This window comes from Azospirillum brasilense (genome assembly GCF_022023855.1).
Lineage (GTDB): Bacteria > Pseudomonadota > Alphaproteobacteria > Azospirillales > Azospirillaceae > Azospirillum > Azospirillum brasilense_F.
Window position 1 is genome coordinate 396,089 of the sequence record NZ_CP059451.1, and the last position, 115,343, is coordinate 511,431.

The window sequence follows — 115,343 nt, forward strand, 5'->3', positions numbered from 1 at the left end:
TCCCCACAGGGCGGTTCGGCAGGTCCGCTGCGCCACAAAGAACGACGAGCCGATCAGCGCGTTCCCGGTGAAGGCATAAACGATCAGAGTGGTGTGGATCGGCCGGACGCGGCCGAAGCTGGTCCATTCCAGTCCAAGATTGAGCGTCGGAGCGACCAGCAGAAGGGCAACCCACAAGCCCATTGCCAGCCCGGCCACACACCAGAACAGGGATGCCCGAATGAACATCCGCACCGCGGCGTCTCCGGCGTCGTACGAGGCCGCGTCGCCGTCCGTCCGTCCGGCCCCGGGTATGGATAGCGTGGTGCTGATCGCGAGATCGGTCATGCGCAAGACCCTGTCGACGTCGCAAGGCGGGAACGGCCGGACAGCCGACGTCATGGCGGCCCGGTCGGCGATGGCCGGTCAGGGCCGCCCAGCGCAGGGCGCGCGGACTCCCGTCCCGTTTTGGAATGGGAGGATCACAGGCGCCTTGCCCGACGGCTCGTAACACGGTTGCGCAGAGCCTAGGTCGCGCCTACACATAGCAAAAGCGAATTTATTCGATGGATTGCATCGGATTATCCGATATAATTTCTCGTGGGGGACGTCGCATGGACATGGAAACGGCCCGCACTTTCCTTGAGGCGGCCACGGCTGGAAGCTTCGTCGCGGCGGCCGAGCGGCTGCACGTCACGCAATCGACGGTCAGCACGCGCATCCGGCACTTGGAGGATCAGCTCGGTTGCCAATTGTTCGTGCGCAACAAGAACGGCGCAATGCTCACCGCGGCCGGGGTCCGGTTCCAGCGTCACGCCATCGCCATGCTCCGCCTTTGGGAGCAGGCCCGGCAGGAGGCCGCGCTTCCCATCGGGCATCGCGCCCTGCTGCGCATCGGCAGCGAGGCCGGTCTGTGGAACCGGATGCTGAACCGTTGGATTCCCTGGATGCGGCGGAATGCCGAAGACATCGCCCTGCGGTGCGAGGTCGGGTTGGCGGACGATCTGCTCCAGCGCCTTCGCGACGGGACGCTCGATCTCGCGGTCCTCTATTCGCCGCGCGCCGTGCCGGGCCTCGCGGTGCGCCTGCTGCTGGAAGAGGATTTGGTCCTTGTGAGGGTTCGCCCCGCTCCGAGCGCCGGTGGCGACCACTACGTCCTCATCGACTGGAGCGACGAATTCCAGCGCAGCATCCGTTTGCGAAATCCGGAGCTTCTGTCCACACCCTTGTCGATCGGCGTCGGCACGCTCGGGCTGGACTATGTCAGGCAGTGCGGGGGAACCGGGCATTTCCCACGGAGTCTGGTCCAGCCCATGCTCGACCAGGGGGTGGGGGAAGTCGTTCCCGAAGCGCACCCGTTCAGTTTGCCCATCTACGCCGTTCACCCGGCGGAGCCTGATGTCAGCGTTCTCGAAACCGCGTTCGAAGGCCTGCGGGCCATCCTCGGCTCTGACGAGGTGACAGGGAATTCTCAACAAGGCGCCGACGCCCAATAAAATCCCGTTCCGGCCGGCGTCGGCGCGCGCGGGGCTGATGCCCGCAAATGGATGCCGCCTCACCGGCAGGCTTTCACGCCGTCGCGATGATGCGGCGTGAACGGTGTTCTGACAGGAAGGGAGGAATCACCATGAAGCCCCAGCGGTCCGCACCCCCGCCCTCGTCTCCCTTCGCACGCCCCGACGGGTCCTGCCTCGGTCGTCTTCCGGACGAGCAGGAGGACGAGCCCGTGCCCGCCGCGCCGGCGGAACCCGAGGACAAACCCGCCCCGCCCACCGAGCCGATGAATCCGGCTTGATGCGGTTCGGAACACCGGCGCACGTTGGCCGCGACCGATCTGCCGCTGAACCTGCCGCTGAATGCCCGTCCTAAACCTGCGGCAATGATGCGCGTTCATCCGCGCCGCCAAGCGCCTCTTGCCCACAACGGTAAGCCCGTGCAAGGGAGACGTCCTGTGTCGGCGTGAGCACGGCGTCAACGGCACTGAGCAGTGCGGTCTCTTCCTTTTGAATGTGCAGGACGAGGCCCTCGATCAATTGCTGCCCGAAATGGCGGAAGACCGGCCAGCTTTCCTCATCGAACCCCTCACGCAGAGCCAGGGCACACAGCCGGGTGATGCGGCGGACGAGCGGGCGCAGGGCTTCGTGGTCGGTCGAGAGGTCGGCCGTCATCTCGTAAGCGCCAGCGGCGGCAATGGGCGGGAAGAGCCACTGCTCTTCCAGGAGGAAATGCCGTTCGAGGTCCTGGCCCAACTCCTTGCCAAGGGTGGCGAGCAGAACGCGACCGTCCACGTCCAGATGTGGGATGTCGTCTTCCGTGGTGCGCTCCAGGTAGGCTTCGAACGCGTTCAGAAGGTCGATGGTCCGGTGATGATCATCGTGCAGGAGTTGGCCGGTCTTGCTGTCGGTGTGCATGTCCGAAGTCTTTTGAAAGGGGGTCACGCGTCGGGTCGGCCATTCCAAGCGGCAAGCCTGACCAGTCGAGGATCGTCGGCGTGGTCCACCAGCATGCGTCGGACCCGCTCCTGCCACAGGATGCGGAACTGTGCCACTTCGTCCGGGGATGCCGCGTGGGACAACAGGCGCTGCAGAAGGCCGGGCATCGCCGGATCGACCGGCACGACGCCGCTGTCGAGCGTCGCTTGCACTCCCGCTCCCGTGTCCATGCGGACGAAGGCCATCGTCCCTTGAATGCCGACCCCGAAGGACAGGAGGTTCCGGCGGTCGAAGCGTCCAGCGATGCCTTTGAAGCCGGTGCTCTCCGTCGCTCCGGTCAGCAGCGTGGCGACGCTTGCCATCACACCGGCCACACCGTCGGCGGCGGCCTCGCGAACAGACACCGCAACGGCCCCGCGCTCGGGCACCTCATCGGGATACAGACGCTCCAGTGACCGTATGGTCATCAGGTAAGCGCCCGCGACGGTCGGGCAGGAATGGCCGGCCAGCCGCACCGCATCGGCATAGCCATACTCAAGCAGACTGCACGGCGCCAATTACGATGACCGCCTGACGACGATTGGAATGGCCGGGTGGCGGCTCCGTCATCAGCCTCTCCCCCGCGATCGCGGGGGAGAGGCTGATGACGGGCGCGCGGATCACCGACCGGCAGGTCAGGCGGTACATGGACGAGCGCAGGCAAGGAGACAGTCAGGCGACGGCGGCGGCGAAGGCCGGGTTCAGCGAGCGGACGGCGCGCCGGATCGACGCCAACCCGATCCCGCCAAGCCAACGGCCCCGTGAACGGACCTGGCGTACCCGCGAGGATCCGTTCGCCGGCGTGTGGGACGAGGAGTTGGTGCCGGTTCTGCGCTCAGCTCCACACATCCGGGCGACCACCCTGCTGGAAGAGCTCCAGCGCCGTCACCCCGGCGACTATCCTGATCGCCTGCTGCGTTCGCTTCAGCGCCGGGTCGCCCTGTGGCGGGCGACCGAAGGCCCGGAGCAGGAGTTGATCTTCCGCCAAGACCACCCTCCCGGTTATCAGGCCCTGTCCGATTTCACCGAGACCGCCAGCCTCGGCATCACCATCGACGGCATCCCCTTCGACCATCTCCTCTATCATTTCTGGCTGGCCTACAGCGGCTGGGAGGCCGTCAAGCTCGTCCAGGGCGGCGAGAGCTTCACCGCCCTGACCGAAGGGCTTCAGGAAGCGCTGTGGCAACTCGGCGGCGTTCCTCACACCCATCGCACCGACCGCTTGTCCGCCGCCTACCGCAACCTGACGGCCGAGGACGACGAAGCCGCCGGGTACGCCGCCTTCTGCCGCCATTACGGCATGACCCCGACCCGCAACAACGCCGGCGTCGCTCATGAGAACGGCAGCGTTGAAGCCGCCCATGGACATCTGAAAGCAGCCTTGCGCGACGCCCTCGATCTGCGTGGGTCGCGCGATTTCCCGGACATTCCCACCTACCAGGCCTTCCTGCAGGACACCGTCGCCCGCAAGAACGCCGCCGCCGAAAGGCGCTGGAGGTGGAGTTGCCGGAACTCAAGCCGCTGCCCCGCCACCGCACCACCGATTTCTCCACCACCACCGTCACCGTGACCCGTAGCGGCACCATCTCCGTGCGCAAGGTGCTCTACACCGTGCCGTCCCGGCTTGTCGGCTGCCGGCTTAAGGTGCATCTCTACGACGACCGGCTGCTCTGTTGGCTGGGCACGACCCAGGTGCTGACGCTCGCCCGCAAGCATCCCAAGGGCAAGCTGCGCGACCGGGTCGTCGATTACCGCCACCTCGCCGCATCCCTGGTGCGCAAGCCGCAGGCGTTCCGCCGCTCCGTTTTCCGCGACGAACTCTTTCCCCGACCGGCCTTCCGCCGGGCCTGGGAGGTGCTGGACGAACAGCTCGACGACCGGCAGGCGTGCCGCGTCTACGTCGGTCTGCTTCATCTGGCGGCCACCGGCGCCTGCGAGGCGGCCCTGGCCGAGCATCTCGACGCCGTGCTCGACCGCGGCGGCCTGCCCGATCTCGAGGGTGCCCGGACGGCCGTGGCGCCTCCCCAGCCGGCGGCGGTGCCACTGATCACCGTGGCGCCGCCCGATCTCGCCGGATACGACCGCCTGCTGCGGCCGGCCACCGCCACCCCCGATCCGGAGCCTGCATGACCGACATCGATGCCGCCAAACTGCCCGTGATGCTGTCCGCCCTGCGCCTGCCGACCATTGGCCGGCTGTGGCCGGGTTTCGCCGAACGGGCCGACCGAGAGGGCTGGGGGGCCGCGCGCTTCCTGGCCACCCTGTGCGAGCATGAGCTGGCCGAACGCACCGAACGCCGCATCGCCCGCCACATGGCCGAGTCGGATCTGCCCGACGGCAAGACGCTGGCCACCTTCGACTTCGCCGCCGTGCCCACCATCCGCAAACCCCACGTCGAGGCGCTCGGCCGGGGCGACGGTTGGATCGAGCGCGGCGCCAACCTGCTGATCTTCGGCCCCAGCGGCGTCGGCAAGACCCATGTCGCCGCCGCCATCGGCACCGCCCTCATCGAAGGCGGCCGGCGTGTCCTGTTCACCCGGACCACCGATCTCGTGCAAAAGCTTCAGGCGGCGCGGCGCGACCTCGCCCTGCCAAACCTGCTGGCCCGGCTCGACCGCTTCGATTGCCTGATCCTCGACGACCTCGGCTACGTCCGCAAGGACCAGGCCGAAACCTCGGTGCTGTTCGAGCTGATCGCCGAACGCTACGAACGCCGAAGCTTGATCTTGACCTGCAATCAACCCTTCAGCGCCTGGGACGCGATTTTTCCCGATCCCGCCATGACCGTGGCCGCCATCGACCGCTTGGTGCACCACGCCACCATTCTAGACCATATGTTTGCCGGCCGAAAGGCGAGTAGCGGCCCGTCCCACGGCATGTCCCCATCGAGGATTGCGCCGGGCGGTCCGGCGCCGAGCCTCAGACATGGGGGACGGGCCGATGAACTCTACCATTTTCGTGGGTCTGGATGTGCATAAGGCGACGGTGTCCGTGGCCGTGGCCGAAGGAACACGCGGCGGCGAGGTCCGCTTGTTCGGCACGGTGGCGAACCGGGCCGAGGTGATCGAAAAGCTGGTCGGGCGGCTCGCCCGGGACGGGTATCGCCTGAGCTTCTGCTATGAGGCGGGCCCGTGCGGGTACGGCCTGTATCGTCAGCTTACCGCGCTTGGGCATGAGTGCGTGGTCGTGGCTCCGTCGCTGATCCCGGTCCGGGCGGGCGACCGGGTGAAGACGGATCGGCGCGATGCTGTCATGCTCGCCAAGCTGCACCGGGCCGGCGAGCTGACGGCCGTGTGGGTGCCCGACGGAGCCCACGAGGCGATGCGCGACTTGATCCGGGCTCGGGCGACAGCGGTGCAGGTGCTGGGCAAGGCCCGCCAGCACCTGCAAGGCTTTCTCCTGCGGCACGGCCGCGTCTATCCTGGCAAGCGGGGCTGGACTCAGGCCTACCGACGCTGGCTGACGACGGTGCGCTTCGAGCACCCGGCTCAGCAGGCGGTGCTGCAGGACTACATCCACGCCGTAACGGACGCTGAGGCCCGCGTGGCACGTCTGACCAGGCAAATCGAGGGGCTGGTCGCGGAGTGGTCGATGGCACCGGTCGTGGCGGCCCTGCAGGCCATGCGCGGCGTTGCTTTCCTCGTGGCGGTCACCGTGGTCGCCGAGGTGGGCGACTTCTCGCGCTTTGCCAACCCCCGCCAGTTGATGGCCTATCTCGGCCTGGTGCCCTCGGAGCATTCCAGTGGCGCCAGCGTGCGCCGTGGTGGCATCACCAAGGCCGGCAGCGGTTTGGCACGGCGGATCCTGATCGAAGGAGCTTGGAGCTACCGGATGCCGGCCCGCGTCAGCCGCAAGCTGTACGATCGCATCGAAGCCCTGCCGCAGTCTGTCCGCGACATCGCCTGGAAGGCGCAGGCCCGGCTGTGTGCGCGTTATCGCCGCCTGACGGCCGCGGGAAAGGCCAAGGTGGTGGTCACCACGGCCATTGCGCGCGAGATGGTCGGCTTCCTGTGGGCGATCGCCCGTGAGGTCCAGCCGCGTCCGGCTTCCTGACGGCATCGGACGTCGCAGCCGGTGCCCACGGCTGGAGGCGGGGCGCGGTAGGGGAACCCTCGTGTTCTGTTATGAGCCGGCCTGACCGACGCTCGCTCCTAGACCGAGGCAGCCCCAGGACGAAACCACGGTCATGCGGTAGCCAACCCGCGCATGAGAGCTTGCTCAACCGTCGTCTTCGGCCCTGCCTCCTGCCGTGGGCATCCACTGAGCTTCAGCGCCTGGGCGTAGCCAGGACGGGCACGCGTGGCCAAATCCCTTGACGGCAAACATGAGAACTGAACACGGAAAGCTACCGCCGCCGCTCCGCCCTGGCCGCGGCCCAAGACCCGAGGGCCGGCGAAGGGTAATCGACGCGACAACCGCGTAATTGTCGCCGGACCGGCGCGGCGGCATGATGGCGGCCATGTATGAGCCGCCGACCATCGCCCAGCTGAAGATCACGATCCTGGACATCGACCCGCCGATCTGGCGGCGCCTGCTGGTGCCGCGCAAAACCACGCTGGCCGAGTTGCACCACATCATTCAGGCCGCCTTCGGCTGGCTCGACTACCATCTCCATCAGTTCGAGATCGGCGGCTTGCGCTTCGGCGACCCCGACATGCTCAACGCCGACGCCTTCGACGACGACAGCCGGGCATTGCCGGAGGAGGACGTTCGCCTGTTCGACTTCCTGTCCACCCCGCCGCCGTTCCTCTATCTCTACGACTTCGGCGACGATTGGCACCATCGGATCGAGATCGAAACCCTGCGTTTGCCCGAGGCCGATCGCAAGTACCCCGCCTGCATCGACGGCGCCCGCTCGCGACCGCCAGAGGACGTCGGCGGTGTCCATGGCTACGCTGAGTTCCTCGACGTCTTGCACGACCCAAACCACCCCGACCATGCCGACATGAAGCGATGGGCGGGCCGAGCATTCCATCCCGAAAAGTTCGACATCGCCAAAACCGATCGCGCTGTTCGCTCCGCTGTCCGCGCCGCAAAACGCCGAGCGGCACTGTCACGATACGACTGATCCCACCCTCCGACCGGACACCGTAATTGGCGTCAACAGGACGTCAAAATTGTCGTTGCACACAGACCGTCCTCGGCCGCGCCGAGGAACGCGCTGAGCGGATCGCACACGACGAGCCGCGGCGCCGCATCATAAAAGGATGGAAAGGTCATAACCGGATCATGCCACGATGATGCGAGGGCCTCTTTGTCCTCGCGCAAACGGCACGGCCACCACCGGTGGCAAGCGGGAAATGCCCAACGGAGGAAGGCAGGGTCTCGCCCCCCACCCTTCCCCCTGCGCATCCCACCGGGGTGGGATCAATGCTTCATCTCGCCGAGCTGCTTGCGGGAGTCGCCGCTCTTGTCGAGGATGACGCTGTCATCCGCCTTGCCATCGACTTCCAGAATGCCGATGAGCCCCTTGGTGGCGCGGCTCAGAGCGTGGTCGACCAAGGCGTACTTGCCCGGATAGTCGACCTTGAACTCCACCATCGTCGCCCCGCCCGGCGCCACCGTGACCGTCTGCACGTTCTTCAGCGGCGGCGTGTCCAGGGCACCGAGATTGTGGACGCGATCGAAGATCTCGCCGATGACATGGAACGACGAGGTGAAGTTCGGCCCGCCGACACCGAACCAGATGCGCACGGTTTCGCCCACGCTGGCCTTCAGCGGCTTGTCCTTCACCAGACCACCCACGGCGCCGTTGAACACCAGATAGCCGGGCTTCTCGTTCACCAAGCCGTCGTAGTCGTCTTCCGCCGCCGGCAGGTTCTTCGCCTTGGTGGCGTAGATCTCCTGCTGCATCACATAGAATTCCTTGTCGACCTTCGGCAGGCCGCCTTCGGGCTCCACCACGATCAGGCCGAACATGCCCTTGGCGATGTGCTGGGCAACCATCGGGGTGGCGCAGTGATAGACGTAGACGCCCGGCGCCATCGCCTTGAACGAGAATTCCTTGGTCTGGCCCGGCTCCGCCTGGGTGATCTGTCCGCCGCCAAGGAAACCGGTGGCCGCGTGGAAATCAATGGAATGGTTCATGATCGATCCGGGCGCGTTCGTCATGGACACGTTCACCGTGTCGCCGACACGGACGCGGACCATCGGGCCGGGGACCTTGTTGTTGAACGTCCAGTAAGTGTAGGTCGTGCCGTCATCCAGCCTGGCTTCGACCTCGGTCGTGGTCAGCACGACGTTGTGGGTCTTGGGCGCACGTGTGCCCGCCGCTTCCGGCGCCGGGACCGCCGCAGGGTCCTGGACGATGTCGACCGTCGGCTCCTTGACCTTCGGCTCGGCGTACAGCGTGGTGGCCGATGCGGCGCCGATCCCCGACAGGGCGATGAGGGCGGCGGCGCTGACGATGGCGAGGAAGGTCTTGGTTTTCATGATGCAATCCAGGGCGAGTGTTGCTTCTGAAGCCAACATCCCGGATTTCACGCCCCGATTACTTGACGGCCGTCAAGAATTTGAAGAAAGGGCAACATCCTGTTTTAATGTATTTTGCTTGCTTTTGTCTCAATTCCAATAAATTGCCTGTGAGAGTGAGGGGGCGACGGGGGTGTATGGCTTGCAAAGAGTTGCGAAACACCACGGCCCGCCTGCCGTTGCAGCCGGGGCGGTCCCTGACGATGCGAGGGGCGTGTCAGTAATCCCGATCCGGGTGGTCGGACCAGTCGCCCAGATTCATCACGGCGACCGCCATCGCCACACCGCCGAACGTTCCGCACACCGAGCCAAAGAGCAGGATGAAACCGATCAGCCAGTATTCGGAGCCAAGGAGCAGTGTACGGAGACTGGCGACATCCAGCGCGAGAAGGCCGAGGCAAACGACAACCCCGGCCACCACCCCGATCGCAAGGTGGGTCAAGAGGAACGCCACCAGATTATGCTTACGCAAGAAAGAAAAGCGCCGTGGATTCCGAGGCATGCTTTCGACTCCTTACAAAACCAAAGCGCATGACGGCAAACGAACGACAGAAACGCGCCGCGCCGTTGAAGTTCCCCTGGAATGATTCGGCGCACGCCTTGAAAACTCATGCGGCAAGCAATTCATCCGCTGGGCCGAAAAACTCGTAGTGAATTCTGCCCAATGGCACGCCCCGGCCGGCGAGGCCGCCGACCATAGCGCGCAGGAACGGTCGAGGGCCACACAGATAGTAGGCCGCCTCCTGCGTCGGCGTGTTGACGACGATCCAATCCATGCTGATGAAACCCCGTTCATCGTAGTCGCGCCCCTGAACGTCGGCCGGCTCAGGGGCGTTGTAATAAGTGCGCAGCGTGATGTTGCGAGCCTGAGCGGCGAGCGCCCGGGAATGATCGCGCATCGCGTGGACGCGCCCGTTCTCGGCGCCATGGATGTACCATGTCGGCCGGCCACCGCCGGAACCGGCAATGGTCTCCAGCATGCTCATCATCGGGGTTAGCCCGACCCCACCGCTCAGCAGCACGACCGGCCCAGCGGAAGCCTCATCGAGGAAGAATTCGCCGGCCGGGGGCGCCACCTTCAGCGTTGTGCCCGGCTTGACGTGATCGTGCAGCCAGTTGGAGGCCAGCCCCGCCGGCCTGCCCGAGCCCACCTCCCGCTTGACGCTGATGCGGTAGGACCGGGAATCCGGAGCGGAGGAGATGGAATAGTTGCGCTTCAGCGCACCGGCTCCCGGCACATCCAGCGCAAAGGTCAGATACTGACCGGGACGGTGGCGGATCACACCGCGCCCGTCTGCCGGAACCAGGATGAAGGAGCGGATGATATCGCTCTCCGGCGTCACGCTCTCCACCGTGAAGTCGCGCCAGCCGTTCCACCCGCCCGGCGCCGTGGCGAGCCCGGTGTAGACGCTGGCCTCCCGCGCTTTCAACACGTCGGCCAGAAACCAATAGGCCTCGCCCCACGCGTCGAGGACGTCCTCGGTCGCGGCATCTCCCAGAACGTCCTTGATAGCGCCCAGCAGGGCATCGGCGACATAGGGGTAATGTTCGGGCAGGATGTTCAGCCCGACATGCTTCTGCGTGATCCGCTCCACCCGCGAGGCCAACACACCCAGATTGTCGATGTTGCGGCCATAGGCGATGATCGCCGCCGTCAGCGCCTTGGACTGCGACCCAGTCTCACCATGATGGGATTGATTGAACAGGTCACGGATTTCCGGGTTGCGGAACAATCGCTGATACATGCGGTCGGTGACCGCGGTGCCGCCTTTCTCCAGAGCGGGAACCGTGGCCTTGACGATGTCGATGGTTCGGTTGCTGAGAGCCTCCGCCATGGATTGTCTCCGTGCTGTCATGGCGATTCAACCATCCGCCAATTCAACCGGTTCCGGCAATGTCCCCGGAACCGGACCGACCTCCAAAGGTTGCGATCATCCGGGCAGCAGCCATTGATGGCGGTGGAGTTCCTGCTGCGGAAGCGGCTTCCATGCGTTATATTTCGGGCTACGAAGCGCTCGTACGCTTCCTCACGCCAAGGACTGTTGGCGTGACGAACCGCCTGGGAACCGTGGCTGATGCCCGCTGCCGACACCGATGCCCTGCAACCGTCCGCCCTGCGCGACGCCGACCATCTGACGGCGCTCGTCGATCTCAACGAGCGCCTGTTCTTCGCCCGTGACCTGCCGGCCGTGGTCTCCGTCCTGCGGACGGCGGCGCGCCGCCTGACCGGCGCCGACGGCGTCACCATCGTGCTGCGCGACGGCGACCTGTGCCATTACGTCGAGGAGGACGCGATCAGTCCGCTGTGGAAGGGGCAGCGGTTCCCCATGGGCACATGCATCTCGGGCTGGGCCATGCTGACCGGGCAACCGGCGGTCATTCCGGACATCTACGCCGATCCGCGCATCCCACACGAAGCCTATCGTCCCACCTTCGTGCGGAGCCTTGTCATGGTGCCGGTCGGCGCGCCCGAGCCCATCGCCGCCATTGGTGCGTATTGGGCGACGCGGCACACGCCCGACACGGGCACCGTCACCCTCCTGCTGGCGATCGCCCGATCGGCGGCCCTGGCGCTGTCCAACGTCCGCCTGCTTGAATCGTTGCAGGAGACGGCCGAAGCCGCACGGACACAGGCCAAGGAACTGGCGCGGGCCAACGCGGCGCGCACCCGGCTCCTTGCGACGTTGAACCATGACCTGCGCCAACCGGTCCATGCCCTGACCCTCGCCACCCACGCCCTGTCGTCCCGGGTCACAGACCGCGGGGAAATCTACGTGTCGACGATGAAGCACTGCCTGGGCGTGGTGAAGCGACTGATGGATGGCGTGCAGGACTTGGTAGGGATGGACGACGGCACGATCACCGTCCGGATCGAAGACGTCCCGTTGGACGATCTGATGACGCACGCCACAGCGACGTTCCATCTGGCCGCCGAAGCCAAGGGGCTCGACTGGCGCATGGAAGGGAGCGGCGGCGGGGTGACGGTGCGCACGGACCGGCTGCTTGCGTCGCGCATTCTCCACAACCTCGTCGACAACGCCATCAAGTACACCGACCGCGGAGAAATCCGGATTGTGTGCCGCACTGCCGACGGCAGGGTGTGGGTCGACGTCTGCGATACCGGCCGAGGCATCCCGGAGAGTTCCCTGGCCGACATTTTCGAAGAGTTCTACCGCATCGAAGCCGGAGATGACGTCGTCGGCCTTGGCCTTGGCCTGTTCATCGTGAAGACGCTGGCGGATCACCTCGGCTATCCGATCATGGTGGAGTCCCGCCCAGGGGCGGGAACAACGATCAGCGTCGCCCTGCCACTGGCCGGTTCTGTCGCATCGTCCACAGGCGGGTGATCGAGCGCCCTCGCCCGAGGGGGCACCAAGGCCGGCGTCAGCGGCCGGCCACGAGCCCGTTCGAGGGGGTATCGCGGAACTGCTGCTGAATGACCGCGATGGCGCTCATGTCCGTGAGCAGCGCCGCGACGCAGTCCGGATCGAACTTCCGGCTCGCCTGCTCCCGGAGGAAAGCCGCCGCCGCCTCGTTCGTCCACGCTCCCTTGTAGGGACGCTCCGACGTCAGCGCGTCGAACACGTCGGCGACCGCGACGATGCGGGCTTCCAGTGGAATGGCGACGCCGGAAAGGCCGTTGGGATAGCCGGAGCCGTCAAAGGCCTCATGGTGACAGGCCACCACATTGCGCAAAATGGCGGCGTGCGGCAGGGCGCCAAGGCCGTGGTCGTGAATCATCGCGTTGATGATGTCCAAGCCTTTGGTCACGTGCGTTTTCATGACCTCGAACTCGTCCGGCGACAGCTTGCCGGGCTTAAGCAGGATGCTGTCCGGCACCGCCACCTTGCCGACATCGTGCAGGGGGGCGTACTGGAGAATATATTCGATGAACTCGTCCGAAAGCCCGTGCTTCGATGCGATTCCCGCTGCGACAAGCTGGGCGTAGCGGCTCATGCGGTTGAGATGAGCACCGGTCTCCTCGTCACGGTAGTGGCTGACCTCGAGGGCCGTGTGCACGGCCGCCAGCATGGCGCGCATGCTGGTCATCTCCGACGCAACGAGCACGCCGATGACCCGCCGATACGGCAGCAGTGCCGACACGATCGATTCGGTGAAGAAGCCCTCCTTCCTTGAGTTCAAGAAAAGGAAGCCATACAGATCACCCTGCCAGTGAATACGGCTCACGTAGCGCGAGCGGAAGCCCTGCTTGAGCAGCTGGCCTCCCGGGCCGGTGGAACCGGGGGCCGACGTGATCGCATTGTCAATCCACGGACGTCCCGTCTCGGCGACCGTCTGCAGAAGAGGATAATCGCACAGCCTGCCGGAGAGGGGATCGAGGGGCCGTGGGCCGACGTTGCTGTGGACGAATGTCCGGACCCGCTCACCTCTGGCATCATAGGTCGCCACGGCGATCCGGTGCAGATGCTCCAGTCCGGGCCATTCGCGGATCTCCTCATGCAACGACTGGAGCCGTTCCTCAAGGCCTCCACTCTGCTCCATCCAAGGATCTTCGCCGAACCCGCAGGCGAGACTGCCTACTCTCACTTGCCGCATCTGGTTCAAAGAACATCTCCTGAATGGTGTAGCTATAAGGCAACTATTTGCTAGCCCAGCAATAGGTATATCGCGCTATCTTTTCACTGCATGTGTGTGAAGGGGCGCCCGAAGACGCGGAACTCCATGGGACGACCGTCACCTTCGAGGGCATTCGTTGGCGTTGATTTGCGTCAAATCCCTCAACAAATATGTGCAGAGGTTTAGGGAGCCGGACCAGAGGTTGAAGGCTGGGCTTGATCTCGCCTCGGTTTAGTGGTTCTTGCGCACTTTGCGTGGATGGTCAGGGTTACGGTAGCGAGCAGACCGGGTATTGCCCACATGGAAGGAGCATGCAGATGCTCTCTTTCCTTCCAAGCTGCCGCGTGCTTCAGATCGAGCGTGGCGGCCTCGGTTCGGTAGTCGTTGTCGCGGACAGTCGCCGAGGCCATGCCCGCTGCCCATGCTGCGGCGCCACCAGCCGCGTGGTTCACAGCCGGTACCGCCGGTCTCCTGCCGATCTCCCGGCCCTTGGGCATGAGGTCCGGGTTGCCTTGCTGGTCCGGCGGTTCTATTGCCGGCAGGCGGACTGCCCCAAGCGCACCTTCGCCGAGCGCTTTCCCGGTGCTGTGGCACCTCACGCCCGACGAACCCGGCGGCTTACCAAGGCACTGGGCCGGGTCGGGATCGCTCTTGGTGGCGCTGCGGGAGTGCGGCTCGCCCGCGGGTTTGGGATGCCAGTCAGCAGAGATACCCTGCTACGCGTCATCCGGGCATTGCCCCTGCCGGCCGTTGAACCGCCACGCGTCGTTGGCGTGGATGATTGGGCGCTGCGCAAGGGGCGCACCTATGGGACCATCCTGGTCGATCTGGAACGTCGTCGTGTCCTCGACCTGTTGGCCGACCGATCCGCCAACACCGTTGCGGGCTGGTTGTGCGACCACCCTGGCATCGCCGTGGTGGCGCGGGATCGCTCCACCGAATACGCCCGCGCCACCACCAACGGCGCTGGTCAAGCGACCCAGGTTGCCGACCGATGGCACCTGCTCGCCAATACGCGCCAGATGCTTGAACGCTGGCTTTTCACCACCGTCCACGGTCGGCTGCGCCGCTTGCCGCCGGTCCACACCGGCGCGTCGGCCATCGTACCCCGACGCACCCGAGCCTTTCCGCGCCCGCGTGCCGAGGGAGTGGCGAGCGTCGCAAGCCGCGAGCGGTGGCTGGCCGTCTACACAGAGGTCCGGCGCCGCCATGACGCCGGCGAGACGCTGCTGAGCATTGCCCGGTCGATGGGCCTGGCGCGGGCAACGGTTCGCAAGTACGTACAAGCGCAGAGCTTTCCGGAACGCGCCCTGCGGGCTCCAGGGCCGAGCGCGTTGGCCCCCTTCATCCCGCATTTGGCGGCGCGTGTGGCCGCAGGCTGCGAGAATGGAATGGAACTGTGGCGTGAGGTTCATGTGCTGGGCTATCCCGGCCGGGCAAAGGCGGTGCATCTCTGGCTGCAACAGCACCGAAGCGTCCCGGCGAAGACGACGCCCCACCGCTGGCGCAAGGGGGCATCAACCCCATCGGGCCGCCCACCAGCTCTCTTGTCGCCCAAGCGTTTGGCCTGGGCTCTGGTAAAGCCGGCCGAAGCGCGCAGCGACGAGGAGGCCGCGGCCGTTGCCCAGGCCGAACAAGACGCCGAAACGGCAACAGTGGCCGGCCTCGCACGCCGTTTCACGGCGCTCGTACGTTCGGCATGTCCGGCGGTGGAAACCGGCCAAGCTGCCGCCGGACTGGACGCTTGGCTCACCACAGCCGGCTCCTGCGGTATTGCGGCGGTTCAGACGTTCGCTGCCGGCTTGCAGCAGGATGGTGCCGCGGTCCGGGCGGCATTCACCCTGCCATGGAGCAGCGAGCAGGCCGAGGGGCAGATCAACCGCCTCAAACTGCTCAAGCGTCAGATGTACGGCAGAGCCAGCTTGGATCTGCTCCGCAGACGAACCCTCCTGGCGGCCTGATCCACGCAAAGTGCGCAAGAACCACCAAACCGGAGCAAGATCAGCCCGGCCTTTGGCATTAGACGGGCACACGGGCACGCAACTCGTCCACCGTCCGCTCGATGAGCGCGTCGGCGGTGGCTAGGTCGCGGCACCGGGCGACTGCGCTCGGCAGCACACCATCCGCGGACGACGGCAGATCAACGACTGCCATTGCCCGCGACCGTTGCGCGTCGAGCATGCATTCGCGCTCAAGACTGGTCCATGCGCCACGGTCGTAACCGTCGGTGCGCACCGTGATACCGCCCACGCACCGCGCGATCGCGTGCGCCAGCACGCCCCGGAGGGCGGGTGGTGGTGACTTGGTCTGGCCTTCCGCCACCGCCCGGCTCATGCTCCAACGGTCCCACCAGCACGCGTAACCGGCAACGTCCAGCCGCCGCGCGAGCCGCGCAACGAACGGCGTCGCCTCGCGCCAGCGATAGCTGATGAAAACCTGCCGCCGCTGCGCGAGCGTCGTAGCGTGCTGGATCAGACGCGACAGAAGGTCGGAGCCATCTGGGACGCGGTACGGCGACTGCAGCCGCATGCTAAGCGCCGCGGTCAACGCACCCGGCGTCGGTTCTGTACCTCTGCCCGGAAGCAGCGCGGGTGCGAGAATGGGTTCCAGGTCATTGAAGCCGAAGTATTCCGACTGCATCGAGTCGGCGACGGCCGTGAAGACTGGGACGCCTGGATTCTCCCGACGGCGGCGTTGGGCGCAAGCGCGCAGGTACCCGTCGTCGAGTTCATCCGACGACCGGATGACGTGCCGCACCGCCATCCGCGCGTCGAGGCCGAGCGGCAGGATCGTCCGACCGTCTCGAAGGCCGCCGACGAACCAAAGCACGTTACGCCCCGGCGCCTCGAGCCGGTCGGCGAGGAAGGCGTGCCCGAACAGGTGGGCCACGGGGCGGTCGAGCGCGTCCAACGTCCAGGGCTCCACGTCTCCGCCCATCGGCCCATGCGCCACCCGGCGCTTGACGTAGACCAGATAGTGGGTCTCTGCGCTCGAAGGGCGGTCCCGGTTCCGTCGGCCGGAAGGAGGGGCCGTCGCCCGCGCGGGTTCCGACCGCTCGGGCACCTCCCCCAAACAGTCATTCGCGTCGGCGGGGGTTGTCAACTTGCTCCTTCCTCCTTCTTCGCGGGCCGTGCCATCCGGTCGGCCCAGGCCCGATACTCAGCGGCGAGCAGTGTCTCGCCCTCCTCTATGAGTTGGGCGTCCGTAAGCAGCTCCTCGTCGTGGCGCCCGAGCAGACTGCCGATCGCATCGGCCATGCCGGCATAGGTGCCGGCGAGTTGGCCCAGCCGCTCCAACGCGCCGTGCGCTGCGAAGGCAGCCGCGATTGTCGTTACCGCGCCGACAAAGGCGGTCAGAAAGCGCAGACCGTCCAGCGCGCCGACGATCCCCAGCGCCGCGGCGAGCAGCGCGAACGCAAGCGCCAGCCCACGGAGTTGCTCGGCCCGGTCGCGGTGCTCCTTGGCCCGGCTCAGATACCACTTCTTCTGCGGCTCGAGTCGGTACTCGCGGTACCAGCTGGCAGTCATGCCGGCCGGGGGTGGCGGGCGGTCGGGGTTCGGCAGGCCCTCACCGAGGTCCACCGCCCCCTTTGCGCGCGCAGAGTCCGCAATCCCCCGCGTGATGTGGTCGAAGGCCTCGGCGGCGGTATGGTTGTCGCCGGCGTAGGGGGCGACGCGGGCGGCATAACGGTAGCACTCGGACTGGGTGGCCTCCGCTGCCGCACGGGCCGCGATCCACTTAGCTTCAGCCTGACCATCGAGTACATGACGCCCGAAGTAAGCCGAGGCTGCCGCGAGGAAGCCAGCGGCGAGCGAGACGGCGCTCGCCCAGTTCAGCGGCAGCCCCGCCAAGGTGGTCGCGGCCTCGCTGCCGACAGCCCCAGTGGACGGCGGCGGCGGTGCGCCGATGGCGGCCACGACGGCGGCGAACAGGGCTGCTGCTGCGGCTATCCCCAAGGACCAGCGCCCCTGCGCGCGGGCCCTTGCTTGCTGCACACGTGCCTCAGTCGCCCAGCGCCGCGCTGAATTCCAAGCCTGTTCTAACATATCCTGGTCCGCTCTCCCCCGGGGCAATGTTTTGAGCTAGGTAGCCAGATCTGATCTGTATTAGAAATGAGGCATTCCGCCTGACTATGAAGTCCCAACGTCGACAGTTCAAGACGCCGAAGCCAGTCCTAGACTCTCGCAGAGGAAGTTTTACTTTGGGCTAATTTTTTCTGAGCCACGGCAGAGTGGCCGGGAAATCTTCGATTTCCGCCTGCCCAGCATCAAAAAGGAAGGGCTGTCCACCATTTCGCCTCAGACCGGGCCGTACGAACCATTTGTCGGTCGTCCTCCACGATCGGAATCCGGCCTGATCCGTTCCGCAATCTCCTCGGCCTTCTGGATCAGGCTGGGCAAGGCATCCTCGACATCCTGGACAGTATTGTAGGGGAATTCTTCGGCAACCCAATGGTAGCTGAGAAGGTCGTTGAACAGCGCGTATGTCCGCTTGCCCGACTGACGGATCGGTATGGTCGGAATCCGGTAGTTCGGCACGATTCTCTGAAGTTCCGCGGGAACCGCTCTCGGCTCGGTGATGTCGGCGATGATGAAGCGGGACAATCCCGCCAGCCGGGTGATGGTCTCGCTGAGATTGCTCCTGGTCGGCCGGTCGAAGTCGAAGACAATGGGGACCAGATTGTACCTGGCACGGAGGGCGTTCCGCAAAGCTTCCAGAACCTCCTTGCGCTCTTCGCTGAACCGGCCCAACAGCAGGACACCCTTGGTATCGGTGGCATTGAAAATGTCGCTGATCTTCTCGTTGCTCAGCATCAAATAGATGAACTGTGCCACCTCGATGCTATCGACGGTCAGTTTGGTCTCGTCACTGGGGGTGATCTGCAAGCGTGCCTGTGTGGCCCCGTTCAGGAGCAGCTTCCACGCGGAAATACCGTAGACTTTGCAGTCCTGGATTTTGGCGCGGCGCAGGTCCGTTTCAAGAAGGAGCGCGCGTTCAAGGCAAGTGGATATGAGTTCCGCCTCAGTGAATCGGGACTGGCTGAGGTTTGCTTCGGCGAGATAGGCCTGTTTCAGAGAGCTTTGGTGCAGATTGGCTTGGCTAAGGTCGGCGCGTGTCAGTCCGGCTTGTTTCAGATTGGCGTGTTGGAGATTTGCCCGGGTCAGATCGGCCTCGCCCAGAAGAGCGTCTTTCAAATTGGCGTAGCTGAGGTCGCTGTCATGAAGGCAGGCCCTCGTCAGGTTGGCGCTCGTCATGATGGCGCCCTGGAGGGAGGCTCGCGATAGCTGCGTTCCGACCATGGTGGCGAAGGACAGCTTGGCGCCCGTCAGATTTGCGCGCCCTAAATTGGCACCTGATAGGTCGGCGTCCGACAGTTCGGCGTTCGACAGGTCCGCGGCGCGAAGCACCGCGTCGGACAGTTGGGCCCGCGACAGGTCGGCCAACCGAAGCGCCGCTTCGGAGAGATCCGCACCGGACAAATCGGCCCCGCTCAGCAAAGTGTCTGAGAAATCGATCCCTTGGCTTTTCAGGCCGCGTAACTTGGCTTCCCGCAGATCCGGCTGATGGTCCGGATTGTCCCTGCGCCATTTGTTCCAGGTGTCCGTTCCCTTGGCCAGTTGCTCTAGATCACGGCTGTCCGCCATGCGAACTCCTCCTTCTGGTCGGAATTTTGCGGGTCACTGACCGGCAGGAGCCCCGGAAGGCTGAGGGCTCTTGTGCCCCGGCCGCGCGAAGCGCTCCGGACGGGGATCGCGCTGCATCACGAGAAGAGGAGCCGCCCACGCGCGGTCCGTTTCGTAATACCGGTGCAACGACTGGCGCGCTATAACGGACGCCGTCTCGAAGGATGCGGATTTGCAGATCAGTTCGTTGTAGAAGGCCTCCGCATGCTTCATCGCTTTGCGGTCGTCCAAATCCCATCGGAACCCCAGGATCGCCGGGATGCGATGGCGGGCCAGCGCGTACACGCTCTGATCACCCGGTTCCCGGCAACTGCTGAGGTACACGAAGCCGGCGTCACGCAGCCAGCTGCCGAACTGTTCCAATTCTATGACATCCACTGGATTGCCCGGAAAGCAGATCCAGCCACACTGGCGCCGTTCGTCGTAATAGGCGTGGCCGCCGAAATGCACGATGTGCCAGGTCTTTCCGTTCCGCAGGGTTTCGTAGACGTGCTGATGGAAAGGCTTGTCGCTGGGGGCCGTGGCTCGCGACAGCCGGACGGGCGGACCGAACAGCGCCGGCAGCCCGTGATCCCTACATTCTTTCCGATGCCGCTCGATGATGATCTGCAGGGCGTCGCATTCTGCGGTTACGTTTTCTAACTCGGGAAAGTACCCCATTCTGGGGACGAACGCGCAGAAGGAGGCGTCGATGATCAGGCAGTTCAGTTCACCGCCCTTCCGCCAGTCGTTTAGCTTTGGATAGGCCCCGCCATTCGTCCGGAAGTTTCGCATAATGGGAGATTTCAGCATCCAGAAGGGTGTGCCCTCCGGTCCTGAGCCAGAAGAGTCTGGACTGCACAGGGCCTCCCAACTGATAGACTGATACTTTTCATCGACTATGAATCGAATTTGGACATTGTCCAGTCCATCCACGTCGGATACGGTTCGCTCGAAATGATATTGGAACCGGAAGTCGGCGAACAGACGCGCGGCCAGCGTCGTACCCATTTCCTTCAATTCGCGTTGCCATCGCGGGTATCCGCAGGACGCGATTTCGGCGTGCCGGCGCATGATGCCGTCTAGACCGGAGAGATCGACGTTCAGTGGTTCATTGAAAGAATTGTTTGCCGTTTGAGAGTGCTGGCTGATGCGCCAAGATGAAGCGCCCTCCAGGAGATGGATCTCCACTTCGGCGCTTTTTCGGTTGGCGTGCGGTGATGTGGCCAACTGTGGCACCAGTTGCGTAAGCGCCTCGACTAGGAGCGTGTCCATTTCGGTGGTTTGCGGCACGATCCGGCAATTACCGATGGCTGCCGCTTCTCGCAGCATTCCTCCACTCGTCGCGCGGGCCACCAGCAGGAACGGCGATCTGTTTCGTTTCTCGTGGCGGAAGTGCCGCAGAACCTCCATCCCCAGCAGTTCCCCTTCGACGACCCGTGCACCCGCCTTGTTCGGCAGGTCGAGATGCACCACGACGAGATTGAACGTCTGATCGGCGAATGCCTCGGCGTCGGCTGCGTTGCCGGCCTGTTCCACCTGAATTAGGCCGGGCGGGTCGATACGCTCTTTGATCAGGCGGACGATATCGTCGCCCAATTCGTGCTGGCCTCTCTTGGGGATCGCGAGCAAGACCTTCATACCGCACCTGCGACATGTTCGAGGGGGAGCCGGATTTCAAAGGAGCCGACTTCGGCAGACGGTTCCGGTGCCCGATATTCGCCCTGGTTTCGTTGCACGAAGCGACGGATGGTGGCCTCGCCAAGGGCCAACTCCGCCCGAAGCCGGGCGCGCGCCAGTGCCGTTCTGGCATCGATGGTCCCATTTTCCGGTTCGGCATTGGATTCCGTCGGCAAGGGGCCTTCAATGCACAGGATCAAATCGTTGTCCTTTTTCTGGATGCCGATTGTTACCTTCGCCTCATCCGGCAGGTTGCGCAGCAGATAAGATAGGATCGTCTCAATGACGAAGCTGATCTGGAAGGGGTCGGCGCGCACGATTCCGTCTGTCGTGTCGAACTCCAGGTCGACCGCCTCGGCGTCGATACTGGGCAGGGACGCGATGATTTCTTCCACCAGTTGGCGCATCGAGAGCCTGACCGGGACGTAGGGCACGGCCCCTTCCCCGTGGTTGTAGAGCAACAGCCGGTCGAACGGCATGTCCATGCGCCGCAGATAGCGCATCATCCGAGGAACTTCGTTGCTCCACTCTTCGCTTCGCGCCTTCCTGGCGAGCCGGCTGAGCGTGCCGGCGACCATGGACAGCGCCGGGCGTGTCTGGTTGACGATCTCGTGGAACATGTCCTTGATGTCGTCGGTCCTGGCGTACCTGCGATAGTCGCCCCACTCCCGCCCGAAGAAGACCCGCCGCCCGAAATCCGGCATCTTCCGCCCGGACAGCAGGACTGTCACCGTCTTTCCAGCAGCGTCTTCACAGCCATTGCCATTGCCATCGCCGTCTCCGTCCATCGGGAAGCGCAGCTCCGTCTTGGTCGGCACGAAATTGTCGACGCGGAGTTGCGGTATGCCTTCTCCCGTATTCTTCAGGAAGCGTTGGAAATCCTTGCCGACACTGTCCTGCTTCTGGCGCCCCAACATTTTCGCGCCTGCCGGATTGATCTCAATGATCCGACAGTCTTCGTTCGTGATGACGATCAAATCCTGGGAAACCCGCAGCAGTTCGTACAGCATGCAGTAGCGCATAAGGTTTTCTAGGAATGGCCTTACGCTTTCGAACAGGGAAATCAATTCGGCTTGTTCGCAGGCGGAGAAGGCGTTCTCCTGCCGGTCCTCAATGCTCAAAATCCATCGGACCTGCCCGTCCATGGAGATCGGAAGGGCAAGCCCGGAACGGGCCAGCGGTGTGTTCGGCCCCGGCCTGCAGCCGCTCCCGCCGTGGACATCGTCTCCGCTCAGGCTAACCGGGCGACCTTCCCGATAGGCGCGGCCCAGAATGCCCCCGTTGATCGACTGCGTGAGTTCCAGAGGCTGGAGATAGCCATTGAGCGCCCCCATCGCCTGCTGGCGGAGAATGAAGACGCCCTGGTCCGTGTCCACTTCGAACAGGGCGGCGTTCTGCCAGCCGTAATGCTTGACCAGTTCCTTGACTATGCATTTGGCCATGTCGTCGACGTTGCGTGCGGCGGAGGCCTGCAAGATCAGGTTCGACCGGAATTTTTCCGCGCGCTGGCGGACCTGGGCCAATGCCACGTCCACTGTCTTGTCGATGGGCAGCTTGGAAAGAGCGTCTCTGTGGGCCTCGCCATAGAAATCCAAGGACTTGCTGTGCCACGCCACGGTTGCTGCGATGCCCCCCTCACGGCGGATGCTGCAGACCAGCAAGGACTGATATCCCCGCATCAGATAATCCCGGCAGTCGGGCGAGTCCCGCAATTCGGACATCGTTTCCTGGGCGAGGAACGCCCGAAAGTCGGGGATTGCCCTAGGTTTGGGCTCCATGAGCCAGACCGCCAGCAGGGGTGAAATGGGTTGCCAACGCACGTGCTGACCCATCTTGTCCGGGTAGGAGATCAGTGTGCGCGCGTGATGGCGGTCCTTTTCCCCTTTGTCGGCGGTGAACAGCGACACGGAAAAGGCGTCGAAGGGGACGACCGTCCTCATCGCATCGGCCATGTCGATCAGCAACTGCTCCGGCTCGCGCGCGGTATCCGCCAACTTGTGGATGGCGTCGGCGATTGTTTCCAGCTCCAGGTTGCGGACAACGGCGAGTATGGCCGTGATACTCCCCGTCGTATCCCGGATTGGCGCCGCCGCCACCATGACTTGAAGTGGACGTTGGTCATTCAGTCGACGGACCGGCAGCGCGTACTCGCCGCTAAGCCCTTCACCCAATTCGCTCAGGTTCCCTTCAATGATCGTGCGTGCCTGCGCGTCCGTGACGAAATCCCAAACGGACTTTCCCTCGACCGACATCTCCGCCGGAACCCCGAAGATTTCGCGCAGCTTCGGGTTCGCGTGCAGGATCGTCAGTGTCGGGCTGCATAGCAGAACGCCGAGCGGCATCATGTCGAAGATCCGAAGCTCTTCGCGAACGATGCGGGACAGGTCGCTCAAGATGGCGTAACCACGCAGATTGCCTTCGCGCACGACCCGTCCCACGCTGATGCCGACGGGAAGCGTGGTGTCGTCTGGCCGTCTTAGACGCAGGATGTGCATGTCTGGATCGGCGTCTGCCCGTCCGGCCAGCGCGTCGTCCACAATGTGCGCACCGTCGCCAAGGAAGTCCACCAGCCTATGATCGCGGGCCGATGCAACGCCGAGCATACGGTTCAACTCTTTGTTAGCAAAAGTGATGAATCCTTCGGCGTCGAGCAGGCAGTAGCCGCGGTTGCCCGTTTCGAGGGCCGCCTCGTGCACTTCGGCCGACCCCTCCAGTACCCGCAGCAGCGTCGACCGGACGACGTGGCGCATGCGGCTCATTGTATGTTCGATGTCGTCCGCCGACGCCCAGGCGTCATGCAACACCTCGTTGAACGTGTCTTCCAGCGAGGACAGTTCGATGAACAGGTCCGTAATCGCATAATCGGGATGTTGGACCTTCGCCATTGCCGCGGCGATCATCTTCTCGGGCGGCGCATCAGATTCTATGGATTGCACGGCAAGCCGGAACAGATCGCGCTCCTTCGACGCTTCTTCTTCCACAAGGCGGATCCGCGCAGGCGCGTCGTTCCCCCAATACATAGCCATCTTTCGGAGCCACCGGTTCCACAAAGCATGGGCGATTTCGATATCGATCCGCGATGCGTCGCCTTGAAAAAGGGTCCGGGCGCCGTCCGATCCATCCGCAGCCGATTTTCCTTTATTACGCCCGGTGATGCTCTTGCGAGTTCCTGCACCCATGTTACGCCTCCCTGATACATCCGATGATGTCAGCGCAATAAGAGCCGGCATCCGCAACCATATGATCGCGAACCCCGTTTATTAAATTCATGTAATTTTGCCGCTGCTAAAAACAGAACTCAAATAAGAGAATGTTGACCGTCGATTTGCAAGTCATCCATCAGAAGCAATTAGATACCTCATATTTGATATTCCTGATAGATCCTGGAAAGAAAAAGCATACTTGGGTATGTTTTTCCCTTTAATTTCGAAATTCCAGCCGTTCATTGTGCATTTTCTATGCCCAATTGGTCGAAGTGCGTAGCCATCAGTATTGTTGAGCTGCGGGGTTGTGGGAAAAGCTTCAAGAACGGACGGGGGGCCTAACCCGAAATGGCTGCTCGTTTCGGGTAAAAACCGGGTTTGAGATGGTCCCCGTTTCCCGGACAGTTCGCTAAGCTTGGTTCGCCCAGGAAGAAGGACGGACCCGATGACGGGGAAGCGGAAGCGGTATTCGGCGGAGTTCAAGGCGAAGGTGGCACTGGAGGCGATCCGAGGCGAGTTGACGGTGTCGCAGTTGGTGTCCAAGCACGGAGTGCATCAGACGCTGATCAACGCGTGGAAGAAGCAGGCGGTGGAGGGGATGGCTGGTGTGTTCTCCGGCAAGGCGGAAGCCGCCGAAACCAGCCATCAGGGGGAGGTGGAAAAGCTCCACGCGATGATCGGGCAGTTGATGGTGGAGCGGGATTTTTTGCGCAAGGCCTCCGCACGATGAGCGTCGGCCGGAGGCGGGAGCTGATCAAACCGGAGCATCTGAGCCTGTCGATCACCCGGCAGTGCACGTTGGTTTCCATCAGCCGGTCCAGCTACTACGGGCCGGCCAAGGGCGAACCGGCCGCAAACCTGGAGGTGATGCGGCGGAGCGACGAGCAGTTCCTGGAAACGCCCTGGTACGGCAGCCGGCAGATGACCCGGCATCTGCGCCGGCACGGCCATGAGGTCAACCGCAAGCGGGTTCGCCGCCTGATGGCGCGGATGGGGCTGCGAGCGGTCTACCAGCGTCCGAAGACGACGGTGCGGCACCCCGAGCACAAGATTTGGCCGTACTTGCTGCGCGACCTGACCATCGACCGACCCAACCAGGTCTGGTGCGCTGACATCACCTACCTTCCGATGCGCCGGGGCTTCCTGTCCCTGGTGGCGGTGATGGATTGGGCGACGCGCAAGGTCCTGAGCTGGCGGCTGTCGAACACCATGGACGTCGAGTTCTGCATCGAGGCGGTGGAGGAGGCGATGGCGCGGCACGGCCGACCGGACATCTTCAACACCGATCAGGGCAGCCAGTTCACCAGTCCGCGTTTCACCGGCCTCTTGACCGCGGCCGGCATCCGGGTATCGATGGACGGGCGCGGCCGGTGGATGGACAACGTCTTCATCGAGCGGCTGTGGCGATCGATGAAGTACGAGTGCGTCTACCTCCACGCCTTCGAGACCGGCAGCGAGGCGAGGGCCGGGATCGGCCGGTGGATCCATTACTACAACATGGACCGTCCGCACTCCGCGCTCGGCGGCAGAACCCCGGAGGAGGCCTACCAGGGCACACCGGACCCCATCAGATTGGCGGCATGACACGGACCTGAACCAAGCTTAGCAAAGCCGCAAATCTGTCCGGGAAACGGGGACCATCTCAGACTATCAGGCCGCGTGCCGCGGTATGGTACGCCAAAGCCGAACCGACCTTCAGTGACGCCCTTGCCGCAGTCCGCTTCCGGCTCTGGAAGGAAACGACTTCTTCGCCATCAGCGCAGCGCGGCGAGATCGCAAAACTCCCTGACGCTGTGCTCAACCGCCTCATCCAGGCCGCCTGCTTTCCAGCGTGAATGAGCAAAGTCCAGATCAGGGGCCGATCCTTTAACCGCTCGCCCTCCCGACCGCCACCACTCCGGTCCTTTTTGCACCAACGCCGATCTGTGCCCTATCCAGAACGGCGCCGGCTCTTCATGTCGAGGATTTCGCGCTCAACGAGATCGCGTTCCAGGACATAGCCGTCGAAGCGCTCGTAGAGCGGTTTGAGCAGCTCGTGCACGACACCGACGGGATCCTCGTCAATCCGCGGCGCCGACGTGGCGATCGCGAGATGGGCCTCCGGCAAGCGGCTGCGGTGGATCCCAACGATGAGACTGCGATCCGCCGGCTTTGCCCAGGAGGCGAGGTCGCGCCCTCCGAGACCGGTATAACGGACGCGGAAACGGATTTCCGGGTCGCCGACGGGTGCGGTCAGCGTGGCGAAGCGGGCCGCGTGAGAGAGGCCTTCCCAGGCGCGCCAGATCGGCAGGGTGATATCGAAGAAGGTGCCCGGCTGAAGCACGTCAGAGCCGTCCTCCTGGTAGCCGCGCTGCAGGTAGAGCCGCCCGTCTGTCGAGGCTCGCCAGTAGTCGCTGTGGGCGGCATCATCGAACACCCGCTCTGCTTCGGGATTACCAAGCCAGCACTCGACGCCGCTCTCATCGCACACCGGGGCCAAGTCTTCCCTGGTCGGGACCCAGAAAGGCGGCCAGCCGGTGTAGCGCACCACGGACTTGTCGAGGACAACGAGCAGTCGCTTTGGCGACAGTCGAGTGATTGGGCCAACCACCTCGTAGTCAAAGCTGTAGTGGCCGTGCACCTGGCGCGCGGGGGCATCGTCGGGGAGCTTGCCGACCAAGTCGTTCCAGCGCTGCCGGCACACGGACACGAAGGCATCCTGCGGGTTGGCGTTGTTCTCGGCGACCAGTCCTACCACGCCCAGGATGGCCAGCGCGCGGCTGAGGGTGATCGATGTGTCCCCCTGATCGAAGGCCACCACCGTGGTCCTGCCGACGCCAGCCAAGCCGGCATGCTGCGCCTGGGTCAGCCCTTCATCCTTGCGCCGGCGGATGGTTTCAGCAACGAGTGCCGGCCAGTCGAGCGGCTGGACTACTCCTCGAGGATTCTCTGGCATGCGCCCTCCACAATCTCGGCGTAGCGATGGACGAAGCCGTCCGCCGGCTCCGCGGCCAGCGGCACGATGGCTTGGCTGCGGCGGACACGATCACCAAGCTCCTTGAGGGCCAGTTTGATGGCCCGCTCCGGAAGCCCGATGGCCTGACCGAAGGCGACAATCAGTCTGCGGTCGATCCGGTCGGTCTGAACGTGATCATCGCACAGCGACAGCGCGAACTCGGTTTTGTACGCGCCGCCATAGACCAGCGTGTTCAGCAGGTCGTAGGCCGGCGACAGTCGCAAGCCGCGCGACGTTTCCAGAAGTGAAAAGTTCTTCAGGTGCGCGTCGGCATTCCCGATGAGCGCACAGAAGACCACGCGCCGGAAGAACTGTTCGACATCGATCTGTGGGCGCGCGGAATGCTCTCGGATGGCGCCGGCGATCTCTTCGTAACTCCCAGCATATTTGCCGGTGAAATCGCGACCGCGCGGGCGGGCAAGGATCTGGGCGAAATCCTCCAGACGGAGCTTTTCGCCATTGTCCGTGCGGTCGAAGCGCTTCACGACGAGCGCCAAATTTTCGATTCCAGCGAGAAATGCCGTCTCGAACTCCGTGACCTGCTTGGCGCCGAGAACATCGCGGGCAAAGCGCAGGGTGAGATATTCGTTGCGTACCAACGTAGCGTTGGTCTGATCGTTATATTTCGCAATGTGGGTGGCCGGCCCTTCGGCTTCGGCCGGGTGGTACTGGTCGCCGTGGCGAAAGCCAAGAAGCTTCTTTTGCACACCGGAGACGGTGCGTTTGCCCGCTGCGGCTGCGGTGGTCTCGGCATCGACCCCGACCAAGGGTGCCGCAAGCGGCTGCACGGCGCTGACGCCGACGGCGCCGATGCAGTCCTGCCCATAGCGCAGAAGGAGGCCGAAATCGTCCTCGTCCTCCACGCGGCCGGCGCGCGCCTGCTTCTCGCGAAGCCAGCCCTCGGGCCCCAGGTGCTGGAAGAACGGGTGCAGACCAGTCGGCCACGCGTGCTCCCGCTCCCGGACTGGAAGGACACAGGCGATCGTCTCTGTCACGTCTGGATTGTAGACAAAGCGCGTGCCGCCCTGCGGCGTCTCGTAGAGAACCCCGACCCTTTGTCCCTTAAATAGGATATCCGCAGTACGCTCAGTCACGACAGTCGCCCTTATCCGACATAGCCAGCCTCACCGCCGCAAGGCCCGGCCGCACGTTGTATATGGCAAGCATAAGGCCATCTTCAACGCAATATGTCCGTTATAAGCGACATAATGCCAGGAGTTTGCCTTTCGTGTCTCGCATGGCAGGCAAACCGCACGGCTGGTGGGCTGCGGGGGCAGCAGTGATCCGAATAACCGACATTGGAGGTGTTGGTGCATGGAGACGGACGGCGGTCTGTTCGTCCATTCTGCCGCCGGTTACGCGGTGCGCACCGGCACGGGGCGTCCTGCGTCGAGCATGCGGTTGAGGGCGGATACGCCGATTATGGCCTCCGCCTGCTGAGCGGGCAGAGTCCGGGCGTGGAGGTGCCCGCCAAGAATGCCCTTGTAGCGCACCATGGCGGCAACGGGCAGACCTGCGAAGCGTCGCCGGCCTCGGTGGTGGTCAGCACCGCGCCGACAATCGTCGAGGACGCTGCGTCCACACATAGGTGCAGCTTGCGCCAATGGCGCGGCTGTGGGCGCCATGCTTGTCGGTCAGCCATTCGCCCGCCCCGAAGACCTTCAGGCCCGTGCCAGCGTGGTGCATCGAGGCGAGCGGGGGCGGAATGACCCCGTGTCCCCGGTCTTTTCACGCGACGCGGACATAGTTTGGGCGTGCCAATCCGAACATGCGGTTGAGCAGGTTGCCGGCGATGATGAGTTCGGTACGCCGTCCGTCGTCGCTGTGGGCGCGCAGGCAATCACCAATCACTTGCTTGTAACGGGCAAACGCCGCCTCCACCTTGGCGCGCTCGTTGTAGCCGGACGTTCGCTGCTAGGCCATGCGGCCCGTCTCGGTGATTGCCTGGATGTGACGGTCGCGCGGAGTGGGCGCGGTCGCGGCGGTGGCGCTGAGGACCGCGTCGCTGCGCGGTGGGGCGATCACCTCGGCCGCCGGGTGGCGGGCCGCGACGGCCTCATAAACGTCGGTGCGATCGTAGCCGCCGTCACCGGTCAGCCGCTCCACCGGGCCGCTCACCTGATTGAGCAAGGGGCCGACCTGCAAGGCGTCGTCAACGTCGGGTGGGGTCAGCTCCACGGCGGCGATCTGGCCGGTTCGAGCGCCCCCCCGACGTGGAATTTGCGCCAGGAGCGCCGCTTGTGGGAGCCGTGCTTTTCCACCAGCCATTCGCCGGGCCCGCTGAGCTTCAGGCCGCTGCTATCGACCAGCAGGTCAGTGGACCAGTGGTCTGCGGACGGATCCTCACGGCCAGGGTCCGGGCGCGCCGGCTCAGGGTCGTGTGATCGGGCACCGGCAGGTCCAACCGCAACAGCTGTATCAGCGAGCCGATTAGCCCCTCGGTCTGGCGGAACGCCAAGTGGAAGAGCGCCTGCAGGCTCAGGGCCGTCTCGATCGCCAGAGCCGAGTAGCGCGGCTGTCCGCCGCGCGTGGTACGCGGGGCGGCACGCCAAGCCTGAATGGCTTCCTCGCTGAACCAAATCGTCAGGCTGCCGCGCTGACGCAGACTGGCCTCATAGGCCGCCCAATTCGTCACACGGTACTTGGCGCGGGGGAATTGGTGGCGGTGGGCGGAGTGGTGTTTGAACGGCATCGGTCGACGGGGCGGCAGGCATCAACGGGCCACGCCTTCTACGCCGAGCCATAGGCCGCCATCACCCCCATCCACGCACCACGCTGGCCCCGGATGGTATCTGGGTCATCGGTAAGGGCGTTGCATCGGTCGCCCAAGACGTGGTCGAGGCTGGCGAGGTCGTCGATGTGGTCGTTGGCGACCGCCTCCCGGGGTAGGGGCCACAAGGGCATTGTCACGCGAACTGAACCGGCCTGCAAAGAGCCTGGCATCCACCGACTGCGTCACGGCGCCGCAGTCGCGGCGTGAACCAGTTGCGAAGTTCGCACGTTCTAATTGCCGGCTTATACCAAGTCCTGTGGAGTACGCCTCATGCGGTGATTCCCGGAGGACCGTGCCGCGTGATTCACCGGAGAGACCATGGCGACGAGGTCCACGATGGCCGCTTGGGTTTGCGCAAGCTGTCTGCCCGCCCCCGCCACCACGCCGAGGATCCCGGCGCCGCCGAGGCGTTCAAAAAAACTTCCCCGCCCTGCTGGCGCAGATCGCCGCGCACGAGGCCGCCGGCAAGCCCATAGAAGTCTGGTGGCAGGACGAGGCGCGTGTCGGCCAGGAAAACAAGATCACCCGTCGTTGGGCGCGCCGGGGCACCCGACCGGCGGCCCAGCACGATCAGCGCACGCGCTCGGCCTATCTGTTCGGCGCGATCTGCCCGGCCCAGGGCAAAGGCGCGGCCCTGGTGCTGCCGCGCTGCACGAGCGAGGCGATGGCGCTGCACCTGGAGGAGATCGCCCGCGCCGTGGCGCCCGGGGCCCATGCCGTCGTCCTGCTCGATCAGGCCGGCTGGCACACCTCGGCCAAACTGCCGGTCCCCGGCAACTTCACCCTGCTGCCGGTGCCGCCGAAATCGCCCGAGCTGAACCCGGTGGAGAACATCTGGCAGTACATGCGCGACAACTGGCTCTCCAACCGGATCTTCACCTCCTACCAGAACATCCTCGATCACTGCTGCTTCGCCTGGAACGCCCTCGTCGAGCAGCCCTGGACCATCATGTCCATCGGACTGCGCGACTGGGCTCATCGGTCATGATCCGTGAGTCTTGGTATGAGAGGCAGTTGAGAAGAAGTCCGAGGAAATTCAGTGCAAATGCGATGGCGGACGCGCGAGGCGCTTCACGAGAATGTGGCTCATCGCCATGTAAATGAATGCCTCCTCCGACTCTGGAAGGCGCTCGTAATCTTTTGACAAACGGCGATGTCTGCCAAGCCACGCGAATGGCCTTTCCACGACCCAGCGGCGCGCCAGAACATGGAAGCCTTTGGGAATTTCGGGAGGTTCCTGGCCAGGGGCGAGCCAAAAGCCCTGAATACCGGTCCACCAATGCTTGACGACTTCGATGGTCCAGCCGAGCCGGTCTTTGGCCCAGGTCTTCAGGCCTTGATAATGCGTGTCGGCCCAGACCAGCTGGATCGCGGGAAACCACAGGTGCAAGCCCGCCAGTAGGAGCATTCCTCCGGCCTTGTCATGAAGATCCGCCGGATGCACCCGCACCTTCAGAACGTCGCCTTCGGTGTCGACCAGAGCTTGCCGTTTCCGTCCACTGATCTTCTTGCCACCATCATACCCGCGCGGGCCGCCGGATTCGGTTGTTTTCACCGATTGACTGTCGATCGCCGCCGCCGTGGGTTGAGCTTTGCGGCCACGCCGCGTTCGATACTGCGCGCGCAGCGCCGCATTGACCTGTTCCCACTTCCCGCTTTTGCGCCAGCGGCGGAAGTGATCGTACACGTCCGCCCAAGGCGGCAGATCGTGGGGCATCATGCGCCAAGCGATGCCGCCACGCAGGACATACAAACATCCGTCAATGATGCGCCTCAGGTCGTATTTGCGCTGCGCTCCGCGATGCTCACTCTTCGTGAAGAGCTTCGAGACGACCGCCCACTCGTCATCGGTCAAGTCTGTCGGGTAACGGTCCAGGGGCATGCGATTTCCTCTCAAGGCGCCGACTCTGCATGCTTGATCAACAGATCATTTGGGGCGAGCGTTTCGAGTCAGCATTGATGCTGTATTTTCTTATTATTCTTCTCAACAACCTCTCAGTTGCGGTGACAAAGCCATCCGGTGCAATCACGCTCCGCTTACGAATATTTCACCTCAGCCATCTGCTTGACGTGCTCCAAGAGCCTTTGAGAGGGAAACCGTGATGTTTTTCATGAGGTCGGGCTGGCTTCTATCCACCCCATACACAAACCCGGGAAAATCGAGCGTCTTTTGAAGCGCCCAGATTTTCTCATGCTGATCCGGAGACAGAATTTCCGCGGGATCGCCGACTGCGACCCAGCCGATTGGGACAGTCGAGCCCGGTTCCAGCCTCGTTCGCAGATGCACGGTTGCGTTGATGCGAACTTCCGATCCGCGCCCGATGTGCGCCCCGTGGAACACGGCCGCTCCGGTCGCTATGAACACCTCGTCGCCAATCTGGGCACCAACCACATGACTGTTCGGGCCAATTACGCAGTGGCCGCCCACTTTGCAATCATGGCGGTCCGTGGCCCGGATCACCGCGTTTTCGAACACGATGCAGTTCGGACCGATGCGGATGGAGCCGCCGGCCTCCGCCACCAAGCGAGCACCATGCATGACCCTGCTGCCCGCACCGATGACAACATCACCACAGACCGTCGCGTCCTGCGCAACCCACGCATCGGGATCAACCGATGGCGCCTGTTCTTCGTAGGATATAATCATGTTTTTATCCTCCTATCTCGATCTTGGCTGCTATGCTGTCGTCGTTACACGTTCGAGGTGCCAGAGCTTTGCAACGATCCGCCAGCCATCAATGCCTTTCACGAAGCAGAGATGATCGATGAAGACGTTTGCGTGTATCCGCAGCCGGACCTTCACGGTGGCGGCAGTTGGCGAAAGCCAGTCGATCAAGATGATCTCGTCTTCACGCGCCTGCGAGCGGCTTGCGGGAGACTCTCGCTTGGCGATCACCTGACGATAATCTGCAATCGGATCGACCGCAATGTCACCTTCGTCAGCGTCGAACAGGCTCGAAGCCGGATGAAAAATCTGGTCAAAGAGCGAGAGATCGCAGGCGTAAAGGGCATCGAAATAGGTTTGTATCGCGTTCAGCAATTCCGTATCGCGGCTCATCTGACTGCTCAGTATTTGTAGACGAGTGACCATGTTGCACGCCGAAAGCACGATTTGCCAGCGGCAGGACTGCCAGATATGACGGCATTCATGCCAAAAACTGCAAACTCACGCATTCCTGCAAACAGACGTGTCGTCAGCCTCGTCTATGACGGCCTCTGCACCTTCGAATTTGGCATCACTGCCGAAGTTTTCGGGCTGGATCGCCCTGAGGCAGGACCCGACTGGTATCAGTTCAAATCGGTCTCGCTGGAGGATCGGCTTCTTCATGCCTGTGGTGGTCTGACGATCGCAGCAACAGGCACCGAGACCGATCTGTACCAAGCGGGAACAATCATCGTCCCCGGCTGGCGCGGACCCGATGAACCGGTACCGGAACAGATCTGTCAGGCATTGGTTCGCGCTCATGAGGGCGGCGCCCGCGTCGCTTCCATCTGCGGGGGCGCCTATGTGCTGGCAGCCGCCGGTTTGCTCAATGGCCGTCGTGCCACAACGCATTGGCGTTTTGCCGAGGGCTTGGCCCGGCGCTATCCCGCCATCGAGATTGACGCGAATTGCCTCTATATTGATGAGGGTGACATACTCACCTCGGCAGGCAGCTCAGCGGGCATCGATCTTTGCCTGCATATCGTCCGTTCGGATTTCGGGGCGGAACTTGCCAATACCGTGGCGCGTCGTCTGGTGATGTATAGCCATCGTCAGGGGGGGCAATCCCAGTTGATCGAGCGTCCCGTGCCATTGAGGCGAGAGGCCGATCGGTTGTCGTCGATCCTCGATCATATCCTGGCCAACCTTGACGATCCGCACACAATCAGGTCCCTCGCCCGCCACGCCGGAATGAGCGAGCGTACCTTTCAGCGTCGCTTTCGATCCCTGACCGGTTTGGCCCCGCTCAAGTGGATCCTGAGGGAGCGGCTTGAGCAAGCTCGCATCTTGCTGGAGACTGGCTCTGCCGCGCCCGATGACATTGCAAGGGTGACTGGGCTGGGAAGCGCTGAAAACCTGAGGCTTCAGTTTGGTCGACATTATGGCATCAGCCCGTTGATCTACCGTGATCGTTTTGCGCAGCGGGCGGAGTAGGCCAGTCGGCGTTGTCACGGGAATGGTGGCGGCGCGCCCGTGGCGGCATTATCTTGCTCGGATGTCGCCGCTCTCGTATGCCCGCCATCAGTTTCCGCCCGCGATCATCCAGCATGCAATCTGGCTCTATCGTACGCCTCCGGTGAGGCTTTCAATTACCCACAAGCTGCGGCGCGATCTCCGAGCCCAAGGCAATGTCGATCAGGCGAGACATACCCCGCCACATGACGGTGTTTCCCGGTGGTGGATCACAGTTGCGAGCGAGATAGCCGCCGAGCTTGGCGACTTTGGTGAGATAGATGCCCAGGGTGTTGCTGCCGGGCGCGGTTGGAGCCTTGTTCGGGATCAGGAAGTCAAGGATGTCTTGCTCGCGCTCGGTGAAGACGATCCCTGCTTCGATGTCCGGCGCCGATCGGTTGATCATCGTCAGCCAGAAGACCCGCCAACTCACCAAGCAGTAGACGGCGATCAACTTCACCAGGCGGTCGGCGCTTCGCAGGCGCGCCTCTTCCGCCTTGCAGCCTGACTTCAGGATTTTGCGAAACAACTCGATCTTCCACCTTACCGAATACCAACGGAGCTTCTCAATGGCGTCCTCGTTTGAGAGGACGAGCAGATCGGTGAGGAGCTTCCAATCAATGCGCGGCCGGTCGGCGGGCGCGTCACGTTCTCGGGCATGCAGGATCGTCAGGGAGAGGGCCGGATAGCGTTTCTGCTTTCCGACCGGCGGCAGGATCCGCAGGCTGCGGTAGGTCAGTTCGACCTTCGCCGTGTCGAGGTGACCTTTGCCGTCTCGAACAGCAACGGCATGTACCCCTTGGACGGCGACGTCATCCATCACAGCGTCGACGGTCGTATCGCCACCAAGAGCGAGCCGGTCGACGCAGGTTCGCACCAGGAAATGCGTGCCCATTGTCTGAGCCAAGCAGAACAACTCATAGATATCGCTCTCACGATCGCCGACGTGGATGCAGCGTCCCGGATCGCCGAACAACTCCGTGGTCCGACGCAGGTTCTCCAGCCAGCGGACACTCTCCTTCTGCTCGATGGGAACCCGCGTTGGGTTAATCTTTCTCTTGAGGGCGGCGGTTCCCTCGAACTTGGTCCGGGTCCAAAACTTGACCGCGCCGAGCCCCAGAGGCAGACCCTCGGTCGTGACCGCCAGACTGGCGTGCATCAACAGCCCACACACGGTGTGCATGCGGAACCGGCCCTCCTCGTCCTGACCGCTGTTGACCCGGACGGTCTGGCCAATCTTCTCGGGATGCTCACGCTGGAAGGAGAACTCCGTGGTGTCTTGAATGACCAGGATGGGCCCGGAGGCCGCGGCGACCCGCGCGCGTGTCGAATCGAAGTGGCCGGAGAGAATATCCGCGTCGCTCACCCGCTCGTTGGCGAAGAACCGGTAGGCCGCCTTGGTGTTGGCCCAGTCCTGGCAGGCCAGCGGTATGCTGTTGCCCATCGCCCCGGCCAGCTGATCGAGCAGCGTGCTCAAGCGTCGCCCCAGCCGCACGTCGGCAAAGTGGCGGCCGGCGAGTTCATTCTTGATCCAGGCGTTGGTTCCCGTGGCCATCAGCACCTCCCGAGCATCGTTCGATGTCAACAGGCCACGGGCTGCAGGCTTTCGCGGTGGAGACCGCCGTCACCAGCGGTGCTGCGGGATGTGGGTAATTGAAAGCATCGTCGGACGGTTACGGATCAATCGCAACAGGAGTTCGTGTTCGGGGTCAGGAGGGCAGCCGCCCCAGGGTAACCACCCTTCATCAACTTCCTCCCGGCACTGGCGATGGCGTGTTCACGGTCAGCGGCGCGCTGCGGTCATTTGGCCTTCGAGATCATGTCGCTCATATACTCGTTCAGGTCGCGAAAATCCTTGACCGTCCAGGCGAAAGCAGGCAGGCGGGCATTGTTTTCCCGCAAGGTTCTTGGAATCAGATCGCCATTCGGACGGAGTATTACGGACGAAACGATGATACCAGGATAATCAACCAGACGCTTCTTGAACGCGGGCGTCGTAAGATCGGGCGTCGGAGGGTTGCTTTTATTGGCCAAAGGCCCAGTACCCTTCACATCTTTACCGTGGCATATGGCGCAACGGTTCATAAAAATCTGTTCTCCATTGCGACTGTCTGCAAAAGACACCGACGGAATGCAAATCATAACTGACAACGCTGCGATGAGATCTACTCTAGTTCTCATAGTATTTTGTCCTTGATGATGCTGGGCCATATTGCATAAAATAATGACATAACGATTTCAATGCGTCTCTGTTCCTGGAAAATTTCCACCATTACGAAGCTCCGAGGAAATTTAGGCTTCTGCGCCTCCTTATCGCGGCAGCTTCTCCGCCGGTCCGGCTAGAGCGGATTCCGATCATTCTGGATCGTATCCGGCGGCGACAAAGAAGGCTCGGCTATCGCTTGGCGTCACGTTGTCGATGGCATCCAGGATGGCATCCCACAGTTCGGGGGGCGTACTCACGGCGGCTTTCCTGAGGCTCGCCTTGATCTTGGAGAAGGCCATCTCGATGGGGTTGAAGTCGGGGCTGAGATGGTCCCCGTTTCCCGGACAGTTCGCTAAGCTTGGTTCGCCCAGGAAGAAGGACGGACCCGATGACGGGGAAGCGGAAGCGGTATTCGGCGGAGTTCAAGGCGAAGGTGGCACTGGAGGCGATCCGAGGCGAGTTGACGGTGTCGCAGTTGGTGTCCAAGCACGGAGTGCATCAGACGCTGATCAACGCGTGGAAGAAGCAGGCGGTGGGGGGGGCTGGTGTGTTCTCCGGCAAGGCGGAAGCCGCCGAAACCAGCCATCAGGGGGAGGTGGAAAAGCTCCACGCGATGATCGGGCAGTTGGTGGTGGAGCGGGATTTTTTGCGCAAGGCCTCCGGACGATGAGCGTCGGCCGGAGGCGGGAGCTGATCAAACCGGAGCATCTGAGCCTGTCGATCACCCGGCAGTGCACGTTGGTTTCCATCAGCCGGTCCAGCTACTACGGGCCGGCCAAGGGCGAACCGGCCGCAAACCTGGAGGTGATGCGGCGGAGCGACGAGCAGTTCCTGGAAACGCCCTGGTACGGCAGCCGGCAGATGACCCGGCATCTGCGCCGGCACGGCCATGAGGTCAACCGCAAGCGGGTTCGCCGCCTGATGGCGCGGATGGGGCTGCGAGCGGTCTACCAGCGTCCGAAGACGACGGTGCGGCACCCCGAGCACAAGATTTGGCCGTACTTGCTGCGCGACCTGACCATCGACCGACCCAACCAGGTCTGGTGCGCTGACATCACCTACCTTCCGATGCGCCGGGGCTTCCTGTCCCTGGTGGCGGTGATGGATTGGGCGACGCGCAAGGTCCTGAGCTGGCGGCTGTCGAACACCATGGACGTCGAGTTCTGCATCGAGGCGGTGGAGGAGGCGATGGCGCGGCACGGCCGACCGGACATCTTCAACACCGATCAGGGCAGCCAGTTCACCAGTCCGCGTTTCACCGGCCTCTTGACCGCGGCCGGCATCCGGGTATCGATGGACGGGCGCGGCCGGTGGATGGACAACGTCTTCATCGAGCGGCTGTGGCGATCGATGAAGTACGAGTGCGTCTACCTCCACGCCTTCGAGACCGGCAGCGAGGCGAGGGCCGGGATCGGCCGGTGGATCCATTACTACAACATGGACCGTCCGCACTCCGCGCTCGGCGGCAGAACCCCGGAGGAGGCCTACCAGGGCACACCGGACCCCATCAGATTGGCGGCATGACACGGACCTGAACCAAGCTTAGCAAAGCCGCAAATCTGTCCGGGAAACGGGGACCATCTCAGTCGAGCACGAGCACCGCCTGGACGTCCGGTTCCAGGCTCCGGCAAGCTGGCGCGAAACCTGCCGGAACCGCGGCGCTGTCCGCCGCCAGATTCGCCCGGATTGGAGGCTGGGACATGCACCCGCCTTCGGTCCGGCGGGCGGGACTGAGCGGTCGCAGCGCCGGAAGACGCCCAGCGGCCCGCCACTGAAATCGCGATGCATGAATCCCTCTCATGCATGGAGGCCGGATAAATCGTTTGTCGGAAACTGGCCGGACGCGGAGGTTTGGCCCGAGGCTTTCAGCATCGACAATGGAGGAATTGCCTTGGCAAATGGAATTGAACGCTACGCGCTGGATAAGTCCTCGCCCTACCGGACCCAATTCCTGGAATCGGTACGGGTACCGGTCAATGGAACCGAGTTCCTGATGCTCAGCGGCCTGACGCCGCCGGTCATCGACCGCTCCGTGCCTGACGACCGGGTCGAGGCCTATGGCGACACGGAGGTCCAGACCCGCAACATCCTGACGCAGCTGAAGGCCACGCTTGAACGGCGCGGCTATGGCCTGAACGACGTGGTCAAGGTCCAGGCCTTCCTGGTCGGCGACGCACAGATGGGCGGGCGGGCTGATTTCCAGGGCTTTTCCCGCGCCTACGCGGAGGCTTTCGGCACCATCGAAACCCCGAACATTCCGGTGCGCACCCGCGTGCAGGTGGCCGGGCTGGTGGAGCCGGGCTGGCTGGTGGAGATCGAGGCGATGGCCGCCAAGGCGGGGTGACGGCCGTCGCGACGGTCAGGCGGGACGGTCCGATGCCCCGCCGAACCGGTCGGCGATGGCCAGAACCAGATCGTCCGCGCCCGGCCGCCCGACGATCTGGACCCCCACCGGCATCCCGTTGCGGTCGCGCCCGGCCGGCAGCGCCAGCGCCGGCAGGCCAAGCAGGCTGAAGGGGCGGTTGAAGCGCAGGAAAGCCAGGGTGGTGACGCCGGCAATGGTCACGTCGTCGTCGTCGACACCGTCCAGACGCGGGGCCGGGCCGCCGATCACCGGACAGAGCAGGACGTCCGCCGCCGCGAAAGCGCCCCCGATCACCGCCGCCCGATGGGCCTCGCGGCCGCGCAGCGCCTGGTCGTAGGCGTCGCGCCCCACCTCGGCCGCCGCGACCAAACGCCGCCGCACCGCCGCCGGGTACCAATCCGGCCGTTCGGCCAGCGCCGACCGGTGCAGGGCCGACGCCTCGAACGAGGTGATGGTCCCGGCGCAGGTGTTCAGCACGTCGAGCGACGGCAGGGCTACCTCGGTCGCCACCGCTCCGCCCTGGGTCATCCGGCGCAGGACGGACTGGATGACCGTGGCGATCTCCGAATCCACTCCGGTCCGAATCCAATCCGCCAACAGGCCGACACGCAGAGGACCGGCACCCAGACGGTCAGGACCCGGATCGTGTTGCTCCACGGGAACCGGATCGCGCAGCGCGGCGAACACCGCGCGCAGCAGGGCGGGATCGCGGGCGATGATGCCGATGAGGTCCTGCGACGGCGACAGCGGTGCGATGCCGGGATCGCGGATGGATCCGGCCGTCGGCTTGAAGCCGAGGACGCCGCACAGGGCGGCTGGGATGCGCACCGACCCGCCGGTGTCGGTGCCGAGCGCGAAGGGCACGATGCCGGCCGCAACCGCCGCCGCCGACCCGCTCGACGACCCGCCGACGGCGAACCGCGCATCCACCGGGTTCAGCACCCGCCCGAAATAGGGATTCAGCCCGGTGGCGGCATAGCAATGCGGGTCGAGGTTCAGCGCCCCGATGGCGATGGCCCCCGCCGCCGCCAGACGGGCGAGCGCCACGCTGGTCCGCGCGCCGCCCCAGCGGTAGCCATGCCCGACCCCCACCGTCGGCTGCCGCCCGGCGGTGACGAAAACGTCCTTGTAGGCGAAGGGCAGCCCCCAGGGCGCCGGTCGCGGATCGTCCGCCGAGGTCGCCGATAGGGCCCGCGCCTGCTCCTCCGCGTCGGGGAACAGCTCGATGAAGGCGTTGAGCCGGCTGGTGCGCGCCGCGGCCAGGGCGGCCGCGACGGCCTGGGCGGGGTCGCGCGGAGACGCGGCGGTCATGCTGAGGCCCTTTCAACAATGGTGTCGCGGTGTGGGGAATGGCGCGGCCTCCGTAATCCCGGAACGGCCCCGTCCCGACAGGCGGAAACGGGGCCGCCGGGCGGGGCGTCAGACGTGGCCGTAGCGCTCCAGCGCCTGCGCCAGGGTCAGGCCGTTCGACAGCTCCTCGCGGATGCGGATCTCGGTCACGGTCAGCGCCTCGGATTCCGCCAGCACCTTCGGAACGATGGCCGCCGGGATGGCGAGCGCGCCGTCCTCGTCGGCCAGGATGAAGTCGCCCGGCTCGATCCTCACGCGCTCCACCGTGGCCCCGCGCAGAAAGACCGGAACCTGCCACGCGTTGACCTTCCAGCGGCCGATCGACTGCACCGGCGTGCGGTAGCGGGCGTAGACCGGGAAGCCGTGATGGCCGAGCCAGCGCACGTCGCGGATGCCACCGTCGACCAGCGCACCGGTGCTGCCGCGCTCCTTCATGCCGATGGCGATCAGCTCGCCGAAATAGCAGATGCCGTTGCCGTCACCGCTCCACACCGACACCTCGCCGGGCGACAGCCCCTGGCAGGCCGCCATCTTGTCGGCATCGCCGCCCAGCGGATAGGGCGTCATCTGGCCGCGGATGGTGTAGGCCCAGCCGGCCAGCCGCCCGGCGGTGGCGGGAAAGGGCATGAATTCCGCCGCCAGCCCCTGGTCGGGCCAGCCCATCACGTCGAGCACATCGGCGACGTTGGAGGTGTCGACAGCCAGGAAGCGGGTGCGGATGTCCTCGCGCTGCGCGGCGGTGAGGACAGTGTCGGTGCTGCTGCTCATACTGGGGATCCTTCGGAATTTTAGATGCTGGGGATGTAGCCGCCGTCCACTCGCAGGGTGGAGCCGGTGACGTAGGCGGCGCGCTCGCTGGCCAGGAAAGCGACGGCGTCGGCGTATTCGCGGGGCTCGCCGTAGCGGGCCATCGGGATGGCGGCGGTGCTCTCGGCGACGACCTCGGCGACCGGCCGCCCCTCGCGCGCCGCCTTGCTCTCGTCCAGGAAGCGGATGCGGTCGGTGGCGATGCGGCCGGGCAGGACGACGTTGACGGTCACGCCGTCGGCCGCCACCTCGCGGGCCAGCGACTTGGACCAGCCGACCAGGGACAGGCGCAGCGCGTTGGACAAGGCGAGGTTGGGGATCGGCGCCACGACGCCCGACGAGGCGCTGGTGACGATCCGGCCCCAGCGCCGCTTCCGCATGCCGGGCAGCACCCGGTCGGTGATGCGGATGACCGACAGCACCATCGCCTCGAACTGCACGGTCCAAACCTTCGGATCGACGCCGCTTGCCGGCGACGGCGGCGGGCCGCCGGTGTTGTTGACCAGGATGTCGATTCCGCCGAACCGTTCCTCGGCCAGGGCGACGTTGCGGTCGGTGGCGGCCGCGTCGCCCAGGTCCCAGACGATGGGGAGGCAGGGTGCGGCGGTTTCGGCGCTGGCAAATTCGGTGAGAGCGGCGTTGGTGGCGGCCAGCGATGGTGCGTCGCGGTCGGCGATGACGAGGTTGGCGCCTTCGCGCGCCAGCCCCAGGGCGATGGCGCGGCCGAGCCCGCCCCCGGCCCCGAGCACCAAGGCGGTGCGTCCGGAAAGTCCGAGATCCATGACGAATCCCCCTTCTGTTTTTCGTTTCTTGCTGAAATCAGGCGCTCAGGAGCCGACGCGCAGCGGCGCGCGCAGCTTGCGCAGATAGGCCAACACCGACAGGGCAGTGATGCGGCCGGTCTTCGGGTTGTCGGTCGGGATGTTCTCGATCGCCATGGTGAAGGTCGCCGAGTCCGCCTCGACCTCGATGCGGTGGGTGTTGCGCTCCAGCGTCGGGTCGGCCCAGATCTCCAGCGTCGTGCGGTCGGGGCCGATGCCGGCCAGCGACAGCGCCACCGCGACATTCAGGTTGGCCGGGAAGCCGACCGCCGCCTCGCGCGGGGTGCCGTGGAAGATGCGCAGCGGACCGGTGATGTCCTCGATGGCGATGCCGTTCTCGACCAGATAGGGGGCGCCGACCAGACCGCGCACCGGCTTGCGCGTCACCATGCGCACGGCGCGGATTTCCCCCTCCGCCGCCGCCGTCACCGCGTCGAGCCCGAGCAGCGCCCCGGTCGGCACGACGATCTGTCCGCAATGGGCGCGGGCGGTGGCGACCAGCCCCTCGTTGGCCAGCAGGGCGCCGGAGCTGAGCACCACCGCCGTCTTGCCGACGCGGAGGAACGGCTCGACGATCGCCGGAAGCAGGGCTGCGGGCGCGCATTCGACGACGAGGTCGGCGAGCGGCTCCAGCTCGGCGATGTCCACCACCGGCACCGGGTGGGTCAGGGCGGACAGACGGTCCGCCGCCGCCGCCTTGTCGCGGGCCGAGACGGCGGTCAGGACGCAGCCGTCGAGGCCCTCGTCAAGCGCCTCGACGATCTTCAGGCCGACGGCGCCGAGGCCGGCAACAGCGATCCGCAGCGGGGGCAGAGTGCGGGCGTGCGCCGGGGTTTGGGACAGCCCAAGGGGCGTCTCAGTCATGATAGAACCTTTCGGATGGGAGCCGGCCCGAAGGAGGGCCGGCGTCAAGAACGGGTCATGGTCTGGCCGGGGCGGTGGTTGCCGGCGGCGGCATCAGACCGGCGAAGTGGTCGGCGATCTGGCCGGCGGTGGCGAACCAGACCTCGTCGCGGTGGGCGTCGAGATGCTCCAGCACCCGGCGGAACTGCTTGATGCGGAAGGGCTGGCCGACGATGAAGCTGTGGATGGTGATGCCGTAGGCAAGCGGCTGGCCCTTCGACTGGCGCAGCATCTCGTCGAAATTGTCGATGGCCATGTCGGCGAAGGCCGGCGCCGTACCGTCATGCAGCACCACCATCGGCACGTCGTTCACCTCATGCGGATAGGGCACGCTCAGCAACGGCCCGCCGGTGGTCCGCATCCACACCGGCTGGTCGTCCATCGGCCAGTCCAGCGTGTAGCGGTAGCCGGCCTCCGCCAGCAGATCCTCGGTGTTGGCGCTGGGGTGGGCGCCGGGGCTCATCCAGCCGGCGGGGGGCTTGCCCTCGTGGCGGCGGATGGCCTCGGTCGCCTCGGCGATCAGGCGGCGCTCCTCCTCCGGGCCCATGCCGTTCTGGTGTTCGCCGTTGGTCCGGCCATGGGCGACGATCTCGTCGCCGCGCCGGCGCAGCGCCGCGACCAGTTCCGGGCAGTGCTCGTAGCATTCGGTGTTGAGCAGCACCGTCAGCGGCAGGCGGTGGGCGTCGAACAGGTCGATCAGCCGCCAGCCGCCGACCCGGTTGCCATATTCCCGCCATGCCCAATTGTAGCTGTTGGGATGGCTCAGCCCCGGCGAATAGGGCAGTCCGAGGCCACTGCCGTAGGGGAAATGCTCGACGCAGAGCGCCACATAGACGGCCAGCCGCTTGCCCTCCGGCCAGGAGAAGTCGGGACGGTCGGTGATCGCGGAATAGGGGAAGCGGTCGTGGGACGGAAGCATCGCGGATCCTGCCTTCGGTTCGATGTATTCAGGGCCGGTAGTCGGCCGGGGCGACGACGGAGCTTAGATCGACCTCGCCCAGCGTGTCCGAGGTGACGAGCAGCGCCGGCAGCACGACCTTGGCCTCGACCGGCTTCTTCGCGGCGGCGGCCAGCGCGTGGGTGAAGGCGGCGCGGCCCTGCGCCACCACCTGCTGGATGGAGGTGCAGGCCAGCTCGCGGTCCTTCAGCAGCTGCTGCGCCGTCGGGCTGAAATTGGAGGCGGAGACCCGCACCGCCGGCATGCGGCCGGCGGCCTTCATCGCGGCGACCACGCCGGCCGCCATGTCGTCGGTGGCGGCGTAGACGCCCTTCAGGTCGGGGAAGCGTTGGGTCCAGTCCTCCGCCGTGGTGAGGGCGGCGTTGCGGTTGTCGGCCAGCCGGGATTCGGCGACGACCGTCACCCCCGGCGCCTCCTTCGCCAGCGTCTCGCGGAAGCCCTTGGCCCGCAGGTCGGACCAAGCCTGCCCGGTCGGTCCCGCCATCATCGCCACCTCGCCCTTGCCGCCGATGGCCTGGGCCAAGCAGCGGGCCTGGAGACGGCCCATGTCGTAATGGTCGGCGCTGACCGTCGCGCTGAGCCGGTCGCTGTTGGGCGGCGAGGAGATCCCGATGACCGGGATGCCGCGGCCGACCGCCTGCTCCACCACCGCCCGCACCGCATCGCCGTTGGTCGCCCCGACGATGATGGCGGCGACGCCGCGCTGGGCCAGATCCTGGATCTGGGCGATCTGCTGGCTGCTGTTGGCGTCGCCGCCGGCGTTCAGCTTGACCAGCGTGACTCCGGCGGCCCTGGCCTCCTGCTCCGCCCCGTAGACAGCGGAGATCCAGAAGGACGAGGCGAGGTTGGGGATGGCGAAGCCGATGGCCTTGTCCTGCGCCAGGGCCGGCGCGGTGGAGAGCAGCAGGAGGGCGGCGAGGTTTCCGGCGAAGCGGATCCGGGAGCGGTTCATGTCCGTTTCCTTGATTGGGAGTGGAAGGACGGCAGAGAGCGCAGAAGCGTTTCGAGAAGGCCGGAGGCGATGATGACCACCCCGACGGCGATCTGGGAGACGAAGGGCGAGACGCCCTGAAGGTTGAGGCCGGTCAGCAGCACCTGGATGAAGGCGGCCCCGGTCACGACGGCGGCCACGCTGGCGATGCCGCCGCTGAGTGCGGTTCCGCCGATGACCGCGGCGGCGATGGCCTGAAGCTCCATCCCCGCCCCCTCGGTCGGCAGGCCGGAGCCGGCGCGGACCGTCATCAGCACCCCGGCGAGGCCGGCGAACAGACCGCACAGGCCATAGGCCCAGAGCTGGACGCGCCGGGTGTCGACGCCGACCAGCGCCACCGCCTCGGGGTTCGATCCGGCCATCAGGATGCGGCGGCCAGCGAGGCTGCGGCCGACCAGCAGGGCGGCCCCGACCGCCAGGACCAGCGCCGCCCAGCTGGCGGCGGGCAGGACCGGCATCGGCTCGAATCCGAGACGGGTCACCGCGCCGGCCGCGTCGAGCGGCACCACCTGCCCGTCGCCGGTGATCAGCAGCGAGAGGCCGCGCACCGCGATCAGGCTGCCCAGGGTGGCGATCACCGGCTGGAGGCCGAGCGTGCCGACCAGCGCGCCGTTGACCAGCCCGCAGAGCAGCCCGGCCAGCGCCCCGGCAGCCAGCCCGGGCAAGCCCCAGGCGTTGCAGGCCATCGCCGCACAGACGCTGGACAGGGCGGCGACGGCGCCGACCGAGATGTCGAAGCCCCGGGTCGCCAGCACGAACATCTGGCCGATGGCGAGCAGGGCGAGGACCCAGACCTGCGCCCCGATGTTGGCGGCGTTGCCCAGGCTGAGGAAGCGCGGCGCGGTGGCCGCGAACACCGCCACCGCCAGGATCAGGCAGAGCGGCGCGACCCGGAAGGGGACGGGAAGGACGGAGCCGGCGGCGCGCAGGCCATCGGCGGAGAGGCGCAGGAGACGGGCGCTCATGACCGGTCCTCCTCTGGCTGGCGGGCGGGCCGGACCGGCAGCAGCAGGAGCAGCCGGGGCGCCTGCTGGAGGATCACGGCGCCGAGGATCACGGCGGCGATCATCAGCTGCTGATAGGCGACGGGCAGGTTCAGCAGCACCACCGCGTTGTTCAGCATGGCGATGACCAGCACGCCGCACAGCGTCTGCACCGCCCGCCCCTGCCCGCCCGCCAGCGGGATGCCGCCGACGGCGCAGGCCGCGATGGTCTCGAAGGGCAGGTTGGGAGCGAGGCCGGGCTGGCCGGAGGCGACCCGGCTGGTCAGGATCACGGCGGTAAGCGCGCAGAAGGCGCCGGCCAGCAGATATCCCGCCAGCACCACCCGCCACACCGTGATGCCGGACAGCCGCGCCGCCGTGCCGTTGGCGCCGACGAGGTACCAGAGCCGACCGGCGCGGGTGTGGGCAAGCAGCACGTGCAGCAATGCGAAGCTTGCCGCCGCCGCCAGGATCGGCACCGGGATACCGGCGACCCGGCCGCGCGCCGGCCAGGAGAAGGCGTCGCTCGGCGGCGCGTCGATCGGCAGGCCGCCGGCCAGAACCGCCGCCCCGCCGCCGGCCACCATCAGCATGCCGAGCGTGACGAGGAAGGGCGGCAGGGAAAAGCGCGCGACCAGCGTGCCGTTGACGAATCCCACCAGCAGCACCGCCGTGGCACCGGCCGCGAAGCCGCCCGCCACCCCGGCGGACGGCAGGGCCAGCACCGTCACCACGCTGGCCAGCGCCGCCGACGCCCCGAAGGAGAACTCGATCCCGCCGAGGATCAGCACGATGGTCTGGCCGCAGGCGGCAATGCCGAGAATGGAACCGACCCGCAGCAGATTCTCCAGATTGCCGGCGCTGGCGAAGCGCGGCACCGCCAGGGCGAAGACGCAGAACAGCAGCAGGACGACCCAGACGGCGGCGGGCGGGTTGAGGCGGCCGGAGAAGGGGCGCGGCGGGGCGCCGGTCAGGGGTATCATGCCGCCCTCCGTCCGGCCAGCCGGTCCATCAGGGCGGCGCGGCCGGTGCCGCGCGGCAGCTCGCCGTCGAGGCTGCCATGCCGCACGACCAGGATGCGGTGCGACAGTGCCATGACCTCGTCGAGGTCGCTGGAGGCGACTATGACGGCGATGCCCCGGCCGGCAGCCTCGACCAGCGCGTCGTGGATGATTTCCCGCGCGGCGATGTCGACGCCGCGCGTCGGTTCCAGCACCACCAGGACCCGCAGGTCCGGCACCGCCAGATTGCGCGACAGCAGCAGCTTCTGCTGGTTGCCGCCGCTGAAACCGGCGGCCGGACGCTCCGGCTGGAAGGGGTGCAGGTTCAGCCGGCGCAGCCAAGGCATCAGCGCCGCCGCCTCGCCGCCCGGCCGCAGCAGCCCGCCGCGCGAGAACAGCGCAACGGTTGAGGAGGACGCGTTCTGGAGCGCCGCCAGCGGGCCGAACAGCCCCTCGGCGTGGCGGTCGGCCGGAACATAGCCGACCCCGGCGGCGACGGCCCGCACGCGGTCGCCCGTCGGCAGCGTCTCCCCCCGCACCGCGAGCGTGCCCGCGGCGACCGGCCGCGCCCCCGCCAATGCCGCCGCCAGATCCAGGGCACCCGAACCGACCAGCCCGGCCAGCCCGACGATCTCACCCGCACGCACGGTAATGTCGGCCGGAGCGTCCGCCGGCCCCAGCCGCAGCCCGGTCGCAGTCAGCACCGGGGCCCCCGGCTGCGGCAGCGTGCGGTCGCCGGACTCCACCATGTCGCCCAACATGGCGCGGATCAGCTCGGCGCGGGTCAGCGAGGCCAGCGGCTCGGCGTCGATCACCGCGACGCCGTCGCGCAGGACAGTAACGTCGTCGGCCAGCGCCTCGATCTCGTCGAACTTGTGGCTGATGAAGAGGACGGCGGTGCCCTCCGCGCACAGGCGGCGGACCACGCCGAACAGCCGGTCGGTCTCGTCATGCGTCAGGGCGGCGGTCGGCTCGTCCAGCACCAGCAGCGTGCAGCGCTGCCCCAGCCCGCGGGCGATCTCCACCAGCTGGCGCTCGCCGACCGACAGCCGCTCGACCGGAAGGTCGAGGTCGCAGCCGAGGCCGACCGCGTCCAGCCAGGCCCGTGCCGTGGCGCGCGGCACCAGGGCCGGCCGGGCGCGCAGACCCGCCGCCCCCGCGATGGCGAAGGCCGACAGGTTCTCCAGCACCGACAGATGGGGGAACAGGCTGAGATGCTGGTAGATCGGGATCACCCCGGCGGCAATCGCCTGCCGCACCCCGGCGAAACGGGTCGGAACACCGTTCAGCGCGATCCGCCCGCGGTCGGGCTGGATCGCCCCGACGACGATCTTCACCAGCGTGCTCTTGCCGGCGCCGTTCTCGCCAAGAAGTGCATGGACCTTTCCCGGCCGCAGCCGCAACGAAGCGTTGCGGAGCGCACAGGTCGCCCCGTAATTCTTGGCAATGCCGCTGACTTCGAGCGTCCAAATCTTACCGGGATCACCCCTTGTCTGTCGTGTCATGGCTGTTCGTGTCACAGTAACCCTCGCGCTTGCCCTGTTTCTTCTGAACTCTGACGGTTCAGTGACGGGAAGCGTGCCGGAGGACACCGGACCTCACAAACGACTTGTTCGGCCCCTATGCATGATCTAAGCTCATCCATGGGAGGCCATGCCGATGCCGAAACGACCGCTGCCGCCGCTCAACACCCTGCGCGGGTTCGACGCCGCCGCGCGGCACCTCTCCTTCACGATGGCGGCCGACGAACTGCACTTGACCCAGGGGGCGATCAGCCGACAGGTGCGCGACCTGGAACTGGCGCTGGACTGCCAGCTGTTCCGCCGGATGACCCGGCGCATCGAACTGACGCCGGAGGGCGAGGATTTCGCCCGCACCGTCCGCGATTGCCTGGGTGAGCTGGAGCGCTCGGCGCAGCGGATTGGCCGGTCGCGGACGATGCGCACGCTGACCATCTCGATCCTGCCGACCATCGCGTCGCTGTGGCTGATGCCGCGCCTGCATCTGTTCACCCAGGCCAACCCCGGCGTCGAGGTGCGGATCATCTCGTCGATCGAGCCGTCGAACCTGCTGGCGCACGAGGCCGACATCGCGATCCGCGTCGGCCGCATCCCGGGCCGCCGCTACGAGCGCGGGCAGCCGCGCATCGACCTAGACATGGTGACGAGCTGGGACGGCGTGCAGGCCGACGAGCTGTTTCCCGACATCCTCCGCCCGGCCTGCGCGCCAGCACTTGCGGGTGAGGCGGTGCTGGAGGACGGGCGGCCGGTGGTGCGCCTGCCGCTGATCCACACCTCCAGCCGCCGGCACGCCTGGCCGGACTGGCTGAAGGCGACCGGCGGACAAGCCGTCGCCGGAACCGGAGGCGGGCTGGAGTTCGGCCATTTCTTCATGTCGCTGGACGCCGCCCGCCAGGGCCGCGGAATTGCCATCGTGCCCGACATCCTGCTGGCGCAGTACGATCGCCGCGCCGAACTGGCGATGCCGCTGCCATCCGAGGTGCGCAGCGCCGGCGAATATTACCTGCTAATCCACGAAAGCCGGCTGGACGACCCCCGGACGCAGGCTTTCCGCGGCTGGATCCTCTCGGAATCCCGCAAGGCGCGCGATGGGTTGACGTCCTCGGTCGACCGGTGCGCCAGCAGCTCTCTTTCGCAGCTTTCCGATCTTTAGGGTTCCGTCGGGTGTCGCGCCAAGTCTGAGTACCTGTTCGCGACTTTGGCGCAGAACTCGGCCTGCTGACGGATTTTGCCCTGAGGCGATGGAGATCAGGCGATCTTGAGGGCATCGCGATAGGTGTTCGCCAAACAACGCTAAGTGGTGCATCCACCAAGTTGTTTAGGCATTCGGGAGCGCGGCGACGCCCAGTCGGCTCGGCGCGCGATGGCGCCTGCGCCTGCGCCTGCGCCTGCGCCTGAGGACATCGCGACATTTGTTCGGCAGACAACGCCGCCATTATCAATCAAAGACAGCTATGGCCGAGCGGATGCTGATCCCACCGTCCTTGGTCCGCCGAAGTTGGCGCCCGACAGCGTAACGAAAGACGGCAGGAAGCTGGAGGGCTGGGGGAACACGGGACCAGAGAGTTTGGATCACCGTCCGCCCTTTTCGTGTCCGGCGTTGGGCCTGACCTGCCACTGTGCGCTGGGACCAGCGGAAACCGATCTCGCCAAAGTACAGGTCGGCGTGGTCGGAGCTGATGTGATGGAAGACGCCGGCGATCGTGCGCCGGACACGATCGTTGAAGCCTTCGGCCGAGTTGGCATGCACGCTGCCGCGCACATACTCGCGCTGGGAATGGCGGACCGTATCGTGCGCACCGAATGCGCTCCCGATGGCGACGAACGCCTTATTCGTCGCTCATCAAGTGCGCGTCGGGATCGACAGCGGTTTCCAGCACCCGCTCGGCCTCGTCGAGCGACAGGTCGGCGACCACCGCGGCACGGGCTTCGCCCGCCGGTGTCCCCGGTTTCCGGCTGCTTGGCCGCTGGACGACCGCGAGGGCTGGTGTCTTCGTCGTACGGGGATGGCCCTTGCGTCCTCGCCCCAGTTTTGGAGGGTTGGGGTCACGACGCGGCTTGGCGCCGAAATGGAACTCGTCGATCTCCACCGTCCCACCCAGCGGATGGTCACGCAACACCAGAAGCCGCAGGACGTGGCCCATTCGCCATGCCGTTGGCTGGCTGACGCCGAGTGCTTCGGCCAGACGGATGGACGAGATGCCCTTGTCCGATTGCAGAATGAACCACAGCCCCATGAGCCAAGTCCGCAACGGCAGCTTCGTTCCATGCAACGGGGTTCGCGTCGTCACGGTGAACTGGAAGCGGCAGTCCGCATTGCAGCACTGATAAAGCCCCGGCCGGGACCGTCGTCCCGTGTCTCGCCCCGCCAGGGTGATCGAGCGCCGCGAGCCGCAGGCCGGACAGAGCCGTCCGTTCGGCCACACCATCGCCTCAACCAACTGGCGGGACCGCGCCTCGTCGCGGAACGCTTCGGTCATCTCCGCCACGGTTCGAATGGCCGTCAGCTCCTCCAGCACCGATCCCATCGTCCCCTCCGCGCTTGATGGCTGAGAGTCGCACGTAACCGCTCTGGTGCCTACTGGGATGGCGACAGCATCTGGGCCGTGGCCAAGCGGCAGACCACCCAAGATGGGCACGCCGAGAAGAAAGAGGCGGTCGCGCAGAACATCAACGACCGACCAGCCTTGGGATTCGTTAAATCCAATAAATTGGCCGGCGGCAATCCCGCGTATGCCATCCAGGCAACCGGCTTTCAGCAGCCGGGTGAGATGCCGATCGATATGGCCGAGGCCTTTCTCGACATCCTCGATCAGCAGGATAGCGCCCGCCAGGCGGGGCAAAACCCAGCCTGCGGCTGCCGCGATCATGTCGAGGTTACCGCCCAGGAGAACGCCGTTGGCCCGCCCGTGACTGGTAAGGGCTGCCGTAATCTCGTTTGGTTTCGAGCATACGGTGATCGTCTCGGCCAAGGCGTTGTCATAGGAATCGCCGACGCTGCCGACGGACGGCTCGACGCCGGCTTCGGTGAGGCGCTCGGTGTACCGAATGGCGACATATTGCGATCCGCGATCGGAATGATGGACGGGGCCGCTGCCCTTGGCCGGCCGGCGGTCGTGCAGCGCCTGCTTCAGGGCGTCCAGAACGAAGCCGGCATGAGCGGTGCGCGACACCCGCCAGACCACACCTTAACTTTCGCGATTCAGCGCTTGCTGTACGGTGCTAGCCAAGGCCGTCGGACGAAATGGCTTCTGGAGAAACGCCGTGGCGAACCCGGCCACCTCGTCCGGCAGCGGCAGAGCGCTCATCAGAATCACCGGAACCGAGGTCATCCCCGGGCGGCTTCGGGCCGCTGTCACCCACTCGGCTCCCCCCAGGCGCGGCATCATCATGTCGCTGACGATCACGTCCACGTCGGGCACGAGAAGCGCCAGAGCCTCCTGTCCGTCACCGGCCTCAATCACTTGGTGGCCGTCCTCGATGAGTACTTCAGCCAGAAGCATCCGGATGATCCCTTCATCTTCGGCCAGGAGGATTTTGGCCACGCCCGCTCCCTTCAGCCGGCCAGGGCGATGCCGCCCGGCCCTATGGTGTAGGTGACGAGCCGGGGGTCGAAGTCGCGATCCGGCACCTTCACAATGGAAAACACCTTGTGCACGGCCTCATTCCGCTCGACCAGCCGCATCGTCAGCACATTGTCAACCAGCGGTGACAGCTCCGCCACGCCCTGCGCCGCCGGAGCCGGGAATTGCCCGTGGCCGGTCATCGCTGAGGTGTAGAGCGCAGTGATCCCCAGCGATCTGAGTTCGTTGCCCAGCGCCGTCAGGAAGCGCCCCATACGTTCGCTTTCCACAAGGTTTTGCTGAAAGCCCGCAATGCCGTCCACCACGAGGCGCCGAGCGCCGACCCGGCGGAGTTCGGCCAGCAGCCAGCCGGCCACCTCGTCCACCAGGATTTCCGCGGGAGAGCGCCAATGCAGGTGCAGTCTGCTGGTCGCCTCCAGCCCGGCCATGTCCACGCCGATGCCACTCGCCTTGTGGCGCAGGCGCTCCGGGCTCTCGTAGAACCCCAGAAACAGACAGGGTTCGTTAACCGTCGCGGAGCCGGCGAACTGCAGGGCGGCGATCGTCTTACCGGTGCCCGATGGCCCCACCAGCAACGTGGCGGAGCCAGCGGACAGCCCGCCACGCAACATCAGGTCGAGCTTGGCGATGCCGGAGGACACCAGAGTGTTGCCGGTCGGCATGGCCACCTGCTGACCGACGACGGCCTCCAGCCGGGGGTAAACCTCGATGCCATTCTCGGAGATGCGGTAGCGGTGCCGGCCACGCACGATGCCGCCGCCGCGAAACTTGTGCACCTCCAACTCCCGCATGACCCGTCCTTCAGCCCGGACGTCAGTCATCTCGATCCAGCCGTCAACCATAGTGTATTCCGGGCTTCCAGGTTCTCGACGCGAGTTGGTCAGCAACAGCATCGTGCAACCGGAGAGGTGGGCATAGGCCTGCAGTTCATGGATGAGGCGGCGGAAGGCATGACTGGAGGACGCGGTTTCCTCGGCGGCGAACAGGCCGTCAAGAATGACAAGTTCGGCCTCCTGCCTCTCCACCTCGGAGCGCACCAGCTTGGCCAGCCCGGGCAAGCCGTTCTTCTCAAGTTCGGCGTAGCCGCTGACGTAACTCAGCCGTCCCGGCAGGACGGCTGGATCGAAGAAGGCCATCTGGCTGAGATGGGCCATCATGCGGTCGTGTCCTTCGGACAGCAGCGTGACGTACACGACTCGCCCATCGTCACGGACATGACTGCTGGCGATCTGGTTGGCGAGGACGGTCTTGCCGGCGCCGGGAAAGCCTTGGAGGATGTAGGCGCCTCCACGCAGCAAACCGCCATTCAGGATCAGGTCGAGGGTAGCAATGCCGGTGGAAAGACGCGCAAGTTCAGGCATGGGCATCCAGACATATCCATTGCGGCAGGAGGGTTACTCGGCGTGCTGGCCATAGCCCATATTGGTGGTGCGAGCATCCAGTTCCAGTCATTCCACAGACCGGCTAGCATCCGGAACCCAGCCGGCGCTTGACACCCGCTTCATGAATTGCACACAAAGCCGGCCAAGGCAGAGCTGCGCATGGACGATCATGCTCAACAGCACCAAGTTTCCCGCAAGCTTCAACTGGAACCATTGCGGCACGGATGGCCGACGTCGCGGGTTCGCAAGGAAGAAGCGCAGCAGTTCCCGCGAGGAGTCCGATCCGCGCGGGTCGGTGTAGGAACCGGCTGGACTGCCTCCCGCCCAGGCGTGTCCGGCGCCTCGGCTCTCGTGGTCATGGCCATGGAGGATACGCTGGTCTGTGCGGGCTTCCGTGTCACGGTCATGCACAATGGCCGGGAAGCGCTGGAGGCCGATGCCAGGGACCGGGCCGACCTGTTGCTGACTGATCTCAGGATGCCCATTATGGACGGGAAGGTTCTGATTCAACGGTTGCGTGGCGGGCGGTCGGGCCTTCCGGTCGTGGTCGTGACTGGGACACCGCCGGAAGGCGGGGTGGCCAGCATTCAGAGCGGCGATCCCGGTCGCACGCGGCTCCTCGTGAAACCGACTTTGATGGAAGACCTTGTCACCGCCGTCCAATGGGTGATCAAGCAGCCATGGCGCCACCGGGCGTGCCGCTCACACTTCATCACCAGCGGCTCCGTCGTCCGGGACGCCTCATTGACCGCGGTGCTCAGCCCGGAAACGTGACCGTCACGGCAACACCGGCATCGCACCTGATGTCCATCTCGCCGTCAATCTGTTCGACGAGGGAGCGAACGATCCCAAAGCCAAGGGAACCTTCGCGGTCGCCAGACATGCCCACCCCGTTGTCGCGCACACGCAGCACCACCCGATCTCTGTGCGGCCGCCGCGCCGTAACCTCGATGCGTCCCGCCAGGAACGACGGAAACGCGTGCTTCACGGCGTTGGTGACCAGTTCGTTCACCACCAGCCCCAGCGTAATGGCGTGGTTGGCCGGAACGTGAATGTCCCCGTCCGCCTGCGCCTCGATCCGGATGCCGGCGTTCGTGCCGGTTGCCGTCATCAGCAACGCGCAGAGATCCCGCAGATAGGGAGCAAGTCTGATCCGGCTGGGGTCCTGGGATTTGCTGAGCAGGTCGTGCGCGTGCGCCATCGCCCCCAACCGTTCCTGTGTTTCCAGAAAGAGTGCCCTGACCGCTGGGTCCGCTTGCTGATAGGCCTGGGTGATCAGCAGCGACGAGGCGATGGCCAGGCTGTTTTTGGCCCGATGGTCCACCTCACGGAGCAGCACTTCTTTCTCCGCCAGGAGGCGGGACAGACGCGCGTTGGCCGCCGTCAACGCCTGTGTCCGCTCGGCCACGCGCCGTTCCAGGTCCAGGGTGAGTTGCCGCAGGTCGTCTTCGGCGGCGCAGCGCCGTGTGATGTCCAGGAAGGACAGAAAATGGTGGACGATCCGCCCGGTCTCGTCGGTCCACCGGCCGACGAACAGCGCTGCCCACAGAGCGCCGCCATCCTTGCGGTACTGCAGGATCTCCAGCGTTTCGTCGCGCTGTTCGGCGAGGGCCGCCTTGAACCTTTGGATCGTCGCAGGATCGGTGCCCGGCCCGTCCAGGAAATGCGGCTCCTGCCCAAGGACGTCGTCCATGGCGTAGCCGGACATGTCCAGAAAGGCGCTGTTCGCGAAGACCACCGGATAGCCCGGCAGCGTCGCGTCGGCAACCATCATCGGCACCCGCGTGGCAGCGACCGCCTTGACGAAAATCCCCCCCTGCCGCTGCACTGCGTCCACGTGGCGCTCCGCATCGGAGCGCTCTGGTGTGGCGGGCAGGTTCGGGCGGAAGCTGTTCATGATCGGCAGCATGGCACGGACCGCGTCGGACGGCGAAGCCCAAATCCAACCGGTCGCGCGGGTTTATGCGACGCGTCCGGCCACCGTCCGCCCACCAGGAGACCACCCGTGCCGCGCTCGGCGCCTCCACAACAATGCGGACGCTGATGGTTGACAGCCGCCGGGCCGGAGGAAACTAACATGGGTTCGCTCCGCTCTACGGGACGTCCGGGAATGCAAGCCGCTCATGCACTCGGGACGCGATGCGCTCGTCGGTCACCGGCGGGCCATACCCGGCGAGTGCGGCGCGCATCATGTCATTCACGCCGTCGCCGGGCCGTCGCGTCCAAAGCGCAACGTCGAAGGTGGAGCCGAACACCGTCTGGTAACGCCCAAGAAGTTCGTGGTCGATCATGGAGTCCCTCCTGGTTCGGGCCGCCTCGGCGCAAGCACTGCCGGGCGCGGCCGCTTGGGGCGCGGTTTTGGCGCCATGATGCGCAACGGCTCCACCCAGCGTGGGGGATAGCCGTCAGCTCCGAAGGACCAGACGGTCCACGCTATGCCGTCCACAGCGCGCAGCGACACGCGGGCGTCGTGACCGTCCTTGCCAGCTTGATGCGCCGCCTGCACGGCGGCGGTCAGAGCGCCGTTCCGCCCGCTCGGGAAAGGGCCGTACCGGTACTTCTCCAGAAAAATGAACCAGCCGGTTCCGCGTTGCGCGACGAGATAGTGCGCGTGCGCCATGCCTCACCCCTCCCGCCGGTCCGGCAGGCGCGTGTCCGGATCACCCAAGGCGTTGGCGAGTTGATCCCCGATGAGGCCGGTTACGGTCCGCAGGTCGGCACCGTGCAGCCGCGCTCCCCACAAACTGGCCTCCGTGCAATCCGCTTCCGACAGGTTCGCACCGGACAGATCGGCAGGATCGAGGTTGGCATTCCGGAGATCGGCCGGACAGAGGCGGGCCTTGCCGAGACGGGCGTTCCACAACGACGCCCGCTCCAGGCAAGCGCCGTCAAAGTTCGCGCCCGAGGCGTCGGAGTGGTCAAGGTCGGCACCCCTCAGATCACAGCCGTTGAACCGCGCCCGACGCAGGTCGGCGCGCCACAGCGACCGGCCGGACAAATCGGCGTGGCGCAAATCGGCTTGACGGCCCTCCTGCCCCACGCTCTCCAGCCACAGGCGGTGAGCGGCCAACACGGCATCGAGGACTTCGTCAGACGGCCGCCTTCTCTCCGCTGGAGAGGCTTGATGACCGTCAGGGCTGCGGAAACTCTCCGACATGGTGTTGTCCTCGCTGCGTGTATGGTCGGGATCAGGAGGCATGTACCCGACGGGTCTCGGTGAACTGGGTCAGTTGAGCGCCGCACCGCAGGGCGGCTTGGCCGGAAGGCGATAAGGTTGGATGGCTTCCTGGGGAATACGGCGATGCCTCATGCCTGCGTCGTTCGGCGGCCGCCCAACGCAGGCGCTCACGCAGAATGTCGGCACCCTCGGACGCAGTTCCCGCGAAAGCCATGAAGCGCGAATCCATGATTATCCTCCTTCGATGCGGGGGCGCTTTGCATCGCGCCGGTCCGCTCGGGAGCCGTCACCCGAGCCGTTCCCAGCATCGGCGCTCGGCTTCCAGTTCGGTCTTTTCCGCCCCGGCGAAATCGACGCGTGAGATCAGCCCGACGACACGCCCGTCATGGATGACCGGCAGGTGCCGATACCCACCGTCCTCCATCATCTGCAGCCCCGTGAGCGCGAGATCGCTGGCGGGGATCGTGTCGGGATGCCGGGTCATCACCTCGGCCACGGTGACATGCTCCGCATCCCGTCGCTCGGCGACGACGCGGCGAACCACATCCTGTTCCGTAAGGATGCCCTCCAACCGGTCGGCGGTCATGGCGAGCACCACACACTGCCGCCGTTCCTTCATCGCCACCGCCGCGGCGTGGATCGTGGCCGAAGGGGGCAGGATCACCGCCTCAGTGGCGGACATCGCTTCGAAGATTCGACGTGGCATGGCGGAACTCCTCCGTGGCGGTTGGCGGACAGGTGTCGCAACCGTAGGTCCATTGAATTTCATACGGACGGTTTTGCGCCGGTCGTGTCAGCACGACGCTGGCAAAGCCAAGACGGCCGGCCGCTTGCGCTTCCCGCGTCGCGCGGAGGACTGCATCGTCGAAACTGCCGCACAAGGGATAGACGAACCCATCGGCCCGCACGGTCCAGCCGGCCTGGGTTTCGATGACGAAGAACGCCAGTCTCGTTCGTTCAAGCATGCCGATGCTCCGCTTCGGGCAGCAAGTCCGCGCGCCCGAACAATCACGAGCGGCTTCTGTCCTTGTGTCCCGATAATGATCCACGGCTCTGACGGGCCGTTGCTGGACAGTTTCCAAAGATGACTGAGACTGGACGCGATCCCGTGACCTTATACAAACAGGCATGCTCCCAGGGGAGCTGTCGGCAATAATCTCTTGGCGCGCGCCTGAAAGAGTAAAAATGAATATGGGGCGTTCCATCCAAATTTCCAGGAAAATGCGAAATATTCCGCCTGAAGACAATTGAATTATCTTTATTGAATTGGAGATAGCACTGGCCTTGCCATGGCGTGACGACATGGAGCGGACAGAAATCCATACCACTCGAACAAAACAAGAGCATCGCGGAGTCGGTCCGAATGAATGCACCGCATTCGATCCCGTAGGGCCATTGGAACATTGTCACTGCGGCTGGACCACTTGAGCCAGTTGTGCGGAGAGAATAAAATCTTATAAAAATCTAAATTCCCTCTTCCAGAACAGCCGATGCATTGATTTCGGCTTTCATCCATCGCCCTTCTGCGGCTCTTGGGGCCATATGCCGGAATCGCCGCGGCGCAAAGCCTTTCCCAGCACAACTTCTTCTATAGCCCACACCTTTTCACAGTCCTACCGCGACCCCTGATCAGTCTCGACGGACGATGCAATGGCAACGAGGACATCGCCGCACCATACCCAATTCGGTTTACCTAACTTCGGAACACGACCATGAACCTTCCAATGTCTACGCCTCCCAGCTTCACAACCTTTAGAAGCTCTGTAATGGAATATTTCGTGCCACCGCTTGTGATCCCGGTTGCCGTTGTGCTCGCGGTCATACTCTTTGCATTGATTCATGGACCAGTGGCGTAAACCGGAGGTTTTGCCATGTTCAAGAACGTAGAAAGGGAAGCCTTCGAACGGTGCGTTGCCCACGTCACGCTTCGCCCGGACGATTTCAGAATGACAGACTTCGTCGAGGCTCATGTCGTCAGGGGCGCCACGGTCCAATTCCACAACATCACCGTGACCTATGTGCCGACCCGAACCTGCCGGGCCTATCGGTCGTCACTCCCCGCCGCCTGGTGCGGACCGTTCAGAAAGGATCTGGACGATGGGGTGTTCTACTGATCCGACGATCGGCTGACGGTGGCTTCGAAGCTGGAACTTCCGTGTCACTGCTGGCGTTCAAGCGTACCCTGGCGGCGGCCTTCGCTGTCCCGGACGATCAGTTCGCCCTCGGCGAAGCCACGTTCGACGCTGCCGATGTGGCGCCCGGCGTTGTCGCGCAACACGTGGCTTCCCTCGACATCCGCTTCAATACGCCCGACGGGCCGACCGCCACGGTCGCGAACGACACCAGTGGCATCGACGTGATTGCCGGGGTCGAAGAGGTGCGTGGGATTGCGCTCATCGGCTGCGGCGGAGGCGGCACCAATGGCAAACGCAAAAAGAAGAGCAGTGACGGCGGGCTTCATGGTGTCCTCAAGGGCAGCGTTCAAGCCACGGCCCTCCCTGATGTGGCGCTCCATCCCCCATCTTGCGAGGGTTCACGCCTGATCCCATACATTTTGCCCGCGGCCCGGCGCCCTCAGTTCCGATCGGCGTGAAGATCGATCACGTACCGCGCCAGACAGTCCGCCAGATACTCCGCCTCAGCGAAGGACAAACCACGCCGAACCGCCTCACCAGCCAGCTCACCGTTCACCACCGTGGTGTCGATGACCATCCAGCCATCGAAATCAAAGCGAAGCCCATATTCTATCATCATCCAATGGACATGGAGACTCGCGACGGCACATGCGACGGCGCAGACGAACACCTGCCGTCAGTACGGCCATGCATCGCACCGACCGGTCGCCGAGCAACCACCATATCTGACGGAGCCGGGTCCCATCGCGGGATTCTCCCGTCCGGAACCGGACAAGGATCGTCATGCCGCACGAGACGACGTTTATCGCCACCATTGTCGTGGGCCTGGTTCTCGCCTTCCTCGGCGGCCTTCTCGCCAGCAAGCTCAGCTGGATTTTGGCCAATTTCCCGAGTTCGGATCAGCCGTGGATCCAGAAGTTCGGCTCGTTGGCGACGTAGTCGAGGGCGCGGTCGAGGGCCATGGTGGCAATCCCCAGCGGGCCTGAGGCTCCCCAGCGCTCGCCGTTCCACCAGAGCACCTGGACCGTGTCGCCGTTGCCGGTCGGCCGCAACCGCGCGATGGGGGCGCCGGTGCGCTCGCTGAGGAGTGTGTAGCCGCGGGCGGCCTTGCGCACGATCACGCCGCCGCCACGTGCTTGGTTGAATCCCTCGATGCGCTTCAGCATGGCATCGGCGTTCATCGTGACCCTCCCGTTCCGACCGGGTTGCCCGATGGTAGCAACCAGCGGGAGCCGCGGTCATGTCAGCCGTTCCATACAGCCTCGAATGTTGGATGGCGCCCTTCGCGGCGCTGTTCACCCGGCCGACATGGCGGCATGCCCTGGTGCTGGTCGCGGGAGCGCTCCTCACCCCGGGGCGGCGCACCGTGACCGCCGCGTTGAGCGTCATGGGGCGACGCGAGGACGGTGGCTTCGCCAAATTCCATCGCGTGCTCAATCGGAACCGCTGGTCGAGCCGTGCCGTCGCGCAACGCCTGCTCACGCTCCTGGTTACCAGCTTCGTGCCGCAGGGGCCTGTCGTCATTGGCATCGACGAGACGATCGAGCGCCGCTGGGGACCGAAGATCAAGGCGCGCGGCATCTACCGCGACCCGGTGCGCTCCAGCCATGGGCATTTCGTCAAGGCCAGCGGTCTGCGCTGGATGGTGGTCATGCTGCTGGTCCCCATTCCGTGGGCCGGACGGGTCTGGGCGCTGCCGTTTCTGAGCGCCCTGGCGCCCTCGGAGCGGTTCGCCCGGGAGACCGGACGGCGCCATAAGAAGCTGACCGACTGGGCCCGCCAACTCCTGCTCCAGGTCCGGCGCTGGGTGCCCGACCGGCCCATGATCGCGGTCGCCGACAGCAGCTACGCGGCCATCGAACTGCTGCGCGACCTGCGGGCCCATCTTACCGTCATCACGCGCTTGCGTCTGGATGCCCGCCTGTTCGAACCGGCCCCACCGCGGCCGCCAGGCACGATGGGACGGCCCCGGGTGTCGGGAGCCCGTTTGCCCTCCCTGACGCAGCGCTTGAACGACCCCACCACCGCCTGGCAGCGCGTTCGGGTCACCGGCTGGTATGGTGGTGAGGAGCGCCAGTTGGACATCGCTTCCGGCACGGCCCAGTGGTATCACCCCGGCAAACAGGTTGCGATCCGCTGGGTTCTGGTGCGCGATCCGCATGGCGCCTTCGAGCCGCAAGGCTTGCTGTGCGCCGACCTGCAGGCCGATCCGCTCATGGTGCTGTGCTGGTTCATCCGCCGGTGGGCCGTGGAGGTGACCTTCGCCGAGGTCCGCCGTCACCTCGGCGTCGAGACCCAACGGCAATGGTCGGACCCGGCGATCGCCCGCACCACCCCGGCGCTGCTCGAGCTGTTCTCTCTGGTCACGCTGTGGGCCAACGAAATCTCGGCGGAGATGGTCATCCGACCACGCGCCGCGGGATGGTATGCCAAGGCCGAACCGACCTTCAGTGACGCCCTGGCCGCGGTCCGCTTCCGGCTCTGGAGCGAGACGACTTTCTCGCTGTCAACGCTGGGCGGGGAGAGCGCGAAACTCCTCGGCGCCGGGCTCAACCGCCTCATTCAGGCCGTTTGCTTTCCGGCGTGATTGAGCAAAGTCGAGCTCAGGCTGCCTTCCCTCGTCGGCTATCTGCTGGCCGGTGTCGCGGCCGGTCCCTTCACGCCCGGCTTCGTTGCCGACGAGGGGCTGGCATCATCGCCGTCGGCTGGCTCATCGTCGAGGATCTCGCCATGGTGCTGGCTCTGGTGCTGTTGCCGGCCCTGGCGGGCATGCTCGGCGGGACGCCGCACGGCGCGGCGGGCGAAACCGGCGGCATCGCCTTGGCCGTGTCCCTGGCGCTGACGCTGGGCAAGGTCGGGGTGTTCCTGGCCCTCGTGCTGGTGGTCGGCACGCGCGCGATCCCGTGGCTTCTGATGCAGGTCGCCCGGACCGGCTCGCGCGAGCTGTTCACGCTCTCGGTGCTGGCGACCGCGCTCGGCATCGCCTACGGCTCGGCCGAGCTGTTCGGCGTCTCCTTCGCTCTCGGGGCCTTCTTCGCCGGCGTCGTCCTGAGCGAGAGCGACTTCAGCCATCAAGCCGCGGCCGACGCGCTGCCGCTTCAGGATGCCTTCGCGGTGCTGTTCTTCGTCTCGGTCGGCATGCTGTTCGACCCGATGATCCTGGTCCACGAGCCGTTCGCCGTGCTCGCCGTCGTCCTGGTCATCGTCCTCGGCAAGACGCTGGCGGCCTTCGGCATCGTGATGGTGGTCGGCTACCCGGCCTCGACCGCCCTCACCGTGTCGGCCAGTCTGGAGCAAGTCGGCGAGTTCTCCTTCATCCTGGCCAGCCTCGGGGTGACGCTCGGGCTGCTGCCGCCGGAGGGACGCGACTTGATCCTCGCGGGTGATGTTGCCGGGGACCGGCAGTTTGGCCGAGGTGTGCCAGCCGGCCTGATCGAGCAGGACGACGGCATGGGCCCCGGGCGCCACGGCGCGGGCGATCTCCTCCAGGTGCAGCGCCATCGCCTCGCTCGTGCAGCGCGGCAGCACCAGGGCCGCGCCTTTGCCCTGGGCCGGGCAGATCGCGCCGAACAGATAGGCCGAGCGCGTGCGCTGATCGTGCTGGGCCGCCGGTCGGGTGCCCCGGCGTGCCCAGCGGCGGGTGATTTTGTTCTTCTGGCCGATGCGGGCTTCGTCCTGCCACCAGACCTCTATGGGCTTGCCGGCGGCCTCGTGCGCGGCGATCTGCGCCAGCAGGGCGGGGAAGTTTTTTTGAACGCCTCGGCGGCGCCGGGATCCTCGGCGTGGTGGCGGGGGCGGGCCGACAGCTTGCGCAAACCCAGAGCGCGCAGTTCCCGGCTCAGCGTCTGCTTGGAGACGGTTACACGGAACTCGTTCCAGAGCCAGTGCAGCAGGTCGGCAATCCGCCAACGTACGACCCCATGCACCGCCGGGATCGGTCCATCCTCGACGACCTGGCACAGGGCCGCCCGGTGATGGTCGGCCAAGCGCGGCTGCGGGCCCGGCGCCTTGCCGGTCAGCAAGCCCGCCGGTCCCGCGTCATTGAAACGCAGCACCCAGTCGCGCACCGTCTGCAAGCCGACCCCGCCGATCTGCGCCGCGGCCAAGCGCGGTTCTCCGTCGTAGATCGTCGCCAGGGCGAGCAGCCGACGGACTTGGCCGGGATCGTGAGAGGCACGGGCAAGCCGACGCAGAGCGGCGGCGTCGTAATCGCTGCGTATCGGAACCGGAGCGGCCATCGTGGACCTCGTCGCCATGGTCTCTCCGGTGAATCACGCGGCACGCTCCTCCGAGAATCACCGCATGAGGCGTACTCCACAGAACTTGGTATTACGGCCATCTTGAGAGCACCGGAATCGGCCCGGTCGAGGATGTCGTTTCGCCCTTCGCCTTTCTCGACGTCGGGTACGGCCACAATTACAACTACGACGCTCTTCCTGGCATCGGCGAGCAGGCCGACACGACGCTGGTGGGGGTGGGGGGTTGGCCTCGACTACACGCTCCTGCAGTCCCTGCAGCTTGGGGTAAATGTCGGAGTCGCTCTCACCGATGGGCCGGAAACCAGCCGTGGGACGCTCACCGCCCAGGCCCGGATGCTGGTTTCTTTCTGAAAACCCGTTTCAGATGTTGAAAAGGGCGGCATGCGCTTCCGAGTTCGGCGTGGAATTGGGTGATGTGGTCGTCGCGCCGCACCGGGGGATGCACCAAGTCCTGGGATTGATTGGGGTACCGGAAATGCGAGCATGTCGCGCAGAGCGGCGACCCGCTGGACACGGATCGCCCGTCGGCGCGCAGGCGGTTCAACACCGAGCCAGTCCGAACGTTCTTCGGTCGCGGTCGAGCGGCAGTGCGGACAGCGCATTCGTCACCTCCTCAAGAGAGGTGATCCTCTACGGCCGCCCCGCCGTCACGACCAAGCTGGCGCGAGGGTTGACGGAACCGACACGATCCCCTACGGCAATTTGGAAAAGCTGAACAGCTTCGAGACGATCTTCCAGTTCCCCTCAAGCTTCACCAGCGACAAATAATCGGTGAAGAGCTTCGCCCCGATGGACAGCTGAACCACCGCGAGGGCGATGTCCGGGCTCGATTTGTGAATGGACAGTATCCTGTCATGCCGTGTCTCCCCGCGGCTTGCCGGACTCTCGCGGTTGGCGACGGATTCGTAAACCTTGGGCATGGAATCCTGATCCAGCTTCCCGTCGATGACGCAGGTCAAGCGGCAGGACTCGTGGAAAGCCATTTTCAATTTTTCGACATCCGCTTCGTACCAGCCGTCGAAGTAAGGCTGGAGCGCGCGGGCGATCTCGTAAAAATCGGAATCCATGGTGTATGTCCCTCGGGCTCTGCGATGGTGAAAGCGGTGTATTGTGCGGTCAGCTCGGCAAGGCGGAATCGGCCGCCCAGGCTGCCGGCGCCGCTCCCTCCCGATGCGGCACGCCGTTGTGTTCGGCCGGGAGGCCGCGCTCAGTGGGCGCGAGCGGCGACCGGGACGGCGGCGCTCCCGGCAGGTTCCCGAATGCTGTTTCCCGAAGGATCAGCGCCGCGGTGAAGGTGATGGCGGACAAGGTGGCCATGTAGGCGCCGACCACCCAGACGCCGCCTCCCGACCAGACCATCAACGCCGTCGCAATCACGGGCGCTCCACCCCCGCCCAGGGCCGACGCCATCTGGTAGGCGAAGGAGGAGCCGCTGTAGCGGATGCGCGTTTCGAACAGCTCGGGAATGAGCGCGGCCAGCGGAGCGAACATCAGCCCATGCCCGAGATTCATCGCCACTACGATGGTGGCGATGACCACCCAACTCTGCCCCGACTGCAGCAGTTCGAACAACGGGAACGCCATGATGGCGCTGACAGCGGCCCCGAGCAGGTAGATCGGCCGTCGGCCGACGCGGTCGGAGAGATGCCCGAACAGCGGAATCGTGACCAGTTCCATCATGGCGGCGATGCAGACGCCGAGAAGGTAGGTCTCGACCGGGACGCTGCCTTTGTCCTTGATGAAGCTGATGCCGAAGACCGTGATGATGAAGACCCACGTCACCTCGGATATCTTCAGCCCCAAGACCGTCAGGCAAAGCCGCCAGTGATCCCGCAGAACCTCGGCGAAGGGCAACCGGGACAAACGGTTGCCGGCCCGGACCGCCTCGAACGCGGGTGATTCCGCGAGTCGGAAACGGACGAAGGCGCCGACGGCGATCAGCACGATGCTGAACAGGAAAGGAAGCCGCCATCCCCAACTGAGGAGAGCGTCCTGGGGCAGGCTCTTGAGCAGCAGAAAGGCGGCGGTCGAAGCGGCGACCCCGATGGGAAAACCCGTCTGCACGAGGCTGCCGTAGAAGCCGCGTCTGTCCCTGACGTGTTCCACGACCAGCAGCGTCGCCCCGGCCCATTCACCGCCGACGCCGATACCTTGCACGAGCCGAAGCAGAATCAGCGGCAGGGGCGCCCAGATCCCGATCTGGTCGTAGGTCGGCAGAAGGCCGATCAGAAAGGTCCCCGTTCCCATCATCAGCATCGTGGCGGCCAGCATGTTCTTGCGCCCCAGCCGGTCGCCGAAATGCCCGAACAGCACGCCGCCCAGAGGGCGGGCCAGGAAACCGACTGCGAAGGAGCCGAACGAGAACAGCGTTCCGACCAGTTCATCGAAAACCGGAAAGAAAAGTTTATTGAAGATGAGCGCCGAAGCGACCCCGTAGATGAGGAAATCGTAGAACTCGATCGCGGTGCCGATCGTGCTCGCCCAGATGATCCTCTGTTGGCTCGACCCGTTGCCCAAGGAAGCCTCGCGTGCGTTTGCCGTTGAATAGACGCCGGGTGGAGGGGCCATGCGGCTGGCGGATGAACACTTCCGGTGCCCGCCGACCGTATCAGAGATGCCCGACCGCACGGATGACCGACGGCAACGCCGCGATGCGGTCGGCCCAGCCCAGCAGCCGGTCGAATCCGCCGGCCCCCTCAAGCAGCCCCCGGCGCATCCGCACAACCGGAAAGAGCGCCAGGTCGGCGAGCGACAGCTCGTCGGCCAGGAAATCCCGGCCGGTGAGCCGCGTCTCGCATCCCCGCATGATGTTGAGCAGGCGCCCTTCCAGGAAGGCGGTGGTCGCGGGGGTGGCGTCCGGAACATCGCGTCCGACATAGAGGAGGGCGGCGCTGGCCGGGTTGGCGTCGCTGACCGCCAGCATGAACCATTGCAGCGCCGCCAGCCGGCGGCGCGGATCCGGCGGGATCAGGCGCCCGGTCCGTTCCGCGACGTGCAGCATGATCGCTCCCGACTGGGACAGGACGATCGGCTCTCCGTCCGTCCGGTGGTCGATCATTACCGGCACCGCGCCCACCGGATTCAGGGCCAGGAATTCGGGGGTCCTGTGCTCGTTGCGCAGAAGGTCGAGCTTGTGCCCGCGGAAGGCCGATCCGCCTTCCTCAAGAGCGATCAAGGCCCGCAGGCTGTTGCCGGAGTTGGCGTAATAGAGGTCGATCATGCGTCCTGCCCCACAGGTCCCAGGAAGGCGGCAGCCGGCGCCGGGGTCCCGGTACCGTCTCCGGGAGTGCCGCCGCGTTCGTCCATGATGCGGTCGAGACAGGCGTCGGCTTCCGCGAAGGCCTTGGACCGGCTCTTGGGCGATGGCAGGTAATGGTTGAAATAACGGGCGCCTTCGGTCAGCGGCCCCAGCACCCACAGGCGCGGCTGCGGCCGGCCGGCCCTGTCCAGGGGGTGGCTGTCGGGGTCGATGTCGATGCCGCTGGCGGGAGCGTCGCCGTGGCGGTAGGCACGGATGCGCCCGGCCCCGGCGAGGCCCGAAAGGAGCGGCGATGCGCTGCCCTCCACCTCCGGCTGGTCGAGATGGCCGGCGATGAGACGATCCACCGTCTGGCTGTGCGGCCGGCCGAGCGCCGTGGAGGTGATCGTCCAACGTCCGAGCGATGCGTCGAAACGGCAGTCCGGCGCCGGCCCGAACGGTGCCCGGACGATGCCGGCGTCGATCAGCGCAAGCAATTCCTCGTTGCGACTCAGCGGCGGTCCGATCACCGCGCGGTTGATCAACGGAGCGATCCCCGTCCGGAAATCTTGATGGGATGCCGGGGTGAGGCCGCCGAAATCGACGGCCGACCGGATCTGCGGCCGCAACACCCTGAAGAGTTCCAGGGCAGCCTTGGTCGGGCTGTCCGCCTCGCCGAGCCGCGACTGACCGATGTCCTCGACGAGCAAGCTTCGCACCGCCGCCTGGTAGGCGGCGCTGTCCGGTTGGCTCCGGATCGCGGGGCAGAAGAAGGCGGCCTCGGGATCGAACGCGCCGTGACGCGCGGCGTAGCCAGCGGCACAGTCCCCGAAACGGCGGTTTCTCCACGCATCCTCAAGCGTGCGCGCCACCGCGTCGGCAGCGTCGACCCCATCGGTCAGGAGCGCCGTCCGGCTGTGAAAGACGACCGTCACCAGGATCAGCCGTCCCGCGCCTCGTCCCTCAGCCGTTCGAACAGGCCGAGGCCGGACGGGGTCCAAGGCCGGATGCAGTAGCGCCTGGGGCCGTCGAGCATGCCCATGGCCTGCGCCTTCTCATAGCGGCTGGGAAAGAAACGTCGGGCGGTGTCCTCCACCGCGCGGGCGAGATCGGCGATCTGGTCGGGATCCATGGCGGCGATGTCGTGACCGATGAACCCATGACCGGAGCCGAGATGGATGACGTCGCGGCCGTCGCGATCGCGGGCGCCGATCACGTTGGCGCCCTGCGCCGCTCCCGCCCCGGCGGCGTAGCCGGCGCGGGTGATCTTGATGGGGCGGTCCAGCTTCGGCGTATCGCCGGGCAGCGTGATCCACATGCCGATGACCGGCGCGACCGCCTCGCGGCAGTCGAAGGCCCGAAGAAGGCCGTTGCCCGTGGCGCCGACCGAGATCACGTAGCCATCGGCCTCCAGAACCTCCCCGTTCGCCAGGAAGGTCCGGCAACCGCCACGCCCCCCGTCCTCGCGGCACTCCACGCGGCTGTTCCAGACAAATCGCGCACCCTCGCGGGTCAGGTGCCGGATGAGGGCATGGCCGAAGCGGTGGATGTTCAGCGAAAAGCCGACGACCTCCAGGGCGCCGCCGACCGCGCCGCCATCGACGGCCTCGCGCAGCGACGGAAACTCCTCGCCCAGGCGGACCGGGTCGATCTCGCGCTGCAGGGCGCCGATGGCCCGCTCCTTCTGGCGCGCCGCGGCGTAGCCGTCCGCATCGGGATAGAGACGCAGCAGCCCGTCATGGAATCCCACTCCCTCGAACAGGTCCGGACGGTCGGCCAGAAGCTGCCGCCACAGGACGTGGCTCTCCCGGTTGACCGCGACGAGGTCCCGCTCGAAGCGGGCGGCGAGCCATTGCGGCACGCGCTCGAACTCTTCGATCCACTGCTGGTCGGTGGCGCTCAAACGGTCCGGGGCGCGGGACAGCCAGCCGCCGTCGGCGACGAGCCTGCGGAAGTCGGTGTTGGTGGTGGCGTCGACGGCGCCTCCCCGGTAATGGTGGTGCCGGGTTTCGTTCAGCGAGAAGATGCGGGCGTCGTTGCCTCCGAAGGTGCAGCCCTGGTCGCGCCAGTCCCCGTCGGGATCCAGCGGATCCGGGCTGGCGTCGTGGCATTCGACCTCGTAACCCTGCTGGGCGAGGCTGTAGGCGGTGACGAGGTTGACGATTCCCGCGCCGATCAGCACGACGCGCCGCCGGCCGTTGCGCCCCGTCGGCCGGAAACTGCGCTCTCCCACCTCCGTGCTGGCGGCTTCCGGCAGGCGGGCGGTGTTTCTCTGCTCGATCCATTCGAACGCCTTCACCTCCGGCTGGCCATCGCCCGTGGCGTCGATGCGGTGGAGTTCGATGTTGGGAGGCAGCTGCTCGTAACCCGTCCCGTCCTCGGGCCCGTCCGCGATATGCACCAGGAGGAGGGGGCGGTCGTACCCGACGGCCGACCGCCACCGGTCGAGCAGGAGGGGATCGACGGGCTTGCGGGTGACGAGGGCGTCGGGCTGGTGGGCGACCAACGCGACGCGCGTCGCGTGGGGGGCCTTGATGGCGAGATCGGGCCGGTAGACGATGTTCTCGTCCACCATCAGCGGCTCGATGGATGGGGAAAGCCGATACGCGACCAGTATATTTTCATGTCCAGGTCCTTCTCAGGCCGGTTTGCCGGCATCCGTTTTTCTCAAGCCCGCCCTCGCGCGGGCGTGGTGATGGCTGCGACACCCGCCATGACCAGGACGAGGCCGGCGAGGGCGGTGGCGCTTATCGCTTCGCCGAGGAACAGCGCGCCGGCGCAGACGCCGATTGGCACCCGCAGATAGGCTTGGCTGGTGGTTCCCACCGGCCCAAGCGTCTTCAGCAGCCGGAAGTAGATGACGAAGGCGAGCGCGGTGGAAAAGAGCGCCAGCAGGAGGGTCGCCCCCATGGATGCGGCGGATGGGGTCAGCGTCCAGGGCCGGTCGATGAGGAGGCTGGCGGGAACCAGCACGACGGCGCCGCACACCATCGATCCGGCCGCCGGCAGCATGGCGTTCACCCCCTTGAAGTTGCGGCCGTAGATGGCCGCCACCGCGTAGCACAGGGTCGCGGCAACCAACGCCGCCTGGGCCGCGATGCCTTCGCCGAAGCCCTGCGCCGCTTCCGGACCGATCAGCACGACGATGCCCGCCAACCCCAGCAGCGTGCCGGCAAGCTTGCGGAAGGTGGCCGGCTCGTGACCGGGGAGCAGCCACAGGAGCACGAAGGTCAGGATCGGAGCCGCCGAGTTGATGATCGTCGCGACGCCCGCCGTGACCGTCTGTTCCGCCCACGCGATTAGCGTGAAAGGCAGAACGCTGTTCATCAGGGCTTGGAAGCCGAACTTGCGCCACAGGGCGGGGTCGCGCGGGAACTCCTGTCCGCTCATCCGCATCAGGCCGTACAGGACCCCGCCGGCAAGCACCGTGCGCACCGCCATCAGGGTCACCGGCGGTATGGTGCCGACGGCGATCTTGATCAGCGTGTACGATGATCCCCAGAGGGTCGCCAGGGTCAGCAGCAGGAAAAGTTCGAGAAGCGGAAGCCTGGATGGCAGGGGCGTTGAGGTGGACGTCATGGCGGCCCTGTGAGTGTCGGCATTGCGGGAATCGGCGGCGGAGCGGAAAGTGAAGGGTCCGCCGGCGCCGTAGGGGCGAGGGAGATGCGGGAGGTCACGCTCGCCAGTTCGGAGTCCGGGGTTCGATCCAGAAGCGCCGCCGGTGTCGCGACCCCGGCCGCCAGGACCGCGAGATAGCGGCCGGCAAGCGTGGTCATCTCCTCGGGCGTGAACAGGGCCGAGCGGTGCTGGAACTCCAGCGCGATGGCGTCCGAATGGTCGCGGACCATCAGCAGCAGGTCGTATTTCAACTCGAACCCGAGGTCGCGGAGGGCGCTTTCGCGCGTCTCAACCGGCACCGACGGCATCGGCATGTAATTGATCGAAAAGCCGGTGAGCGGAAATCGGTCGGCTTCAATCGGCAGGCCGAGTTCGGCCATCAGCTCGTCGTACTGGAACGCTTGGTGTGCCGCTGCCTCCGGCACTTGGCGCCGCATCGCGGCGACCAGATCGGCAAAGCGGCTTTCCGGGGTCAGGCGACTGCGCAGCGTCACCAGCGAAATGAAGTTGCCGATCAGGGACACGGTGTCCGGGTGGTCGCGGCCGGCGATGGGGGTCGCCACGACGAGGTCGTCGGCCATGCACAGCCGGTGGCAGAGCTGCAAATAGCCGCTGAGCAGGATGATGAAGGGCGTGGTGCGGTGATCGCGCGCCGCCTTCCGGATGGAGGCGGTCAGATCGTCGGGCAAGGTGAGCTTGAGGGCGGCGGCGCGGGCGCGGGGCGCCTTGTTCCCATGGGGAGAGAGGCATGGCCGGCGGTAAGGGGCGGCGTGCAGGGACCGCCAGTAGGCGCGGTGCGCGTCATCGGCGGCGGGCCCCCCCGGTGACATGAACCATTCGGAAAAATCCCGGTACTGGCGTGGCAGGTCGGGCAAAGCAAGGAGCGCTCCGTCCGCCCCGAGCAACAGCCGCAGCTCGTCCGACAGGAGGCCCTGGCTGCGCCCGTCGCTGACCATGTGATGGACGTTCCACAGCAGACGCTTGCCGTCCGGCCCGGTGTGGACCAGCGTGGCGCGGAACAGCGGCCAGACGTCGATAGGGATGATCCTTTCGCCCTCCCCGACCCGCAACGCCACCAGGACCGAGGAGCGGGCCGCGGGGTTCAGGGTCGACAGGTCGATTTCGGCGACGTCGACCGGGCGGTCCGGTCCATACTCCTGCCACAGCTCTCCATCGGCTTCGGCAAAGGAGACTTGCAGGCTGTCGTGCCGGGCCACGATGGTCCGCAACGCGTCGGCGACCGAGAGCCGGCTCGCCGTGGCCGGCAGCGGGATGTCGGCGACCATATTGCACCAGGAGCGGTTTCCATGCGCCACGAAGGTGGCGTGGTAGCGCCGTTGCTGGGGTGACAGGCGGTGCCGATGCCGCCGGTCGGCGATCGGAAGCGATGACAGGGAGCGGAGCGGCGCATGGCCGAGATGCGCGGCGAGCCGCGCCGGCGTAGCGTGATCCAACAACAGCCGTGGCTCGACGACGCGGTTCAAGGTCTCTGACAGACGGGCGCAGATTTCCGCCGCTGCCAGGGAGTTGCCTCCGTTTTCGAAGAAGTCGTGCTCGACGCCGATATCGGCGCGCCCGAACACCCGGCGCCACGCCGACAGGACGGAGGCCTCCAGGGGATCGCGCGCCTCGACCGTCGGTACGGAGGCCGCCACGGGGGTGACGGCGTCGAGGGCTCGGCGGTCGAGCTTTCCGTTCGGGGTCAGGGGCAGGCTGGCCAAGCGGATGAACAGGCCGGGGACCATCGCGGACGGCAGCCGCCCGGACAGGTGGTTGCGCAGCTCCCTCGCCAGATCGTCCATCGGATTGGCCGCCGGATCGTGCGGCGTGTCGGCGTCGGAGACGTAATAAGCGACCAGCACCGGCTCGCCATGCCCGGAGGTCCGGGCGACTACGGCGGCGTTGCGCACCGCGGGATGTTCCTGGAGTTCGGCCGCCACGCCGTCCGGCTCGATCCGGACGCCGTTGATCTTCACTTGATGGTCGATTCGTCCCTGGAGGTGCAGCAGTCCCTCCTCGTCGAGAAAACCGAGATCGCCGGTCAGGTAGACGGGGCCGTCGTCGAACTCGACGAAGCGCGCCGCCTGCTCCTCCGGCGCGTTCGTGTAACCCAGGGAAGGGTAGCGGGTCCGGATCGCCACCTGCCCGGACTCGCCTCGCGGTTGCCGTGCGCGGCTGTCCGGCCCGAGGATGATGGCTTCCGTCAACGGCAGAGGGCTGCCGACCGGCTGGATGCCGGGGAGCGGTCTGGCGGGCACCCGGTAGTGGAACTTGGCGAGCGTGGTTTCGGTAGGGCCGTAAAGGTTGATGACCTCGGTGTTCGGAAACCGTGAACGCCAATCCGCCACCAACGCTGACGTCAGCGGCTCGCCGGCGAACAGGGTCCGCGTCAGCCGGCGGTTGATGAAAACGTTGTCCGTCGCGCCCAGCCAGGAGCGCGCGAGGCTCGGCACGGCGTGCATGAGGGTCACTCCCGACGCATCCAGCCAGCCCAGGACCGAACGCCCGTCGCGCGCCATGCCCGTAGGCGGCAGGCACAGGGTCGCGCCCGAGATCAGCGGCATCAGCATGTCGCGCAGCACGACGTCGAAGGACAGGCCCGTCAACAGGCTGACCTTGTCGCCCGGCCCTACCGAAAAACTGTCGCGTTCCCATTCCAGGAACTGGGCAAGGCCGCCTGCGCGGCCCAGAACGCCTTTCGGCGTCCCAGTCGTTCCGGATGTGAAAAACACATAGGCTGCGGCATCGGGGTCCAGCCGGGCGCCGGCGACCGGGTCTTCGTCCATCCCGGCGGAGGAAGCGGGGCGGAACCCGATCGGCAGGATCGGAACCTCGACACGGCCCGGTGCGTGACCCGATTCCGTTTCGGGTTGTCCGATCCGCAGAAGCGCCTTCGGCCTTGCCTGCTCGACCATGACCTTGCGGCGTTGCAACGGCAGGTCGGGGCTGATGAGAACAAACACGACGCCGGCGCACAGGCAACCCAGCGTGGCTGCAACGAGGTCCCGAGTCACCTCGCCTTCAACGACCACCCGATCGCCCGCGTGGATGCCATGATTTTGCAGTTGGCGCGCCACACCTTGAGCCAAGTCACGCATCGCCGCATAACTGGTCGTCTGCTGCCCCGCCTCAACCGCCGTTGCCTCGCCATATCTCCGCGACGCAACTAGGAAAAGATCATAGGGAAATTTCTGTTCCAAATCGGGCATACATTGGTCTGTCATGTATACTTTTTATGCCAATGATTAGAAGAAAATCTCTCTTAGCGAGATTTAATCGGTTAATCGCGCGAAAAAACCTTGCTGTCAATGATACTTTTGATTGAGGGACCTGGGGGCCATGCGGCGTCCCGCGCATCGACTGGTTCCGCAGGCGTCGCGCCAAGCCTGAGCTCACGACGCGGAAGACCCGGCGAGCCGGGCCCGTGAGTCACGCGACGGCGAGCATGTCGCGCGGGGCGGTCATCATCGACTTGATCGGGGATGATCGACGCGATGATGGCGCTTCGCACGATGCTTGAGAAGAACACCCGTCGAGCGCCGTGCCGCCCTGGTCGAGGTGATGCTCTCCAACGGCCGCGTGCTGCACATCGCCGAAGACATCGCCCCCGCCATGTTGCGTCGGCTGGTCGGCGGGCACCGTCAACTTGTCGCAGATGGCGGTTCGGGAGGACGCGGATTGCCCACGGACGTCCCGGCTCGGGCGGTCACACGACCAGCCGCGCGCTGGCGATCTCAGCCCAGATGGCAAAATGGCCTGGGTACGTGCGCCGCACTTGGTTGGGCCGCTCAATGGCCAGGTCGCGCAGCATGTTCAGAGTTCAATCATTCACACATTGAACATCACTAATCAGGCAGCATTACAGTTCGTATTGAGAATTTTTGCCGCAATCCCCGCCATAAATTGAGTGTAGTGCCATAACTCCTAATGAAGGGACGGATTAGTCAGTATGGAAGTCTTTCATCGACAATGCCCTTTGCATAATATGGGTATGTCTGGTCGCGTTCCGGCATGATTATTACGTTAACATTCCCATACGACCGCTTGTAATGACCGAGGCTCCTGGCGGCGTACCGGAGCCTCTCGAGACGTCCATCGCCTTGAGCGTGTTCGGCCTCGCCTCGGTTCCCATGTTTCCGGACGCGTTCGAAACGGTTGCCCTAATTTGCGGTGTTTGAGCGAACCCTCTGAAATCGAAAGTCATATCTTCATGAGACTGTGGGTACGCAAAATCGCAAGGAGAATGATCACGCTGCTCACCGTGAGCGCTGTCGTTCTTCTTCTTGTGCGCGCCTATGACTCGCAACGTGGCCTGCCACTGGAGATTTGGCACACCTTCGTGCCGCAGGAACTGCACAGGAAGGATCTGGAGAGCAGCGGCTGGTCTGAATACATGAAGGCGGAGGCTGCCGCCTTCGACAGCGTGCGGGCGGAAGTCACCCAGAAACTGCCCCCAGGAGAGCGCATCCCGGTCAACCGGTATTTCGATGGAAGCCCGATCTACCCTGGGCAGTTCACCCGGGACTGGAACCGTTCCTATGTGCTCGAGCCCGACGGTCCGGTCAAAGGAGCGGTGCTGTTCCTTCACGGTTTGACCGATTCACCTTACAGCCTTCGTCACATCGCCCGTCTTTATCAAGCGTACGGCTTCGTCGCCATCGCCATCCGATTGCCTGGACACGGTACGGTTCCCGCGGGGCTGACGGACATCGACTGGGAGGATTGGTTGGCGGCCACCCGGCTGGCGGCGCGGGAAGCGCAGCGACGGATCGCTCCGGACCAACCGCTTCACGTGGTCGGGTTTTCGAACGGCGGTGCGCTTGCGATGATGTATGCGCTCGACGCCCTCGACGATGCCCGGCTGAGGCGCCCCAACCGCATCGTTCTGATCTCGCCGATGATCGGGATCACCGCATTCGCGCGCTTCGCCGGTCTGGCCGGCTTGCCCGCGATCTTCCCTCCATTCGCGAAAGCCGCCTGGCTCGGCGTGGTGCCGGAATTCAACCCCTTCAAGTACAATTCGTTTCCGGTCAATGGCGCGCGGCAGTCGCATCTTCTGACCTCGGCTCTTCAGAGCAGAGTCGCAAACTTCGCAGGCCAAGGCCGACTGGACGGACTTCCCCCGATCCTCACCTTCCAATCCGTGATGGATTTCACCGTCAGCACGCGCGCCATCCTGTCCGGGTTGTACGCCCACCTGCCGGCCAACGGCAGCGAACTCGTGCTGTTCGACGTGAACCGCAACACCAAGTTCGGTCCGCTCCTGAGTTCGGCGTCCGACACCATGCTGGCGCGTATCCTGCCCGATCCACCCCGCCGGTTCAGAACCACGATCATCACCAACGCCGATGCGGAGCGCCCCGACGTGGTCGCGCGCACGATGGAGGCCGGCACCGAGACGGAACAGGTGCAGGAATTGGGGCTGGTCTATCCCTTCGACGTCTATTCGCTCTCGCACGTCGCCCTTCCTTTTCCGACGACCGATTCCCTTTACGGCTTGCACCCCGATCCCACCGAGGATTTCGGCATCCATCTGGGCGCGGTGGCCGCACGGGGAGAGCGTGGAGCGCTGATCGTCAGCATGGATGCCCTGCTCCGCATGTCGTCCAACCCCTTCTTCCCCTACCTGCTGGGGCGGATCAAGGAAACCCTGGCCCATGAAGCGTCCGGGGAAACGTCCGGACACCCGCTGCCCAACGACCGGTCCCCCTGAACACACTGGAAGGCGGTGAAGACATGGCCACCAAGAAGGTCGCGATCGCTTGCCAGGGGGGAGGAACGCACGCCGCGTTCACCTGGGGCGTCCTGAAAACCATCCTGACGACGAAACAGGGCTGGGACGAGACCCCACAGGACGGCGACACCTTCGACATCGTCGCGATCAGCGGCACCTCGGCGGGCGCGCTGTGCGCGCTGGCGGCGTGGTACGGCCTCGCCCCGAACACCGCAGACACGACGTGCGGCACCATCGGCAAGGCCATCGAGCGCTTGGACTTCCTGTGGACGACCTTCGCCGCGACCACCCCGGTAGAGACCGCCCACAACCATCTGGTCGCCGCCCTTCTGGGGTGGAAGTCGCAGGGTCTGCCGCTGCCGGCGTCCAACCCCTACTCCGCCGTCGGTCAACTGGGACTGGCCGGCCTCAACATGATGGGGGCCCGCTGGCAGTATCTTGGGTTTCCGGAGTTGCTGAACGACCTGTGTCCGCATTTCGACGCGATCGATTGGCCACGGGTGGCCGAAGCCGACATCCGAATTCTCGCGGGCGCCATCGAGGTGCTCAGCGGCAATTTCGAGGTGTTCGATTCCAACAAGACCCTCGAACAGATGGGCCTGCGGCCGGACGGTCGGGAAATCAACCAGTACGACATCACCCGCTGGCGCATGCGCCGGGCGATCTCGCTGGAAGGGGTGGCGGCGTCGGGGACGCTTCCGGAGGTCATGCCCGCACAGGTCATCCCCGGCATGGTGTTCCCGACCTGCGTGCCGGGCCGCACCGTCACCCGCAACGGGTACTATTGGGATGGCCTGTACTCGCGCAATCCGCCGGTGCGCGACCTTCTCGACGCCAGGGTGAAGGACGACAAGCCGGACGAGGTCTGGATCGTGCGCATCAACCCCCAGGAGTTCCATCCCGCCTCCCCGAACATCGGTCTCGAGGACATACGGGACCGGGAGAACGATCTGGCCGGCAACCTGTCACTCAACCAGGAACTGGACGCCATCATGACGATCAACCAATGGATCGAGCGGTACGGGAACGAGCGTCCACCACTGGACAATCATAAGATCGTCGCGGTCCGGACCATCAAGATGACCCGTGACACCGCCTGGGGCCTCAAGCACACCTCGAAGTTCAACCGCTGCCCGAACTACTTCGCGACGCTTCGCGAGGAAGGGCGAACCGTCACCGAAGGGTGGCTGGCGGACTGGCGGAGGCTCGGCAAGGACTTCCCCCGCTATCCCTACGACGCGCGCTACCCCGAGCCGCCCCAACCGCCTTCGCACGGAGCCCCCTGAGCAGGCCCCCCACGGAGCCACCGCCATGATCGATCTCGCCTTCGTCCTCGTTGCGCTCGCGCTGCTCATCTTTCTGGCCTATCGCGGCATGACCCTGCTGATCGCGGCTCCCGCGACCGCGCTGCTCGCGGCCCTGCTGACCGGCGGCCTGCCGATCCTCGGCGCCTACACCCAGATCTTCATGACCAACGCGGGCTCCTTCATCATCGCCTTCTTTCCCTTGTTCATGCTTGGGGCGATCTTCGGCAAGCTGATGGACGACACCGGGTCGGCGCGATCCCTCGCCCGGCTGGTCAGCGCCCGGCTGGGACCGGACCGTGCGGTCGTTTCGGTGGTGCTGTGTTGCGCCGTCCTGACCTACGGCGGCGTGTCGGCCTTCGTCGTCGCCTTCGCGATCTACCCGGTGGCCGCCGCCCTGTTCCGCGCCGCCGACATTCCGAAGCGGCTGATACCGGGTGCCCTGGCGCTGGGCGCCTTCACCTTCACCATGTCCGCCCTGCCGGGAACGCCGGCGATCCAGAACGCGATCCCGATGCCCTTCCTGGGCACCACGGCCTTCGCTGCGCCGGGCCTCGGGATCGTCACAGGGATCGTGATGTTCGTTTTGGGTGTCCTGTGGCTGGACCGCCGGGCCGCCACCGCGAGAGCCTCCGGCGAGGGGTACGGCGACCATGTCGACAGCACTCCGGTGCTGGACCGCGCGGCGCGCGAACGCGCGCAGTGCGAAGGGTTCGACATCGCCGAACTCTCCACCGAACCCGCTCCGCAGGGACGCGCCGACACGGAGGGCTTGCCCCCCGCCGCGCTGGCCGTGCTGCCGATCGTCGTGGTCATCGCCAGCAACTTTCTGTTCGTCCAGGTCGTCGCCCCACGGATGGACACCACCTTCCTCGCCGAACCGCGGTTCGGGGCGACGACCATCGAGGCCGTGCGCGGCGTGTGGGCGGTCATCGTGGCGCTGTTCCTCGCCATCCTTCTTCTCATCGCCGGCAACTGGAACCGCCTGGACGATCTGGGCACGAGCCTGGACAGGGGCGCCGACGCTTCGGTCCTGCCGATCTTCAGCACGGCGAGCCTCGTCGGTTTCGGCGCGGTGATCGCCGCCCTTCCGGTCTTCGGGACGATCAGCCAGGCCGTTCTGGCCATCGGCGGCGGCAACCCCCTGGTGTCGGTCGCGGCGTCCGTGGCGGTTCTCTCCGCGATGACCGGCTCGGCATCCGGCGGCATGAGCATCGCGCTCGACGCGCTTGGCCCGAACTTCGTGGACATGGCCCAGGCGTCCGGCTTTTCGCTCGACGTGATGCACCGGGTGACGGCGGTCGCCTCGGGTGCGCTCGACGCGCTGCCACACAACGGCGCCGTCATCACGCTGCTCACCGTCTGTAGGCTCAACCATCGCGACTCCTATGGCGACGTCTTCGTCGTCGCAGCCGCCATACCGATGCTTGCTCTGGTCGTCCTGATCGCCCTGGCCAGCCTGCTCAAACGCCTCGGATTCTAGGACACGCATCACATTGGGATCGCCGGACGCCGCAAGAATGGGGGAATCCGTGAACCACAATCGAGCCGAACGCACATGCTGCCGATGGGCTCTGCTCGCCGTCGCACCGTCGATCCTGCTCGCGGCATGCGGTTCCGGCGAGGAATCCGTCGTGGACCCGGTGCGCCCCGTGCGGGTGGTGACGGTCACCAAGCACGAGGGCGGCGAGACCCTGTCGTTGTCCGGCCAGATCCAGGCGCAGGACGAGGTCAGCCTCGCGTTCCGCATCGACGGGCGGATGATCGAGCGCCTGGTGAATGTCGGCGATCAGGTCGAAGCGGGGCAAGCCATCGCGCGCCTGGACCCCGAACCGGCCCGCAACGCCCTGAGAATGGCGCAGGCGAACCTGAGCGCCGCCATGGGGCAGCAGACGCTGGCACGCAACGACTACGAACGGCAGGAAACCCTCCTGGGCCAGGGCTGGACCACCCGCGCCCGCTACGACACCGCGGCGCAGGCGCTGAAGGCTGCGGCGGCGCAGGTCGATTCGGCGCAGGCGCAGTTCGACACCGCGCAGGATCACCTAGGCTACACGGAACTGGTGGCCGACGGTCCCGGCACGGTCACCGCCCGCGGCGCCGAACCCGGCGAGGTGGTGGCGGCCGGCCGCATGATCGTGCATCTGGCCCGCCGGGACGGGCGCGACGCCGTTTTCGACGTTCCGGCACCGGTGTTCCGGATCGCCCCCGCCAACTCGGTCGTCACGGTGGCTCTGACCTCCGACCCCGCGGTGCAGACCATGGGGCGCGTGCGCGAAGTGGCACCGCAGGCCGACCCGGTGACCCGCACCTTCACCGTCCGGGTTGGCCTTCAGGACCCGCCCGACGCGATGCGCCTCGGCTCGACGGTCAACGGGTCGATCCAGGTCGGCGGCGTGGGCGGCTTCGAGATTCCCGCAACGGCCCTGACGCAGGCGAACCGGCAACCGGCGGTCTGGATCGTCGATCAGACGACGAGCACCGTCGCGTTGCGCAACATCGACCTCGAGCGCTACGACCTCGCCCGGGTCATCGTCGCGCGCGGCCTCGAAGCCGACGAGGTCGTGGTCACCGCGGGGGTGCAGGCGTTGCGGCCGGGGCAGAAGGTCCGCATGCTCGGGGCCGGGCCATGAGCGGCTTCAATCTCTCCGCGTGGGCGATCCGGAACCGGTCCCTGGTCCTCTTCCTGATGATCGGAGTCGTCCTGGCTGGAACCCTCGCATTCCTGAAGCTCGGCCGGGCGGAGGACCCGGCCTTCACCATCCGCACCATGGTGGTGCAGGCGCAGTGGCCGGGCGCCACCCTGGACGAAACGCTGCAGCAGGTGACCGAGCGGATCGAACGGACGCTGCAGGAGGTGCCGAACCTCGACACGCTGCGCAGCTACACGGTTCCCGGAACGACCGTGATCTTCGTCGATCTGGTCGGCAGCACCCAGGGCCGCGCGGTGAGCGACACCTGGTACGAGGTGCGCAAGAGGGTCGGCGACATGCGCCACACCCTTCCGCAGGGCGTCCTCGGCCCCGGCTTCAACGATGACTTCGGCGACACCTTCGGCATCATCTACGGCTTCACCGCCGACGGGTTCACGCACCGCGAATTGCGCGACGCCGTCGAAGACGTCCGTTCACGCCTGCTGCTCGTCCCGGACGTCTCGAAGATCGAGCTTCTGGGCGAGCAGGACGAGCGCGTCTACGTGGACTTCTCGCTGGAGACGCTGGCCGGGCTGGGGGTCGAGCCCGGCGCCCTGATCGCCGCGCTGCAGGCGCAGAATGCGGTCCGTCCGGCCGGCGTGCTGCGCACCGGCAAGGAAGCGCTGTCCCTGCAGGTCTCGGGCGCCTTCGCGTCGGAGCAGGACATCCTCGACGTCAATTTCGTGGCCGGGGGGCGCATGCTGCGCCTGCGCGATCTGGCGGAGGTGCGCCGCGATCTGGCCGATCCGCCCCAGCCGCTGTTCCGGGTGAACGGCGAGCCGGCGATCGGGCTCGCCATCGCGATGCGCCCGGGCGGCGACATCCTCGCCCTCGGCCGGAACGTCTCGGCGGCGATGGCGCGCATCGGCGCCGGCCTGCCGATGGGGATCGAGGCGCATCTGGTGGCCGATCAGGCGCGCACGGTCGACGAGGCGATCTCCGACTTCATCACGTCGCTGTGGCAGGCCGTCGTCATCGTGCTGATCGTCAGCTTCGTCGCGCTCGGCCTGCGCGCGGGCGCCATCGTCGCGATCACGATTCCCTTGACCCTGGCCATCGTCTTCGCCGCGATGGATCTGCTCGGCATCGACCTGCAGCGCATCTCGCTGGGCGCGCTGATCATCGCGCTCGCCCTGCTGGTGGACGACGCCATGACCACCATCGACGCGATGACCCGGCGGCTCGCCGCCGGCGACCGGATGGAGGTCGCCGCCGTGTATCCCTACAAGGCCCTGGCCGTCGCGATGCTGTCCGGCACGCTGGTGACCATCGCGGGTTTCGTGCCGATCGGATTCGCGCAGAGTTCCGCCGGCGAATACACCTTCTCCATCTTCGCCGTCGTGGGCATCGCGCTGATCGCGTCGTGGCTCGTCGCGACCGTCTTCGCGCCCGTCCTTGGCATGATGCTGCTGCGGCCGCCCAAGCCGGGGCGGGGCGGAGAGCCCGGCGGGGTGCTGCGGCTGTACCGCCGTGTTCTGGGCGCGGCGATCCGTTTCCGCGGGCTGACGATCGCGACGACGCTCGGCCTGTTCGTCGCCGCGATCCTTGCGCTCGGTCTCGTTCCGCGGCAATTCTTTCCACCGTCGGACCGGGTCGAGCTTCTGGTCGATCTCCGCCTGCCGCAGAACGCCTCGATCCACGCCACGCGCGAGGCGGTGGAGCGGTTCGACGCGCTGCTGGCCAAGGAGACGGGGGTCGCGCGCTGGAGCAGCTATGCCGGACGCGGCGCGATCCGCTTCTACCTGCCGCTGAACGTCCAACTCGCCAACCCCTTCATCGGCCAGACGGTGGTCGTGACCACGGACATCGCGGCGCGCGAACAGCTGCAATCCCGCCTGGAATCCCTGCTGGCCGAAGAATTCCCGGACGCCGTCGCCCGCGTATACCCGCTGGAACTCGGGCCGCCCGTGGGGTGGCCGCTGCAGTACCGCGTCGTGGGGCCGGACCCGAGCGAGGTGCGCGAGATCGCGATGAAGCTCGCGCAGGTCGTCGCGACCTTTCCCGAGACGCGACGGATCAACTTCGACTGGATGGAAACCGCCCGCAAATTGCGGGTGCGGATCGACCAGGACGAAGCGCGGCGCCTGGGCCTGAGTTCGGCCGCCGTCGCCACCATGCTGAACGCCGCCGTCTCGGGAAGCCCCGTCACGCCGATCCGCGACGGGATCTATCTGATCGACGTTCTGGCACGGGATGCCCGTGGGCAGACCCTGTCGGTGGAAACGCTGCGCAGCCTGCCGGTGTCCCTGCCGAACGGGCGGAGCGTTCCGCTGAACCAGCTGGCGTCCTTCGGCTACGCCCAGGATCTTCCCCTCGTCTGGCGGCGCGGGCGGCAGCCGACCCTCACGCTGCAGGCGGACGTGGCGCCCGGCGTCCCACCGGAATCCGCCATCGACGCCCTGGCGCCCCGGATCGCCGACCTGTCGGCCACCCTGCCGCCGGAGTACCGCATCGAGGTCGGCGGAATCGCGGAGGAAAGCGCCAAGAGCCGCGCGTCGGTCTTCGCCGTCATTCCGTTGATGCTGCTCCTGGTGCTGACCGTGCTGATGGTCCAGCTTCGCAGCTTTCAGCGTCTGGCAATGGTGCTGAGCGTGGTGCCGCTCGGCCTGATCGGCGTCGTTCTGGCGCTGCTGGCGTCTGGCCAGCCGCTCGGCTTCGTCGCCATTTTGGGGGTCCTCGCGCTCGTCGGCATGATCGCGAAGAACGCGGTGATCCTGATCGAGCAGATCGAGGCGGAGCGGGCCGCCGGACGAGCCGTCCCGGACGCCGTGGTCGAAGCCTGCGGTTCCCGGTTCCGCCCGATCATGCTGACCGCCGCCTCCACCGTGCTCGGCCTCATCCCCATTGCCTTCACCGTGTTCTGGGGTGCGATGGCCTTCGCGATCATGGGCGGCCTCCTCGTTGCGTCGCTGCTGACGCTCGTCTTCCTTCCGACGCTCTATGTGGCGTGGTTCAGCCGCCGCGAGGCGGTGCGCAAGCCAGCTTCGGCTCGTCCATCGGCGGTGTGACCGCCCTGGGACATTCGGTCTTGAACGCGGGAGATGAGGATGCCGGTGGAGACGAAGAACGACGTCATCGACATCAGGCTCTGCCACCTGTCGCAATTGTTCGACAGCGTCGATCCGTCGCCGTTCCGCGAAGGCACTCTGACGTCGGGCGCCGAGGAGTATTTCCTGAGGCGGGTGAAGGAACTGCCCGTCAATCAGCCGGTTCGCATCGTGATCCGTCTTCCGGCCGAGGAGATGACGCGGTGTCCGCCGTTCGATGTCGCCGCCGCGCTGACCGGCCATTTCGTGGCCTGTGCTGCCGGCGAGGCGAAAAGGAATCGCGAGTTGATCCGAACGTGGCGCCAAGCGGCCTTGATCGGCTTTGTCGTGCTGTCCATCTGCCTTTTCCTTGCTTGGCAGATCTCCAACAATTTTCCGGCTCGCCCGATGACCCGTATTTTACAAGAAAGCTTTGTCATCCTCGGCTGGGTATCGGTCTGGAAGCCCATCGAGACCTTTCTTTACGAGTTGCTGCCGCCGGGAAAGCGCCGTCGCCAGCACCTGTTTCTTCGTCTTTCGTCTGCCGAAGTCGTTGTAAGCTGGTCTCCGTTTCCCGGACAGAATTGCAGCTGAAGTAGGCTTGGTTCCTGTTATGCCGCGACACTGATCTGGTCCGATTTGCCCTGGTGGGCTTGGCCGAGGTTCTGACGCTGGACGCCGGGGGCGGGCGGTTGCCTTGATCGATCTGAGCCGCGCCGGATTTCTTGGAGGCCATTCGGCTTGAGTCACGCTGCCAAGGCGACGTCCCCGGTTTGGGCATAGCAGCGGGCTTCGGCCTCGGCGTGAGGAATGTCGCCGATGGGTTCGAGCAGGCGCTGGTGGTTGAACCAGTCCACCCACTCCAGGGTTGGCGAACTCGACGGCCTCCAGGGTGCGCCACGGTCGGCGCCGCCGGATCACCTCGGTCTTGCAGAGGCCGTTGATGGTCTCGGCCAAGGCGTTGTCGTAGGAATCGCCGACGCTGCCGACGAAGGGTTCTGTGTTGCGCCGAGCTGTCCGACGTCTTCGCGCCGCGGAAGTAACCGCCCCCTCAGCGTTCCGGCGCGGTATCGGTGGCGAATTCCGCCGTGAACAGCGCGACCAGATGCTCGATCACTGCCCGCACCCGCGGTACGTCGCGCAGGTCCGGGTGCAGCACCAGCCACACTTCGCGCTCCAGCGGTGGGGCGTCGCAGGGCACCGGCACCAGATCCGGCTCCCCCGCCGTCAGCCAGGAAGGCAGCAGCGCCACCCCGAACCCCGCCTTCGCCGCCGCGAGCTGGGTCTGCAGGCTGTTGGAGCGGAAGGCGACGCGGCGCCCGGCCATGTGGCGGGCCAGCCAGACCGCCTCCGGCAGGTCGGCCAGCGCCTCGTCGTAGCCGATCACCGTGTCGGGCGCCCCGGCGGCGGCGACCAGGCCGTAGCCCATGGTGGCGAGCCGCCGCGCGATCAGATCGCCGCGCTGCGGCCGGGCGAGCCGGATGGCGACGTCGGCCTCCCGCCGCGCGAGGCTGAGCGAGCGGTTGTCCACCGTCACCTCCAGGTCGATCCCCGGATGGCGGACGCGGAACGGCCCCAGCCGCGGCATCAGGAAGCGGTCGGCCAGCGCCTGGGTGGTGGTCAGCCGGACGGTGCCGGTCAGCCCGGCCTGGCTCGACACCTGACGCAGGATGGCCAGCGCCCGCTCATCCATCCCGTCGGCCAGCGCAAAGACCGCCTCGCCGTCGGCGGTTAGGCTGTAACCGTCGGCCCGCCGATCCACCAGACTGCGGCCCAGCCCCTCCTCCAGCGCGGCGACGCGGCGTCCGACCGTCGCGTGGCTGATCCGCAGCGCGCGCGCCGCCGCCGACAGGCTGCCGGTGCGGGCCAGCTCCAGGAAGATGCGCAGATCGTCCCAATTCAGGGTGCCCATCTGTTTCGGGGTGCCTGTCTGTTTATGAACAGTCATTGCGCAAACCTATCGAATGTCGGGCCAAAAGCACACAGGGCACACTGCGCCCCGACCCTTCCCTTTTCCGGAGCCGCAACCATCATGAGCGCCACCCCGAAGACCCTGCTCGCCCTCGCCGGAGCCCCCGCCACGCCGAGCCCGCTCGACTCCGCGGCGTTGGTGCTGATCGACGCCCAGCGCGAATACACCGAGGGCGCCCTTCCCCTGGTCGGTGTGGAGGCCGCGGTGGCTGAGGCCACGCATCTGCTGGAGCGGGCGCGCAAGGCCGGCACCCCGGTTTTCCACATCGTCCACCACGGCAAGCCCGGCGGCCCCCTGTTCAACCCGGAAGGCTCGCTGTCCGGCATCGTTGCCCCGCTGATCCCGCTGGACGGCGAGACGGTGGTGGTGAAGCACCTGCCCAACGCCTTCGCCGGAACGGAGTTGGACGCCCTGATCCGCGCCACTGGGCGCAAGGAGCTGATCGTCGCCGGCTTCCAGACACATATGTGCGTCAGCAGCACGGTGCGCGCCGCCCTCGACCTGGGCTGGCGGACCACCGTAGTGGACGCGGCCAGCGCCACCCGCGATCTTCCCGACGGGGCCGGCGGCGTGATCCCGGCCGAGGCGCTGCACCGCGCCAACCTCGCCGCCCTGGCCGACCGCTTCGCCGTGGTCGTCAAGGACAGCGGGGCTTGGGCGTAAGAACGGCGCGAGGCAGGGCGGCGGGTCACGGCGCGTCCCGCCGCCTCGCCACCATCCCGCCGGACCACGCGGCGGAGAGGAAGCCGCCAGACCGGTTGCCGGCAAGACCCTGGCGAAGGCGCGGACCGGCGCGGCGAAGACGGCGTTGGTGTGGCCAAAGGCGTTGCCCGGAACGAAGCGCACGTGGCCCTTGCGCCCCGCCCAGTTGAAGCGCGGGCAGAAGACCTGGATGCCCCCACGTCCTTCTCCAGCGCGGCCAGCAGCGGTGAACCCGTTTCAACACTTTAAGAAGGAAGGGACGGGCAGCGGTTCGCCGCCTTTTCAAAACGGCGGAAGGACCGACCGCGCATCACCCGACCCCCGGACAGTGCCCGGCACCGACGCTTCCGCGCGCCGAAAATGCGCACGCTCCGCAAAAAGAGGTTTGTTGGAGTACAAAACTCAAGTTATCATATTCCAGTTGAAGCAATCGCATAGCGATTGAGTAATAGATAGATCAAGGAGATCGCGCGTGGACGTGATCGCTGAACTGACGAGCCTGATCGGCGCCGACGCCGTCCTGACCGCCCCCTCCGATCTGGATGCCGTCACCGAGGACTGGCGCGGGCGTTATCGCGGCCCAGCGCTCTGCCTCGCGCGTCCCGCCAACGTCGGGCAGGTGGCTGACGTGGTGCGCTGCTGCGCCAGGCACGGCGTGCCGGTTCTGCCGCAGGGCGGCAACACCAGCCTGTGCGGCGGCGCCGTTCCGTCGGAGACGGGACCCGCCCCGGTCATCCTCAGCCTGACCCGCATGCGCGCGGTCCGCGCCATCGATCCGGTGAACAACACGATGGAGGTCGAGGCCGGCTGCGTCCTCGCCACCGTGCAGGCGGCGGCGGCGGCGGCCGGGCGGCTCTACCCAGTCAGTCTGGGCGCCGAGGGCTCCTGCCAGATCGGCGGCACCATCGCCACCAACGCCGGCGGCACCTCGGTCCTGCGCTACGGCAACACGCGCGAGAACGTGCTGGGGCTGGAGGTCGTGCTGGCCGACGGCACCGTCTGGTCTGGCCTGTACGGCCTGCGCAAGAACAACACCGGCTACGATCTGAAGCATCTGTTCATCGGTTCGGAAGGCACGCTCGGCATCATCACCGCGGCAACGCTGAAGCTGCACCCGCTGCCGACGCGCCACGCGGTGGCCTGGGTCGGAATGGCGTCGCCGGAGGACGCGCTGACCCTGCTGACCCGCGTGCAGGGGCGCAGCGCGGCGCGGCTGTCCGCCTTCGAGATGATCAACCGCCTGCAGCTCGATCTGGTGGTCAGCCATGTCCCCGGCCGCCGCAGCCCGATCGAGAGCGAGGCCGACTGGCATGTGCTGATCGAGCTGTCGGACAACGGCTCCGGCGAGGCGCTCGACGCCGAAATTCAGGCCATCCTGGAGGACGCCTTCGCCGACGGCCTGCTGAGCGACGCGGCGCTGGCGGCCAGCGAGGCGCAGCGCCACGCCATGTGGGAGATCCGCCACAGCGTGTCGGAGGCCAACAAGAAGGCCGGCGTCGGTCTGACCACCGACTGCGCGGTGCCGCTGTCGGCGGTGCCCGCCTTCATCGCGGTGGCGACCGCGGCGGTGCGCGCGCTGGTGCCCAACCTGCCGGTGATCGTCGTCGCCCATCTCGGCGACGGCAACGTCCACTTCATCCCCTTCTTCACCTTCGACGCCTGGGAGGCCGCCGGATCGGGCGACCGCGACGCGCTCGCCGCCGCGCTGCGCCACGCCGTCAACGACGAGGCCGCCCGGCTCAAGGGCACCTTCAGCGCCGAACACGGGGTCGGCCGCGTCCAGCTCGCCGAGATGGCCCGCTACAAGCCGCCGGCGGAGCTGGCGCTGATGCGCGCCGTCAAGCGGGCGCTCGACCCGCAGAACATCCTCAATCCCGGACGGCTCCTGCCGCCCGGCTGATTTTCCCGCCCTCCCCCGCCCATCCGCCGTCCCGGCCCATCCTCGAGGAGTTCCGACATGAGCACACGTCAAACCGGCTGGTCCCGCCGCACCCTGCTGAAAGCCGGCGCCGCCGGCACCGCGGCGCTCGCCATGCCGGCGATCTGGAGCCCGGCCCGCGCGCAGAACAAGCGCATCGTCGTGCGCGACGACGGCGGCATCTACACCAAGGCCTATGGCGAGGTCTTCTACAAGCCCTTCACCGCGGCCACCGGCATCGAGGTCGTCGGCGTCCAGGCCAACGCCGAGCCGACCGCGCAGATCCGCTCGATGGTCGAGGCGAAGTCCTACACCTGGGACATGGCCAAGATCAGTGAGCCGGCCATCCTGATGCTGACCAGCGGCGACAAGCCGATGCTGGAAAAGCACGGGCTGGAGAACGATCCGGCGGTCGCCGGCATTCCTAAGCAGTACATGTCGGAATACGGCGTCGGCACCAACGTCTACACCACCGTGCTGGCCTACCGCACCGACGCCTTCAAGGGCCGCAAGGCGCCGGCCTCCTGGAAGGATTTCTACGACGTCGCCGGCGTCCCCGGCCGCCGCGCCCTGCGCAAACACCCCTTCGACACCATCGAGCAGGCGCTGATGGCCGACGGCGTGCCCACCGGCGAGGTCTATCCCTGCGACTTCGACCGCGCCTTCAAGGCGCTGGACCGCATCAAGAAGGACATCCCGATCTTCTGGACCAGCGGCGCGCAGGTCGAGCAGATGCTGATCTCCGGCGAGGTCGATCTCGTCCCGACCTGGGTGTCGCGCCCGCAGGCGGCGATCGCCGCTGGCGCTCCGGTCGGCATCGTCTGGGACCAGAACATCTGGGGCCTCGACAACTGGGCCATCCTGGCCGGCACGCCGAACGCCGACGCCTGCCGCCAGTTCATCAAGTTCACCTGCGATCCGAAGCGGCAGGCGGAGCTGGTGAAGTATTTCCCGGCCGGCGTCACCATGCCCGACGCCTTCAAGCACATTGATCCGGCGATCGCCCCCAACTGCCCGACCTTCCCGGCAAACATCGAGAAGGGCGTCAAGATCAACGCGCAGTTCTGGCTGGACAACCAGCAGAAGGCGCTCGAGCGCTACAACGCCTGGCTGCTGAGCTGAGGCGACGGGACGCTCCGTCCCGACTGAGGACCCGCGACCGGCCCCCCTTCCTGTTTGGCGGGGCCGGTCGCGGGGCTCCCGCATTTTTCCCCACTCCCTTTTCGACGCGAGGAGACCTGCCATGTCGTCGTCCAGCCTAACCGTCCAGGGCCTCGCCAAGCGCTACGGCGATTTCGTGGCGCTCGCCCCCACGGATCTCGTGGTCGCCGACGGTGAATTCCTGACCCTGCTCGGCCCCTCGGGCTCGGGCAAGACGACGCTGCTCAGTCTGCTCGCCGGGCTGGTTCCGCCCGACGAAGGAATCGTGCGCATCGGCGCGCAGGATGTGACCTACGCCCCGCCCTACGAGCGCGACATCGGCGTGGTGTTCCAGAATTACGCCCTGTTCCCGCACATGACGATCGCCGAGAACATCGCCTTCCCGCTGAAGATGCGGAAGATCCCGGAGGCCGAGGCGAAGAAGCGGGCGCGTGAGGCGCTGGAGATGGTCCACCTGCCGCACATCGCCGGGCGCTACCCGCGCGAGCTGTCGGGCGGCCAACAGCAGCGCGTCGCCCTGGCCCGCTGCATGGTCTACAAGCCGTCGATCATCCTGATGGACGAGCCGCTGGGCGCCCTCGACAAGAAGCTGCGCGAGCACATGCAGCTTGAGATCAAGCATCTGCACCGCGAGTTGGGGACGACGGTCGTCTACGTCACCCACGACCAGGAAGAGGCGATGACGATGTCCGATCGCATCTGCCTGATGAACGCCGGCCGCATCGAGCAGCTCGGCACGCCGGCCGACCTCTATTTCCGCCCGCGCACCCTGTTCGTCGCCGACTTCCTCGGCGAGTCCAACCTGCTGCCGGCCTCGCTGGGGCCGCGGCTGGGCGACGAGGCGGAAATCCGGCTGGGCAGCACCGGCATCCCGGGCCGCGCGCTGGCCAACGGCCAGGACCTGCCGCCGGGCACCCCGGTGCGGGTGATGGTGCGCCCGCAGAACCTGACCATCGCCCGTCCGTCGGACAACAGTGCTTCGGCCGTGATGGGCCGGGTGTCCGACGTGATGGTCACCGGCAGCCTGACCAAGGTCTACATGCAGCCGCTCGACGACGCCCTGCCGCCGTTGGTCGCCGCCTTCGCCACCCGCAACGAGGCCGAGGCGATCCGCATCGACGACGTGCTGGCGCTGTCCTGGGACAGCCGCGACGCCGTGGTGATCGCGGACAGCGGCCCGGCGGCCATGCCCGCAACCACGGCCAAGGCGGCCTGACATGAGCGACCAGATCATGACCATGTCTCACGCCGCTCCACGGCGCGGCGCCCCGCCGGCCTGGCGCAAGCCGGTGCTGATGGGCGCCCCCATCGTCCTGCTCCTCACCGTCTTCCTGGTCCTCCCGGTCGGGCAGCTCCTGGCGCTCAGCGTCTACAACGGCCAGGGCTTCACGCTGGCGCCTTACCAGCAGCTTTTCTCGTCCAGCCTCTACGTCACCGTGCTGTGGATCACGCTGAAGATCTCGCTGGCGACGACGCTGGTCGCGGTGGCCGGGGCCTACCCCATCGCCTACCTGATCTCCATCACCAAGGGGCCGGCGAAGAGCCGTCTGATCTTCTGGGTGCTGCTGGCCTTCTGGACCAGCTTCCTGGTGCGCGCCTTCGCCTGGGTGATCATCCTCGGCCGCAACGGCGTCATCAACGGCACGCTGATGTCGCTGGGCATCATCGACCGGCCCATCGACCTGCTCTATGGCTTCGGCTCGGTGCTGGTCGGCATGGTGCATGCCATGCTGCCGCTGGCGGTGATGACGATGCTGGCGGTGATGGAGAACATCGACCGCACGCTGCCCCGCGCCGCCAGCACGCTCGGCGCGCGTCCCGGCACCGCCTTCTGGACTGTTTATTTCCCACTGTCGCTGCCCGGCGTCGCCGCCGCGGCGATCATGGTCTTCGTGACGGCCATCGGCTTCTTCATCGTGCCGGCCCTGCTCGGCGGGCGGCGCGAGACGATGATCACCCAGCTCATCATCGACCAGATCCAGCAAACGCTGAACTGGGGCCTGGCGGGCGCCATCTCGGTGCTGCTGCTGACGGTGGTGCTGGCGGTGTTCGTCCTCTACGACCGCGTCTTCGGCTTCGCGACGCTGACCGGCGAGACCGCGGGGGCCGCGCACAACCGCGACACCGCCATGCGGCGGCTGGGCGGCCGGGTGCTCGGGCTGCTGGGTGCCGCGAGCGACGCCCTGCTCGGCCTGTTCCCGCGCCGCCGCCCGCGCGGCACCGGCGAGATGCCGTCGGCCGCCCTGCGGACGCTGGTGTGGACGATGCTGGTGCTGATCAGCCTGCCGGCCTTCCTGATGATCCCGCTGTCCTTCGGCAAGGCCGGTCTGGCCTGGCCGCCCACCGGCTTCTCCCTGCAATGGTACGAGCAGCTCTTCCAGTCGCCGCTGTGGATGCAGGCGCTGACCCGCTCGCTGGTGGTGGCCTTCGGCACCGGCCTGCTGTCGATGGCGATCGGCGTGCCGGCGGCCTTCCTGATGGTGCGCAGCCGGATGCGGGGCAAGGGCGCGATGCTGGCCTTCATCCTGTCGCCGGTGATCGTGCCGCGCATGATCATCGCGGTCGGCATGTTCTACCTGTTCGCCCAGATGGGGCTGGTCGGCACCATCCTGGGTCTGGTGATCGGCCACACGGTCGTCGCCGTCCCCTATGTGGTGATGACGATGACGGCGGTGCTGCGCAACTACGACACCCGGCTCGACCTCGCGGCGCAGAGCCTGGGCGCCCGTCCGCTGGCCGCGCTGCGCCACGTCACCTTCCCGATCCTGGGCGCCGGCATGCTGTCGTCCTTCCTGTTCGCCTTCGCCACCTCCTTCGACGAGCTGACCATCTCGCTGTTCTCGTCGGGTGGGCTCAGCGCCACCCTGCCCAAGCAGTTCTGGGACGAGGTGACGCTGCAGGTCTCCCCCGTCATCGCGGCGGTGTCGACCGGTCTCCTCGTCTTCGTCGCGGTGCTGATCTACGCCGCGGACCGGCTGCGCCGGCGCAGCCTGGCCTCCTGATCCGCACCGGAACCGACGCTTCACCTCTTCGCACTTCCAAGGATACATCATGCTCGACGCCACCAAACTCCGCGGCATTCTGCCCGCCACCCCGACGCCGGTGACCGCCGACGGCACCATCGACGTCGCGGCCTCGAAGGCGCTGTTCTCCTGGCTGAACCGCCAGGGGATCGACGGGGTGGTTCCGCTGGGCGGCACCGGCGAGTACGGCGCGCTGGCGCGGGCCGAGCGCAACCGCTTCGCCGCGCTGACGGTCGAGGCGATGGCGGGCAGGAAGCCGGTCATCGCCGGCGTCCTCGACACCGGCTATCACGACGCCCTGGCCGCTGGCCGCGATTTCGCGGCGGCCGGCGTGGACGGCCTTCTGGTCCTGACGCCCTACTACACCAACCCGACCCAGGCCGGCATCCGCGACTACTTCCTGCGCTACGCCGACGAGTCGCCGGTGCCGATCCTGATCTACGAGATCCCCTACCGCACCCGCATCGCCGTCGATCCGGAGGTGCTGCACGAGCTGTCGCGCCACGAGCGGATCGTCGGCATGAAGGCCTGCAACACCGACATGTACCATTTCCTGCGCACCATGGCCGGGCTGGACCCGTCCTTCGCCATGCTGAGCGGCGAGGACACCCTGTTCCCACTGCATGTGGCCGCGGGGGCCAAGGGCGGCATCGTGGTCACGGCCAACCTCCTGCCGCGCGCCTGGCGCCTGGTCTTCGACCTCGCCTCGTCCGGCAAGACCGCCGAAGCGCTGGAGGTCCACCGCACCCTCATCCCGATGATGAACCTCGCCTTCGCCGAGACCAACCCCGGCCCGATGAAGTCGGTGATGGACCTGATCGGCGTGAACGCCCCGGCGATGCTGCCGCCGCTGCGCGAGCCGCGGGCGGAGCTGCGCGAGGCGCTGAAAAGCGAACTGTCGCGCCTCCTGACCACCTATGAAGGGCTGCCGGCCGCCGCGGTGGCCTGAACGGTGGCAACGCTTGCGCGTGGCATCCGGCGCGCCGGATGCTATGCGTAGGCGCACCATGCCGACGACGCGAGGACGAGCACCCATGAAGGCCGGAAAGACCACCAGAACGGGCGGCATGGCGGACGGTATGGCGGGCGGTATGGCGGGCGGCGACGCCCAGCAGGCCGATGCCGCGCCGGCCGTCAAGCCGAAGGCCGACCCGCGCGAGTCGTCGCTGTTCGTCGGCTCGACCGAGAAGACCTTCCAGATCCTGCACGCCTTCGACGGCCCGCACCGGCAGATGCCGCTGTCCGAGATCGCCAAGGCGGCGGGGCTTGACCGCAGCGCCGCCCAGCGGCTGGTCTACACGCTGGAGACGCTGGGCTATCTGCGGCGCGTCCACGGCACGCGCAACTACGCGCTCAGCCCGAAGCTGCTCCAGTTCTCCTACAACTACCTGCGGGCGAACGAACTGATCGAGAAGGCATCGCCCTACCTGCTGGAGATCAGCCGCAGCGTCGGCGAGACCGCCAACCTCCAGGAGCTGGACGGCCACGAGATCGTCTTCGTTGCCCGTTTCCCCGGCCGGCATCTGGTGAACATCGACATCATGGTCGGCAGCCGGCTGCCCGCCTACTTCACCGCGTCGGGCACCGCCATCCTGTCGCGCCTGTCGGAGGAGGAGCGGGAGGAGATCCTGGCCCGCACCGACCTCCGCCCGCTCACCCCCTTCACGGTGAACGACCCCGGCCGGCTGCGCGCCCGCGTCCAGGAGGCGGCGGAAAAAGGCTATGCCGTGGTGACCAACGAGACGGTGATGGGCGACATCTCGGTCGCCGCCGCCATCACCGACGAGCATGGGCACGCGGTCGCCGGCCTGAACATCTCCGTCCCCACCACCCGCTGGACGCCGGAGTCAGCCGAGCAGGAACTCGCCCGGCATGTGCAGGTGGCGGCGACCTCCATTTCCGTCAACAAATTCGCCGGCTATCCGCGGTAGCGGCGTCACCGGTGTCCCTGGTCGGCGTGGGCGCAGCCGCCGTGCTCCAGCTGCACCGTGGCGTGCCGGATGCCGAACCGCTCCTCAAGGATCCGGTTGACGTCGCGCAGCACCCGGTTCCGGTCGGCGCCGTCCTCGACGACCGCGTGCAGGGTCAGCAGGAGACGCTCCGTGTTGAGCGACCAGACATGGACATGGTGGACGTCCGACACCCCGGCGACCTCGCCCAGGGCGGCGCCGACGCTGGCCGCGTCGATGCCCGGCGGGGTGCCTTCGAGGAGGATGTGCCCGGCCTCCTTGGTGATCCTCCAGGCGCTGCGCAGGATGAGCAGGGCGACCACCACCGAAAGGATCGGGTCGATGGGCATCCAGCCGGTCCACAGGATGATCAGAGCGGCGGCGATGGCACCGACCGAGCCGAGAAGATCGCCGAGGACATGGACGGCGGCCCCGCGGACGTTGAGGTTCCCGTCCCCGCCGCGGCTCAGGATCCAGAAGGCGAGGATGTTGACCAGCAGCCCCAGCGTGGCGATGACCAGCATCTGGGGTCCCATCACCTCGACCGGATCGAAGAGACGTCCGACCGCCTCGACGACGATCCACAGCGCGATGGCGAACAGGCTGATCCCGTTGGTGTAGGCGGCCACCACCTGGAAGCGGTGGTAACCGTAGGAGCGCAGCGGGTCGGCCGGGCGGCGGCCCAGGCGGAAGGCGAACCAGGCGAGCGCCAGCGCCGCGAAGTCGGTCAGCATGTGCCCGGCGTCGGCGAGCAGCGCCAGCGAGCCTGAAACGATGCCGCCCACCACCTCGGCCAGCATGAAGCCGCCGGTCAGCAGCATCACCCAGAAGACCTTGCGCTCGCTGCTTTCGGTCACGGTCGGCATGTCGTGGCTGTGGCCCGCTTCGCCATGCCCGTGGTCATGCGTGTGACCGTACCCATGATCGTGCCCATGATCGTGACTGTGATGATGTGCCATGTGTTCAGTCCGATGCCGTGTGTCAGTCCGTGGAACCGTTGAAGCGGGCGCTGCGCCGAGTCATCAGGACGGCGGCAGGAGCGGTCGCAAGGCGTTCAAGAACGCCTCGTAGCTCAGCACCCCCTTGTGCGTCTTGCCGTCGATCACGAAAGACGGGGTCGAATCGATCTGGTGCTTTTCCGCACCGTCAAGGCGCGACTGAAGGATGGCGTCGCTGAGAGCCTGATCGTCCAGACACGCTTGGTAGGTCTCCTTCGGCAATCCCGCCAGCAGGCCGTAGCGGGTCAGGCTTTCACGCGGGTCCTTGGCATGGGACCAGTCGTCCTGCTTGGCGAACAGCACCGACAGGATGGCGAAGTACCGTCCGGGTGGCACGCAGCGGGTCAGGACGGCGGCATCGAGAGCGGCCCGGTCCAGCGGGAAATCCCGGTAGACGATGCGAATCTTGCCGGTGTCGATCAGCTCCTTCTTCACCTGGGGCAGCACCTCGTTGTGGAAGGTGGCGCAGTGGTGGCAGGTGAGGGACGCGTATTCGACGACCTCGACGGGCGCGTCGGGGCTGCCAAGGATGCGCGGGGTCGTCGCCGTCGCGGGGACCTCCGGAGCTGGTGCGGCGGCCGGGGATTGCGCCAGGGCCATGAGGGCGCCGGCCAGCAGGCCGATGGCGCCGAGCAGCGTCACCGCCCGGCGTCGGTTGAACGGAAGGACGGTCATTGTCGTTTTCTCCTCGTTTGCCGGTAAGCTTGCGCTCAGGACTGCTTGTCGGTCTGTCGCGGCCACAGCCCGGAGATCAGCAGCAGCCCGACGCCGCCGGTGATCCCGATGTCGGCGACGTTGAAGGTCGGCCAGTGCCACCCGAAGGCATGAAGGTCGATGAAGTCGGTGACGGCGCCCTGGCGCAGGCGATCCACGACGTTGCCCACCGCACCGCCCGCGATGGCGCCGAAACTTGCCGCCTCGGCGCGGCTGTCCGAGCGGGCGGCCCAGACCACCAGAACCGCGACGACGAGCAGCGCGGCCCCGGAAAGCAGCCAGGGTCCGTAGGCGCTGTCGTTCTCCAGAAGCCCAAAGCTGACGCCGGTGTTGAAGCCGAGCACCAAATTCAGGAAGGGCGCCACCTCGATCAGCCGCGGCGGTTCCAGCAGATGCTCCAGCGCGGCCCATTTGCTGAGCTGGTCAAGGACCAGGACGATGGCACCGATGGCACCCGCCAGTCTCAGGCCGGCGGACGGGGCCGCCCATGTCGTCTTCATGATTCTTTCCTTCAAGCGGATGGCCTTCAAGCGGATGGCCTTCAAGCAGCCGGCTGCGAAGCCGGGAGGCTGCCGCCGTTGCGGCGGAGCAGGCGCAACGCGTTGAGCGTGACGATGATGGTGGCGCCGGTGTCCGCCAGGATGGCCAGCCACAGGTCGGTGACGCCGAACAGCGTCGTCACCAGGAAAATTGCCTTCAGGCCGAGGGCGAAGGCGACGTTCTGATGGATGTTGGCCAGGGTCGCCCGCGACAGGATGACGAGTTCGGCCACCCCCTCGACCCGGTTGCCCAGCAGGGCCGCATCGGCGGTCTCCAGCGCGACGTCGGTGCCGCCGCCCATGGCGATGCCGACGTCGGCGGCGGCCAAGGCCGGACCGTCGTTGACGCCGTCGCCGATCATCGCGACCGTTCCCTGCCCCTTCAGGCCGGCGATCGCGCGCATCTTGTCCTCCGGCAGGAGTTCGGCTTCGACCGCCAGGCCAAGCGTCCGGGCGACCGCCTGTCCAGTGCGGCGGTTGTCGCCGGTCAGCATGACGCTTCGCACGCCGAGCCCGCGCAACGCGGCAATCCCCCGGGCGGCGTCGGGCCGCGGCTCGTCGCGCAGCGCCAGAAGGCCGATGGCCCGTCCGTCCGCCAGGACCGCGGCGACCGTCTTGCCCTCCTCCTCGAAGGCGGCGACGGTGTCGGCGGGCAAGGCCCCGGCGCCGCCCCGCTCGACGGCGTGGCGGGGGGAGCCGACCTCGATCAGGCGCCCGCCGACCACCGCTTGCACCGCCCGCCCCGGAACGGCCTTGCGGTCATGCGCCGGGCGCAGCGGCACGCCGTCCGCCGCCGCGCGCTCCAGGATGGCGCGGGCCAGCGGGTGGGCCGAGCCGTTCTCGACGGTGGCGGCGAGGCCGAGCAGTGTGCGCTCATTTCCGTCGAGCGGAACGATGTCGGTGACCCGCGGTTGCCCCAGGGTCAGCGTGCCGGTCTTGTCAAAGGCGATGGTCCGCACCTTGCCGATCGCCTCCAGCGCGGCACCGCCCTTGATGAGCAGGCCGCGCCGGGCGCCCGCGGCGATCCCGGAGGCGATGGCCGCCGGGGTGGAGAGGACCAGCGCGCAGGGACAACCGATCAGCAGCAGCGCCAAACCACGGTAGATCCAGCTGTGCCAGTCCCCGCCGAAGGCCAGCGGCGGCACCAGGACGGTTAGGACCGACACGGCGATGACGGCGGGTGTGTAGCGGGCGCTGAACCGCTCGATCCAGCGCGCGGTGGGCGATTTGGCGGCCTGCGCCTCCTCGACGAGCTGGACGATGCGGGCAATGGTGTTGTCCGACGCCTTGCGGGTGACGCGGACGCGCAGCACCCCGGTGGCGTTGATGCCGCCGGCGAAGACCGGTGAGCCCACGGCCTTGGCGACCGGCACGGACTCGCCGGTCACCGGGGATTCGTCGATGTCGGACTCGCCTTCCTCCACCACGCCGTCGGCGGACACGCGGTCGCCGGGCCGGACGAGCACGAGCTGCCCGACCTCCAGCCGCTCCACCGGCACCGCGCGGGCGCTCTCCCCCTCGATCAGCAGCGCGGACCGCGGAACCAGCGCCGACAGTGCCCGGATGCCCGACCGGGCGGTTCCGGCGGCGACGCCCTCCAGCAGCTCGCCGATGGCGAAGAGCAGGACGACCACCGCGGCCTCCTCCGTCTCGCCGATGGCGAGCGCGCCCAGGGTCGCCACCGACATCAGCATTTCGATGCTGAAGGGCGAACCGGAGCGGGCGAGCCGGACGGCGCGGCGCCCGAAGACGGCCAGCCCGAACAGGGCAGCGGGCAGCGGCGCGTGATCCGCCACGCCCGGCGCCAGCCAGGACAGCAGATAACCGCCCCCGACCAGCAGCGCGATCAGAATGGCGATACGGCCCCGGCCGGTCTGCCACCAGCGGGGCTCCGGCCGGGCGGCGGGATCAAACGTTTCGCCGCCGCCCTCGGAAATGTGGATCGTATCGGCGGGCTCCACCCCGAAGCCGAGCCCGCGGATCGTCGCCTCGACCGTCGCGCGCGGCGTCGTCGCCTCGTCCAGCGTCAGCCGCAGGATCTGCGAATGGTGGTTGAGCCCGACGCCGGACGCTCCCGGCAGACGGTGCAACGCGGTTTCGATCTTGCCGACGCAGCTCGGGCAATCCATGCCCGCCACCTTGTAGCGCAAGGCCTGCCCGGTGACTGGCGGGGCGGCCTCCATCGTCTCGTCCTGCATGTTCCACTCCGACCGGCGATATGAGGGGCCGCGGTGGGGAAGGACGCGCGGCTGCCTGTCGTGCGCCATCCTGGACCCTGGAGTCACTACAGGGTCAAGAGAGTTTTTTCTTGGTGGGGACGGCGCCGGGATCGTCCGCATGTTGACGGAGGGAGTCTTCCTCCGCCGCCACGGCGCCATGACGGCGGACGCTACCGTGGCGGTGGTTGCGATCGCTTCCTGCGGTTCAGCTCCTCGCGGAAGACCGTCGCCAGATCCTCGATCCGGTAGGGCTTGGACAACACCGGCAGGCCCTCCAGCCCGGCTTGGTTCTCGCTGTAGCCGGTGGTCAGAACCACCGCCAAGTCGGGCAGCAGGGTGCGCGCCGCCCGTGCCAAGGCGATGCCGTCGACCTCGCCCGGCATCACCACGTCGCTGAACAGCAGATCCGTCTCCTCCCCCGTCTGCAAGCGGCGCAAGGCCTCCTCCCCGTTGGCGGCCCGCGTGACCCGATAGCCCAGATTCTCCAGCGCGGCCGTGATGACCGGAGCCACCACGGGATCGTCCTCGACCAGCAGGACGCGGCCGCCGCCGCCGTCCACCACGGACCGCCCTATGGTCCTATCCTCCGCCTGAACCGCCTCGGCGCGCGGCAGCAGCAAGGCCACCGTGGTGCCCTTTCCCACTGCGCTCTCCACCGTGGCGGTCCCGCCCGACTGCCGGCAGAAGCCGTAGACCTGGGCCAGACCGAGCCCGGTGCCCTGGCCCACTGCCTTGGTCGTGAAGAAGGGCTCGAACACGCGCCCGAGCGACTCTGGCGCGATGCCATGGCCGCTGTCCTGGACCCATACCCGCACAAAGTCCCCATGCAGGCCATGCTCGCCCGAGAGCGGGAGGTTGCCGGCGCCGATCACCACCCGTCCGGCCGCCGGAACGGCGTCGCGCGAGTTGGTCGCGAGGTTCAGCACCGCCAGCTCGAACTGCACCGGGTCGGCCATGGCCGGCCACAGCCCGTCCTCCAGGTCGAATTCCAGCTGGATGTCGGCGCGCAGCGCGCGGTCCAGGAAAACGCGCATGCCGAGCAGCCTATCGCGCACGTCGAAGGCTTCCGGCTGCAGGCTCTGACGGCGCGAGAAGGCCATCAGCTGGCGGATCAGGCTGGCTCCACGGTCGACCGCCTGCCGGCCGGCGTCGAGGATCTTCCGGACCCCGGCGACCTCGCCGGCGCGCCGCTCGATCAGGTGGAGGCAGCCCGACATCGCCTGCAGCAGATTGTTGAAATCGTGCGCCATGCCGCCGGTCAATTGTCCGACCGCTTCCATCTTCTGCGACTGGTGAAGCTGCTCCTCGACACGGCGCTGTTCGGTCACGTCGCGTCCCGTCGCCGAAAAGCCACCTTCCAGCGCCGCCACCGACCAGTCGATCAGCCGCTCGGCGCCGTCCGCGGCGCGCATCCGCACTTCGACGTTCGTGACGGTCTCGCCGATGCCCATCGTCGCGTGCACGCGCTGGAACACGCCGTGGTCGTCGGGATGGACGAAGTCGGTGAGGGGGACACGGGCGGTCATGCCCTCGGGATGGCCGAAGGCCCGGTTCCAGGCCGGGTTGGTCAGCGTGACGCATCCCGTTCGATCGGTGATCACGATGAGATCGCGGGAGCTGTGCCACAGCTGGTCGCGTTCGGCGATGGCGGCATCGATGCGCTGTTCCAGCGTGTCGTTCAGCCGCCGCAGCGCCTGGGCGGCCTCGGCCTTGCTCATCGCGGCCCAGGTGCGGTCCGTCACCCCCCGGACGAAGGCGATCTCCTCCTCGCTCCACACGCGCGGCGAATCGTGATGGAGGAAGAAGACGCCCGTCAGCCCGCCTTCTTCCATCAGCGGCACGTTCAGCAGGGCGCGGACGCCAAGCGCCAGAAAGGTACCGCAATCGCCGGCGGTGCGCGGATCACCGGTGATGTCGGCGATGGCGACGACCTCTCCACGCTTCAAATCCTCGATGTAGGAGCCGTAATCGGCGAAGCGATGGCGGCCGGCTGCGCTCACGACCTCCGGAGAGCGGCACCAGTCGCGCTCGACCGTGAGTGCGGAACGGGACGGGTCGGTGGTCCCATAGCCGGTGCGCAGCAACTCCATCGTCCGACCGGCGATTTCGGCGGCGGCGGCGGCGATGCCGGCCGACTCGTCGAGCAGACGCAGGCGGTCGCCGAGTTGGAGAAGAGCGGCCTGATAACGCTCGTTGATCTTGCGCCTGTGGATGTTCAACAGGACTCCGGGAAAGCGCAGGGGGCGACCGGCGTCGTCCTGGGTGACGTGACCGTTGGCCTCGATCCATCGATAGCCGCCGTCGAACTGGCGCACGCGGTATTCCGCGCTGTAGGGCCCTCCGTCGCGCAGCGCCCGGGCGATCAGCGCCTGGACCCGGGGTTCGTCGTCGGGATGGATCGACCGAACGACGTCGGCGAGCCGCAAGCCGCGCTCCATCGCCGCCGGATCGAGGGAGAAGGTGCGGGCGAAGCGGACGTCGCCGGTGAAACGATCCTCCACCAGATCCCACACCCAGGTGCCGAGGACCGCGTCGGCGTCGAGAGCGAGCCGGATGCGCTCGTCGGCTCGCCGCCTCGCCTCCTCCGCCCGTTTGCGTTCGGTGATGTCCATGACCTGGACATAGATGCCGTCGACGGCGCCGTCGGCGGTGCGCCGCGGCAGGTAATGGATGTGGCAGTCCCGCCGCTCCCCGTCCCGGTTCGGCAAAAAGCCCTCATACTCGACCACCTCGCCGCCGAACGCGCGTTCCATCTGGGCGAAGCGGGCCTGATAGGCGGCCTCGCCGATCAGATCGCGCGCGTGCATGCCGATCAACCGCTCGCGCGACACGCCGAACCACGCCTCGTAGAAGCGGTTGGCGAAGCGATAGCGGTGGTCGGGTCCGACGATGGCAACCAGAAGGGGCAGGGCGTCGGCGAGCAGGCGCAATTCGGTGGCCGCCGCGCTGGCCGCATCCTCGGCCAACCGCTGGCCGGTGCGGTCACGGAACACCTTCACATAGCCGATGTGCTCGCCCCGGGTGTTGAGCAGGGGCGTCATCTCTCCCTGGGCGAAGAAGCGGCCGCCCTTGCGCGTGTGCCATCGCTCGTCGGTGGCGTGGCCGTGGGTGCGCGCCAAGGTCATTTCGCGTTCGGGCTGGCCGGCGGCCCGGTCCTCGGCGGTGAAGAAGAGCGTGCCGGCGTCCTGGCCGAGCGCCTCCTCCGCGCTCCAGCCCAGATTGTTGGCCGCACCGGGATTCCAGCCGGTGATGCGGCCCTCCAGATCGGTCGTGACGATGGCATGCTCGCTGGCGCTCTGCACGACGGCGAGCGCCTGATCCGCTTCGAATGGCGCGGGAACGCCGGGGGACAGCCCCAGCCGCGCACGCAGCGTCGCGGCTTCGGCCTGCAAGCGCCCGATGTCCGCCTCGATGGCTCTCAGGGCTTCGATGCCCGCCGCCCGATCCGTCACGCACTCGCCCCTTATCATTCCATCGATGCACGGCACGGCTCCGGAGCATCCGGAACCGGCCGCGACGAGCCTGCCTCAACCAAACCAGCCAGAGAAAAAGTCGGCGCGGTTCATACCATGGAATTCCGGATGGGGAGAATGCCAGGCCTTGCTGGACACCACCGGAGCGTCCATTTCGCAAGTGCGAGACGCTGAAGAACGCAAACAGCCAACGGGAGGGTGATGCTGATGTCTCGATCCGCGGTTTCCGGCCCAGAACCGAGCGCCGTCAAGGCGCCGCCATCCCGCCGCCGCCAGGAAGGGCCCCGGATCGTGCTCGTCCTGGGCGGAGGCAACGCGCTTGGCGCCTACCACGCCGGAGCCTACGAGCAGCTGCACAGCCGTGGCGTCCAGCCGGACTGGATCATCGGCGCCTCCATCGGCGCGATCATCGGAGCGATCCTGGCCGGGAATCCCCCCGGGCGACGCCTCGAACGCCTTCGCCAGTTCTGGCGGGAGGCGACCCTCCACACCTCCGGGCTGCTGCCCCACAGCCATGCGAAGGCCCGGCAAGTCTACAACGGCGCCCATGCCGTCATGGCCACGCTCTTCGGACGGCCCAGCATCTTCCGGCACCGCTTCCCCGGCTTGTGGTCGGTGCTCCCCTGGGTGCCCAACGACGTGGCGCTCTACGATCAGTCCCCGTTGCGGGACACCCTTGAGCGCCTGATCGACTTCGACCTGCTCAACCGCGCCGAGGTCCGCTTTTCCGCCGGCTGCATCGACATCGAAACCGGAGACGAGGTTTATTTCGACAGCAACCGGGACGAGATCCGGCCCGAACACATCATGGCGAGCGCCGCCATCACCCCGGCCTTTTCGCCGGTGGAGATCGATGGCCGCCTGTTCTGCGACCCCGGCTACACCAACAATCTGCCGCTCGACCTGCCCTTTATGGAGCCGCTCGACCGGGACATCCTCTGCTTCGCTGTCGAGCTTTTCAGCTTGCGCAGCGCCCGACCGGCCTCGCTGGACGCCGTTCTGGAGCGCACCAACGACCTGCTGTTCGCCAGCCACGCCCGCCGGAGCGTGCAGGCGCTGCAGCGGGAGTTCGCCTTGCGCGAGAGGATCGAGCCGGAGGGAGCGACCGCCACGCTGATCCACATGGCCTATCAGGCGGCGAGCCACGAGCTTGCGGCCAAGGGATTCGACTTCTCGCCATCGTCCATCGCGGACCGCTGGGCCGCTGGCCGGCGGGATATGGACAGCGGCTTGGCCCTGCTGGACGGCGCCAGGAAAGACACCCACCGCTTCCGGTACGCCGCGGTGGATTCGGAGGCGGCGCTCGCCGCTGCGGAAGGCGGTGCGGCGCCCTGACGCCGGATCGAGACGGCACCGCGCCGCAAGAGGACGCTCACCTCCTGCCTTGATCGTTCCAACGCCACGTAGCGGCACCGACCACTCGCCCGTCGACAATTGGGCGGTTCGAATTCGCACGCAAATGGCCTTGCTAATGCCTGATGCATCAGGCATTGTGCGCGTCATCAACCTTTTGGGTCCGGCACAGAACCGTGACCCTGAAAAATGCGGATCGGAGGAGCGCCCCTATGAACGTCGATAAACTGTCCATCGTCCTGACGGTCGCCGTGGCGGCGCTGTTCGCCGCGGTCCCGGCCAAGGCGCAGACCGCGGAGCGCACCATGCGCCTCTCAGCCGCCGTCGCTCAGGACCACCCCTTCGCCGCCGGGGTTTCGGCGCTGACCGCCTGCGCGGCCGACAAGTCCGGCGGGAAGATGAAGATCCAGAGCTTCTGGAACGCCGCGCTGGGCAGCGACATGCAGGCCGTGCAGCTCGTGCGCGGCGGCTCGCTGGACATGGTGGTGGCCTCCACCTCGCCGCTCGCCTCGCTGGTGCCGGCTATGGGCGTCTTCGACCTGCCCTTCCTGTTCGAGAACGAGAAGGAGGCCGACCGCATCCTCGACGGCGCCGTCGGCAAGCAACTGTCCGAAAAGCTCCAGGGCGTCGGGCTGGTCAATCTCGCCTACTGGGAGAACGGGTTCCGCAACCTCACCAACTCTCGCCGGCCCATCCAGAAATGGGAGGATCTGGGCGGCACCAAGATCCGCGTGATGCAGAATCCGGTGTTCATGGACACCTTCTCCACGCTGGGCGCCAACGCCGTCCCGATGGCCTTCAGCGAGCTGTTCACGGCGCTGGAGACCCGCGCGGTCGACGGGCAGGAGAACCCCTACGCCAACATCGAGACCGGCAAGTTCTACGAAGCGCAGAAGTACCTGTCGGTCACCAACCACGCCTATACGCCGGCGGTGATCCTCTACTCCAAGAAGATCTGGGACGGTCTGTCGCCCGCCGAGCGGGACGTGCTGCAGTCCTGCGCCGCGGTGGCCCGCACCGAGGAGCGCCGGGTGAACCGCGAGCAGTCTGACAAGTCGCTGGCCCGCCTGAAGGAGCTCGGCATGCAGGTGAACGAGCTGTCCGCCGAGGAGCGCAAGCGCATGCTCCAGAAGGTGGCGCCGGTCTATGAAAAGCACGCCGCGACAATCGGTGCCGAGACGATGACCCTGCTGCAATCCGAACTCGCCCAGCTCCGCAAGGCCAACCCGTAACGCACGCCCTGTGCTCCGCGGGCGGGCCGCGAGTCCGCCCGTGGGTCCGCGCGCCCGTCCGACGCCCGATCTCCCCGTGGGAACCCCGATGCTCATCAAAAAGATCGACACCTTCATCCTGAAGACTCCGCTGAACGCGAAGACCTTCTATTCCTCCCAGGCGGCTTTCCCAGAGCGCAACAGCCTGCTGGTCCGCATCACCACCGACGACGGTCTGGTCGGTTGGGGCGAGGGCGGGCAGTACGGCCCGGCGGAACCGCCGGAAAGCTGCATCATCGACGTGCTGGCCCCCCGGCTGATCGGCCGCCGCGCCGACCAGCCGGTGCGGGTCTTCGAGGATCTCTATTCCTTCTGCCGCGACTTCGGCCAGAAGGGCACCTACATCGAGGCGCTGAGCGCCATCGACATCGCGCTGTGGGACCTGTGGGGCAAGTCGCTGAACCGGCCGGTGCACGCGCTGATGGGCGGCGCCTTCCGCGACAAGGTCGCTGCCTACGGCACCGGCTGCTACTACCCGGATTATTTCCGCGACACGCCACGCATGATGGCGGCGCTGGCCGAGGAGGCGCAGCGCTACCGCGAGGCCGGACTGCCGGCGATCAAGATCAAGATCGGCCTGCTGCCGATCGCCCAGGACATCGAGCGGGTGGCGCTGGTCCGCGACGTGCTGGGACCGGACACCCTGATCATGGTTGACGCCAACCACGCCTACAACACGGCGGGCGCCATCCGGATCGGGCGGGCGCTTGAGCGGTTCGACGTCCGCTGGTTCGAGGAGCCGGTGCCGCCGGAGGACCGCCAGGGCTACCGCCGCGTGCGCGATTCCATCGACGTGCCCATCGCGGGCGGCGAGTGCGAATACACCCGCTACGGCTTCCGGGAACTGCTGGCCGGGGGCTGCATCGACATCGCCCAGCCGGACCTCTGCTGCGCCGGCGGCTTCACCGAATGGCAGAAGATCCTGGCCCTGACCACCGCCCACGGCGTGATGACCGTCCCGCACATCTGGGGGTCCGGCATCGCGCTCGCCGCGGCGCTCCAGGCGCTGGCGACGGCGCCGCTGGTTCCCTACACGGCGCTCGGCGTGCCGCTGCAGAACGAGCCGATGGTGGAGTTCGACCGCACCCACAACCCGCTGCGCGACGACCTGCTGACCGACAACTTCACGCTGGTGGACGGCGGGCTTGCCGTGCCCGGCGGTCCGGGCCTGGGCGTGGAGGTCGATCCCGGCCAGCTCGCCCGCTACACCGTGCGGTCGCGCAGCGCGTGACCGGGTTGGAGACGTCCTGCCGGAGATCCGTGATGTGGAACGGCACCCTCTTCTTCAGAATCCTCGACGGCATCCTGGTGGTGTGCATCGCCGCCATGCTGGTCATGGTGTTCGGCAACGTCGTGCTGCGCGCCGTCTTCAACAGCGGCATCGACGTGTCGGAGGAGCTTCCACGCTTCCTGTTCGTGTGGATGACCTTCATCGGCGCCGTGATCGGCTTCCGTGAAGGAGCGCATTTCGGCGTGGATGCCCTGGTCCGCCTGCTGCCGCGCGCCGGCAAGAAGGTCTGCTGGGCGATCAATCAGGTTATCATGCTGGTCTGCTGCGCGGTCATCGTCCAGGGCACGCTGCTCCAGCACGATCTGAACGCGACGAACCACGCCCCGGTGACCGGCCTGTCGATGATCTGGGTGTTCGGCGTCACCTACCTGACCGGCGGGGTGATCGGGCTGATGTGCATCGTGAACCTCGTCCGGCTGGCGCTCGGCAAGGTCGGCGACGACGAGCTGATCCAGGTCGAGGAGGAGGGCATGGGCGAGGTGGACCCGAACCGGCTCAAGGGACCCGGCACATTGCCCGGCACCCTGCCCGGCCCGCTCGCGAGCCCGAAGACGCTGAAGGAAACGGCGCCGTGACCATCTTCATCTTCGTCGGCAGCCTTCTGGGCGCGATGGCGCTGGGGCTGCCCGTCGCCTTCGCGCTGATCGTCTCCGGCCTCGCTTTGATGGCCTTCATGGGGATGCTCGACCCCCAGATTGTCGTGCAGAGCATGTGGGACGGCGCCAACAGCTTCCCGCTGCTTGCCGTGCCCTTCTTCATGCTGGCCGGCGAGTTCATGAACGCCGGCGGCATGTCCCGGCGCATCATCGCCATGGCGATGGCCTGGGTCGGCCACCTGCGCGGCGGGCTGGGGTTCGTCGCGGTGTTCGCGGCGATCCTGATGGCCTCGCTGTCCGGCTCGGCGGTGGCGGACACGGCGGCTCTCGCCTCCATCCTGCTGCCGATGATGCGGCAGGCGGGCTACGACATCCACCGCTCCGGCGGGCTGATCGCGGCGGGCGGCATCATCGCGCCGGTCATTCCGCCGTCGATCGGCATGATCCTGTACGGCGTCGCCGGGCAGGTCTCGATCACCAAGCTGTTCCTGGCCGGCATCGTGCCGGGAATCATGATGGGCGTGGCGCTTCTGGTCACCTGGTGGTGGCTGGCCCGCCGCGAGATCCTGACCACGCCGCCCAAGGTTCCGCTGCGCGAGCGGCTGCGGCTGACCGCCGACGCCTTCTGGGCGATGCTGCTTCCGGTGGTCATCATCGGCGGGCTGAAGACCGGTGTCTTCACGCCGACCGAGGCGGCGGTGGTCGCCGCGGTCTACGCCATGTTCGTCGGGCTGGTCATCTACCGCGAACTGAAGATCGCCGACCTGTACGGTCTGATGCTGTCCGCGGCAAAGACGACGGCTGTGGTGATGTTCCTGGTGGCGGCGGCGGGCATCTCCGCCTGGCTGATCACCGCGTCCAACATCCCGGCCCAGCTCGCCGATCTGCTGGCCCCGGTGATGGACAACCGGCTTCTGCTGATGGTCGCGCTGATGGTCATCGTGCTGATCGTCGGCACCGCGCTGGACTTCGCGCCGACCATCCTGCTGATGGTTCCCGTGCTGATGCCGATCATCAAACAGGCGGGCATCGACCCGGTCTACTTCGGCGTCCTCTTCATCATGAACAACGCCATCGGCCTGATCACCCCGCCGGTCGGCACGGTGCTGAACGTGGTCTGCGGCGTCGGACGCATGTCGATGTCGAACCTGATGAAGGGCGTCGGCCCCTTCCTGCTGGCGCAGACCGCCGTGCTGTTCCTGCTGGTGCTGTTCCCGGAGCTGGTGATGGCGCCGCTCGCCTGGTTCACGGCGCGGTGACGGCCCCCGATGCCCCAGGGACGTGAAGGCGGGTTTGAAGGCGGGGGAGGCGCGGTGTTAAAATGTCGGACCTGACGCGGCGCCTCCGTCTGCGGCGATTCACTGAGGAACGGTCTTCCATGCTCGACGGCAGCGGTCCCCTCGACACGGCCTCCATCGGCGAGCAGGTCACCGAGCGGCTGAGGAGCGAGATCATCTCCGGCCGGCTGGCGCCGGGATCGCGGCTGATGCTGGACCAGTACAAGGCGCTGTGGAACATCAGCATCACGCCGCTGCGCGACGCCGCCAAACGGCTGGAGGCGGACGGGCTGGTCCACATCTACCCGCGGCGCGGCATCTTCGTGGCGGAGATCGATCGCAACGCCCTGATGGAGGTGTTCCAGCTCCGCATCGCCCTGGAGCCGCTGGTGACGGAGCTGGCCACCCCCCATGCTCCGGAGGCGGAGGTGGAGGCGATGACCGAAGCCTACATCGCCGCTGGCCGGCCCGCTCCGGAGGAGGAGCGGCAGGCCCGCCTGCAGGAGGTGGACGAGGTCATCCACGACTTCGTGCTGGCCCACTGCCCCAACCAGCGGCTGGCCCGCATCATGGCGACGCTGAGGGACTCGGTAGCCTGGTGCCGGAACGCGGTGATCGAGAAGGTGCCGAACGCCTTCGATCCTTCGCTGGAGGAGCACATCGCCATCTGCAAGGCGCTGCGCGCCAAGGACGCCGAGGCGGCGGCGGCGGCGATGCGCGACCACCTGATCGCCACCCGCGACCGCACGTTGAAGGCCATGGAGGGTCGCTCATAGACGATAGCAGGGCCGCCGATCATTGCGAATGATACGCATTCTAATTATAATGCGCCGTCATGCACCGGCCATGGCGTGGCCAAGCCGGTTGTCTGTGGAGGAACGGGGCTGGCCATGCCCGATCAGCATCGCACGAAGGCACCGGTTCCTGGCTTGGTGGCGCATGGTTGACACCGCCAAGCCGACGCTCGACGCCGTTTTCATCGGACACCGTGGGGCTCTTGTCCGGCTGTTGGCCCGCATGGTCGGCAGCGCCGCCACTGCCGAGGATCTGGCACAGGAGGCCTATCTCAAGGTGCGGGCGGCGGAACGCGACCGGCCGGTGGATTATCCGGCGCCTTTCCTGTTCCAGACGGCGCGCAATCTGGCCCTCGACCATTTGCGGCGGGAGCGCCGGAACGCCGTCGTCGTGACTCAGGACATCACCCCCGAGGGCCTGGAGGCGGTCGCCGCCCCCCTGCCCTCCCCGGAAACCGAGGCCGGCGACCGCCAGCGGCTGGCCCGCATGGAGACCGCGCTGGCGGCTTTGAGCGAGCGGCAGCGCCGCATCCTTCTGCTGAACCGGATGGAGGGCTTGTCCCACGCGCAGATCGCCGAACGGCTCGACGTCTCGGTCAGCACGGTGCAAAAGGACCTGAAGACCGCCCTGCTCGCCTGCCTGGAGGTTTTCGCCCGGCTTGATCGTGAAGGCCGGCCCGATCGTGAAGGGTTGCGGGTTTCCGCCGGCTCGAACGTCTTACAAGGTGAAAGACCGTGACGGCACCACACGCGGGTCCCATGCCTGACGACACCGACCCCTCCCTGCCGCTGGAGCAGGCGCTCGACTGGTTCATCCGTCTGCAGGCGGAGGACGCGGACGAGGAGTGCCGCCAAGCCTGCGCCGCCTGGTGCGCCGCCCACCCCCGCAATGCCCGCGCCTGGGACCTGGCGCAGGCCATGTGGGCCTCGCCGCTCCTGACCGACGCGCTGGTGGCAACCGCGGCTCCGGACGTTGTGCCGGAACCCCACGCACCGGCGCCCAAACCGCCGGAAACGATTCGCTGGCCCACCGCCGGAGCGTCTGCCCGCGACCGAACCCGATCGCGCGCCCAGCTCCGCCATCCGGTGCGACGGCGCACAATGGCGTGGGCGGCGGCGGTGACGGTGGCGGTCGGGCTGGGCTGGGCCGCCGACCTGCCGTTGCGTCTGCAGGCCGATCATCGCACCGTAACCGGCGTTCAGGAGCGTGTGATGCTGGCCGACGGATCGCAGGTGCTGATGGACACCGGCACGGCGCTGGCCACCGACATCGTGGGCAGCGAGCGGCGGACCCGGTTGCTGCGCGGGGCCGCCTTCTTCGAGGTAACGCCCGACCCCGCCCGTCCCTTCCGGGTCTCCGCCGGTTCCGCCGTCGTGACCGTGGTCGGCACCGCCTTCGCCGTCCGTTATCTGGACAACCGGGTGACGGTGACGGTGCGCCACGGCACCGTGGACGTGGCGCGTCCCGACGGTCCCGCCGTCCGCCTGCGCGCGGGCGAGGAGGTGGTGGTCACCGCGTCGGGAGTCGGCGCCGGGCATCCCGCCGACCTGTCGGCGGCGCTCGGCTGGGTCGATGGCCGGCTGGTCTTCGAGGACCGCCCCCTGCGCGAGGTTCTGGAGGAGCTGGACCGCTATTATCCGGGCCTGATCGTGGTTCCCGATTCCCTTGCCGACCGGCGGATCACCGGGAATTACCGGCTGGACGATCCGGTGCGGACGGCGACGGCCCTGGCCGGGCTGGTGCGGGCCGAGACCCTGCGGCTGTCCGACGCCCTGCTGATCCTGCGCCCGCGCCCCTGATCCGCCGGTTTTCCCCTCCACCCGCGCCAAGCCCCGAAAAAAATTTCTGCTTTTCGCGATCCCCGAACGTCAGGTCGACACGGCTTTTAGGAATGCGTCGCAATTGCAATTAGCGGCGCCGGTCCGGCCGGTTGAGACGTCGCGATCATGGGGAAAGCGTTACGATGGGTGCGGGGATCACGGATAAGGGTGCACGGGGGCGTCGGGGGACGGCCCTGCTGCGGGCGGTGCTGCTGTCGTCGGCGGTGACCGGATTGGGCATGGCGGGGGGCGCGTCGGGAAGCATCGCCCTGGCGGCGCCGGCGAAGAGCGGCGGGCAGGTGGCTGGCGGGCAGGTGGCCCAGGCCTCCGGTCAGATGGGAGGACAAACGGCGGGGCAGCGGTTCGACATCGCCCCGCAGGGGCTGGTCACGGCCCTCAACGCCTTCAGCACGGTCAGCGGATGGGAGGTCGGCTTCCCGGCCGAGGTGGCGCGCGGCCTGTCCTCGCCCGGCGTGTCGGGAACCATGAGCGCCGACGAGGCGCTGCGCCGCCTGCTGTCCGGCACCGGCGTGTCGTACCAGATGACCGGCCCCGGCCGCGCCGTGCTGTCGCGGCCGCAGACCGGCGAGACGGTGCTGGACCCGGTGACCGTCGAAGGCACGCGCGAGCGGGCGACCGGCCCGGTCATGGGCTACGCCGCCCGCCAGAGCGCCACCGCCACCAAGACCGACACGCCGATCCTGGAAACGCCGCAGTCGATCTCCGTCGTCACCCGCGACCAGATGGACGCCCAGGCGGTGCGGAGTCTGGCCGACGTCCTGAACTACACCTCCGGCGTCACAACCGCCCGCAACGGCGGCTCCTCCTCCTTCGGCGGCGACGGCATCTCGGTGCGCGGCTTCGGCGGCAACGGCACCACCGGCGTGTCCTTCAACGAATATCTCGACGGGCTGCGGCTGAAGGGCAGCGGCTTCCTGACCTCCGGCATCGACCCGTACCTGTTCGAGCGGGTCGAGGTGCTGAAGGGCCCGGCCTCGGTGCTGTTCGGCCAGACCAGCCCCGGCGGTCTGGTCAACATGGTGACCAAGCAGCCCTCCCCCGACGCTCGGCATGAAATCCTGCTGCAGGCCGGCAACCAGGGCCGCAAGCAGGCCGCGCTGGACGTCGGCGGCGACGTGACCGGCGACGGTCGGCTCTCCTACCGGTTCGCCGGCGTCGCGCTGGACACCGACACCCAGACCGACATCGCGGAGCGCCGCCGGCTGGCCGCCGCCCCGACCGTGACCATCCGGCCGACCGACGACACCAGCCTGACCCTGATCGGCCTCTACCAGCGCGACAATTACGACGATTCGCCGCTGAACTACCTGCCGGCCCAGGGCACCGTGCTGCCCAACCCCAACGGCACGCTGCCGACCAAGCTCTTCACGGGCGATCCCAACTTCAACACCTGGGACCGCAAGACCATGAGCGTCGGCTATCGCTTCGAACACCGGTTCGACGAGCGCTGGACGGTGCGGCAAAACGCCCGCTACCTGCACAACGACCTCGACCTCAAGCAGGTCTACGCGTCCGGCCTGCTGCCCGACCTGCGCACCACGCGGCGCACCACCTTCTCGGCCCGCGAGCGCGCCCACGACCTGACCATCGACAACCAGCTCCAGGTGACCGTCGACACCGGCCCGCTGCGCCACACCATGCTGGCCGGCGTCGACCACCAGCGGCTGAGGAGCGACACGCTGCGTGGGCAGGCGGCGGCGCCGAACCTCGACCTGTTCAACCCGGTCTACGGGCTGCCGATCGCCACCCCGCCGATCTACCAGAGCACCGCCACCCGCATCACCCAGACCGGCATCTACGCCCAGGACCAGATCAAGTGGGGCGGGCTCGCCGTCCTGCTGGGCGGGCGCAAGGACTGGGCCGAGACGCAGCAGCGCAACCGGCTGAACCAGGGGCGGACGTCGCAGCAGGACGACGCCTTCACCGGCCGCGTCGGCGCACTCTATCTGTTCGACAATGGCTTGGCGCCCTACGCCAGCTATTCGGAATCCTTCGAGCCGACCTCCGGCAGCGATTTCTTCGGCAACCCGTTCGAGCCGACCACCGGCCAGCAGTACGAGGCCGGTCTGAAATACGAGCCGCCGGGCTCCGGCAGCCTGTTCACCCTGTCGGCCTTCACCATCACCCAGCAGAACGTCACCACCGCCGACCCGCTGCACACCAACTACAACATCCAGACCGGCGAGGTCCGTTCCCGCGGCTTCGAGGCGGAGGCGCGTGTCAGCCTCGCCGCCGGACTGAACGCGGTGGCCAGCTACACCTTCCTCGACGCCGAGGTGACGAAGAGCAACGGCGCCGACCGCGGCAAGCGGCCGGTCGCCGTGCCGACCCATTCGGCCTCGGCCTGGGGCGACTACACGGTGCAGGACGGCCCGCTGGCCGGCCTGGGCGGCGGGCTCGGCCTGCGCTACGTCGGCTTCACCTACGGCGATCCGGCCAACAGCTTCAAGGTGCCGGCCCACACGCTGGTCGACGCCGCCCTGCGCTACGACCTGTCCTATCTGAACCCGCAGCTTCAGGGCATTCAGGCGGCGATCAACGCCAGCAACCTCTTCGACAAGGAGTATGTCGCGGCCTGCTCGCGGGCGACCAACTGCTACTACGGCCTGCGCCGCACCGTGATCGGCTCGCTGAAGTATTCCTGGTGACGCGAAAGACCGAGATCGCGCTGCGGGTCGTGACCGCCGTCGGCGGCGGCTACGCCCTGGCGGCGGGAACGGCGGCGGCGCTGTCCCTGGCGCTGCCGGCCGTGCAGGACCGGGCGGAGGCGGTGCTGACCGCCACCATGGCGGCGCTGCTGCCCTGCGTCCTGACCGTGGTGATGGTGTTCGCCGCGGCCAGCGCCCTGCGCGCCCTTGCCTGGACCGCCGGCCTGACGGCGGCACTCTGGGCGGCGGTCTCACTGTTGAAAAGCATGACGGGAACCGGGGTATGAACGGCAGTTTTCGCCTGTCGATGACGTGGCTGCACAATTGGGGCGGGCTGGTGGTCGGCTGGCTGCTGTTCTGCGTCTTCCTGACCGGAACCACCGCTTATGCCCGCTTCGAGATCACCCGCTGGATGCAGCCCGAGCGGGTCGAAGCGACCAACAGCCCCGACGCGGCGGCGGCGGCGATCACCACCCTGTCGCGCGAGGCTCCGCAGGCCCGCCGCTGGCTGATCACGCTGCCGGACGAGCGGCGGACCGCGACCCAGGTCTATGTCTACAACCCGCCGGGGATACAGCCTGCCTTCCGCAAGCTGGCGCTGGAGCCGGCGGACGGGCGCCCCTTGCAGGCGCGGGCGACCTTCGGCGGCGATTTCCTCTATTACTTCCACTTCGACCTGCGCGTTCCCGGCCTGGTCGGGCGCTATCTGATCGGCGCCGCCGGGGTGGCCCTGCTGGTGGCGCTGATCACCGGCTTCGTGATCCACCGGCGGGTCTTCTGGGATTTCTTCGCCTTCCGCCCCAACCGCTCGCGCACGCGGCTGTGGATGGACGTGCACAACGCCCTGGGCATCATCGTGCTTCCCTACCACGCGCTGATCACCGTGACCGGGCTGGTGCCGTTGATGATACTCTACATGCCCTGGGGCCTGCAGGCGGCCTTCGGTGACCGGCCGGCCGCATTCAACACCGCCGTTTACGCCGAACCGGTGCCGCCGGCCCCCGCGGGACGGGCCGCCCCCCTGACCGCCATCGCGCCGCTGCTGGCGGAGGCGGAGCGGCAGTGGGACGGTGGGCGGCCGGGATGGATCGTCATCGACAACCCGGGCGACGACGCCGCCACCATCCTTCTCAAGCGCACCGACTCCGACCGGGTGGTGATCACGGCGGAAGCCATCCTGTTCGACGGCACGACCGGCGCGGTGCGCACGGTCTGGGAGGGGACGGGCGGGGCCGCCGCGACGCGGGCCGGCGCCTACGGCCTGCACATGATGCGCTTCGCCGACACGCCGCTGCGGCTGGCGATGATCCTGTGCGGGCTGGCCGGCACCGCGATGATCGGCACCGGGCAGGTCTACTGGATCATCAAGCGGCGCAAGCGGGAGGCCACCCCGTCCTTCGGCCTGCGGCTGGCCGACGGCGCCAATCTGGCGGTGATGGTCGGGCTGCCCATCGCCATCGCCGCCTATTTCTGGGCCAACCGGCTGCTGCCCGCTGGTCTGGCCGGTCGGGAGACCTTGGAGGCCGTCGCTTTCTTCGCCGCGTGGTTTCTGGCGGCCCTGCACCCGGCGCTGCGCGGTGCCCAGCGGGCCTGGGGCGAGCAGCTGGCGACGGCGGCTCTGCTGTGGACCGCTCTGCCGCTGATGAATGCCCTGACCAGCGAGGCCCATCTCGGGGTGACGCTTGCGCGCGGGCTGTGGGGTGTGGCCGGCATCGACCTGTCCGCCCTGGCGACCGGCGCCCTGTTCGCGCTGTTGGCCTGGCGCCGCCTCCGTGCGGCACCCCGTGGCGTCGACCGTCCGCAGGGGGCGCTGGCGCGCCGTGGTCTCTGACCTTCCCTTGGGAGGATGATCACCGGACGGCGTGACGATTGAGCGCGAGGGCGATCGGCTCCGACAGGCCGGTGAAGGTGCCGAACGTCAGGAAGGCGGGCGGCAGCAGCGAGCCGACCGCCCTCGGACGGCGGCAGGGGGTCAGGCGGAGAACGGCGCGACGCGGTAGCGCGCGGCGGGTTCGCTGCGGGACAGGTTGGGCAGCATCGCCTGACGGGCGGCCTCGTAGGCGTGCCACTGGGCGGCATCCGGAAGGGCCGGGATGGTCACCAGTTCGCCCGCGTCGAGCCCGGCCAGCGCCGCATCGACCATGGCGTCGGCGGGCATGACGATCTCGCCCGGCAGATGCTCCACCGGCGTGCCGGCGGTCCCCCAGAAATCGGTGGCCGTGGCGCCGGGAAGCACCGCCTGGATCCGCAGTCCCTTGGCGGCCAGCTCGTGGTGCAGCGATTGGGTCAGCGCCAGGACGAAGGCCTTGGCCCCGCCATAGACGCCGTTAAGGATTTCCGGCCCGATCGCGACGATGGAGGCGATGTTGACAATCGTGCCGCGTCCGCGCGCCACGAAGGCCGGCGCGGCCGCGTAGGTCAGCCGCATCAGCGCCGTCACGTCGAGGTCGATCATCCGCTCCATGGCATCGACGTCGGCCGAGAGCAGAGGGGCCGTCGCGCCGATTCCGGCGTTGTTGACCAGCGTGGTGATGCTGGCGTCGGTCGCCAGCACCGTCTCCACCGCGCGCCGGTCGGCCTTGTCGCCCAGGTCGGCGGCGACGACCTCGACGGAGCGGCCGGTGCGGTCGGCGATCTGCGCCGCGAGGCCGGCGAGCTTGCCACGGTTGCGGGCCACCAGGATCAGATCGTGGCCGCGGTCGGCCAGACGGTTGGCGTAGATTGCGCCGATGCCGGAGGACGCGCCGGTGACGAGCGCGGTGCCGAGAGGGGAAAGGCTCATGGGTCTGTGTCCTGTCTGCGGGCCGCGTCGTTGCCGCCCGGGGTGAGGACATGTTTAAAACACTTGGCGCTTGGCCTGAATGTCGTATATCCCTCCTTTTCAGCCGCGAGAGGATTCCGCTATGCGCATCGGCTTCGTCATCTACCCGGGCTTCCAGATGATGAGCCTGGCCGCGGGTTCGGTGTTCGAGTTCGCCAACATCTGTGCGGGCGAACAGATCTATGAACTGGTCACCGTCTCGGAGCATGGAGGGGCGGTGCGCAGTTCCACCGGAATGGCGGTGGACAGCGAGTCCTTCGCCGGACAGGACTTCGACACGGTGCTGGTGGGCGGCGGTGTGGAGGTGCCCCGGCCGAGTGACGGGCTGCGCGCCTGGATCTCCGGCCGCCTGCCCGCCGTGCGGCGCCTGGGCGCGATCTGCACCGGCGCGTTCGTGCTCGCCGAATCCGGTGTGCTGAACGGGCGGCGCGCCACCACCCACTGGCTTCTGGCGCGCGAGTTGGGGACGCGGTTTCCGGCCATCCAGGTGGAGGAGGACCGCATCTTCATCATCGATGGGCCGGTCTGGAGTTCCGCCGGCATGACCGCGGGCGTCGATCTGGCTCTGGCGATGGTGGAGAAGGATCTCGGCAACGATATTGCGAGGTCGGTCGCCCGCAAGCTGGTCATGTATCATCGCCGCGGCGGCGGCCAGACCCAGCATTCGGAGCTGCTGGAGATGGCGGCGAAGTCCGACCGCATCGAGGCGGCGCTGACCTACGCGCGGCAGAACCTGAAGAATCCGCTGTCGGTGGAG

Annotated in this window: 93 protein-coding genes and 10 pseudogenes (2 of these 103 running past the window's edge); 42 read left to right on the forward strand and 61 right to left on the reverse strand. The window is 66.7% G+C overall.

Translation table 11 applies throughout. The features are described 5' to 3' along the window. Positions 1-228, reverse strand: partial view of a cytochrome-c oxidase, cbb3-type subunit I gene (gene ccoN / locus H1Q64_RS24570; RefSeq protein ID WP_237907189.1) — the start only. 1,182 nt of this gene lie to the left of the window's left edge; only the first 228 of its 1,410 coding nucleotides appear in the window; its start codon is at positions 226-228; its stop codon lies off the left edge, out of view. A 365-nt stretch (positions 229-593) separates the two neighbouring features. On the opposite strand from ccoN, the gene H1Q64_RS24575 reads away from it, so the two are divergent. Continuing rightward, positions 594-1,475 carry a LysR family transcriptional regulator gene (locus tag H1Q64_RS24575; protein ID WP_032492181.1) on the forward strand — a complete coding sequence of 294 codons (882 nt, stop codon included), beginning with the start codon at positions 594-596 and terminating at the stop codon, positions 1,473-1,475. Between the two features lie 369 nt (positions 1,476-1,844). On the opposite strand, the gene H1Q64_RS24580 is transcribed toward H1Q64_RS24575, so the two are convergent. Together H1Q64_RS24580 and H1Q64_RS24585 are read right to left on the reverse strand one after the other, a co-directional pair. After that, positions 1,845-2,390, reverse strand: coding sequence for a hemerythrin domain-containing protein (locus tag H1Q64_RS24580; protein ID WP_174436164.1), 546 nt, complete (start codon positions 2,388-2,390; stop codon positions 1,845-1,847). Positions 2,391-2,413: 23 nt separating this feature from the next. After that, positions 2,414-2,968 (reverse strand): FmdE family protein, encoded by a 555-nt coding sequence (locus tag H1Q64_RS24585; protein ID WP_237907145.1) that lies wholly within the window; start codon positions 2,966-2,968, stop codon positions 2,414-2,416. Positions 2,969-3,054: 86 nt separating this feature from the next. On the opposite strand from H1Q64_RS24585, the pseudogene istA reads away from it, so the two are divergent. The 4 genes and pseudogenes from istA to H1Q64_RS24605 all read left to right on the forward strand — a co-directional run bounded on the left by istA (position 3,055) and on the right by H1Q64_RS24605 (position 7,518). Next, positions 3,055-4,580: pseudogene (istA, locus tag H1Q64_RS24590) on the forward strand (IS21 family transposase). After that, entirely contained in the window at positions 4,577-5,428 is an 852-nt protein-coding gene (istB, locus tag H1Q64_RS24595; protein ID WP_237907146.1) for an IS21-like element helper ATPase IstB, read from the forward strand. The pseudogene istA and the gene istB overlap by 4 nt, the downstream one beginning before the upstream one ends. After that, positions 5,391-6,503 (forward strand): IS110 family transposase, encoded by a 1,113-nt coding sequence (locus tag H1Q64_RS24600; protein ID WP_237904663.1) that lies wholly within the window; start codon positions 5,391-5,393, stop codon positions 6,501-6,503. Before istB ends, H1Q64_RS24600 begins: the two co-directional genes overlap by 38 nt. Before the next feature lie 394 nt (positions 6,504-6,897). Continuing rightward, a complete protein-coding gene (locus tag H1Q64_RS24605) occupies positions 6,898-7,518 on the forward strand; it encodes a plasmid pRiA4b ORF-3 family protein (RefSeq protein ID WP_237906837.1) in 621 nt (206 codons plus the stop codon). Between the two features lie 299 nt (positions 7,519-7,817). Here the strand turns inward: H1Q64_RS24605 and nirK are convergent, their stop codons facing one another. The 3 genes from nirK to hmpA all read right to left on the reverse strand — a co-directional run bounded on the left by nirK (position 7,818) and on the right by hmpA (position 10,756). Beyond that, positions 7,818-8,882: a copper-containing nitrite reductase gene (nirK, locus tag H1Q64_RS24610; protein WP_237907147.1), complete on the reverse strand. Its 1,065-nt coding sequence runs from the start codon at positions 8,880-8,882 to the stop codon at positions 7,818-7,820. A gap of 256 nt (positions 8,883-9,138) precedes the next feature. Beyond that, positions 9,139-9,423 (reverse strand): hypothetical protein, encoded by a 285-nt coding sequence (locus H1Q64_RS24615; RefSeq protein WP_237907148.1) that lies wholly within the window; start codon positions 9,421-9,423, stop codon positions 9,139-9,141. 106 nt (positions 9,424-9,529) lie between these two features. Beyond that, on the reverse strand, positions 9,530-10,756 hold the full coding sequence (gene hmpA / locus H1Q64_RS24620; protein ID WP_237907149.1) for an NO-inducible flavohemoprotein: 1,227 nt from the start codon (positions 10,754-10,756) through the stop codon (positions 9,530-9,532). Positions 10,757-10,996: 240 nt separating this feature from the next. On the opposite strand from hmpA, the gene H1Q64_RS24625 reads away from it, so the two are divergent. Next, positions 10,997-12,268, forward strand: coding sequence for a GAF domain-containing sensor histidine kinase (locus H1Q64_RS24625; protein WP_237907150.1), 1,272 nt, complete (start codon positions 10,997-10,999; stop codon positions 12,266-12,268). 37 nt (positions 12,269-12,305) lie between these two features. On the opposite strand, the gene H1Q64_RS24630 is transcribed toward H1Q64_RS24625, so the two are convergent. Beyond that, entirely contained in the window at positions 12,306-13,424 is a 1,119-nt protein-coding gene (locus H1Q64_RS24630; RefSeq protein ID WP_237907151.1) for an HD-GYP domain-containing protein, read from the reverse strand. Between the two features lie 386 nt (positions 13,425-13,810). On the opposite strand from H1Q64_RS24630, the gene H1Q64_RS24635 reads away from it, so the two are divergent. Beyond that, positions 13,811-15,460, forward strand: coding sequence for an ISL3 family transposase (locus H1Q64_RS24635; protein ID WP_237907152.1), 1,650 nt, complete (start codon positions 13,811-13,813; stop codon positions 15,458-15,460). Between the two features lie 58 nt (positions 15,461-15,518). Here the strand turns inward: H1Q64_RS24635 and H1Q64_RS24640 are convergent, their stop codons facing one another. The 5 genes from H1Q64_RS24640 to H1Q64_RS24660 form a co-directional block, all read right to left on the reverse strand. Next, positions 15,519-16,409, reverse strand: a complete 891-nt coding sequence (locus H1Q64_RS24640) for a toll/interleukin-1 receptor domain-containing protein (RefSeq protein WP_237907153.1) — start codon at positions 16,407-16,409, stop codon at positions 15,519-15,521. Positions 16,410-16,597: 188 nt separating this feature from the next. Continuing rightward, positions 16,598-17,455, reverse strand: coding sequence for a DUF4231 domain-containing protein (locus H1Q64_RS24645; protein ID WP_237907154.1), 858 nt, complete (start codon positions 17,453-17,455; stop codon positions 16,598-16,600). Positions 17,456-17,797: 342 nt separating this feature from the next. Further along, positions 17,798-19,144, reverse strand: a complete 1,347-nt coding sequence (locus tag H1Q64_RS24650) for a pentapeptide repeat-containing protein (protein ID WP_237907155.1) — start codon at positions 19,142-19,144, stop codon at positions 17,798-17,800. A 33-nt stretch (positions 19,145-19,177) separates the two neighbouring features. Continuing rightward, on the reverse strand, positions 19,178-20,803 hold the full coding sequence (locus tag H1Q64_RS24655) for a CHAT domain-containing protein (protein WP_237907156.1): 1,626 nt from the start codon (positions 20,801-20,803) through the stop codon (positions 19,178-19,180). Beyond that, positions 20,800-24,021: a PAS domain-containing protein gene (locus tag H1Q64_RS24660; RefSeq protein ID WP_237907157.1), complete on the reverse strand. Its 3,222-nt coding sequence runs from the start codon at positions 24,019-24,021 to the stop codon at positions 20,800-20,802. Before H1Q64_RS24660 ends, H1Q64_RS24655 begins: the two co-directional genes overlap by 4 nt. A gap of 469 nt (positions 24,022-24,490) precedes the next feature. Between H1Q64_RS24660 and H1Q64_RS24665 the strand changes: the two genes are divergently transcribed. After that, positions 24,491-25,629, forward strand: a protein-coding gene (locus tag H1Q64_RS24665; protein WP_237907158.1) for an IS3 family transposase whose coding sequence is annotated in 2 segments (ribosomal slippage) — positions 24,491-24,746 and positions 24,746-25,629 — 1,140 coding nt in all. Because the reading frame shifts where the segments join, the coding sequence is not laid out codon by codon here. A 346-nt stretch (positions 25,630-25,975) separates the two neighbouring features. Here the strand turns inward: H1Q64_RS24665 and H1Q64_RS24670 are convergent. The 3 genes and pseudogenes from H1Q64_RS24670 to H1Q64_RS24685 form a co-directional block, all read right to left on the reverse strand. Then, entirely contained in the window at positions 25,976-26,980 is a 1,005-nt protein-coding gene (locus tag H1Q64_RS24670; protein WP_237907159.1) for a hypothetical protein, read from the reverse strand. Further along, positions 26,956-28,134 (reverse strand): type II toxin-antitoxin system HipA family toxin, encoded by a 1,179-nt coding sequence (locus H1Q64_RS24675; RefSeq protein ID WP_237907160.1) that lies wholly within the window; start codon positions 28,132-28,134, stop codon positions 26,956-26,958. The genes H1Q64_RS24670 and H1Q64_RS24675 overlap by 25 nt, the downstream gene beginning before the upstream one ends. Positions 28,135-28,768: 634 nt before the next feature. Continuing rightward, positions 28,769-29,732 (reverse strand): annotated as a pseudogene (locus H1Q64_RS24685) (IS5 family transposase). Between the two features lie 422 nt (positions 29,733-30,154). On the opposite strand from H1Q64_RS24685, the pseudogene H1Q64_RS24690 reads away from it, so the two are divergent. Then, a pseudogene (locus tag H1Q64_RS24690) lies at positions 30,155-30,801 on the forward strand (IS630 family transposase); the annotation flags it as partial. 48 nt (positions 30,802-30,849) lie between these two features. Here H1Q64_RS24690 and H1Q64_RS24695 read toward each other — a convergent pair. The 3 genes from H1Q64_RS24695 to H1Q64_RS24705 form a co-directional block, all read right to left on the reverse strand. Beyond that, positions 30,850-31,695 (reverse strand): IS5 family transposase, encoded by an 846-nt coding sequence (locus H1Q64_RS24695; RefSeq protein WP_237907161.1) that lies wholly within the window; start codon positions 31,693-31,695, stop codon positions 30,850-30,852. Between the two features lie 171 nt (positions 31,696-31,866). Beyond that, positions 31,867-32,460, reverse strand: coding sequence for a gamma carbonic anhydrase family protein (locus H1Q64_RS24700; RefSeq protein WP_237907162.1), 594 nt, complete (start codon positions 32,458-32,460; stop codon positions 31,867-31,869). 30 nt (positions 32,461-32,490) lie between these two features. Next, positions 32,491-32,871 carry a nuclear transport factor 2 family protein gene (locus tag H1Q64_RS24705; protein ID WP_237907163.1) on the reverse strand — a complete coding sequence of 127 codons (381 nt, stop codon included), beginning with the start codon at positions 32,869-32,871 and terminating at the stop codon, positions 32,491-32,493. A 78-nt stretch (positions 32,872-32,949) separates the two neighbouring features. On the opposite strand from H1Q64_RS24705, the gene ftrA reads away from it, so the two are divergent. Further along, complete coding sequence (gene ftrA / locus H1Q64_RS24710; RefSeq protein WP_237907164.1) at positions 32,950-33,951, forward strand: transcriptional regulator FtrA; 1,002 nt, start codon at positions 32,950-32,952, stop codon at positions 33,949-33,951. Between the two features lie 151 nt (positions 33,952-34,102). Here ftrA and H1Q64_RS24715 read toward each other — a convergent pair whose 3' ends face one another. From H1Q64_RS24715 to H1Q64_RS24725, 3 genes and pseudogenes are all read right to left on the reverse strand, one after another. Continuing rightward, complete coding sequence (locus H1Q64_RS24715; RefSeq protein WP_237907165.1) at positions 34,103-35,524, reverse strand: IS4 family transposase; 1,422 nt, start codon at positions 35,522-35,524, stop codon at positions 34,103-34,105. Between the two features lie 245 nt (positions 35,525-35,769). After that, a complete protein-coding gene (locus H1Q64_RS24720) occupies positions 35,770-36,150 on the reverse strand; it encodes a c-type cytochrome (RefSeq protein WP_237907190.1) in 381 nt (126 codons plus the stop codon). A 174-nt stretch (positions 36,151-36,324) separates the two neighbouring features. Further along, positions 36,325-36,498 (reverse strand): annotated as a pseudogene (locus tag H1Q64_RS24725) (IS630 family transposase); the annotation flags it as partial. 65 nt (positions 36,499-36,563) lie between these two features. On the opposite strand from H1Q64_RS24725, the gene H1Q64_RS24730 reads away from it, so the two are divergent. Together H1Q64_RS24730 and H1Q64_RS24735 are read left to right on the forward strand one after the other, a co-directional pair. Next, positions 36,564-37,699 (forward strand): IS3 family transposase gene (locus tag H1Q64_RS24730; protein ID WP_237906527.1). Its coding sequence is split into 2 segments (ribosomal slippage): positions 36,564-36,816 and positions 36,816-37,699, totalling 1,137 coding nucleotides; the frame shifts between segments, so codons are not numbered across the junction. 367 nt (positions 37,700-38,066) lie between these two features. Next, complete coding sequence (locus H1Q64_RS24735) at positions 38,067-38,519, forward strand: RidA family protein (RefSeq protein ID WP_237906528.1); 453 nt, start codon at positions 38,067-38,069, stop codon at positions 38,517-38,519. 15 nt (positions 38,520-38,534) lie between these two features. Here H1Q64_RS24735 and H1Q64_RS24740 read toward each other — a convergent pair whose 3' ends face one another. The 9 genes from H1Q64_RS24740 to H1Q64_RS24780 all read right to left on the reverse strand — a co-directional run bounded on the left by H1Q64_RS24740 (position 38,535) and on the right by H1Q64_RS24780 (position 47,859). Beyond that, a complete protein-coding gene (locus tag H1Q64_RS24740; protein ID WP_237906529.1) occupies positions 38,535-39,851 on the reverse strand; it encodes an amidase in 1,317 nt (438 codons plus the stop codon). 108 nt (positions 39,852-39,959) lie between these two features. Beyond that, positions 39,960-40,658, reverse strand: a complete 699-nt coding sequence (locus H1Q64_RS24745) for an RraA family protein (RefSeq protein WP_237906530.1) — start codon at positions 40,656-40,658, stop codon at positions 39,960-39,962. A 20-nt stretch (positions 40,659-40,678) separates the two neighbouring features. Continuing rightward, entirely contained in the window at positions 40,679-41,479 is an 801-nt protein-coding gene (locus H1Q64_RS24750) for an SDR family oxidoreductase (RefSeq protein WP_237906531.1), read from the reverse strand. Positions 41,480-41,524: 45 nt separating this feature from the next. Next, a complete protein-coding gene (locus H1Q64_RS24755) occupies positions 41,525-42,382 on the reverse strand; it encodes an aspartate dehydrogenase (RefSeq protein ID WP_237906532.1) in 858 nt (285 codons plus the stop codon). Positions 42,383-42,437: 55 nt separating this feature from the next. Then, positions 42,438-43,340: a polysaccharide deacetylase family protein gene (locus H1Q64_RS24760; protein ID WP_237906533.1), complete on the reverse strand. Its 903-nt coding sequence runs from the start codon at positions 43,338-43,340 to the stop codon at positions 42,438-42,440. Between the two features lie 28 nt (positions 43,341-43,368). Further along, positions 43,369-44,331, reverse strand: coding sequence for a TMAO reductase system protein TorT (locus H1Q64_RS24765; protein ID WP_237906534.1), 963 nt, complete (start codon positions 44,329-44,331; stop codon positions 43,369-43,371). After that, entirely contained in the window at positions 44,328-45,335 is a 1,008-nt protein-coding gene (locus H1Q64_RS24770; RefSeq protein WP_237906535.1) for an ABC transporter permease, read from the reverse strand. Before H1Q64_RS24770 ends, H1Q64_RS24765 begins: the two co-directional genes overlap by 4 nt. Next, positions 45,332-46,336 (reverse strand): ABC transporter permease, encoded by a 1,005-nt coding sequence (locus H1Q64_RS24775; RefSeq protein WP_237906536.1) that lies wholly within the window; start codon positions 46,334-46,336, stop codon positions 45,332-45,334. The genes H1Q64_RS24770 and H1Q64_RS24775 overlap by 4 nt, the downstream gene beginning before the upstream one ends. Continuing rightward, entirely contained in the window at positions 46,333-47,859 is a 1,527-nt protein-coding gene (locus H1Q64_RS24780) for a sugar ABC transporter ATP-binding protein (RefSeq protein WP_237906537.1), read from the reverse strand. Before H1Q64_RS24780 ends, H1Q64_RS24775 begins: the two co-directional genes overlap by 4 nt. A gap of 154 nt (positions 47,860-48,013) precedes the next feature. Here H1Q64_RS24780 and H1Q64_RS24785 point away from each other — a divergent pair, with 154 nt between their 5' ends. Beyond that, positions 48,014-49,027, forward strand: a complete 1,014-nt coding sequence (locus H1Q64_RS24785) for a LysR substrate-binding domain-containing protein (RefSeq protein WP_237906538.1) — start codon at positions 48,014-48,016, stop codon at positions 49,025-49,027. 285 nt (positions 49,028-49,312) lie between these two features. Here the strand turns inward: H1Q64_RS24785 and H1Q64_RS24790 are convergent. The 5 genes and pseudogenes from H1Q64_RS24790 to H1Q64_RS24810 form a co-directional block, all read right to left on the reverse strand. Next, positions 49,313-50,402 (reverse strand): annotated as a pseudogene (locus H1Q64_RS24790) (IS1595 family transposase). A 99-nt stretch (positions 50,403-50,501) separates the two neighbouring features. Beyond that, a pseudogene (locus H1Q64_RS24795) lies at positions 50,502-50,744 on the reverse strand (hypothetical protein); the annotation flags it as partial. 87 nt (positions 50,745-50,831) lie between these two features. Further along, positions 50,832-51,059 (reverse strand): annotated as a pseudogene (locus H1Q64_RS24800) (DDE-type integrase/transposase/recombinase); the annotation flags it as partial. A 3-nt stretch (positions 51,060-51,062) separates the two neighbouring features. Then, a complete protein-coding gene (locus tag H1Q64_RS24805) occupies positions 51,063-51,419 on the reverse strand; it encodes a response regulator (protein ID WP_237906539.1) in 357 nt (118 codons plus the stop codon). 11 nt (positions 51,420-51,430) lie between these two features. Beyond that, positions 51,431-52,825, reverse strand: coding sequence for an RAD55 family ATPase (locus tag H1Q64_RS24810; protein WP_237906540.1), 1,395 nt, complete (start codon positions 52,823-52,825; stop codon positions 51,431-51,433). 420 nt (positions 52,826-53,245) lie between these two features. Here H1Q64_RS24810 and H1Q64_RS24820 point away from each other — a divergent pair, with 420 nt between their 5' ends. After that, on the forward strand, positions 53,246-53,614 hold the full coding sequence (locus tag H1Q64_RS24820; RefSeq protein WP_237906541.1) for a response regulator: 369 nt from the start codon (positions 53,246-53,248) through the stop codon (positions 53,612-53,614). On the opposite strand, the gene H1Q64_RS24825 is transcribed toward H1Q64_RS24820, so the two are convergent. From H1Q64_RS24825 to H1Q64_RS24850, 6 genes are all read right to left on the reverse strand, one after another. Then, positions 53,598-54,749, reverse strand: coding sequence for a sensor histidine kinase (locus tag H1Q64_RS24825; RefSeq protein WP_237906542.1), 1,152 nt, complete (start codon positions 54,747-54,749; stop codon positions 53,598-53,600). The genes H1Q64_RS24820 and H1Q64_RS24825 overlap by 17 nt on opposite strands. 184 nt (positions 54,750-54,933) lie before the next feature. Beyond that, the gene (locus H1Q64_RS24830) at positions 54,934-55,131 is read right to left on the reverse strand and encodes a hypothetical protein (protein ID WP_237906543.1); all 198 of its coding nucleotides are present in this window, start codon (positions 55,129-55,131) and stop codon (positions 54,934-54,936) included. Beyond that, positions 55,128-55,460 carry a hypothetical protein gene (locus tag H1Q64_RS24835; RefSeq protein WP_237906544.1) on the reverse strand — a complete coding sequence of 111 codons (333 nt, stop codon included), beginning with the start codon at positions 55,458-55,460 and terminating at the stop codon, positions 55,128-55,130. Before H1Q64_RS24835 ends, H1Q64_RS24830 begins: the two co-directional genes overlap by 4 nt. Before the next feature lie 3 nt (positions 55,461-55,463). Next, positions 55,464-55,997, reverse strand: coding sequence for a pentapeptide repeat-containing protein (locus tag H1Q64_RS24840; protein WP_237906545.1), 534 nt, complete (start codon positions 55,995-55,997; stop codon positions 55,464-55,466). A gap of 307 nt (positions 55,998-56,304) precedes the next feature. Beyond that, positions 56,305-56,724 carry a cyclic nucleotide-binding/CBS domain-containing protein gene (locus H1Q64_RS24845; RefSeq protein ID WP_237906546.1) on the reverse strand — a complete coding sequence of 140 codons (420 nt, stop codon included), beginning with the start codon at positions 56,722-56,724 and terminating at the stop codon, positions 56,305-56,307. Continuing rightward, positions 56,687-56,983 (reverse strand): hypothetical protein, encoded by a 297-nt coding sequence (locus H1Q64_RS24850; RefSeq protein ID WP_237906547.1) that lies wholly within the window; start codon positions 56,981-56,983, stop codon positions 56,687-56,689. The genes H1Q64_RS24845 and H1Q64_RS24850 overlap by 38 nt, the downstream gene beginning before the upstream one ends. Before the next feature lie 906 nt (positions 56,984-57,889). On the opposite strand from H1Q64_RS24850, the gene H1Q64_RS24855 reads away from it, so the two are divergent. After that, positions 57,890-58,132, forward strand: coding sequence for a hypothetical protein (locus H1Q64_RS24855; protein ID WP_237906548.1), 243 nt, complete (start codon positions 57,890-57,892; stop codon positions 58,130-58,132). A gap of 44 nt (positions 58,133-58,176) precedes the next feature. Here the strand turns inward: H1Q64_RS24855 and H1Q64_RS24860 are convergent, their stop codons facing one another. From H1Q64_RS24860 to H1Q64_RS24870, 3 genes are all read right to left on the reverse strand, one after another. Continuing rightward, complete coding sequence (locus tag H1Q64_RS24860) at positions 58,177-58,503, reverse strand: hypothetical protein (protein ID WP_237906549.1); 327 nt, start codon at positions 58,501-58,503, stop codon at positions 58,177-58,179. 89 nt (positions 58,504-58,592) lie between these two features. Then, positions 58,593-58,730 (reverse strand): hypothetical protein, encoded by a 138-nt coding sequence (locus H1Q64_RS24865; protein WP_200529222.1) that lies wholly within the window; start codon positions 58,728-58,730, stop codon positions 58,593-58,595. Between the two features lie 322 nt (positions 58,731-59,052). Beyond that, entirely contained in the window at positions 59,053-59,334 is a 282-nt protein-coding gene (locus H1Q64_RS24870; protein WP_237906550.1) for a hypothetical protein, read from the reverse strand. Positions 59,335-59,393: 59 nt separating this feature from the next. Between H1Q64_RS24870 and H1Q64_RS24875 the strand changes: the two genes are divergently transcribed. Both H1Q64_RS24875 and H1Q64_RS24880 read left to right on the forward strand, forming a co-directional pair. Beyond that, entirely contained in the window at positions 59,394-60,740 is a 1,347-nt protein-coding gene (locus tag H1Q64_RS24875) for a transposase (RefSeq protein WP_237906551.1), read from the forward strand. A 101-nt stretch (positions 60,741-60,841) separates the two neighbouring features. Next, positions 60,842-61,537 (forward strand): annotated as a pseudogene (locus H1Q64_RS24880) (cation:proton antiporter); the annotation flags it as partial. Here the strand turns inward: H1Q64_RS24880 and H1Q64_RS24885 are convergent. From H1Q64_RS24885 to H1Q64_RS24925, 9 genes and pseudogenes are all read right to left on the reverse strand, one after another. Further along, positions 61,484-62,409, reverse strand: a pseudogene (locus H1Q64_RS24885) (IS630 family transposase); the annotation flags it as partial. The pseudogenes H1Q64_RS24880 and H1Q64_RS24885 overlap by 54 nt on opposite strands. A 695-nt stretch (positions 62,410-63,104) precedes the next feature. Continuing rightward, the gene (locus H1Q64_RS24890; RefSeq protein WP_237906552.1) at positions 63,105-63,479 is read right to left on the reverse strand and encodes a nuclear transport factor 2 family protein; all 375 of its coding nucleotides are present in this window, start codon (positions 63,477-63,479) and stop codon (positions 63,105-63,107) included. Positions 63,480-63,528: 49 nt separating this feature from the next. Continuing rightward, positions 63,529-64,929 carry an MFS transporter gene (locus H1Q64_RS24895; protein ID WP_237906553.1) on the reverse strand — a complete coding sequence of 467 codons (1,401 nt, stop codon included), beginning with the start codon at positions 64,927-64,929 and terminating at the stop codon, positions 63,529-63,531. Positions 64,930-65,020: 91 nt separating this feature from the next. Beyond that, entirely contained in the window at positions 65,021-65,632 is a 612-nt protein-coding gene (locus H1Q64_RS24900) for a glutathione S-transferase family protein (protein WP_237906554.1), read from the reverse strand. After that, a complete protein-coding gene (locus H1Q64_RS24905) occupies positions 65,629-66,585 on the reverse strand; it encodes a hypothetical protein (protein ID WP_237906555.1) in 957 nt (318 codons plus the stop codon). The genes H1Q64_RS24900 and H1Q64_RS24905 overlap by 4 nt, the downstream gene beginning before the upstream one ends. A gap of 5 nt (positions 66,586-66,590) precedes the next feature. Further along, entirely contained in the window at positions 66,591-68,225 is a 1,635-nt protein-coding gene (locus H1Q64_RS24910; RefSeq protein WP_237906556.1) for an NAD(P)/FAD-dependent oxidoreductase, read from the reverse strand. Between the two features lie 92 nt (positions 68,226-68,317). Beyond that, the gene (locus H1Q64_RS24915; RefSeq protein WP_237906557.1) at positions 68,318-69,229 is read right to left on the reverse strand and encodes a DMT family transporter; all 912 of its coding nucleotides are present in this window, start codon (positions 69,227-69,229) and stop codon (positions 68,318-68,320) included. Beyond that, the gene (locus H1Q64_RS24920) at positions 69,226-72,477 is read right to left on the reverse strand and encodes a non-ribosomal peptide synthetase (protein WP_237906558.1); all 3,252 of its coding nucleotides are present in this window, start codon (positions 72,475-72,477) and stop codon (positions 69,226-69,228) included. The genes H1Q64_RS24915 and H1Q64_RS24920 overlap by 4 nt, the downstream gene beginning before the upstream one ends. Before the next feature lie 220 nt (positions 72,478-72,697). Beyond that, positions 72,698-72,907 carry a hypothetical protein gene (locus H1Q64_RS24925; RefSeq protein WP_237906559.1) on the reverse strand — a complete coding sequence of 70 codons (210 nt, stop codon included), beginning with the start codon at positions 72,905-72,907 and terminating at the stop codon, positions 72,698-72,700. 604 nt (positions 72,908-73,511) lie between these two features. On the opposite strand from H1Q64_RS24925, the gene H1Q64_RS24930 reads away from it, so the two are divergent. The 6 genes from H1Q64_RS24930 to H1Q64_RS24955 are packed head-to-tail and all read left to right on the forward strand — an operon-like array spanning position 73,512 to position 82,619. Then, positions 73,512-74,981, forward strand: a complete 1,470-nt coding sequence (locus tag H1Q64_RS24930; RefSeq protein WP_237906560.1) for an alpha/beta hydrolase — start codon at positions 73,512-73,514, stop codon at positions 74,979-74,981. Between the two features lie 23 nt (positions 74,982-75,004). Continuing rightward, the gene (locus H1Q64_RS24935; protein WP_237906561.1) at positions 75,005-76,288 is read left to right on the forward strand and encodes a patatin-like phospholipase family protein; all 1,284 of its coding nucleotides are present in this window, start codon (positions 75,005-75,007) and stop codon (positions 76,286-76,288) included. Between the two features lie 25 nt (positions 76,289-76,313). Next, a complete protein-coding gene (locus H1Q64_RS24940) occupies positions 76,314-77,789 on the forward strand; it encodes a GntP family permease (protein WP_237906562.1) in 1,476 nt (491 codons plus the stop codon). Positions 77,790-77,838: 49 nt separating this feature from the next. After that, on the forward strand, positions 77,839-78,939 hold the full coding sequence (locus H1Q64_RS24945; protein ID WP_237906563.1) for an efflux RND transporter periplasmic adaptor subunit: 1,101 nt from the start codon (positions 77,839-77,841) through the stop codon (positions 78,937-78,939). Beyond that, positions 78,936-82,007: an efflux RND transporter permease subunit gene (locus H1Q64_RS24950; RefSeq protein WP_237906564.1), complete on the forward strand. Its 3,072-nt coding sequence runs from the start codon at positions 78,936-78,938 to the stop codon at positions 82,005-82,007. Before H1Q64_RS24945 ends, H1Q64_RS24950 begins: the two co-directional genes overlap by 4 nt. 39 nt (positions 82,008-82,046) lie before the next feature. Continuing rightward, positions 82,047-82,619: a hypothetical protein gene (locus H1Q64_RS24955; RefSeq protein WP_237906565.1), complete on the forward strand. Its 573-nt coding sequence runs from the start codon at positions 82,047-82,049 to the stop codon at positions 82,617-82,619. A gap of 152 nt (positions 82,620-82,771) precedes the next feature. Here the strand turns inward: H1Q64_RS24955 and H1Q64_RS24960 are convergent. Beyond that, positions 82,772-83,045, reverse strand: a pseudogene (locus tag H1Q64_RS24960) (integrase core domain-containing protein); the annotation flags it as partial. A gap of 31 nt (positions 83,046-83,076) precedes the next feature. Further along, positions 83,077-83,937, reverse strand: a complete 861-nt coding sequence (locus H1Q64_RS24965; protein ID WP_237906566.1) for a LysR family transcriptional regulator — start codon at positions 83,935-83,937, stop codon at positions 83,077-83,079. A 120-nt stretch (positions 83,938-84,057) separates the two neighbouring features. On the opposite strand from H1Q64_RS24965, the gene H1Q64_RS24970 reads away from it, so the two are divergent. From H1Q64_RS24970 to H1Q64_RS25000, 7 genes are all read left to right on the forward strand, one after another. Beyond that, the gene (locus H1Q64_RS24970; RefSeq protein WP_237906567.1) at positions 84,058-84,660 is read left to right on the forward strand and encodes a cysteine hydrolase family protein; all 603 of its coding nucleotides are present in this window, start codon (positions 84,058-84,060) and stop codon (positions 84,658-84,660) included. 511 nt (positions 84,661-85,171) lie between these two features. Further along, positions 85,172-86,599: an FAD-binding oxidoreductase gene (locus tag H1Q64_RS24975; RefSeq protein ID WP_237906568.1), complete on the forward strand. Its 1,428-nt coding sequence runs from the start codon at positions 85,172-85,174 to the stop codon at positions 86,597-86,599. A gap of 57 nt (positions 86,600-86,656) precedes the next feature. Further along, positions 86,657-87,739, forward strand: coding sequence for an ABC transporter substrate-binding protein (locus H1Q64_RS24980; RefSeq protein ID WP_237906569.1), 1,083 nt, complete (start codon positions 86,657-86,659; stop codon positions 87,737-87,739). A gap of 121 nt (positions 87,740-87,860) precedes the next feature. After that, complete coding sequence (locus H1Q64_RS24985) at positions 87,861-88,994, forward strand: ABC transporter ATP-binding protein (protein WP_237906570.1); 1,134 nt, start codon at positions 87,861-87,863, stop codon at positions 88,992-88,994. A 22-nt stretch (positions 88,995-89,016) separates the two neighbouring features. Beyond that, entirely contained in the window at positions 89,017-90,780 is a 1,764-nt protein-coding gene (locus tag H1Q64_RS24990) for an ABC transporter permease subunit (protein WP_237907191.1), read from the forward strand. 49 nt (positions 90,781-90,829) lie between these two features. Beyond that, the gene (gene dapA / locus H1Q64_RS24995) at positions 90,830-91,750 is read left to right on the forward strand and encodes a 4-hydroxy-tetrahydrodipicolinate synthase (protein ID WP_237906571.1); all 921 of its coding nucleotides are present in this window, start codon (positions 90,830-90,832) and stop codon (positions 91,748-91,750) included. A gap of 85 nt (positions 91,751-91,835) precedes the next feature. Further along, positions 91,836-92,732 carry an IclR family transcriptional regulator gene (locus H1Q64_RS25000; RefSeq protein WP_419468857.1) on the forward strand — a complete coding sequence of 299 codons (897 nt, stop codon included), beginning with the start codon at positions 91,836-91,838 and terminating at the stop codon, positions 92,730-92,732. Between the two features lie 5 nt (positions 92,733-92,737). Here the strand turns inward: H1Q64_RS25000 and H1Q64_RS25005 are convergent, their stop codons facing one another. The 5 genes from H1Q64_RS25005 to H1Q64_RS25025 form a co-directional block, all read right to left on the reverse strand. Beyond that, the gene (locus tag H1Q64_RS25005; RefSeq protein WP_237906572.1) at positions 92,738-93,616 is read right to left on the reverse strand and encodes a cation diffusion facilitator family transporter; all 879 of its coding nucleotides are present in this window, start codon (positions 93,614-93,616) and stop codon (positions 92,738-92,740) included. Positions 93,617-93,772: 156 nt separating this feature from the next. Next, entirely contained in the window at positions 93,773-94,423 is a 651-nt protein-coding gene (locus tag H1Q64_RS25010) for a DsbA family protein (RefSeq protein WP_237906573.1), read from the reverse strand. Positions 94,424-94,458: 35 nt separating this feature from the next. Next, positions 94,459-94,962 (reverse strand): signal peptidase II, encoded by a 504-nt coding sequence (gene lspA / locus H1Q64_RS25015; RefSeq protein WP_237906574.1) that lies wholly within the window; start codon positions 94,960-94,962, stop codon positions 94,459-94,461. 41 nt (positions 94,963-95,003) lie between these two features. Further along, on the reverse strand, positions 95,004-97,199 hold the full coding sequence (locus H1Q64_RS25020) for a heavy metal translocating P-type ATPase (protein WP_237906575.1): 2,196 nt from the start codon (positions 97,197-97,199) through the stop codon (positions 95,004-95,006). Positions 97,200-97,390: 191 nt separating this feature from the next. Continuing rightward, positions 97,391-100,672 carry a PAS domain S-box protein gene (locus H1Q64_RS25025; protein WP_237906576.1) on the reverse strand — a complete coding sequence of 1,094 codons (3,282 nt, stop codon included), beginning with the start codon at positions 100,670-100,672 and terminating at the stop codon, positions 97,391-97,393. Between the two features lie 312 nt (positions 100,673-100,984). On the opposite strand from H1Q64_RS25025, the gene H1Q64_RS25030 reads away from it, so the two are divergent. The 11 genes from H1Q64_RS25030 (at position 100,985) to H1Q64_RS25080 (ending at position 113,596) form a co-directional block, all read left to right on the forward strand. Beyond that, positions 100,985-102,028, forward strand: a complete 1,044-nt coding sequence (locus tag H1Q64_RS25030) for a patatin-like phospholipase family protein (RefSeq protein ID WP_237906577.1) — start codon at positions 100,985-100,987, stop codon at positions 102,026-102,028. Between the two features lie 230 nt (positions 102,029-102,258). Continuing rightward, entirely contained in the window at positions 102,259-103,278 is a 1,020-nt protein-coding gene (locus tag H1Q64_RS25035) for a TRAP transporter substrate-binding protein (RefSeq protein ID WP_237906578.1), read from the forward strand. A gap of 88 nt (positions 103,279-103,366) precedes the next feature. After that, positions 103,367-104,548, forward strand: coding sequence for a mandelate racemase/muconate lactonizing enzyme family protein (locus H1Q64_RS25040; protein WP_237906579.1), 1,182 nt, complete (start codon positions 103,367-103,369; stop codon positions 104,546-104,548). Between the two features lie 32 nt (positions 104,549-104,580). Further along, positions 104,581-105,183, forward strand: a complete 603-nt coding sequence (locus H1Q64_RS25045) for a TRAP transporter small permease (RefSeq protein ID WP_237906580.1) — start codon at positions 104,581-104,583, stop codon at positions 105,181-105,183. After that, entirely contained in the window at positions 105,180-106,463 is a 1,284-nt protein-coding gene (locus H1Q64_RS25050) for a TRAP transporter large permease (RefSeq protein WP_237906581.1), read from the forward strand. The genes H1Q64_RS25045 and H1Q64_RS25050 overlap by 4 nt, the downstream gene beginning before the upstream one ends. Positions 106,464-106,582: 119 nt before the next feature. After that, on the forward strand, positions 106,583-107,257 hold the full coding sequence (locus tag H1Q64_RS25055; RefSeq protein WP_237906582.1) for a GntR family transcriptional regulator: 675 nt from the start codon (positions 106,583-106,585) through the stop codon (positions 107,255-107,257). A gap of 163 nt (positions 107,258-107,420) precedes the next feature. Next, positions 107,421-108,014 (forward strand): RNA polymerase sigma factor, encoded by a 594-nt coding sequence (locus H1Q64_RS25060; RefSeq protein WP_237906583.1) that lies wholly within the window; start codon positions 107,421-107,423, stop codon positions 108,012-108,014. A 20-nt stretch (positions 108,015-108,034) separates the two neighbouring features. Next, positions 108,035-109,075 carry a FecR family protein gene (locus tag H1Q64_RS25065; RefSeq protein WP_237906584.1) on the forward strand — a complete coding sequence of 347 codons (1,041 nt, stop codon included), beginning with the start codon at positions 108,035-108,037 and terminating at the stop codon, positions 109,073-109,075. A 164-nt stretch (positions 109,076-109,239) separates the two neighbouring features. Continuing rightward, positions 109,240-111,765 carry a TonB-dependent siderophore receptor gene (locus tag H1Q64_RS25070; RefSeq protein WP_237906585.1) on the forward strand — a complete coding sequence of 842 codons (2,526 nt, stop codon included), beginning with the start codon at positions 109,240-109,242 and terminating at the stop codon, positions 111,763-111,765. Next, on the forward strand, positions 111,762-112,052 hold the full coding sequence (locus H1Q64_RS25075) for a hypothetical protein (RefSeq protein WP_237906586.1): 291 nt from the start codon (positions 111,762-111,764) through the stop codon (positions 112,050-112,052). Before H1Q64_RS25070 ends, H1Q64_RS25075 begins: the two co-directional genes overlap by 4 nt. Further along, complete coding sequence (locus H1Q64_RS25080) at positions 112,049-113,596, forward strand: PepSY-associated TM helix domain-containing protein (protein WP_237906587.1); 1,548 nt, start codon at positions 112,049-112,051, stop codon at positions 113,594-113,596. The genes H1Q64_RS25075 and H1Q64_RS25080 overlap by 4 nt, the downstream gene beginning before the upstream one ends. 141 nt (positions 113,597-113,737) lie before the next feature. Here H1Q64_RS25080 and H1Q64_RS25085 read toward each other — a convergent pair whose 3' ends face one another. After that, positions 113,738-114,547, reverse strand: a complete 810-nt coding sequence (locus H1Q64_RS25085; protein WP_237906588.1) for an SDR family NAD(P)-dependent oxidoreductase — start codon at positions 114,545-114,547, stop codon at positions 113,738-113,740. Positions 114,548-114,668: 121 nt separating this feature from the next. Here H1Q64_RS25085 and H1Q64_RS25090 point away from each other — a divergent pair, with 121 nt between their 5' ends. Next, positions 114,669-115,343 carry the 5' portion of a GlxA family transcriptional regulator gene (locus tag H1Q64_RS25090; RefSeq protein ID WP_237906589.1) on the forward strand. 282 nt of this gene lie beyond the right edge of the window, so only the first 675 of its 957 coding nucleotides appear in the window; its start codon is at positions 114,669-114,671; the stop codon falls past the right edge of the window.

What these genes read in the sequence shown, in the direction of transcription:
- H1Q64_RS24875 (WP_237906551.1), top strand. Translation starts at nt 59,394, where the DNA reads ATGTCAGCCGTTCCATACAGCCTCGAATGTTGGATGGCGCCCTTCGCG.
- hmpA (WP_237907149.1), bottom strand. Translation starts at nt 10,756, where the DNA reads ATGGCGGAGGCTCTCAGCAACCGAACCATCGACATCGTCAAGGCCACG.
- H1Q64_RS24760 (WP_237906533.1), bottom strand. Translation starts at nt 43,340, where the DNA reads ATGCTTCCGTCCCACGACCGCTTCCCCTATTCCGCGATCACCGACCGT.
- H1Q64_RS24705 (WP_237907163.1), bottom strand. Translation starts at nt 32,871, where the DNA reads ATGAGCCGCGATACGGAATTGCTGAACGCGATACAAACCTATTTCGAT.
- H1Q64_RS24940 (WP_237906562.1), top strand. Translation starts at nt 76,314, where the DNA reads ATGATCGATCTCGCCTTCGTCCTCGTTGCGCTCGCGCTGCTCATCTTT.
- H1Q64_RS24855 (WP_237906548.1), top strand. Translation starts at nt 57,890, where the DNA reads ATGTTCAAGAACGTAGAAAGGGAAGCCTTCGAACGGTGCGTTGCCCAC.
- H1Q64_RS24775 (WP_237906536.1), bottom strand. Translation starts at nt 46,336, where the DNA reads ATGATACCCCTGACCGGCGCCCCGCCGCGCCCCTTCTCCGGCCGCCTC.
- H1Q64_RS24820 (WP_237906541.1), top strand. Translation starts at nt 53,246, where the DNA reads ATGCACAATGGCCGGGAAGCGCTGGAGGCCGATGCCAGGGACCGGGCC.
- H1Q64_RS24600 (WP_237904663.1), top strand. Translation starts at nt 5,391, where the DNA reads ATGAACTCTACCATTTTCGTGGGTCTGGATGTGCATAAGGCGACGGTG.
- H1Q64_RS25060 (WP_237906583.1), top strand. Translation starts at nt 107,421, where the DNA reads ATGGTTGACACCGCCAAGCCGACGCTCGACGCCGTTTTCATCGGACAC.
- H1Q64_RS25080 (WP_237906587.1), top strand. Translation starts at nt 112,049, where the DNA reads ATGAACGGCAGTTTTCGCCTGTCGATGACGTGGCTGCACAATTGGGGC.
- H1Q64_RS24920 (WP_237906558.1), bottom strand. Translation starts at nt 72,477, where the DNA reads ATGCCCGATTTGGAACAGAAATTTCCCTATGATCTTTTCCTAGTTGCG.
- H1Q64_RS25000 (WP_419468857.1), top strand. Translation starts at nt 91,836, where the DNA reads ATGAAGGCCGGAAAGACCACCAGAACGGGCGGCATGGCGGACGGTATG.
- H1Q64_RS24865 (WP_200529222.1), bottom strand. Translation starts at nt 58,730, where the DNA reads ATGGTCATCGACACCACGGTGGTGAACGGTGAGCTGGCTGGTGAGGCG.
- H1Q64_RS24970 (WP_237906567.1), top strand. Translation starts at nt 84,058, where the DNA reads ATGAGCGCCACCCCGAAGACCCTGCTCGCCCTCGCCGGAGCCCCCGCC.
- H1Q64_RS24660 (WP_237907157.1), bottom strand. Translation starts at nt 24,021, where the DNA reads ATGGGTGCAGGAACTCGCAAGAGCATCACCGGGCGTAATAAAGGAAAA.
- H1Q64_RS24990 (WP_237907191.1), top strand. Translation starts at nt 89,017, where the DNA reads ATGTCTCACGCCGCTCCACGGCGCGGCGCCCCGCCGGCCTGGCGCAAG.
- lspA (WP_237906574.1), bottom strand. Translation starts at nt 94,962, where the DNA reads ATGAAGACGACATGGGCGGCCCCGTCCGCCGGCCTGAGACTGGCGGGT.
- H1Q64_RS25005 (WP_237906572.1), bottom strand. Translation starts at nt 93,616, where the DNA reads ATGCCGACCGTGACCGAAAGCAGCGAGCGCAAGGTCTTCTGGGTGATG.
- H1Q64_RS24910 (WP_237906556.1), bottom strand. Translation starts at nt 68,225, where the DNA reads ATGGTGGACGAGAACATCGTCTACCGGCCCGATCTCGCCATCAAGGCC.
- H1Q64_RS24715 (WP_237907165.1), bottom strand. Translation starts at nt 35,524, where the DNA reads ATGGCCACGGGAACCAACGCCTGGATCAAGAATGAACTCGCCGGCCGC.
- nirK (WP_237907147.1), bottom strand. Translation starts at nt 8,882, where the DNA reads ATGAAAACCAAGACCTTCCTCGCCATCGTCAGCGCCGCCGCCCTCATC.
- H1Q64_RS24580 (WP_174436164.1), bottom strand. Translation starts at nt 2,390, where the DNA reads ATGCACACCGACAGCAAGACCGGCCAACTCCTGCACGATGATCATCAC.
- H1Q64_RS24890 (WP_237906552.1), bottom strand. Translation starts at nt 63,479, where the DNA reads ATGGATTCCGATTTTTACGAGATCGCCCGCGCGCTCCAGCCTTACTTC.
- H1Q64_RS24985 (WP_237906570.1), top strand. Translation starts at nt 87,861, where the DNA reads ATGTCGTCGTCCAGCCTAACCGTCCAGGGCCTCGCCAAGCGCTACGGC.
- H1Q64_RS24785 (WP_237906538.1), top strand. Translation starts at nt 48,014, where the DNA reads ATGCCGAAACGACCGCTGCCGCCGCTCAACACCCTGCGCGGGTTCGAC.
- H1Q64_RS24950 (WP_237906564.1), top strand. Translation starts at nt 78,936, where the DNA reads ATGAGCGGCTTCAATCTCTCCGCGTGGGCGATCCGGAACCGGTCCCTG.
- H1Q64_RS24635 (WP_237907152.1), top strand. Translation starts at nt 13,811, where the DNA reads ATGCAGATGCTCTCTTTCCTTCCAAGCTGCCGCGTGCTTCAGATCGAG.
- H1Q64_RS24615 (WP_237907148.1), bottom strand. Translation starts at nt 9,423, where the DNA reads ATGCCTCGGAATCCACGGCGCTTTTCTTTCTTGCGTAAGCATAATCTG.
- H1Q64_RS24965 (WP_237906566.1), bottom strand. Translation starts at nt 83,937, where the DNA reads ATGGGCACCCTGAATTGGGACGATCTGCGCATCTTCCTGGAGCTGGCC.
- H1Q64_RS24780 (WP_237906537.1), bottom strand. Translation starts at nt 47,859, where the DNA reads ATGACACGACAGACAAGGGGTGATCCCGGTAAGATTTGGACGCTCGAA.
- H1Q64_RS24745 (WP_237906530.1), bottom strand. Translation starts at nt 40,658, where the DNA reads ATGAGCAGCAGCACCGACACTGTCCTCACCGCCGCGCAGCGCGAGGAC.
- H1Q64_RS24825 (WP_237906542.1), bottom strand. Translation starts at nt 54,749, where the DNA reads ATGCTGCCGATCATGAACAGCTTCCGCCCGAACCTGCCCGCCACACCA.
- H1Q64_RS25045 (WP_237906580.1), top strand. Translation starts at nt 104,581, where the DNA reads ATGTGGAACGGCACCCTCTTCTTCAGAATCCTCGACGGCATCCTGGTG.
- H1Q64_RS24630 (WP_237907151.1), bottom strand. Translation starts at nt 13,424, where the DNA reads ATGGAGCAGAGTGGAGGCCTTGAGGAACGGCTCCAGTCGTTGCATGAG.
- H1Q64_RS25010 (WP_237906573.1), bottom strand. Translation starts at nt 94,423, where the DNA reads ATGACCGTCCTTCCGTTCAACCGACGCCGGGCGGTGACGCTGCTCGGC.
- dapA (WP_237906571.1), top strand. Translation starts at nt 90,830, where the DNA reads ATGCTCGACGCCACCAAACTCCGCGGCATTCTGCCCGCCACCCCGACG.
- H1Q64_RS24655 (WP_237907156.1), bottom strand. Translation starts at nt 20,803, where the DNA reads ATGAAGGTCTTGCTCGCGATCCCCAAGAGAGGCCAGCACGAATTGGGC.
- H1Q64_RS24770 (WP_237906535.1), bottom strand. Translation starts at nt 45,335, where the DNA reads ATGAGCGCCCGTCTCCTGCGCCTCTCCGCCGATGGCCTGCGCGCCGCC.
- H1Q64_RS24740 (WP_237906529.1), bottom strand. Translation starts at nt 39,851, where the DNA reads ATGACCGCCGCGTCTCCGCGCGACCCCGCCCAGGCCGTCGCGGCCGCC.
- H1Q64_RS24935 (WP_237906561.1), top strand. Translation starts at nt 75,005, where the DNA reads ATGGCCACCAAGAAGGTCGCGATCGCTTGCCAGGGGGGAGGAACGCAC.
- H1Q64_RS24700 (WP_237907162.1), bottom strand. Translation starts at nt 32,460, where the DNA reads ATGATTATATCCTACGAAGAACAGGCGCCATCGGTTGATCCCGATGCG.
- H1Q64_RS24840 (WP_237906545.1), bottom strand. Translation starts at nt 55,997, where the DNA reads ATGTCGGAGAGTTTCCGCAGCCCTGACGGTCATCAAGCCTCTCCAGCG.
- H1Q64_RS24830 (WP_237906543.1), bottom strand. Translation starts at nt 55,131, where the DNA reads ATGATCGACCACGAACTTCTTGGGCGTTACCAGACGGTGTTCGGCTCC.
- H1Q64_RS24755 (WP_237906532.1), bottom strand. Translation starts at nt 42,382, where the DNA reads ATGACTGAGACGCCCCTTGGGCTGTCCCAAACCCCGGCGCACGCCCGC.
- ftrA (WP_237907164.1), top strand. Translation starts at nt 32,950, where the DNA reads ATGACGGCATTCATGCCAAAAACTGCAAACTCACGCATTCCTGCAAAC.
- H1Q64_RS24650 (WP_237907155.1), bottom strand. Translation starts at nt 19,144, where the DNA reads ATGGCGGACAGCCGTGATCTAGAGCAACTGGCCAAGGGAACGGACACC.
- H1Q64_RS24810 (WP_237906540.1), bottom strand. Translation starts at nt 52,825, where the DNA reads ATGCCCATGCCTGAACTTGCGCGTCTTTCCACCGGCATTGCTACCCTC.
- H1Q64_RS24605 (WP_237906837.1), top strand. Translation starts at nt 6,898, where the DNA reads ATGATGGCGGCCATGTATGAGCCGCCGACCATCGCCCAGCTGAAGATC.
- H1Q64_RS24625 (WP_237907150.1), top strand. Translation starts at nt 10,997, where the DNA reads ATGCCCGCTGCCGACACCGATGCCCTGCAACCGTCCGCCCTGCGCGAC.
- H1Q64_RS24900 (WP_237906554.1), bottom strand. Translation starts at nt 65,632, where the DNA reads ATGATCGACCTCTATTACGCCAACTCCGGCAACAGCCTGCGGGCCTTG.
- H1Q64_RS24870 (WP_237906550.1), bottom strand. Translation starts at nt 59,334, where the DNA reads ATGAACGCCGATGCCATGCTGAAGCGCATCGAGGGATTCAACCAAGCA.
- H1Q64_RS24695 (WP_237907161.1), bottom strand. Translation starts at nt 31,695, where the DNA reads ATGCCCCTGGACCGTTACCCGACAGACTTGACCGATGACGAGTGGGCG.
- H1Q64_RS25065 (WP_237906584.1), top strand. Translation starts at nt 108,035, where the DNA reads ATGCCTGACGACACCGACCCCTCCCTGCCGCTGGAGCAGGCGCTCGAC.
- H1Q64_RS24750 (WP_237906531.1), bottom strand. Translation starts at nt 41,479, where the DNA reads ATGGATCTCGGACTTTCCGGACGCACCGCCTTGGTGCTCGGGGCCGGG.
- H1Q64_RS25035 (WP_237906578.1), top strand. Translation starts at nt 102,259, where the DNA reads ATGAACGTCGATAAACTGTCCATCGTCCTGACGGTCGCCGTGGCGGCG.
- H1Q64_RS24835 (WP_237906544.1), bottom strand. Translation starts at nt 55,460, where the DNA reads ATGGCGCACGCGCACTATCTCGTCGCGCAACGCGGAACCGGCTGGTTC.
- H1Q64_RS24670 (WP_237907159.1), bottom strand. Translation starts at nt 26,980, where the DNA reads ATGCCAGAGAATCCTCGAGGAGTAGTCCAGCCGCTCGACTGGCCGGCA.
- H1Q64_RS24955 (WP_237906565.1), top strand. Translation starts at nt 82,047, where the DNA reads ATGCCGGTGGAGACGAAGAACGACGTCATCGACATCAGGCTCTGCCAC.
- istB (WP_237907146.1), top strand. Translation starts at nt 4,577, where the DNA reads ATGACCGACATCGATGCCGCCAAACTGCCCGTGATGCTGTCCGCCCTG.
- H1Q64_RS24930 (WP_237906560.1), top strand. Translation starts at nt 73,512, where the DNA reads ATGATCACGCTGCTCACCGTGAGCGCTGTCGTTCTTCTTCTTGTGCGC.
- H1Q64_RS24720 (WP_237907190.1), bottom strand. Translation starts at nt 36,150, where the DNA reads ATGAGAACTAGAGTAGATCTCATCGCAGCGTTGTCAGTTATGATTTGC.
- H1Q64_RS24765 (WP_237906534.1), bottom strand. Translation starts at nt 44,331, where the DNA reads ATGAACCGCTCCCGGATCCGCTTCGCCGGAAACCTCGCCGCCCTCCTG.
- H1Q64_RS25040 (WP_237906579.1), top strand. Translation starts at nt 103,367, where the DNA reads ATGCTCATCAAAAAGATCGACACCTTCATCCTGAAGACTCCGCTGAAC.
- H1Q64_RS25055 (WP_237906582.1), top strand. Translation starts at nt 106,583, where the DNA reads ATGCTCGACGGCAGCGGTCCCCTCGACACGGCCTCCATCGGCGAGCAG.
- H1Q64_RS24915 (WP_237906557.1), bottom strand. Translation starts at nt 69,229, where the DNA reads ATGACGTCCACCTCAACGCCCCTGCCATCCAGGCTTCCGCTTCTCGAA.
- H1Q64_RS25085 (WP_237906588.1), bottom strand. Translation starts at nt 114,547, where the DNA reads ATGAGCCTTTCCCCTCTCGGCACCGCGCTCGTCACCGGCGCGTCCTCC.
- H1Q64_RS25020 (WP_237906575.1), bottom strand. Translation starts at nt 97,199, where the DNA reads ATGCAGGACGAGACGATGGAGGCCGCCCCGCCAGTCACCGGGCAGGCC.
- H1Q64_RS24980 (WP_237906569.1), top strand. Translation starts at nt 86,657, where the DNA reads ATGAGCACACGTCAAACCGGCTGGTCCCGCCGCACCCTGCTGAAAGCC.
- H1Q64_RS24575 (WP_032492181.1), top strand. Translation starts at nt 594, where the DNA reads ATGGACATGGAAACGGCCCGCACTTTCCTTGAGGCGGCCACGGCTGGA.
- H1Q64_RS24845 (WP_237906546.1), bottom strand. Translation starts at nt 56,724, where the DNA reads ATGCCACGTCGAATCTTCGAAGCGATGTCCGCCACTGAGGCGGTGATC.
- H1Q64_RS25070 (WP_237906585.1), top strand. Translation starts at nt 109,240, where the DNA reads ATGGGTGCGGGGATCACGGATAAGGGTGCACGGGGGCGTCGGGGGACG.
- H1Q64_RS24850 (WP_237906547.1), bottom strand. Translation starts at nt 56,983, where the DNA reads ATGCTTGAACGAACGAGACTGGCGTTCTTCGTCATCGAAACCCAGGCC.